104 protein-coding genes, 2 tRNA genes and 1 pseudogene (2 of these 107 only partly in view) are annotated in these 113,101 nt (G+C 74.1%); 47 read left to right on the forward strand and 60 right to left on the reverse strand.

The features are described from left to right. A protein-coding gene (lysX, locus tag GA0074704_RS26415; RefSeq protein WP_088972984.1) for a bifunctional lysylphosphatidylglycerol synthetase/lysine--tRNA ligase LysX crosses the window boundary here: on the reverse strand, positions 1-979 show its beginning. Its footprint begins 2,336 nt before the window's first position; 979 of the gene's 3,315 nt are visible here — the first part of the coding sequence; its start codon is at positions 977-979; the stop codon falls past the left edge of the window. A 176-nt stretch (positions 980-1,155) separates the two neighbouring features. Between lysX and GA0074704_RS26420 the strand changes: the two genes are divergently transcribed. Then, entirely contained in the window at positions 1,156-2,298 is a 1,143-nt protein-coding gene (locus GA0074704_RS26420; protein WP_377471636.1) for a carboxylate-amine ligase, read from the forward strand. 52 nt (positions 2,299-2,350) lie between these two features. Further along, the gene (locus GA0074704_RS26425) at positions 2,351-3,733 is read left to right on the forward strand and encodes an FAD-dependent oxidoreductase (RefSeq protein WP_088973998.1); all 1,383 of its coding nucleotides are present in this window, start codon (positions 2,351-2,353) and stop codon (positions 3,731-3,733) included. On the opposite strand, the gene GA0074704_RS26430 is transcribed toward GA0074704_RS26425, so the two are convergent. Then, complete coding sequence (locus tag GA0074704_RS26430; protein WP_088972985.1) at positions 3,730-4,566, reverse strand: Fpg/Nei family DNA glycosylase; 837 nt, start codon at positions 4,564-4,566, stop codon at positions 3,730-3,732. The genes GA0074704_RS26425 and GA0074704_RS26430 overlap by 4 nt on opposite strands. A gap of 164 nt (positions 4,567-4,730) precedes the next feature. Between GA0074704_RS26430 and GA0074704_RS26435 the strand changes: the two genes are divergently transcribed. The 3 genes from GA0074704_RS26435 (at position 4,731) to rocD (ending at position 7,944) form a co-directional block, all read left to right on the forward strand. Beyond that, the gene (locus tag GA0074704_RS26435) at positions 4,731-5,594 is read left to right on the forward strand and encodes a DUF4190 domain-containing protein (protein ID WP_231926687.1); all 864 of its coding nucleotides are present in this window, start codon (positions 4,731-4,733) and stop codon (positions 5,592-5,594) included. A 281-nt stretch (positions 5,595-5,875) separates the two neighbouring features. Next, the gene (gene ddaH, locus GA0074704_RS26440) at positions 5,876-6,730 is read left to right on the forward strand and encodes a dimethylargininase (protein ID WP_377471590.1); all 855 of its coding nucleotides are present in this window, start codon (positions 5,876-5,878) and stop codon (positions 6,728-6,730) included. Continuing rightward, positions 6,730-7,944: an ornithine--oxo-acid transaminase gene (gene rocD, locus GA0074704_RS26445; RefSeq protein WP_172880991.1), complete on the forward strand. Its 1,215-nt coding sequence runs from the start codon at positions 6,730-6,732 to the stop codon at positions 7,942-7,944. Before ddaH ends, rocD begins: the two co-directional genes overlap by 1 nt. A 66-nt stretch (positions 7,945-8,010) precedes the next feature. Here the strand turns inward: rocD and GA0074704_RS26450 are convergent, their stop codons facing one another. From GA0074704_RS26450 to GA0074704_RS26470, 5 genes are all read right to left on the reverse strand, one after another. Then, a complete protein-coding gene (locus GA0074704_RS26450; protein ID WP_088972987.1) occupies positions 8,011-9,159 on the reverse strand; it encodes an FHA domain-containing protein in 1,149 nt (382 codons plus the stop codon). A 221-nt stretch (positions 9,160-9,380) separates the two neighbouring features. Continuing rightward, positions 9,381-12,956: an SCO7613 C-terminal domain-containing membrane protein gene (locus GA0074704_RS26455; RefSeq protein ID WP_088972988.1), complete on the reverse strand. Its 3,576-nt coding sequence runs from the start codon at positions 12,954-12,956 to the stop codon at positions 9,381-9,383. 48 nt (positions 12,957-13,004) lie between these two features. Continuing rightward, on the reverse strand, positions 13,005-13,325 hold the full coding sequence (gene cutA, locus GA0074704_RS26460) for a divalent-cation tolerance protein CutA (RefSeq protein ID WP_088974001.1): 321 nt from the start codon (positions 13,323-13,325) through the stop codon (positions 13,005-13,007). A gap of 10 nt (positions 13,326-13,335) precedes the next feature. Beyond that, positions 13,336-14,358 carry a 1-acyl-sn-glycerol-3-phosphate acyltransferase gene (locus tag GA0074704_RS26465; protein ID WP_088972989.1) on the reverse strand — a complete coding sequence of 341 codons (1,023 nt, stop codon included), beginning with the start codon at positions 14,356-14,358 and terminating at the stop codon, positions 13,336-13,338. Next, positions 14,358-15,191: a patatin-like phospholipase family protein gene (locus GA0074704_RS26470; protein ID WP_088974002.1), complete on the reverse strand. Its 834-nt coding sequence runs from the start codon at positions 15,189-15,191 to the stop codon at positions 14,358-14,360. The genes GA0074704_RS26465 and GA0074704_RS26470 overlap by 1 nt, the downstream gene beginning before the upstream one ends. A gap of 192 nt (positions 15,192-15,383) precedes the next feature. Between GA0074704_RS26470 and GA0074704_RS26475 the strand changes: the two genes are divergently transcribed. Continuing rightward, complete coding sequence (locus tag GA0074704_RS26475; RefSeq protein WP_088972990.1) at positions 15,384-16,817, forward strand: serine/threonine-protein kinase; 1,434 nt, start codon at positions 15,384-15,386, stop codon at positions 16,815-16,817. 6 nt (positions 16,818-16,823) lie between these two features. Here GA0074704_RS26475 and GA0074704_RS26480 read toward each other — a convergent pair whose 3' ends face one another. The 9 genes from GA0074704_RS26480 to GA0074704_RS26520 all read right to left on the reverse strand — a co-directional run bounded on the left by GA0074704_RS26480 (position 16,824) and on the right by GA0074704_RS26520 (position 26,278). Continuing rightward, the gene (locus GA0074704_RS26480) at positions 16,824-17,864 is read right to left on the reverse strand and encodes a glycosyltransferase family 4 protein (RefSeq protein ID WP_088974003.1); all 1,041 of its coding nucleotides are present in this window, start codon (positions 17,862-17,864) and stop codon (positions 16,824-16,826) included. Between the two features lie 129 nt (positions 17,865-17,993). Then, a complete protein-coding gene (locus GA0074704_RS26485; protein WP_088972991.1) occupies positions 17,994-18,662 on the reverse strand; it encodes a BON domain-containing protein in 669 nt (222 codons plus the stop codon). A gap of 216 nt (positions 18,663-18,878) precedes the next feature. After that, positions 18,879-20,564: a trypsin-like peptidase domain-containing protein gene (locus tag GA0074704_RS26490; RefSeq protein WP_088972992.1), complete on the reverse strand. Its 1,686-nt coding sequence runs from the start codon at positions 20,562-20,564 to the stop codon at positions 18,879-18,881. 62 nt (positions 20,565-20,626) lie between these two features. Then, a complete protein-coding gene (locus GA0074704_RS26495) occupies positions 20,627-22,183 on the reverse strand; it encodes a sensor histidine kinase (RefSeq protein ID WP_088972993.1) in 1,557 nt (518 codons plus the stop codon). Continuing rightward, a complete protein-coding gene (locus tag GA0074704_RS26500; RefSeq protein ID WP_088972994.1) occupies positions 22,180-22,881 on the reverse strand; it encodes a response regulator transcription factor in 702 nt (233 codons plus the stop codon). Before GA0074704_RS26500 ends, GA0074704_RS26495 begins: the two co-directional genes overlap by 4 nt. A gap of 89 nt (positions 22,882-22,970) precedes the next feature. After that, positions 22,971-23,585, reverse strand: a complete 615-nt coding sequence (locus GA0074704_RS26505) for a PadR family transcriptional regulator (protein ID WP_088972995.1) — start codon at positions 23,583-23,585, stop codon at positions 22,971-22,973. Continuing rightward, a complete protein-coding gene (locus tag GA0074704_RS26510; protein WP_088972996.1) occupies positions 23,582-24,421 on the reverse strand; it encodes a DUF4097 family beta strand repeat-containing protein in 840 nt (279 codons plus the stop codon). Before GA0074704_RS26510 ends, GA0074704_RS26505 begins: the two co-directional genes overlap by 4 nt. 130 nt (positions 24,422-24,551) lie before the next feature. After that, positions 24,552-25,418 carry a lysophospholipid acyltransferase family protein gene (locus GA0074704_RS26515; protein WP_088972997.1) on the reverse strand — a complete coding sequence of 289 codons (867 nt, stop codon included), beginning with the start codon at positions 25,416-25,418 and terminating at the stop codon, positions 24,552-24,554. Between the two features lie 83 nt (positions 25,419-25,501). Continuing rightward, positions 25,502-26,278 carry a GNAT family N-acetyltransferase gene (locus tag GA0074704_RS26520; protein WP_088972998.1) on the reverse strand — a complete coding sequence of 259 codons (777 nt, stop codon included), beginning with the start codon at positions 26,276-26,278 and terminating at the stop codon, positions 25,502-25,504. Between the two features lie 114 nt (positions 26,279-26,392). On the opposite strand from GA0074704_RS26520, the gene GA0074704_RS26525 reads away from it, so the two are divergent. From GA0074704_RS26525 to GA0074704_RS26555, 7 genes are all read left to right on the forward strand, one after another. Further along, on the forward strand, positions 26,393-27,052 hold the full coding sequence (locus GA0074704_RS26525) for a hypothetical protein (RefSeq protein ID WP_088972999.1): 660 nt from the start codon (positions 26,393-26,395) through the stop codon (positions 27,050-27,052). A gap of 172 nt (positions 27,053-27,224) precedes the next feature. After that, positions 27,225-28,163, forward strand: a complete 939-nt coding sequence (locus GA0074704_RS26530; RefSeq protein ID WP_088973000.1) for an ABC transporter ATP-binding protein — start codon at positions 27,225-27,227, stop codon at positions 28,161-28,163. Continuing rightward, on the forward strand, positions 28,160-28,972 hold the full coding sequence (locus GA0074704_RS26535; RefSeq protein ID WP_088973001.1) for an ABC transporter permease: 813 nt from the start codon (positions 28,160-28,162) through the stop codon (positions 28,970-28,972). Before GA0074704_RS26530 ends, GA0074704_RS26535 begins: the two co-directional genes overlap by 4 nt. A gap of 268 nt (positions 28,973-29,240) precedes the next feature. Beyond that, the gene (locus GA0074704_RS26540) at positions 29,241-32,987 is read left to right on the forward strand and encodes a multifunctional oxoglutarate decarboxylase/oxoglutarate dehydrogenase thiamine pyrophosphate-binding subunit/dihydrolipoyllysine-residue succinyltransferase subunit (RefSeq protein ID WP_088973002.1); all 3,747 of its coding nucleotides are present in this window, start codon (positions 29,241-29,243) and stop codon (positions 32,985-32,987) included. Between the two features lie 76 nt (positions 32,988-33,063). Further along, the gene (locus GA0074704_RS26545; RefSeq protein ID WP_088973003.1) at positions 33,064-33,243 is read left to right on the forward strand and encodes a DUF6104 family protein; all 180 of its coding nucleotides are present in this window, start codon (positions 33,064-33,066) and stop codon (positions 33,241-33,243) included. 77 nt (positions 33,244-33,320) lie between these two features. Continuing rightward, entirely contained in the window at positions 33,321-35,396 is a 2,076-nt protein-coding gene (gene pta / locus GA0074704_RS26550; RefSeq protein ID WP_088973004.1) for a phosphate acetyltransferase, read from the forward strand. Continuing rightward, positions 35,393-36,517: an acetate/propionate family kinase gene (locus GA0074704_RS26555; RefSeq protein ID WP_088973005.1), complete on the forward strand. Its 1,125-nt coding sequence runs from the start codon at positions 35,393-35,395 to the stop codon at positions 36,515-36,517. Before pta ends, GA0074704_RS26555 begins: the two co-directional genes overlap by 4 nt. A gap of 662 nt (positions 36,518-37,179) precedes the next feature. On the opposite strand, the gene GA0074704_RS29120 is transcribed toward GA0074704_RS26555, so the two are convergent. After that, positions 37,180-37,347 (reverse strand): hypothetical protein, encoded by a 168-nt coding sequence (locus GA0074704_RS29120; RefSeq protein WP_172880793.1) that lies wholly within the window; start codon positions 37,345-37,347, stop codon positions 37,180-37,182. A gap of 156 nt (positions 37,348-37,503) precedes the next feature. On the opposite strand from GA0074704_RS29120, the gene GA0074704_RS26560 reads away from it, so the two are divergent. The 3 genes from GA0074704_RS26560 to GA0074704_RS26570 are packed head-to-tail and all read left to right on the forward strand — an operon-like array spanning position 37,504 to position 39,988. After that, positions 37,504-38,418: an alpha/beta hydrolase family protein gene (locus GA0074704_RS26560; RefSeq protein ID WP_088974004.1), complete on the forward strand. Its 915-nt coding sequence runs from the start codon at positions 37,504-37,506 to the stop codon at positions 38,416-38,418. A 3-nt stretch (positions 38,419-38,421) separates the two neighbouring features. Further along, the gene (locus tag GA0074704_RS26565) at positions 38,422-38,955 is read left to right on the forward strand and encodes a nucleotidyltransferase domain-containing protein (protein WP_088973006.1); all 534 of its coding nucleotides are present in this window, start codon (positions 38,422-38,424) and stop codon (positions 38,953-38,955) included. Positions 38,956-39,001: 46 nt separating this feature from the next. Further along, positions 39,002-39,988 carry an alpha/beta hydrolase family protein gene (locus GA0074704_RS26570; protein WP_088973007.1) on the forward strand — a complete coding sequence of 329 codons (987 nt, stop codon included), beginning with the start codon at positions 39,002-39,004 and terminating at the stop codon, positions 39,986-39,988. Position 39,989: 1 nt separating this feature from the next. On the opposite strand, the gene GA0074704_RS26575 is transcribed toward GA0074704_RS26570, so the two are convergent. The 3 genes from GA0074704_RS26575 to GA0074704_RS26585 all read right to left on the reverse strand — a co-directional run bounded on the left by GA0074704_RS26575 (position 39,990) and on the right by GA0074704_RS26585 (position 42,713). Next, positions 39,990-40,943 carry a zinc-binding dehydrogenase gene (locus tag GA0074704_RS26575; RefSeq protein ID WP_088974005.1) on the reverse strand — a complete coding sequence of 318 codons (954 nt, stop codon included), beginning with the start codon at positions 40,941-40,943 and terminating at the stop codon, positions 39,990-39,992. Positions 40,944-41,027: 84 nt separating this feature from the next. Next, on the reverse strand, positions 41,028-42,203 hold the full coding sequence (locus tag GA0074704_RS26580) for an NAD(P)-dependent malic enzyme (protein ID WP_088973008.1): 1,176 nt from the start codon (positions 42,201-42,203) through the stop codon (positions 41,028-41,030). 159 nt (positions 42,204-42,362) lie between these two features. Further along, on the reverse strand, positions 42,363-42,713 hold the full coding sequence (locus tag GA0074704_RS26585; protein WP_088973009.1) for a S24/S26 family peptidase: 351 nt from the start codon (positions 42,711-42,713) through the stop codon (positions 42,363-42,365). An 85-nt stretch (positions 42,714-42,798) separates the two neighbouring features. Between GA0074704_RS26585 and sodN the strand changes: the two genes are divergently transcribed. From sodN to GA0074704_RS26600, 3 genes are all read left to right on the forward strand, one after another. Further along, a complete protein-coding gene (gene sodN, locus GA0074704_RS26590; RefSeq protein ID WP_088973010.1) occupies positions 42,799-43,203 on the forward strand; it encodes a superoxide dismutase, Ni in 405 nt (134 codons plus the stop codon). Positions 43,204-43,268: 65 nt separating this feature from the next. After that, entirely contained in the window at positions 43,269-43,781 is a 513-nt protein-coding gene (locus tag GA0074704_RS26595) for a GNAT family N-acetyltransferase (RefSeq protein WP_088974006.1), read from the forward strand. Beyond that, positions 43,778-44,185, forward strand: a complete 408-nt coding sequence (locus GA0074704_RS26600; protein ID WP_088973011.1) for an ATP-binding protein — start codon at positions 43,778-43,780, stop codon at positions 44,183-44,185. The genes GA0074704_RS26595 and GA0074704_RS26600 overlap by 4 nt, the downstream gene beginning before the upstream one ends. A gap of 30 nt (positions 44,186-44,215) precedes the next feature. Here GA0074704_RS26600 and GA0074704_RS26605 read toward each other — a convergent pair whose 3' ends face one another. Beyond that, positions 44,216-44,650, reverse strand: coding sequence for a hypothetical protein (locus tag GA0074704_RS26605; RefSeq protein ID WP_231926689.1), 435 nt, complete (start codon positions 44,648-44,650; stop codon positions 44,216-44,218). Here GA0074704_RS26605 and GA0074704_RS26610 point away from each other — a divergent pair. Both GA0074704_RS26610 and GA0074704_RS26615 read left to right on the forward strand, forming a co-directional pair. Continuing rightward, positions 44,649-45,596, forward strand: coding sequence for a diacylglycerol/lipid kinase family protein (locus tag GA0074704_RS26610; protein WP_088973013.1), 948 nt, complete (start codon positions 44,649-44,651; stop codon positions 45,594-45,596). The genes GA0074704_RS26605 and GA0074704_RS26610 overlap by 2 nt on opposite strands. A 445-nt stretch (positions 45,597-46,041) precedes the next feature. Next, positions 46,042-46,299, forward strand: a complete 258-nt coding sequence (locus tag GA0074704_RS26615; protein WP_088974007.1) for a WhiB family transcriptional regulator — start codon at positions 46,042-46,044, stop codon at positions 46,297-46,299. A 96-nt stretch (positions 46,300-46,395) separates the two neighbouring features. Here GA0074704_RS26615 and GA0074704_RS26620 read toward each other — a convergent pair whose 3' ends face one another. Genes GA0074704_RS26620 through GA0074704_RS26630 form a run of 4 tightly spaced genes read right to left on the reverse strand, consistent with a single transcriptional unit; the run spans position 46,396 to position 49,752 of the window. Further along, positions 46,396-47,145, reverse strand: a complete 750-nt coding sequence (locus GA0074704_RS26620; protein WP_088973014.1) for a sirohydrochlorin chelatase — start codon at positions 47,143-47,145, stop codon at positions 46,396-46,398. After that, entirely contained in the window at positions 47,127-47,888 is a 762-nt protein-coding gene (locus tag GA0074704_RS26625) for a phosphoadenylyl-sulfate reductase (protein WP_088973015.1), read from the reverse strand. Before GA0074704_RS26625 ends, GA0074704_RS26620 begins: the two co-directional genes overlap by 19 nt. Next, on the reverse strand, positions 47,885-48,043 hold the full coding sequence (locus tag GA0074704_RS29125) for an IS1 family transposase (protein ID WP_172880797.1): 159 nt from the start codon (positions 48,041-48,043) through the stop codon (positions 47,885-47,887). The genes GA0074704_RS26625 and GA0074704_RS29125 overlap by 4 nt, the downstream gene beginning before the upstream one ends. Beyond that, a complete protein-coding gene (locus GA0074704_RS26630; RefSeq protein WP_088973016.1) occupies positions 48,040-49,752 on the reverse strand; it encodes a nitrite/sulfite reductase in 1,713 nt (570 codons plus the stop codon). Before GA0074704_RS26630 ends, GA0074704_RS29125 begins: the two co-directional genes overlap by 4 nt. A 549-nt stretch (positions 49,753-50,301) precedes the next feature. Here GA0074704_RS26630 and GA0074704_RS26635 point away from each other — a divergent pair. Next, entirely contained in the window at positions 50,302-51,756 is a 1,455-nt protein-coding gene (locus tag GA0074704_RS26635; protein WP_088973017.1) for a glycosyltransferase family 39 protein, read from the forward strand. A 21-nt stretch (positions 51,757-51,777) separates the two neighbouring features. On the opposite strand, the gene GA0074704_RS26640 is transcribed toward GA0074704_RS26635, so the two are convergent. Next, on the reverse strand, positions 51,778-53,325 hold the full coding sequence (locus tag GA0074704_RS26640) for a PAS domain-containing sensor histidine kinase (RefSeq protein ID WP_088974008.1): 1,548 nt from the start codon (positions 53,323-53,325) through the stop codon (positions 51,778-51,780). 135 nt (positions 53,326-53,460) lie between these two features. Between GA0074704_RS26640 and GA0074704_RS26645 the strand changes: the two genes are divergently transcribed. Continuing rightward, positions 53,461-55,293, forward strand: coding sequence for a tetratricopeptide repeat protein (locus GA0074704_RS26645; protein ID WP_088973018.1), 1,833 nt, complete (start codon positions 53,461-53,463; stop codon positions 55,291-55,293). Between the two features lie 74 nt (positions 55,294-55,367). Here GA0074704_RS26645 and GA0074704_RS26650 read toward each other — a convergent pair whose 3' ends face one another. Continuing rightward, the gene (locus tag GA0074704_RS26650) at positions 55,368-56,954 is read right to left on the reverse strand and encodes an MDR family MFS transporter (protein ID WP_088973019.1); all 1,587 of its coding nucleotides are present in this window, start codon (positions 56,952-56,954) and stop codon (positions 55,368-55,370) included. A gap of 106 nt (positions 56,955-57,060) precedes the next feature. On the opposite strand from GA0074704_RS26650, the gene GA0074704_RS26655 reads away from it, so the two are divergent. Then, entirely contained in the window at positions 57,061-57,705 is a 645-nt protein-coding gene (locus tag GA0074704_RS26655; RefSeq protein WP_172880995.1) for a TetR/AcrR family transcriptional regulator, read from the forward strand. Here GA0074704_RS26655 and GA0074704_RS26660 read toward each other — a convergent pair. Together GA0074704_RS26660 and GA0074704_RS26665 are read right to left on the reverse strand one after the other, a co-directional pair. Further along, positions 57,681-58,214 (reverse strand): GNAT family N-acetyltransferase, encoded by a 534-nt coding sequence (locus tag GA0074704_RS26660; protein ID WP_088973020.1) that lies wholly within the window; start codon positions 58,212-58,214, stop codon positions 57,681-57,683. The genes GA0074704_RS26655 and GA0074704_RS26660 overlap by 25 nt on opposite strands. After that, positions 58,211-58,426 carry a biotin/lipoyl-binding carrier protein gene (locus tag GA0074704_RS26665; protein ID WP_088973021.1) on the reverse strand — a complete coding sequence of 72 codons (216 nt, stop codon included), beginning with the start codon at positions 58,424-58,426 and terminating at the stop codon, positions 58,211-58,213. Before GA0074704_RS26665 ends, GA0074704_RS26660 begins: the two co-directional genes overlap by 4 nt. A 229-nt stretch (positions 58,427-58,655) precedes the next feature. Here GA0074704_RS26665 and GA0074704_RS29905 point away from each other — a divergent pair, with 229 nt between their 5' ends. Next, positions 58,656-58,730, forward strand: coding sequence for a 50S ribosomal protein bL37 (locus tag GA0074704_RS29905; RefSeq protein ID WP_369700219.1), 75 nt, complete (start codon positions 58,656-58,658; stop codon positions 58,728-58,730). A 118-nt stretch (positions 58,731-58,848) separates the two neighbouring features. On the opposite strand, the gene rsrA is transcribed toward GA0074704_RS29905, so the two are convergent. From rsrA to GA0074704_RS26690, 5 genes are all read right to left on the reverse strand, one after another. Continuing rightward, on the reverse strand, positions 58,849-59,136 hold the full coding sequence (gene rsrA, locus GA0074704_RS26670) for a mycothiol system anti-sigma-R factor (RefSeq protein WP_088973022.1): 288 nt from the start codon (positions 59,134-59,136) through the stop codon (positions 58,849-58,851). Between the two features lies 1 nt (position 59,137). Further along, positions 59,138-59,944 (reverse strand): sigma-70 family RNA polymerase sigma factor, encoded by an 807-nt coding sequence (locus GA0074704_RS26675; RefSeq protein ID WP_088973023.1) that lies wholly within the window; start codon positions 59,942-59,944, stop codon positions 59,138-59,140. 285 nt (positions 59,945-60,229) lie between these two features. Beyond that, positions 60,230-60,865 carry an alpha/beta hydrolase family protein gene (locus tag GA0074704_RS26680; protein WP_088973024.1) on the reverse strand — a complete coding sequence of 212 codons (636 nt, stop codon included), beginning with the start codon at positions 60,863-60,865 and terminating at the stop codon, positions 60,230-60,232. A gap of 158 nt (positions 60,866-61,023) precedes the next feature. Beyond that, a complete protein-coding gene (locus tag GA0074704_RS26685) occupies positions 61,024-61,416 on the reverse strand; it encodes a WhiB family transcriptional regulator (protein WP_088973025.1) in 393 nt (130 codons plus the stop codon). 208 nt (positions 61,417-61,624) lie between these two features. Beyond that, positions 61,625-62,335: an SOS response-associated peptidase gene (locus tag GA0074704_RS26690; protein ID WP_088973026.1), complete on the reverse strand. Its 711-nt coding sequence runs from the start codon at positions 62,333-62,335 to the stop codon at positions 61,625-61,627. A gap of 101 nt (positions 62,336-62,436) precedes the next feature. Here GA0074704_RS26690 and aroA point away from each other — a divergent pair, with 101 nt between their 5' ends. From aroA to GA0074704_RS26710, 4 genes are read left to right on the forward strand one after another with little or no spacing between them, the layout of a single operon-like run. Continuing rightward, positions 62,437-63,738, forward strand: coding sequence for a 3-phosphoshikimate 1-carboxyvinyltransferase (aroA, locus tag GA0074704_RS26695; protein ID WP_088973027.1), 1,302 nt, complete (start codon positions 62,437-62,439; stop codon positions 63,736-63,738). Next, a complete protein-coding gene (rsgA, locus tag GA0074704_RS26700) occupies positions 63,708-64,832 on the forward strand; it encodes a ribosome small subunit-dependent GTPase A (protein WP_088974010.1) in 1,125 nt (374 codons plus the stop codon). The genes aroA and rsgA overlap by 31 nt, the downstream gene beginning before the upstream one ends. A gap of 26 nt (positions 64,833-64,858) precedes the next feature. Further along, complete coding sequence (gene hisN, locus GA0074704_RS26705) at positions 64,859-65,674, forward strand: histidinol-phosphatase (RefSeq protein WP_088973028.1); 816 nt, start codon at positions 64,859-64,861, stop codon at positions 65,672-65,674. 60 nt (positions 65,675-65,734) lie between these two features. Continuing rightward, positions 65,735-66,592 carry a hypothetical protein gene (locus GA0074704_RS26710; RefSeq protein WP_157743824.1) on the forward strand — a complete coding sequence of 286 codons (858 nt, stop codon included), beginning with the start codon at positions 65,735-65,737 and terminating at the stop codon, positions 66,590-66,592. Between the two features lie 7 nt (positions 66,593-66,599). Here the strand turns inward: GA0074704_RS26710 and GA0074704_RS26715 are convergent, their stop codons facing one another. After that, on the reverse strand, positions 66,600-67,850 hold the full coding sequence (locus tag GA0074704_RS26715; RefSeq protein ID WP_088973030.1) for a glycosyltransferase: 1,251 nt from the start codon (positions 67,848-67,850) through the stop codon (positions 66,600-66,602). 221 nt (positions 67,851-68,071) lie between these two features. On the opposite strand from GA0074704_RS26715, the gene GA0074704_RS26720 reads away from it, so the two are divergent. The 3 genes from GA0074704_RS26720 (at position 68,072) to GA0074704_RS26730 (ending at position 70,539) form a co-directional block, all read left to right on the forward strand. Next, positions 68,072-69,070, forward strand: coding sequence for an SDR family oxidoreductase (locus GA0074704_RS26720; protein WP_088973031.1), 999 nt, complete (start codon positions 68,072-68,074; stop codon positions 69,068-69,070). A gap of 56 nt (positions 69,071-69,126) precedes the next feature. Further along, positions 69,127-69,858 (forward strand): ATP-binding protein, encoded by a 732-nt coding sequence (locus GA0074704_RS26725; protein ID WP_231926691.1) that lies wholly within the window; start codon positions 69,127-69,129, stop codon positions 69,856-69,858. Positions 69,859-69,966: 108 nt separating this feature from the next. Beyond that, positions 69,967-70,539 carry a DUF5709 domain-containing protein gene (locus tag GA0074704_RS26730; protein WP_088973033.1) on the forward strand — a complete coding sequence of 191 codons (573 nt, stop codon included), beginning with the start codon at positions 69,967-69,969 and terminating at the stop codon, positions 70,537-70,539. A 6-nt stretch (positions 70,540-70,545) separates the two neighbouring features. Here the strand turns inward: GA0074704_RS26730 and GA0074704_RS26735 are convergent, their stop codons facing one another. Together GA0074704_RS26735 and macS are read right to left on the reverse strand one after the other, a co-directional pair. Next, positions 70,546-71,193, reverse strand: a complete 648-nt coding sequence (locus GA0074704_RS26735; protein WP_088974011.1) for a response regulator — start codon at positions 71,191-71,193, stop codon at positions 70,546-70,548. 26 nt (positions 71,194-71,219) lie between these two features. Beyond that, positions 71,220-72,350 (reverse strand): MacS family sensor histidine kinase, encoded by a 1,131-nt coding sequence (macS, locus tag GA0074704_RS26740; RefSeq protein ID WP_088973034.1) that lies wholly within the window; start codon positions 72,348-72,350, stop codon positions 71,220-71,222. 136 nt (positions 72,351-72,486) lie between these two features. Here macS and GA0074704_RS26745 point away from each other — a divergent pair, with 136 nt between their 5' ends. Next, a complete protein-coding gene (locus tag GA0074704_RS26745; protein ID WP_088973035.1) occupies positions 72,487-72,963 on the forward strand; it encodes an ATP-binding protein in 477 nt (158 codons plus the stop codon). On the opposite strand, the gene GA0074704_RS26750 is transcribed toward GA0074704_RS26745, so the two are convergent. Further along, the gene (locus tag GA0074704_RS26750; RefSeq protein ID WP_088973036.1) at positions 72,960-73,898 is read right to left on the reverse strand and encodes a ribose-phosphate diphosphokinase; all 939 of its coding nucleotides are present in this window, start codon (positions 73,896-73,898) and stop codon (positions 72,960-72,962) included. The genes GA0074704_RS26745 and GA0074704_RS26750 overlap by 4 nt on opposite strands. 81 nt (positions 73,899-73,979) lie before the next feature. Between GA0074704_RS26750 and glpK the strand changes: the two genes are divergently transcribed. Further along, on the forward strand, positions 73,980-75,464 hold the full coding sequence (gene glpK / locus GA0074704_RS26755; RefSeq protein WP_088974012.1) for a glycerol kinase GlpK: 1,485 nt from the start codon (positions 73,980-73,982) through the stop codon (positions 75,462-75,464). A gap of 8 nt (positions 75,465-75,472) precedes the next feature. Here glpK and GA0074704_RS26760 read toward each other — a convergent pair whose 3' ends face one another. Further along, positions 75,473-76,306 (reverse strand): phosphoribosylaminoimidazolesuccinocarboxamide synthase, encoded by an 834-nt coding sequence (locus GA0074704_RS26760; protein ID WP_088973037.1) that lies wholly within the window; start codon positions 76,304-76,306, stop codon positions 75,473-75,475. Between the two features lie 177 nt (positions 76,307-76,483). Between GA0074704_RS26760 and GA0074704_RS26765 the strand changes: the two genes are divergently transcribed. Further along, on the forward strand, positions 76,484-77,812 hold the full coding sequence (locus GA0074704_RS26765) for an ABC transporter substrate-binding protein (protein ID WP_088973038.1): 1,329 nt from the start codon (positions 76,484-76,486) through the stop codon (positions 77,810-77,812). Positions 77,813-77,851: 39 nt separating this feature from the next. Here the strand turns inward: GA0074704_RS26765 and GA0074704_RS26770 are convergent, their stop codons facing one another. From GA0074704_RS26770 to GA0074704_RS26790, 5 genes are all read right to left on the reverse strand, one after another. After that, complete coding sequence (locus GA0074704_RS26770; RefSeq protein ID WP_088973039.1) at positions 77,852-78,103, reverse strand: hypothetical protein; 252 nt, start codon at positions 78,101-78,103, stop codon at positions 77,852-77,854. A gap of 118 nt (positions 78,104-78,221) precedes the next feature. Next, a tRNA-Met gene (locus tag GA0074704_RS26775) sits at positions 78,222-78,295 on the reverse strand. A gap of 161 nt (positions 78,296-78,456) precedes the next feature. Then, a tRNA-Met gene (locus GA0074704_RS26780) sits at positions 78,457-78,530 on the reverse strand. A 503-nt stretch (positions 78,531-79,033) separates the two neighbouring features. Further along, on the reverse strand, positions 79,034-81,994 hold the full coding sequence (locus tag GA0074704_RS26785) for a UPF0182 family membrane protein (protein ID WP_172880800.1): 2,961 nt from the start codon (positions 81,992-81,994) through the stop codon (positions 79,034-79,036). A gap of 136 nt (positions 81,995-82,130) precedes the next feature. Beyond that, positions 82,131-83,144 (reverse strand): YlbL family protein, encoded by a 1,014-nt coding sequence (locus tag GA0074704_RS26790; RefSeq protein WP_172880804.1) that lies wholly within the window; start codon positions 83,142-83,144, stop codon positions 82,131-82,133. 182 nt (positions 83,145-83,326) lie between these two features. Here GA0074704_RS26790 and GA0074704_RS26795 point away from each other — a divergent pair, with 182 nt between their 5' ends. After that, entirely contained in the window at positions 83,327-84,559 is a 1,233-nt protein-coding gene (locus GA0074704_RS26795) for a zinc-dependent metalloprotease (protein WP_172880807.1), read from the forward strand. Between the two features lie 502 nt (positions 84,560-85,061). Here GA0074704_RS26795 and GA0074704_RS26800 read toward each other — a convergent pair. Beyond that, positions 85,062-85,283, reverse strand: a pseudogene (locus GA0074704_RS26800) (IS110 family transposase); the annotation flags it as partial. A 47-nt stretch (positions 85,284-85,330) separates the two neighbouring features. On the opposite strand from GA0074704_RS26800, the gene GA0074704_RS26805 reads away from it, so the two are divergent. Then, complete coding sequence (locus tag GA0074704_RS26805; RefSeq protein ID WP_157743812.1) at positions 85,331-86,215, forward strand: IS5 family transposase; 885 nt, start codon at positions 85,331-85,333, stop codon at positions 86,213-86,215. Here the strand turns inward: GA0074704_RS26805 and GA0074704_RS26810 are convergent, their stop codons facing one another. The 3 genes from GA0074704_RS26810 to GA0074704_RS26820 all read right to left on the reverse strand — a co-directional run bounded on the left by GA0074704_RS26810 (position 86,216) and on the right by GA0074704_RS26820 (position 88,534). Further along, complete coding sequence (locus GA0074704_RS26810; protein WP_088973044.1) at positions 86,216-87,088, reverse strand: IS110 family RNA-guided transposase; 873 nt, start codon at positions 87,086-87,088, stop codon at positions 86,216-86,218. Between the two features lie 238 nt (positions 87,089-87,326). Continuing rightward, positions 87,327-87,929, reverse strand: a complete 603-nt coding sequence (locus GA0074704_RS26815; RefSeq protein WP_088973045.1) for a hypothetical protein — start codon at positions 87,927-87,929, stop codon at positions 87,327-87,329. Positions 87,930-88,006: 77 nt separating this feature from the next. Then, positions 88,007-88,534 (reverse strand): M48 metallopeptidase family protein, encoded by a 528-nt coding sequence (locus tag GA0074704_RS26820; RefSeq protein ID WP_088973046.1) that lies wholly within the window; start codon positions 88,532-88,534, stop codon positions 88,007-88,009. 517 nt (positions 88,535-89,051) lie between these two features. Between GA0074704_RS26820 and GA0074704_RS29130 the strand changes: the two genes are divergently transcribed. The 3 genes from GA0074704_RS29130 (at position 89,052) to GA0074704_RS26830 (ending at position 91,867) form a co-directional block, all read left to right on the forward strand. Further along, positions 89,052-89,219 (forward strand): DUF5679 domain-containing protein, encoded by a 168-nt coding sequence (locus tag GA0074704_RS29130; protein WP_007464795.1) that lies wholly within the window; start codon positions 89,052-89,054, stop codon positions 89,217-89,219. Between the two features lie 191 nt (positions 89,220-89,410). Next, the gene (locus GA0074704_RS26825; protein ID WP_088973047.1) at positions 89,411-90,463 is read left to right on the forward strand and encodes a TOMM precursor leader peptide-binding protein; all 1,053 of its coding nucleotides are present in this window, start codon (positions 89,411-89,413) and stop codon (positions 90,461-90,463) included. Between the two features lie 57 nt (positions 90,464-90,520). Then, complete coding sequence (locus tag GA0074704_RS26830) at positions 90,521-91,867, forward strand: ABC1 kinase family protein (protein WP_088973048.1); 1,347 nt, start codon at positions 90,521-90,523, stop codon at positions 91,865-91,867. A 311-nt stretch (positions 91,868-92,178) separates the two neighbouring features. Here GA0074704_RS26830 and GA0074704_RS26835 read toward each other — a convergent pair whose 3' ends face one another. The 3 genes from GA0074704_RS26835 to GA0074704_RS26845 all read right to left on the reverse strand — a co-directional run bounded on the left by GA0074704_RS26835 (position 92,179) and on the right by GA0074704_RS26845 (position 95,230). Beyond that, positions 92,179-92,544 (reverse strand): WhiB family transcriptional regulator, encoded by a 366-nt coding sequence (locus tag GA0074704_RS26835; RefSeq protein WP_088973049.1) that lies wholly within the window; start codon positions 92,542-92,544, stop codon positions 92,179-92,181. 139 nt (positions 92,545-92,683) lie between these two features. Further along, positions 92,684-92,938: a hypothetical protein gene (locus GA0074704_RS29565; RefSeq protein ID WP_088973050.1), complete on the reverse strand. Its 255-nt coding sequence runs from the start codon at positions 92,936-92,938 to the stop codon at positions 92,684-92,686. Positions 92,939-93,070: 132 nt separating this feature from the next. Then, on the reverse strand, positions 93,071-95,230 hold the full coding sequence (locus GA0074704_RS26845) for an ATP-dependent DNA helicase UvrD2 (RefSeq protein WP_088973051.1): 2,160 nt from the start codon (positions 95,228-95,230) through the stop codon (positions 93,071-93,073). 91 nt (positions 95,231-95,321) lie between these two features. Between GA0074704_RS26845 and GA0074704_RS26850 the strand changes: the two genes are divergently transcribed. Next, positions 95,322-95,564: a mycoredoxin gene (locus tag GA0074704_RS26850; protein ID WP_088974013.1), complete on the forward strand. Its 243-nt coding sequence runs from the start codon at positions 95,322-95,324 to the stop codon at positions 95,562-95,564. Between the two features lie 73 nt (positions 95,565-95,637). Here the strand turns inward: GA0074704_RS26850 and GA0074704_RS26855 are convergent, their stop codons facing one another. Continuing rightward, positions 95,638-96,912: an MFS transporter gene (locus tag GA0074704_RS26855; protein ID WP_088973052.1), complete on the reverse strand. Its 1,275-nt coding sequence runs from the start codon at positions 96,910-96,912 to the stop codon at positions 95,638-95,640. A gap of 136 nt (positions 96,913-97,048) precedes the next feature. On the opposite strand from GA0074704_RS26855, the gene GA0074704_RS26860 reads away from it, so the two are divergent. The 3 genes from GA0074704_RS26860 (at position 97,049) to GA0074704_RS26870 (ending at position 98,815) form a co-directional block, all read left to right on the forward strand. Then, positions 97,049-98,032 (forward strand): helix-turn-helix domain-containing protein, encoded by a 984-nt coding sequence (locus tag GA0074704_RS26860; protein WP_088973053.1) that lies wholly within the window; start codon positions 97,049-97,051, stop codon positions 98,030-98,032. A gap of 74 nt (positions 98,033-98,106) precedes the next feature. Beyond that, entirely contained in the window at positions 98,107-98,337 is a 231-nt protein-coding gene (locus tag GA0074704_RS26865) for a DUF397 domain-containing protein (protein WP_088973054.1), read from the forward strand. A gap of 217 nt (positions 98,338-98,554) precedes the next feature. After that, on the forward strand, positions 98,555-98,815 hold the full coding sequence (locus GA0074704_RS26870; protein WP_088973055.1) for a hypothetical protein: 261 nt from the start codon (positions 98,555-98,557) through the stop codon (positions 98,813-98,815). Between the two features lie 130 nt (positions 98,816-98,945). Here GA0074704_RS26870 and nudC read toward each other — a convergent pair whose 3' ends face one another. The 3 genes from nudC to GA0074704_RS26885 are packed head-to-tail and all read right to left on the reverse strand — an operon-like array spanning position 98,946 to position 102,537. Continuing rightward, a complete protein-coding gene (gene nudC / locus GA0074704_RS26875) occupies positions 98,946-99,902 on the reverse strand; it encodes an NAD(+) diphosphatase (protein ID WP_088973056.1) in 957 nt (318 codons plus the stop codon). After that, a complete protein-coding gene (locus tag GA0074704_RS26880) occupies positions 99,899-101,230 on the reverse strand; it encodes a M16 family metallopeptidase (protein ID WP_088973057.1) in 1,332 nt (443 codons plus the stop codon). The genes nudC and GA0074704_RS26880 overlap by 4 nt, the downstream gene beginning before the upstream one ends. Next, a complete protein-coding gene (locus tag GA0074704_RS26885) occupies positions 101,227-102,537 on the reverse strand; it encodes a M16 family metallopeptidase (RefSeq protein ID WP_088973058.1) in 1,311 nt (436 codons plus the stop codon). The genes GA0074704_RS26880 and GA0074704_RS26885 overlap by 4 nt, the downstream gene beginning before the upstream one ends. Positions 102,538-102,755: 218 nt before the next feature. Between GA0074704_RS26885 and GA0074704_RS26890 the strand changes: the two genes are divergently transcribed. From GA0074704_RS26890 to GA0074704_RS26900, 3 genes are read left to right on the forward strand one after another with little or no spacing between them, the layout of a single operon-like run. Further along, positions 102,756-103,814: an ABC transporter substrate-binding protein gene (locus tag GA0074704_RS26890; protein ID WP_088973059.1), complete on the forward strand. Its 1,059-nt coding sequence runs from the start codon at positions 102,756-102,758 to the stop codon at positions 103,812-103,814. Further along, positions 103,811-104,590: an ABC transporter ATP-binding protein gene (locus GA0074704_RS26895; protein ID WP_088973060.1), complete on the forward strand. Its 780-nt coding sequence runs from the start codon at positions 103,811-103,813 to the stop codon at positions 104,588-104,590. The genes GA0074704_RS26890 and GA0074704_RS26895 overlap by 4 nt, the downstream gene beginning before the upstream one ends. Beyond that, positions 104,580-105,464 (forward strand): ABC transporter permease, encoded by an 885-nt coding sequence (locus GA0074704_RS26900; RefSeq protein WP_088973061.1) that lies wholly within the window; start codon positions 104,580-104,582, stop codon positions 105,462-105,464. The genes GA0074704_RS26895 and GA0074704_RS26900 overlap by 11 nt, the downstream gene beginning before the upstream one ends. A gap of 148 nt (positions 105,465-105,612) precedes the next feature. Here GA0074704_RS26900 and GA0074704_RS26905 read toward each other — a convergent pair whose 3' ends face one another. The 5 genes from GA0074704_RS26905 to GA0074704_RS26925 all read right to left on the reverse strand — a co-directional run. Further along, complete coding sequence (locus GA0074704_RS26905) at positions 105,613-105,813, reverse strand: hypothetical protein (protein WP_088973062.1); 201 nt, start codon at positions 105,811-105,813, stop codon at positions 105,613-105,615. 191 nt (positions 105,814-106,004) lie between these two features. After that, positions 106,005-107,309 carry a DEAD/DEAH box helicase gene (locus tag GA0074704_RS26910; RefSeq protein WP_088973063.1) on the reverse strand — a complete coding sequence of 435 codons (1,305 nt, stop codon included), beginning with the start codon at positions 107,307-107,309 and terminating at the stop codon, positions 106,005-106,007. Positions 107,310-107,529: 220 nt separating this feature from the next. After that, positions 107,530-107,733, reverse strand: coding sequence for a transcription antiterminator/RNA stability regulator CspE (gene cspE, locus GA0074704_RS26915; RefSeq protein WP_007464836.1), 204 nt, complete (start codon positions 107,731-107,733; stop codon positions 107,530-107,532). A 199-nt stretch (positions 107,734-107,932) separates the two neighbouring features. Then, positions 107,933-111,400, reverse strand: coding sequence for an ATP-dependent helicase (locus GA0074704_RS26920; protein ID WP_088973064.1), 3,468 nt, complete (start codon positions 111,398-111,400; stop codon positions 107,933-107,935). A 37-nt stretch (positions 111,401-111,437) separates the two neighbouring features. Beyond that, positions 111,438-113,101 carry the end of an ATP-dependent DNA helicase gene (locus tag GA0074704_RS26925; RefSeq protein WP_231926692.1) on the reverse strand. It continues 1,972 nt past the right edge of the window, so 1,664 of the gene's 3,636 nt are visible here — the last part of the coding sequence; the start codon falls outside the window, past its right edge — the gene reads right to left on this strand; the stop codon is at positions 111,438-111,440.

The raw sequence follows: 113,101 nt of genomic DNA on the forward strand, positions 1-113,101 counted from the left end.
CCTGGGCGAGCCACGCCCGGATCGCCGGGCCCCACGCCTCCGGGTCGCCCACCGGGTCGCCGCTGGCCAGGCTCACCCCGTTCACCACCCGGTAGGTGACGGCCGCCTTGCCGCTGGGCGAGAAGATCGCCGCCTTGTCCCGCCTGGTGGCGAAGTAGCCCAGGGAGTCCCGCCCCCCGTGCCGGGCGAGCAGCGCCCGGATCCGTTCCTCTTCGCCCGCGTGCAGCACCGCCGCGGCCCGCTGCGACCGCAGCAGGGTGAACAGCCCGACCACGAGGGCGGCCGCCCCGAACGCGCCGAGCAGCAGGTTCACCCAGGCGGGCGCCTGCCCGCGCCGGGTCAGGTCCAGGGTGACCGCGCCGCCGAACACCTTCTCGGCGGCGTAGCCGAGCCGGTCCGACCAGGTCACCAGGCTGCCCGGCTCGACCAGCAGCAGCAGGTAGCCCAGCCCGACCGCGGCGGCGGCCAGCCCGAGGAAGACCGCCAGCGCCCGCCAGGTGCTGCCGGGGCGTACCCGGGCGTAGAACTCGCGGCGGGCCGCCAGCAGCATCGTCAGCGCCACCGCGGCGAAGCCGACCCCGACCCAGACACCGACCGTCTCGATCAGGTTGAAGATGCGCTGCCCGGCGTCGTCGGTGAGCCGCTCGGCGCCGACGAAGAGCAGCAGGCCGCCGGCCACCAGCCCGACGAGGAGGCTGAGCGAGAAGTAGACCACCTGCACGCGGTACGCCAGCCGCTTGCGCCGCAGCACCGCCGAGGCCAGGGTGCCGAGGAAGACCGCGTACGCGAGGTTCGCCGGGGCGGGCAGCAGCAGCGTGTCGATGAACGTGCGGACCGGCTGGATGTCGGAACGGACGGCGCTGCTCAACGCGGCCAGCGCGCAGACCGTGGCGATGACCCAGAGCAGGGTGGCGAAGGCGCGCGGCACCTGTCGCAGCCAGTCCCGTCCCGGCCCCGGGTGCGGATCGTTCGCGGTCACCCGTACCTCCTTCGGGCGGTCACCCCCGGAGCTTCCGCCGGTTCCTGCCGCTCATCGTAAGCGTGCGGGCGAAGCGGAACCGGAACCGGACGTTTCCCCCGATCGCCACCGTGGGTAATGGTCCGGTCGACACCGCGGCGGTGCGCCGCGACCGGCAGAAATGGACGGTGGTGGCCATGGCCAGCGGGGTGGCGGAGCGGAACGTGGCGCCGGTCGGCACCGACCTGCTCACCGTGGGTGTCGAGGAGGAGTTCCTCCTGGTCGACCCGCACACCGGTCGCGCGGTGCCCGCCGTCGACCTGGTGATGGAGCAGGTGCCGGCCGAGCTGCGCGGCCAGGTGGAACGCGAGTTCCAGACCAGCCAGATCGAGATCGGCAGCCCGCCCGGGCTGGAGCTCTCCTCGATCCGGCACTCGCTGGGCGTGCTGCGCGCGGCCCTCGCCGACGCGGCCGAGCGGGCCGGCGTACGCGTGCTGGCGATCGGCACCGGCCCGGTCGACGGCCCGGTGCCGGCGGTGGTCGACAAGCCCCGCTTCGACCGGATGATCGAGCGGTTCCGGCTGCTGGTGCCCGGCCCCGGCAACAACGGCATGCACGTGCACGTCGGCGTTCCCGACCCGGAGACCGGCGTGCAGGTGCTCAACCACGTCCGTCCGTGGCTGCCGATCCTCCAGGCGGTCACCGCCAACTCGCCGTTCGCCAGGGGCGAGGACACCGGCTACGCCAGCTGGCGGTCGGTGGAGTGGGAACGCTGGCCGTCGGTGGCGCCCACCCCGTTCCTGGCGTCGCACGAGCACTACCAGCGGCTGATCCGGCAGCTGATCGCCACCGGCGTGATGCTCGACGAGGGGATGCTCTACTGGTACGCCCGGCTGTCGGCGAAGTACCCGACGGTGGAGATCCGGATCGGTGACGTCTGCCCGTCCGCCGAGGACGCCGTGCTGGTCGCGGCCCTGGTCCGGGCGCTGGTGGCCACCGCCATGACCGACATCGGGGCGGGCCGGCCGCCGATCAACACCGACCACCACCTGCTGGTCGCCGCGCACTGGCGGGCCGCCCACGACGGCCTGGAGGGCGAGGGCGTCGACGTCACCGACGGCGAGCTGCGCCCGACCTGGGAGCTGCTGGACCGGCTGGTCGACCGGCTCCGCCCGGAGCTGGAACGGCACGGCGACCTGGCCGAGGTGACCGACCTGCTCGGCGGGCTGCGCCGGCACGGCAGCGGCGCCGCCCGGCAACGCGCCGTCTACGCCCGCACCGGCCGCCTGGTCGACGTCGTCGAGGACGTGGCCCGGCAGACCCGGGCTGAGCGAGGGTGACGACCCGGCACGAACGGCGCACGGCGGAGCCGGACGTGACAGGATGGGCGCCGTGGCGGAACGGTTGATCGTCGTCGGCGGGGACGCGGCCGGGATGGCCGCGGCGTCCCAGGCCCGGCGTCGCCGGGACCGCGCCGAGCTGGAGATCGTGGCCTTCGAGCGGGGCCACTTCACGTCGTACTCGGCGTGCGGCATCCCGTACTGGATCAGCGACGTGGTGCCGGAACGGGACCAGCTCATCGCCCGCGACCCGGAGACCTTCCGGAACTCCTTCGACATCGACGTCCGGCTGCGGCACGAGGTCACCGGCATCGACCTGGACCGCCGCGAGGTGATCGCCCGGGACCTCGACGGCGACCGCGAGGTCCGCGAGCCGTTCGACACCCTGATGTACGCGGCCGGAGCGGTGCCGATCAAGCCGGACTGGGCGCGTACCCCGGTGAACGGGGTCTTCGGCATGCAGACCCTGGACGACGGGGCGGCGCTGCGCGACTGGCTCGACGCCGAGCCGGCCCCGCGCGAGGCGGTGGTGGTCGGCGGCGGTTACATCGGGGTGGAGCTGGCCGAGGCGCTGGTGCAGCGCGGGCTCACGGTCACCCTGATCGAGCAGGCCGACACGCCGATGTCGACGGTGGACGCCGACATGGGCCAGCTGGTCGCCGACGCCATGCGGGACGTGGGCATCCGGATCCGGGCCGGGGTCAGGGTCACCGGTCTCGACGAGCGGGACGGCCGGGTGGCCGCCGTGCTGACCGCCGAGGGGCCGATCCCCGCCGACGTCGTCGTGCTGGGCCTGGGCGTACGCCCCAACGTCGCGCTGGCCGAGGCCGCCGGCCTACCGCTGGGCCCCAGCGGGGCGATCCGGGTGGACCGGCGGATGCGGGTGCCCGGGGTGGACGGGGTGTGGGCGGCCGGCGACTGCGTGGAGAGCCTGCACCGGGTCAGCGGGCTGCCGGTGCACGTCCCGCTCGGCACCCACGCCAACAAGCAGGGCCGGGTGGCCGGGATCAACATCGGCGGCGGGTACGCCGCGTTCCCCGGGGTGATCGGCACGGCGGTGACGAAGGTATGCGACCTGGAGGTGGGCCGCACCGGCCTGCGGGAGCGCGACGCCGCGGCGGCCGGGTTCGAGTTCGTCTCCGTGGTGGCCGAGTCGACCAACCGGGCCGGCTACTTCCCGGGCGCCCGGAAGATGACCGTGAAGCTGATCGCCGAGCGGCCCAGCGGGCGGCTGCTGGGGGCGCAGATCGTCGGCTGGTCCGAGGCGGCGAAGCGGATCGACACCCTCGCCGTGGCCCTGTGGAACGGCATGACGGTGGACGACATGACCGGCCTCGACCTCGGCTACGCCCCGCCGTACGCGCCGGTCTGGGACCCGGTGCTGATCGCCGCCCGCAAGGCCGTCGAGGCCCTCGCCGCCGCCACCCGCGACTAGGAACGGGCCTGGCAGGTGGCGCACCAGTAGAGGTTGCGGCCGGCCAGTTCACCGCGGCTGACGTCGGTGCCGCAGACGTGGCAGGGCGCGCCGGGGCGGCGGTAGACGTACACCTCGCCGCCGTGCCGGTCCACCCGGGCCGCGCGGCCCATCGCGGCCGGCAGGTGCGCGTCCCGCACGGTGTCGATCCGGCCGCGTTCGACGGCCAGGGTCATCAGCGCCACCAGGTCCGCCCAGAGGTCCCGCCAGCCGGCCGGGGTCAGGTCCCGGCCCGGCAGGGTGGGCGCCAGGCCGGCCCGGAACAGCGCCTCGGTCACGAAGATCAGTCCGGTGCCGGCGACCACGGACTGGTCGAGCAGCAGGGCGGCCAGCGGCGTCGGGCTGCGGCGGATCCGGGCGTACGCCCGCTGCGGGTCGGCGTCGGCGCGCAGCGGGTCGGGTCCGAGCCGGGCCCGCAGGGCGGCCACCTCGGGCGGGGTGAGCAGCTCGCAGGCGGTGGGGCCGCGCAGGTCGAGCCAGTGCGCGTCGCCCGGTGCCGCCGCGGAACCCTCACTGGTCAGCCGCAGCCGGACCTGGCCGACCGGAGGCGGGGGCGCGCCGGCGCCGTCGGTGACCTTGCCGTACAGGCCCAGGTGCACGTGCAGGGTCAGCTCGCCGGCGTGGTGGTGCAGCAGGTGCTTGCCGTACGCCTCGGTGCCCTGAAGGACGGTGCCGTCGAGCCGGGCGGCGCCCTCGGCGAACCGGCCCTGGGGGCTGGCGGCGTGCACCCGACGACCGGCGAAGAGCCGGGCGTGCCGCGCCGCCAGGCGGTGGATGGTGTGACCCTCTGGCACGGGTGGCAAGACTACGTCGGGTCGGCCGGCCCGCACCCGGCGGCATCGACGGCCGCGCTGGCCAGGTGTCGTCCGACGTCCGGTGGGGTACCTCCTTCCCTGTTACCGCGTGGCAGCCGTCGGTACCCGGCGAGGCCTCCACGCACTCACGAGGAGGATCTCAGGTGAACATTCCTTCGCTGTCCCGCCGGAAGCAGCCGGCGCCCGCCGGGGACGTGACCGGCGACGGCCGGGTCGACGCCCGGGACACCGCCACCGGCACCGTCGACCGCACCCCGGTCACCGACCGGACCGAGCCCCAGCCGACGGTCGACCCGACGGACCGCACCGAGGTGCAGCCCACCGTCGACCGGACGGACCGCACCGAACCCCGGTCCACCGTCGACCCCACGGACCGCAGCGAACCCCGGCCCACCGCCGACCCGGCGGACCGGACCGAGGCGCGCCCCACCGTGACCGACCGGGACGCGGACCGGGCGACGTACCGGAGCAGCACCGCGCCGGCCGGCGCGGGAGCGGCGGCCCTGTCCGGGCGGGGCGCCTCGACACCGGTCGCCGAGCCGGTCACCGAGCGGACCATGGACCTGGAGCGGGAACGGGAGCAGATCAACCTCGAGCGGGGGCTCCGGAACGACCGCGACGGGGACGGCTTCCCGGACCACCGGGAGCGGACCGAGGCTGAGGTGCCGGTGGTGGTCGGCCCGAAGCCACGGGCCAGCCTGCTCGCCACGGTCGGGCTGGTCGCGGGCGTCGCCAGTGCCCTGTTCGTGCTGACCGGCACGCTGGCCGGGTACGGCATCGCCCTGGGCGCGCTCGGCGCGGTGCTGTCCGTGCTGGGCCTGATCGCGACCCGACGCCGGCACGTGGCGGGCAAGACCGACGCGCTGCTCGGCATCGTTCTCGGCCTGGGCGCGGTGGTGCTGGGCGTGCTGGCGATGACCGGGATCTTCGACTGGCCGACCACCGACGGCGACTGGGTGGCCCGGTTCCGCGAGTGGCTCGACTCACAGTTTGTCGATCGGTTCTGACGGGCACTATCCAGCTCGCCGGCGGTGCGCCGGCAAAGCCCGACCAGCCTGGTGGTTCACCAGCCGGGCACGCATCCTTTCAGGGGCGGCGGTTCGCCGCCCCTGAAGCGTGTCCGGGGTACGGCCGGCCGCCGGAGTGACCCTGACCGCTCCGACGCAACGATCCTCTGCCCTCCCGCCCACAGACGCAACGATCCGTTGGCGTACGCAACTTCTCGCGGTGGATGTCGACTGCCCCCGGGACATAGCGTTGAGCAACGGCGCCAGCCCACGAGCCGAAGGTGGCCGGGCGCGCCCGACCCCAGGAGCAGGACATGACGATGGACGCCACCCGCCAGCGCCTCCTGATGTGCCGGCCGACGTACTTCGCCGTCGACTACGCCATCAACCCGTGGATGGACCCGACCGCGCCGGTCGACGCCGAGCTGGCCATCCGGCAGTGGGAGCAGCTGCGGCAGACCTACCTCGACCTGGGCCACGAGGTCGAGCTGATCGACCCCGTGGCCGGCCTGCCGGACATGGTCTTCGCCGCCAACGGCGGCACCGTGATCGACGGCAAGGCGATGGCGGTCCAGTTCCGCGACCCGCAGCGCGCCGACGAGGCCCCCGCCTACCGGGCCTGGTTCGAGGCCGCCGGCTTCGAGATGTACGACCCGAAGCACGTCAACGAGGGCGAGGGCGACGTCCTGCTGGTCGGTGACCACCTGCTCGCCGGCACCGGCTTCCGTACCGCCCACGCCTCGCACGCCCAGCTCCAGGAGGTCTTCGGTTACCCGGTGATCACCATGCAGCTGGTGGACCCGCGCTTCTACCACCTGGACACCGCGCTGACCGTGCTCGACGAGCGGACCGTGGCCTACCTGCCCGAGGCGTTCTCCCCCGGCAGCCAGGCCGTGCTCCGCCGGCTCTTCCCCGACGCGATCCACGCCACGATGGCCGACGCGGAGGTGCTCGGCCTCAACGCGGTCAGCGACGGCCGTACCGTGGTGCTGCCGGCGCAGGCCACCGACCTGGCCGCGAAGCTGCGCGACCGGGGCTACCAGACCATCGGCATCGACCTGTCCGAGCTGCGCAAGGCCGGCGGTGGACCGAAGTGCTGCACGTTGCGACTCCGTCAGGGAAAGGCGAGCAAGTGATCGTGGACGACATGCTGCGGACGCCGTCCGCGGTCCGGGACGCGGAGCGTCACACCGCGCACAACTACCACCCGCTGCCGGTGGTGATCTCCTCCGCCGAGGGCGCGTGGGTGACCGACGTGGACGGTCGGCGCTACCTGGACTGCCTCGCCGGCTACTCGGCGCTGAACTTCGGCCACCGGCACCCCAAGCTGATCGAGGCCGCGCACGCGCAGCTCGACCGGCTCACCCTGACCAGCCGGGCCTTCATCCACGACCAGTTCGCCGACTTCTGCAAGGAGCTGGCCGAGCTGTGCGGCAAGGACCTGGTCCTGCCGATGAACACCGGCGCCGAGGCGGTGGAGACCGGCATCAAGGTCGCCCGCAAGTGGGGCTACCAGGTCAAGGGCGTCACGCCGGGCCAGGCCAACATCATCGTGGCCGACGGGAACTTCCACGGCCGGACGACCACCATCGTCAGCTTCTCCACCGACGAGGACGCGCGGGCCGACTTCGGGCCGTACACGCCCGGCTTCACCGTGGTCCCCTACGGCGACCTGGCGGCGCTGGAGGCGGCGATCGACGAGAACACCGTCGCGGTGCTGCTCGAGCCGATCCAGGGCGAGCAGGGCGTCGTGGTGCCGCCGGAGGGCTACCTGCCGGGGGTCCGCCAGGTCTGCACCGACCGGAACGTCCTCTTCATCGCCGACGAGATCCAGTCCGGCCTGGGCCGCACCGGCAGCACCTTCGCCTGCGACCTGGAGGGCGTCACCCCCGACATGTACCTGCTGGGCAAGGCGCTCGGCGGCGGCATCGTCCCGGTCTCCGCGGTCGCCGCGAACGCCGACGTGCTCGGCGTGCTCAAGCCCGGCCAGCACGGCTCCACCTTCGGCGGCAACCCGCTGGCCTGCGCGGTCGCCACCGAGGTGGTCCGGCTGCTGGCCACCGGCGAGTTCCAGCAGCGCTCCGCCGAGCTGGGCGAGCGGCTGCGGGCCGGCCTGGAAGGGCTGGTCGGCAAGGGCCTGGTCGCCGTCCGGGTGCGCGGCCTCTGGGCCGGCGTCGACATCGACCCGGCACTGATGAGCGGCCGGCAGGCCTGCGAGCGGCTGATGGAGCGCGGTGTCCTGGCCAAGGACACGCACGGCTCCACCATCCGGCTCGCCCCGCCGCTGACCATCACCGCCGAGGAGATCGACCACGCGGTGGCGCAGCTCGCCGCCGTCCTGGCCGGCTGATCCTCCGTACGCGCGAAAGGGCGCCGGGACCACGACGGTCCCGGCGCCCTTGTCGTGCTCCGGCGGTCAGACCCGCGGCAGCCGCATCGCCATGGTGGGCGCCTCGGCCATCACCGAGGCGGGGGTGAACGGGGCGGCACTGGGCAGTTCCTCGGCCCGGCCGATCTGCACCCCGGGATAGAGCTCGACCACGTCGCCGGCGCCGAGCACCCGGGACTGCTGGGGGGCGAGCGCGATCCGGTCCGCGTCGTTCATCGAGCCGGCAGGGCGGATGCCGGAGCCGTTGGTGCTGGTGTCGGTCACGATCACCTCACCCACGCGGAGTTCGAAGCGGACGTGCCCGCGGCTGATCCACCGGCGGGCCTCGTCGTTGAGCCACTGGCCGAGCGTGACGCCGCCGGACTGCTCGGGTGCCCGCCCGGCGACCACCGGCTGGCTCTCGGTGAGCACGAACCGCTGGCGGACCAGCCCACCGATCCGCACCGCGAGGACCTCGGTACGCGGCCGCGGGCCGGCGTCGCCGAGCCGGGTCATGTGCCGGGGGCAGGTCGGCGCCCCGCCGCGCAGGGTGGGCGGCGGCTGCCCGGCGGGGCTGCGTTCCACCCGGGCCAGGTCGGCGAAGGCTCCGCCACCGCCGCCGGCGCCGAACAGGGCGCAGCCCGGCTCGGGGCACCGCCACTGCCGGGCCAGCAGCTTCGCGCCCGCCGCGGAGCGCGGGCCGGTCACCGGGGCCTGACCGCCGCCGACGTGGGCGATGAAGACCGGACCGCCGGCGCCCGGCACCGGGGCGAGCACCCGACCGGGCTGGCCGAGCCACGGGAGCCGGCCGCCCAGCCCGTCGAAGCGGACCCGGCTGAGCACCGGGAGACCGAGCAGGTCGGCCACCTCCAGCATCCGGTCGCCGGGCTGGTCCAGCACCTCCACCAGGCCGTCGTCCGCCCAGCGCCGGACCACCATCCGCTCGTTGGAGGTCAGGTCGGCGTCGGAGAGCAGGGCCCGGTGCACGATCGCGTAGACCGGGACGCTGTCCTCCTCCAACTGCCGGGAGAGGGCGTCGATCACCATGCCGAGCCGGAGCAGGCTGGCCGGCCGGCCGCCGTCGAGATCCTGGTAGCGGATCACCTCGGCCAGGTCGACCACGGCCCGGGCCAGCGCCGGGTCGGTGCAGACCCGACCCTCGATCGCGTCCAGCACCTTGCTGATCTCGAACCTCATGGCACGACCCTACCGTTGCCTGGTCGGAGGCCCGGACGCACCGCCGCTGCCGCCTTCGCCCGATACGCTGCTTCGGCGTCGAGGTGACGGCGCAGAGGCCGCCGGCCGCCCAGACCAAGGAGGCGCCCGCCTCGATGGTCCAGGCGTTCGGCCGCTGACCTCGGCGGCGTCGCGCGGGCGGTGCCGGTGACCGGCACCGCCCCGTCGGCCGTTGCGGGAGGTCAGCTCATCCGGCCGACGACGGTACGCAGCCGGCTCAGGTCGCGGCGACGCCGTTCGTACGTGGCCGCCAGGGTGATCAGGGCCAGCCCGCCCACCGCCAGGTAGATCCACCGGGGCATCAGGTCCCAGCTGCGGACCAGCTCGTGCAGGGCGAGCAGGGCCAGACTCACGCCGCCCAGCAGCACCGGCGCCTGCCAGCGGCGTACCGCCCCGCCGAGCACCGCGACCAGGGCGGCCACCCCGAGCAGCAACCGTCGCCACGGCTGCGGCTCGGCGGCGACCAGCACCGACACCAGGCTCGGCAGCAGCCCGGCGGCCAGGCCGGGGCCCAACGCCAGCCAGCTGGTCAGGCCCGGACGGCCCCGCAGCGCCACCAGACCGGCGGCCAGCGCCAGGGCGGCGGCCGGCACCGTGTACGCCTCCAGCAGCACCACCCCGCCGTCGGCCAGCAGCAGCCAGCAGCCGAGCAGCTCGCTGGCGCCGGCGACACCGGCGAGGATCGCCCGCCGGCGGGCCGGCTCGCCGCGCCGCACCACCCGCAGCGCGACCGCCGTCCCCCAGAGCACGCAGACCACGGCGGCGTGCCGCGGCGCGGCCACCGTCAGCAGCAACGCCACCAGGGCCACCGCCTGGGCGGCCGACTCCAGGGCCCGGGCCGGCACCGGATCCCGTCGGCGCAGCACCGGCGTGACGTGCAGGACCAACGCCGCCACGGCGAGCACCGGGAGCCCGGCGGTGCGCAGCGGAAGTCCACCGGAGAGGGTGGCGGTGACCGCGAGGCCGGTCGCCGCCGCCGTCGCCGACAGGGCGCCGAGCAGCCGGACACCGGTCGCCCGGGCCGCCGCCCCGACCACCACCGCCGCGGCGGTCAGCGCGCCCAGGGCGGCGAGCGTGCCGGCGCGGGTCGGCAGCAGCCCGACGAAGCCCGCGACCGTCCACACCGTACCGAGGGGAGCCAGGACTCCCACCCGGTCGCCGCGCGGTGCGGTCAGCGCCGCGACCAGCAGGGCGACGAGCCCCACGAGCAGGGTCACCGCCGGCAGCACCGGCCAGGGCGTGCGGGCGGCGGCCAGCAGCAGCGGCAGCGCGGCCGCCCCGAACGGCAACGCGGGCAGGCCGAGCGCGCCGACCAGCTGGCGCCCCGACCACCGCAGGGTGACCCGAGCCGCCGGCGCCCCGGAGGTGGCCGGGGGCCGGACCAGCGGGCCGACGGTCACCGCCAGCGCCAGCAGGGCCAGCCCGGCCGGCAGCGTTCCGGCCAGCGGTGCCGCGGTCGGCGCGCCGGCCCACGGCGCGACGGGCGGGCCGTACGGGCCGGCCAGCACGAGGAAGGTGGCGGGCAGGGCGGCCAGGGCGGCCACCCCGGCCAGGGCGAGGGCGGCGAGGCGGAGCGGCTCGTACCGGCCGGCGACCCGCATGGCGGCCAGGGCCAGCAGGACCGCGCCGGCCGCGTACAAGGTCAGCGGTTCTCCCGGTACGGCGAGCGGCGCGAGCCCGGCCGCGCCGAGCGCGATGGTGAACGCCGCGCCCGCGTACCCGGAGAGGTCCGGCCAGTGGCGGCGGACCGCGCCGAGCGCGACGGGCAGGACCGCGACGGCGGCGAACCCGGCCCGGGCCTGCCACCACGGGCCGGCTCCCGCCCCGACCAGCGCGACCAGCACCCCCGCCGGTACGGCGAGCAGCGCCGCGGCCAGCGCCGCCCCCGCCACCAGCGGCCGCACCCCGGTGCCCCGCCGGCCCAGCGCCGCAACCGCGACCCCGGCGACCAGCACGACCGCGAGGGCGGCGCCGGCCCCGGCCGGAGCGGCGAGGCCGACCAGCAGCCCGTGCCCGACCAGCAGCGTCCCGCCGACGGCGGCGGTCACGGCCACCGCCGTGCCGCGGGCCACCGTCACCGCGGCCAGCAGCAGCACCACCCCGACCGCCAGGTCACCGGCGAGCAGCGCCGGCCAGGGCACACCGACCGCGGCGGGCGCCGCCAGCGCGACCAGCGTGCCACCGGCGACCAGGATGGCCGGTCGGGCCAGCCGTGGCAGCAGCAGCGCCAGGGCGCCGACGGTGAACGCGACCAGCACCGGCAGCTGCCAGCCCCAGCCCACGGTCGGTGCCGGCGACGCGCCCCGCCACGGCGGCAGGGACCGGGCGACCGACCCGCCCGCGACGGCGACGGTGAGCGCGGCGGCGGGCAGCAGCAGGCCACCGGAGACCGCCAGCGCCCCCCAGCGCGGGCCGGTCCGCAACCGGCCGGGCAGCAGCCCGACCAGGCCGGCGAGCCCCACCGCCACCACCCCGGCGGCCAGCCCCAGCAGACCGGCCCGCAGCTCGACCACCGGGCGGAGCAGCGCCGCCGCCAGCACCGGCACCAGCAGCCCGCCGGCGACCAGCCGGAGCGGTCGCACTCCGGCCACCACCGTGCCGGCGAGCAGCGCCAGCCCCACCACCAGCAGCGGCCCCCCGGCCAGCAGCGGCGACCCGCCGGCCCGGCCCACCGCCAGCGGCACCAGGGCACAACCGGCGGCGACGGTCAGCGCCACCGCGTACGCCACCCAGGTGAGCACCAGCCCACCCACCGCCGGCCCCGCACCCGGCAGCGGCTCCGCACCCGCCGTCCCGGCGACCGGCCCCCCACCGGTCACCGGTCCCCCGATCGGCGCCGCACCGGCCGTCCCCCTCGTACGGCCGATCCGGACGCCCCGGCGGTGCAGCACCAGCACCGCCGCCAGGTCGAGCAGCGCCAGCCCCACGAAGACCAGCGCCCAGCCGGTCGCCCCCGGCCGCGCCCCGGCGGCCAGCAGCGGCAGCACCGGCTGGGCGGTCAGCAGCGCGGCGAACCAGGGCACGGCGAGGCGGCTGAGCCGTCCGTAGCCGACGGCGACCACAGTGGCGGCCCCGCCCACCAGGCCGGCGTACCGGGTCCCCGGCCAGCCGCCCACCCCGAACAGGTCCACCGACCAGGCGGCGTACCCGTCGAGGAGCACCAGCAGCAGACCCACCGCGGCGAACGTCTCCGCCGTGCCGCGCAGGCCGCGGCGGACCGCGACCAGCGGGACGGCCAGCACCAGCGCGGTGACCGCGGCGAGGATCAGCGCCCGGCCGGCCACCCCGACCGCCGCCCAGGCGACCGCGGTGAAGACCACCGCCGCGGTGCCCAACAGCAGGCCACCGAGGACGAAGAGCAGCCCCTGCACCGCCCGGGTGGAGGTCTCCGGCCGACCGGGCGCGAGGCTCGGGCCCCCGACCGGACCGGCCGGCGCGCGGCTCGGGCCCCCGACCGGACCGGCCGGCACGGCGACCGGGCCGGCCACCGGCACCGGTACGCCCCGGGGCGCGGGCAGCTCGGCCCGGATCCGGGCGGCCAGCTCGGTCCGCCTCCCCTGCGCCGCCAGCAGCCGGGCGGCGAGCCCCTGGTACGCCTGCCGGGCCTGCTCGGTCTCCCGTCCGAGCAGGGCGATCTCGCGGTCCAGCCGGACCACCTCGGCGGCCGGCGGGTACGGAGGCAGCCCGCAGCCGGGACAGCCTCGGCTCAGGTCGGCGGGCGCGCCGCAGCGGGGGCAGGGGTAGGCGGTGTTCTCCACCGCGCCATCCTCACCGAAGGGTCGACGGCTCCGACAGAGTGTCCGTACTCAGGGACGGGTCTGCTCGTGCACCCAGGCCGCGTACGCCGGGTCGCCGCACTCCACCCGGGACAGCAGGATCTCCGGCACCTCGTACGGGTGGCCGGAGCGCACCTGGTCGACCAGGGCCTCCGCCCGGTCCGGCGCGGTCTTGAACTGCACGGACCACTCGGTGCTGGTCTCCACCCCGGAGCGCCACCAGTAGGTGCTGTCGACCTGGCCGCCGACCTGGGCACAGGCGGCCAGCCGGCCGGCGACCGCGGCCGCCGCCAGCAGGTCGGCGACCGAACGCGCGTCCACCACCGTCGTCACCACGCAGATCTGCTCCACCTTGCGCACCCTACGCGGCGGTGACGCCGTCGCGGTTGGCGGCGACCCACTCGTCGATCCGGGCCCACCAGTCGAAGAGCCAGTCGATGCGTTCCTGCCGGTCGGTGGGGATCTCCTCCGGCGGCACCGACCAGAACCGCATCACGATCCGCTTGTCCATCGGCAGCTCGCGCCAGACGTCGGTGACGGTGAGCAGCTGGTCGAGGCCGGTGTGCGCCACGAAGATCACCCCCGCGTCGGGGGCCGCCTCCAGGGCGGCCAGCAGGCCGCCGGGCTGCGGCGCGAGGACGTGCCGCATCCGTTCGGCCCGCAGCGCCATCCGTTCGTGGCCCCGGGCCCGCAGTCGGGCGATGGCGCGCAGCCGCCGCCCGGGGGTGAAGTTGCCGCCCTCGGGAAAGATCACGAAGGCGTCGTCGTCGTCCAGGCCGGTGGCCAGGTGGCCGATCTGGCCGACCACCTCGTCGCGGCCGTCCGGCCCGGGGGCGATGAACCGGTTGGGCAGCCGGTTGAGCAGCACGTCGATCGCCGGGTCCCACTGGAGGCTGGCCTTGAGCACGATCCGTGGCTCCCGGTGGAACCAGTTGACCAGCGCGTGGATCAGGATGAACGAGTCGCCCGGCCCGGCGTGCCGGCAGAGCACCAGCTCCGGGCGGCCGGGCAGGGCGGTGTCCGGGTCGGTGCCGACCACGTCGATGCTCAGCCGCAGCGTCCACCGGGCCTGCCAGAACAGCACCCGCAGGAACCAGCCGGCGAGCACGTAGTGGGCGCGCTGGAAGGCCGGGGACCGCTTGTGCGCGCCGAAGCCCGAGGCGAGCCAGAGCACGAAGAGCGCGAGCAGCGCCGCGGCGTCCCAGACCAGGTAGACGCAGCCGATCCAGAGCAGCCGCAGCGGGCGCAGCCGGCCCGGGACGAACGGCGAGGCGGCCAGGGCGAGCAGCGCCCAGGCGGGCAGGGTGGTCACCACCAGCACCGCGAGCAGCACCACGCCGGGCGCCACGAGCAGTCGGCGGAGCCATCGCGGTGGCAGCGGCATCAGTCGTCCAGCTGGGTGGCCAGGTAGTGCCGGGTGGCCGTGTACGCGCGGCTGATCCGACGCCCCACGGCCGCCATGTCGCGGTACGCCCACGGGCTGTCGTCGCGGGGCCCACCGCCACCGGTCGGCAGCACGTGCACCCGGACCCCGTCGGGCAGCGCCGCGAGCTCCCGGGCGAACCGGTGCCGGCGGGCGATCTCGAACGCCACCTGGGCGATCTCCCAGGGGCGTCGGGGCGGGGTGAGCTCCCGCTCGATCCGGCCGACCTGGAGGACGAAGATCTGCCGGGCGCCCTGGACCACCGCCTCGCCGACCGGGATGGAGTTGACGATGCCACCGTCGACGTAGTGCTGGCCGCCGATCTCGGTGGGTGGCAGCAGCCCCGGCACCGAGGCGGAGGCGAGCACCGCCGGCACCAGTGGCCCGTCGTGGAACCAGTACTCGGCGGCGCGCTCGATGTTCGCCGCGCAGCACCGGAACGGCACCTTCAGGTCGGCGAAGGTGGTCGCCTCACCCAGCTCGCTCTCCAGCAGCCGGCGCAGCGGCCGGGGCGAGTGCAGGTGGGTACGGGCGGCGAAGCGGCGCAGCTGGCGGGCGACGGAGTCGCCGTACACCTCGCTGGCCTCGGGCGACGCCCAGAGCCGGACCAGCCGGTCGGTGACCGCCTCGGACGGGTCGGCGGCGACCAGGGCGCCGTTCACCGCCCCGATCGAGGTGCCGAGCACCATGTCCGGGCGGATCCGGGCCCGGAACAGGGCCCGGAGCATGCCCACCTCGACCGCGCCGAGCACTCCCCCGCCGCCGAGCACGAACGCCACCGGACCGCTCCCCATGCGGTCCATCCTGGCACGTCCGCGCCGCTGTGCCCGGGGCAGCCGCCGCCGACCGCCGCTTCGGACCGGCCGGTCGTCGCGGCCGGCGACCGGTCCGCCGCACACCGTCGCGGGAAACCGGACGAGGCGTTGACAGCCCGGACACATTGCCGCAACCTGATACCGCCCCCACCCCAGGCAGGTGCGATCCCGATGGCAGCAGCTCTGCAGGCCGGCAGTCTGCTGGCCCGTCGATACCGGTTGATCGACCAGGTCGGGGCCGGCGGCATGTCGGTCATCTGGCGGGCCCGGGACGAGGTGCTGGACCGGGTGGTGGCGCTGAAGGTCCTCGCCCCGTCGCTGGCCGCGGACGCCCGGTTCCGGGACATGGTCCGCGAGGAGGCCCGCTCCGCCGCCCAGCTGGTCCACCCGCACGTCACCTCGGTGCACGACTACGGCGAGGCGCTGGCGCCGGACGGCTCGATCACCTCGTTCGTGGTGATGGAGCTGCTCGCCGGCGAGGCGCTGGAGCGGCGGCTGGCCGAGGGGCCGCTGCCCTGGCCGGCGGCGGTGGAGCTGGCCGCGCAGGTCGCCGAGGCGCTGGCCGCGGCGCACCGGCTGGGCATCGTGCACCGGGACATCACGCCGGGCAACGTCATGCTGACCTCGGTCGGCGCCAAGGTGCTGGACTTCGGCATCGCCACCCAGGTCGGCGCGCCGGACGACGACGATGACGGCGGCACGTTCGGCACCCCGGCGTACGTGGCGCCGGAACGGCTGGACGGGGTCCCGGCGCAGCCCGCCACGGACGTCTACTCGCTGGGCGTGCTGCTGCACCAGACGTTGACCGGCCGGCTGCCGTACCCGGCGGACACCTGGGAGCAGCTGGCCACGGCGCTGGAGGGCGGCCCCCCGGGGCCACCGGACGTGCCGGGGCTGCCGCCCGCGGTGTCCCAGGTCTGCGCGCGCTGCCTGGCCCGGGATCCGCACGACCGGCCGACCGCCCGCCAGGTGGCGGCCGCCCTGCGCGACCTGCTGCTGCCGGCCGATCCGCAGGCCGCCACGATGCTGGCACCGACGGTCACCCTGCCGCTGGTCCCCCGGCCGGCCGGCGGCCCGGCGGCGGGGGCCGGGCCGGTGCCGGCCCGCCGCGGGACGCGCCTCACCCTGGTGGCCGTCGTGGCGCTGGCGGTCGCGGCGGCGCTGGCCGTGCCGGCGCTGCGACCGGACCGGTCGCCGCCGCTGGTGGCGCCGACCGCCGCCCCGACGACCACCTCCGTCGCGCCGACGACCACCGCACCCCGGCCGGCGCCCGCGCCGTCCCGGACGACCGGCCGGCCGCCGGTCCGGCCGACGACGGCCGCCCCGCAGCCCGGGGAGAGCCTGATCGAGGTGGCCGCCCGGGTGGAGGGCCTGATCGGCGACGGGGTGAGCGCCGGTGACATCCGCTCGGACGTCGGGCTGGACCTGCGCAACGAGCTGCGCAACCTGACCGCCGCGGCGGGCGACGGGCGCGGCGACCTGGCCACCCCGGTGGCCCGGCTGCGCGAGAAGGTCACCGTCCGCCTCCGCGAGGGCGCGATCACCCCCGAGTACGCCCGGCAACTGGACGCCGCGATCGTCGCCCTCGGCGCCGCCCGGGTCTGACGACCGTCAGCGGGCCGCGATCGGCTCGCGGACGACGCTGAGCGCCTGCCGGCGGTAGATCTCCTCGTAGCCCCGCGCCATCCGCTCGGTGGAGAAGTTCTCCGCGACGTGCGCCACGCAGGCGGCCGGGTCGAGGCGGTCCGCCGCCCGCAGCGCGGCCGGCAGCTCGTCGGCGCGCTCGCAGATCAGCCCGGTCACGCCCGGCCGGACCAGCTCCGGCACCGCGCCCCGGTTCAGCGCCACCACCGGCGTGCCGGTGGCCATCGCCTCCACCATCACCATGCCGAACGGTTCCTCCCACTGGATCGGCATGATCAGGCAGCGGGCGTGGAGCAACATCCGCAGGGTCTCCTGCCGGTCGGCGTTGAGCACCACGTCCACGTCCTCGTCCAGCATCGGCACGACGACCTGCTCGTAGTAGCGGCGCTCGGCCGGCTCGTTGCACTTCCCGGCCAGGGTGAGCGGCAGTCCCGCCGCCCGGCACGCCCGGATGGCCAGTTCGGGGCCCTTGTCCGGGCTGAACCGGGCCAGCCAGAGCACGGGCCCGCGGCCGGTGGCCCGCTTGTGCGGGATGTCCCGCACGTCCATCGCGTTGTGCACCGTGCCGACCCAGGGCAGCCCCGGGTTGGCCCGGCGCTGGGTGTTCGAGATGGCCACCAGGCCCACCCCGCGGTCGGTGTCGCCGAGCACGTCGCCGTACTCCCCCACCGGGTTGCCGTGCACGGTGGCGACGGTCGGCACCGTACGCCGGCGGGCCACCAGCGGGCCGATGGTGGTGTGGTCGTGCACCAGGTCGAAGTCGGCGGGGTCGAGCAGCTGGCGGACCCGGGAGAGGTGGGCCAGCTCGGGCAGCGACTCGCCGAGCCGGTCGAACTGGAGGTCGGGCACGGTGGAGACGAAGTCGGCGGCGGTTCCGTGGTGCTGCCCGGCGCCGAAGACCGTCACCGCGTGGCCGTGCCCGACCAGGGTCTCCACCAGGCCGGCCACCACCTGTTCGAGGCCGCCGTAACCGGGCGGCGGCACCGACAGCCACGGCGGGACCACCATGGCTATCCGCAGCGGCCGTTCGCCCGCCCGGTCGGCCGGAAGGTGGTGCACGGCCACGAGTCCTCCCCCGATGTGCCCGGTGAACGTGATCGCTGGCGCTTTCCCCGCCGCCACGGCGGCAAACGGTGCTCAGCCGGTCAGCACCAGGCGGGCGTCGACCGTCCGCACGCCGGGGGCGGACCAGGCCACCCGCTCGGCCTCGTCGCGGTCCCGGGCGGTGCGTACCTCGCCGGTGAGCAGCACGGCGTCCCCCACCAGCCGGGCGTCGACCCGCCCGGTGCCGGGCCGCCGGCGCAGGGCGCGCAGCAGGTCCCGGACGACCTCCTCGGGCGGGGGCGGGGCCGCCGGCCGGACCTCGACCAGGTCGGTCACCCCGCGTACGCCCCGCAGCCGGCGCAACTCCCCCTCGGCGGTACGCCGTTGCCAGCCGAACTCGACCTCGCCGCGGAGCACCACCCAGCCGTTGGCGACGGTCACGTCCAGCCGCTCGGCGGGGACGAAGCTGTCCCACTCCAGCGCCCGGGCAGCCGCGATCGCGATCTCGGTGTCGGTCGGCTCGTCGTCGGGTTCGAGGCGTACCTCGATGTCGCCGGCGACGGCGCGGACGCCGGTGACGCGGTGCGCCGCGCGTTCCACCGCCCACTTGCGGGCGTAGCTGTCCACCCGGCCGGTCAGGGTGACCACCCCGTCGCGGACGCTCACCCCGATCTCCCCGGGCCCGACCCGGGCGTCCCAGCGCAGCTCGTCGAGGACGGCGCGCTGGAGATCCGGGTCGGTACGGGTGGCTGCCGTGGTCATCGCGTCCCCCTCGGCTCGGCGCTCCTCGCGCGGCCAGCGTGCCCGCCGCCCGGGTGAGGCCGGTTCACCCGGTCCGGGTGAGCCGGCCGGGGAAGAAAAACGGGCGGCGGGTGACGCGCCAACCCCCTTGGCTCGTCACCCGCCGCCCCGGCGGGAGGTGCGTCGCGCCAACCCCCTTGGCCCGTCGCCCCGCCCCCCGGAAGGAAGCCGATGTCGTTATGACGTTTCGGAGAGCGTCGCGGTTGCCGTCTGGGCCGAACCGTTTCGCTTGAATTCCACCTTGACCCGGTCGCCGACCTTGCCGGCCTGCACGGCGCCGACGAGGTCGTTCGAGTCGTTGATCACCTTGTCGCCGAACTTGGTGATCACGTCGCCGCGCTGGAGGCCGGCCTTCTCCGCCGCGCTGCCCGGTACCACCGCGGCGACCAGGGCGCCGCCGTCCTCCGCGGCGTTCACGCTGACCCCGAGCGACGGGTGGCTGACCTTCTCGCCGCGCTGGAGCTTGGTGGCGACGTCCTTGGCCTTGTTGCTCGGGATGGCGAAGCCGAGGCCGATGTTGCCGTTGCTGCCCTGCCCGGCGGTGGCGATCGCGGTGTTGATGCCGATCACCTGGCCGCGCGTGTTGACCAGCGCGCCGCCGGAGTTGCCGGGGTTGATCGGGGCGTCGGTCTGGAGCAGGCCGGAGATCGAGCTGGCGCCCTGCTGCGGGTTCGGCTGCTGCTGGCCCTCGCCGGCCTGGATGGTCCGGTCCCGGGCGCTGAGGATGCCGGCGGTGACCGAGCCCTGGAGGCCGAGCGGGCTGCCCAGGGCGAGCACCTGGTCGCCGACCTGCATGGCGTCGCTGTCACCGAAGGTCGCCGCCTTGAGGCCGCTCACCCCGCTGGCCTTCACCACGGCGAGGTCGGTCTTCGGGTCGGTGCCGACGATCTTGGCCTGGGCGGACTTGCCGTCGGCGAAGACCACCCGCACGGTGTCCCCGCTGGCGGAGGCGACCACGTGGTTGTTGGTGAGCACGTAGCCGTCGCCGCTGAGGATGACGCCGGAGCCCTCACCGCTGTCGGTGATGATCGACACGACGCTGTCCTGCACGGCGGCGGCGATCTTGGGCAGGTCGGCGCTGTTGATCACCGGTGCGGCGGTGTAGGTGCGGGTGGGGCCGTTGTTGTCGCCCACGGCCAGCGCGAGCGCGCCGCCCGCCACGCCGGAGCCGAACATCAGGGCCAGTACGGCGACCCCCGCGCCGACGAACTTGGCCGCCCGGCCGGGTCGGTGCGGCGTGGCCTGCCCCCACGGCGGCACCGGTGCGCCCGGGTGCTGCGGCTGACCCGGGTAACCGGGCTGGCCAGGGTGACCCGCCGCCCAGCCGGACTGCTGCTGCGGATACTGCTGGCCCTGGTACCAGTGGGCGCCGGGGTACTGGCCGCCCTGCTGCTGGGCACCGGGCCAGGACGAGCCGGCATATCCGGCGGTGCCGTAGGGGCCGGGGGCCGGAGCGGCGCTCGCGGTGCCGTAGGGACCGGAGGCCGGGGCGGCGCTCGCGGTGCCGTAGGGACCGGAGGTCAGGGCCGCGCCAGGCGTGCCGTAGGGGCCGGAGGTCGGGGCGGCGGCCGGGTGCCCGGTGGTGGGTGCGGCCGGGTGGTCGGCGGTCGCGTCGGCGCCGGTGGTCGCGTCGTCCGTCCTCGGGAAGGCGGCGGTCGCGTCGCGTCCGGCGGACGGGAAGGCGGTGGTCGGGGTGTCACCGGTGGGGTCGACCCGGCCGGCGTCGGTGGCCGCGCGCTCGCCGGTGCCGGTGGAGGAGTCGGCCTGCCCGCGCTCGGCGCGGGGCAGCTCGGCGGTGGGGTGCGACGGCTTGGCGTCGGAGGTGGCCGGCCGCCACTGCGGGTCGGTCTCGTGCTCGCTCATGGGTACAGCTTTCCCCTCGCCACTGCGATCCGCCTGGAACCCGCCTGAATGTTCGCTGGAAGTCACTCGTCCTCACCCTCGGTCTCCGGGATCAGCGGCAGCCGCACCCGGAAGGTGGCCCCACCGCCCGGGGTCTCGGCCGCCTCCACGCTGCCCCGGTGGGCGGCGACCAGGGCCGCGACGATGGCCAGCCCGAGACCGGTACTGGTGGCGCCGGTGGCCCGCCGGGTCCGCGCCGCGTCCACCCGGTAGAAGCGCTCGAAGACCCGTTCCGTCTGCTCGGGGGTGAGCCCCGGACCGGTGTCGGCCACCTCGACCACCGCCAGGTGGCCCGGTTCGGTACGCAGCCGCAGGGTCACCGCCGCCTCCGGCGGAGTGTGGGTGAGCGCGTTGGTCATCAGGTTGCCGATCACCTGGCGGAGCCGGGCGTCGTCGCCGTACACGACCAGCGGGCCGGCGCCCGGCTCGATCTCCAGCTCGATCCGGCGTTCCGGGGCGACCACCCGGGCCGCCTCGACGGCGTCGGTGGCCAGCACCGGCAGCTCCACCGGGGCGAGCGACAGCGGTCGCTCCCGGTCCAGCCGGGCCAGCAGCAGCAGGTCCTCGACGAGCAGCCCCATCCGGGAGGCCTCGTCCTCGATCCGGCGCAGCAGGTCACCGGTCTGCTCCGGCTCGCGGGCCGCGCCCTGCCGGTACAGCTCGGCGAAGCCGCGGATGGTGGTCAGCGGCGTACGCAGCTCGTGCGAGGCGTCCGCGATGAACTGCCGCATCCGTTCCTCGGAACGCCGGGCCCGCGCCTCGGACGCCTGCGCGGCGTACGCCGCCTCCCGGGCGCTCGTCTCGGCAGAGCGGGCGGCCGTCTCGGAGGCCGCCCGGGCGGTGAAGGCCACCTCGATCTGGTTGAGCATCGCGTTCAACGCCCGGGAGAGCCGGCCCAGCTCGGAGGTGGCGCAGAGCTTCCCCTCCTCCGGGTCCGGCACCCTGCGAGTCAGGTCGCCGCCGGCGATGGCGCCGGCGGTACGTTCGATCTCCACCAGGGGCTTGAGGCTGGTCCGCACGATGGCCGCGCCGATCGAGGCGAGCAGGATCAGCACCGCCCCGCCGACCAGCAGGTCTATCCAGATCAGCCGCTTGACGGCCTGGTCGACGCTGGTCAGGTGCTGGCCGATCGCCATGTAGGTGCCGTTGCCGAGGTCGATGTAGAGCATCCGCCAGCGGGTCCGGCCGTCCTCCGAGCGCACGGTGAACGGATCCCCAACCTTGGCCGCGAAACCTTGGACATCGTCGGGAACCTGTGGCAGCTCGGTCCAGCTCAGTCCGCGATAACCGTACGGCCCCCCCACGCCGAACTGCTGGGACGCCTTTGCGGCCACGTACTCACTGGGAATGTTGATCTCGATGGGGCGGCCCTGCGCCCGGGCCAGCACCTCGGCCACCCCGGCCTGGTCCCGGTTCAGCTGCGCGTCGACCTGATCCATCAGGTAGTTGCGCAGGAAGTACGTGGTGAGGGAGCTGATCACCACAAGTGCCGCGGCGACCAGGGCGAGGACGGCGGCGACCAGCTTGACCCGCAGCGGGACGCTCCTCAGCTTGCCCTTGGCCTCGGCGACCGCGTTCACGCCGCCGGCTTGCGCAGGACGTACCCCACGCCGCGCAGGGTGTGGATCAGCCGGGGCTGGGTGTTGTCGACCTTGCGCCGCAGGTAGGAGATGTACGACTCGACGATGTTGTCGTCACCGCGGAAGTCGTAGTTCCACACGTGGTCGAGGATCTGCGCCTTCGACAGCACCCGGTTGGCGTTGAGCATCAGGTAGCGCAGCAGCTTGAACTCGGTCGGCGACAGCTGCACCCGCTGCCCGGCCCGGTGCACCTCGTGGGTCTCCTCGTCCAGCTCCAGGTCGGCGAAGGTGAGCCGGGACGGGGCCTGCTCGCCGCTGGCGGTACGCCGCAGCACGGCGCGGATCCGGGCGGTGAGCTCCTCCAGGCTGAACGGCTTGGTGACGTAGTCGTCGCCGCCCAGGGTCAGCCCGCGGATCTTGTCGTCGGTGGCGTCCCGGGCGGTCAGGAAGACCACCGGGGTACGCGTACCGCCCTCGCGGAGCATCCGGATCACCTCGAAGCCGTCGAGGTCCGGCAGCATCACGTCGAGCACGACGAGATCGGGGCGGTGGTCCTTGGCGGTGCTCAGCGCCGAGCTGCCGCTGGTCGCGGTCGCCACGTCGAAGCCCGCGAAGCGCAGGCTCGCGGAGAGCAGTTCGAGGATGTTGGGGTCGTCCTCGACGACGAGCAGTCGCGCCTCGGTCTGGGTAGCGGCCATGTGCCCATCATCCGCGCGGTGCCTGCGGGTGCGCTGGGGGCTTCCTGGAAAAACCCTGTGAGCCGCGCCGCCCCGAGCTCCCGGACGGCTCAGCGCAACAGCCGGCGCAGCCCCTCCAGCGCCCCGTCGAGCAGTCGGATCGCCGTGCGCAGCTGCGTGTCGGTGAGCCGTCCGGCCCGGACCAGCGCGCCCACCTCGACGGTGAAGGCGGCCAGCCGTTGGTCGAACTCGGCCAGCAGTGGCGAGCCGGCGCTCGGCGGCGGGGTGGACGGGGCGGTCCGGTGCGGCGGGGGCGTCCAGCCGGAACGGCGGGTCTGCCGGGTGGCGTCGCGCAGCTCCCGCTTGAGGTCCCGGACGGAGCCGCGTACCTCGCTCTGGATCTCGCCGGCCAGCCCGGAGAGGTCCTCGACGGAGGCGGTGATGTCCGATTCCAGGGCGTCCACCTCGCCGGCCCGCTGGCGCAGCTCGGCCCGACCGGCGTCGGTGATCCGGTAGACCTTCCGCCCACCGGCGGCGGTGTGTTCGACCAGCCCCTCGGTCTCCAGCCGGGCCAGCCGGGGGTAGATCGTGCCGGCGCTGGGCGCGTACAGGCCGAGGAAGCGGTCCTCCAGGAGGCGGATCAGCTCGTATCCGTGCTTCGGGCCGTCGTCGAGCAACTTGAGCAGATAGAGCCGGAGCCGCCCGTGACTGAACACGGCGGTCACGGCTGCTCCTCACGGTCGGTGTCGTCGTCCGTCACCGGCCGGGCGAGCAGCGCGATGCTGCCGGAGGTGGCGGAGGCCCAGAGCTTACCCGCGCCGCCACCGAGCACCCCGTGGCTGTCCTTGGTGGCGCCGAACCCGCCCAGCACCTGGATCTCGGGGAACCCGCTGGTGATCCGACCCGAGGTGGTGTGCAGGTGCACGGCGAGGTCGCTGTCCTCGCGGACCCGGACGGTGATGCTGCCCGAGATGGCGTTGAGCCGGATCTCACCGCCCCGGGGGTTGTCCAGGTCGCAGGTGATGGCGCCGGAGACGGTGCTGGCCTCGACCCGCTCGGCGGCGCTGTCGGCGAGGATCACCTCGCCGGAGACGGCCTCCAGGGTCAGGTCGCCGGCCACGCCGAGCGCCTCGACCGGTCCGGAGGTGACCTTGGCGAAGGTCCTGCCGCGCAGCCCCATCAGGGTGATCCGACCGGAGGTGACGTCGACCCGGGTGTCGCCGCGCAGGCCGGAGGCGACCAGCTCGCCGGCGACCAGGCGCAGGTCGGCCAGGACGTCCGCGGGCACGGCGATCGAGACGTCCGCCCGGAACCGCCGGCCCAGCTGCCCGAGCCACCACTGCAGGCCGGTCCACTTCGGGCGTCGCTCGTGACCCACCCGGAGCCGGCCGTCGCGGTGTTCCACGATGACCGGTCGCTGGCTGACCCGGGTGATGTCCACCCGGGCCGGCCCGTCGGTCGCGACCACGTTGAGCCGCCCGCTGACCAGACTGACGTCCAGGTGGGTGAGGGGCCCGTCCAGCGTCATCCGCTGCGGGCTGTCGACGGTCCAGCTGGTCATGGCGGGCCTCCCTCTCGACGACACGCACCGGCGGCGCGTCGAACGAGGGGAGCATAACGCGATACATCGCGACTGAACAAGACTGTCGCGAGTTGCCGGGCTGTCGGGGCGCCGACAGCCCGGCCGGCGCTCAGGCGGCCAGACCCAGACCTCCCGTTCCGGCCACGGCGCCACCGCCCGGCACGGCGGCCGCCGGCACCGCCGCCCCCGGCGCCGTGACCACCGGGACCCGGCGCGCCGGGCACGGTGCGACGGCCGGCACCGGCACCAGGTGGATCGCCGACTCGGCGGCCCGGGCCAGCAGCCGGCGGTCCGCCCCCGGCGCGGGATGCAGCGCGGCGGCGGCCGAGACCGACACCACCAGGTCACCGGCGGCCAGCACCCGGCGCACCGACCGCCAGAGCGTCTCGTCGCCGACGAAGGCGGGGGTGGCCGTGCCGGCCCCGGTGGACGCGTCGCGGTAGCCGATCCGCAGCGGCACCACCGGCGCCCCGACGTCGATCGCCGCCTGGAACACCGCCGGGCGGAACCCGCCGCCGGGGCGGCAGCCGGGCGGGCCACCGCACCAGGTCGTACCCTCCGGGAAGACCGCGACCGGGCGACCGGCGCGCAGGGCGGCAGCCACCCGGGCCACCGTCCCCGGCAGCGTCCGCGGCCGGACCCGGTCCACCCAGATCGTGCCGGCCGCCGCTGCCAGCGCCCCGACCAGCGGCCAGTCCCGCACCTCGCGCTTGGCCACCATCCGCGCCGGCTGGACGGCGAGCACCGCCAGCACGTCCAGCCAGGAGACGTGGTTGGCGACCAGCAGCGCCCGCCGGCGGGGCAGCCGGCCGGCGAGGACCAGCCGCACCCCGAAGGCGCGGATCGTGCCGCGCGCCCAGGCCCGGACCGCGGCCGACCGCTCCCGCGCCGGCAGCACCGGCACGACCGCGGCCAGCGCCGCACCCAGCAGCAGCATCCCGAGTACGGCCAGCAGCCGGCCGGCCCGACGGGCCATTGGGACGGCCCCACCCTCCCCCGGCCCGGGCAGGCAGTCCGGGCCGCAGCCCGAGGCGGGCCACCACGGGTTCCGCCCGGCGCTCACCGCTGCTCCCCGCCGAGGAAGTGCCGCAGGTAGCGGGGGTTCATCCGGTCCAGCGAGAAGAGCACGTAGAAGTCGGCCACCCCGAAGTCCGGGTCGTACGCGGGCTCGCCACCGACCCACGCGCCCAGCCGCAGGTAGCCGCGGAGCAGCGGCGGCACCAGCGCCCGCGCCTCCCCTGCGCCGACCGGCTCCCCGGCCGACGGCGGCGCCTCGGCGAACCACGGCCGGTGCGGCCGGACCCGCAGCGGCGGCGGCGCCAGGTGCTTCGCCCGGACCTGCGCCCACGCCGCCGCGGCGGCCCGACCCCCGTCGGCCACCGGCACCGACGCGCAGCCGCCCAGCCAGCGCGACCCCCGCAGGTGCAGGTAGCGGGTCAGCCCGGCCCACATCAGGTTGATCACCGCGCCGGAGCGGTGGTCCGGGTGCACACAGGACCGGCCGGTCTCCACCAGGTCGTCCCGGAGCGGATCGAGCGCGGACAGGTCGAACTCGCCGTCGGCGTACCGGCGGTCGGTCCGCCCCGGCGGCAGCAGCCGGTACGTGCCGACCACCGCCCCGGTGCTCTCCTCGCGCACGATCAGGTGGTCGCAGTGGGCGTCGAGGTCGTCGGAGTCCAGGCCGGTGTCGGCACCGGCCAACCGGGCGCCGAGTTCGGTGGCGAACACCTCGTGGCGCAGGCGTTGCGCGGCCGCGACCAGAGACGGGTCGTCGGCGATCAGCAGGGTGTATCCGCTGGTCGTGATGGGTGCGCCAGCGGCGTGCAGAACGGCCATGGGATCTGTGTAAGGTGCCCGGGTTGCCGGCTGCGGTGGCGACCGGTGTCGATCCGGTGAACGCCGGCCGGCCGGCAAGGAAGGGCCCCGCTCGACCACCCTGGGAGACAGCTGATGATCATCGAGGCGCGCTTCAACGGACCGCCCGGCTCCGGCAACGGCGGGTGGAGCGCCGGCGTGTTCGCCGCCGCGCACGGCGCGGCCACCGGCCCGGCCGAGGTGACCCTGCGCCGGCCGCCGCCGCTGGACACCCCGCTGCGCCTGACCGAGGGCGCCGTGCACGACCCCGAGGGGGCGCTGGTGGCGCAGGTCGCACCGGTGGACGGCTTCCCGGCCGAGGTGCCGCCGGTGGACCGGGCGACCGCCGAGGCCGCCGCGGCGGCGTACCCGGGGCTGGTGGACCACCCGTTCCCCGGCTGCTACGTCTGCGGGCCGCAGCGCGCGGACGGATTGCGGATCTTCCCCGGCCGGCTGCCGGACGGGCGGACCGCCGCGCCGTTCCGGGTGCCGGCGGACGTCACGCCGGCCACCGTCTGGGCCGCCCTGGACTGCCCAGGCGGCTGGGCGGTGATCGCCCCCGGCCGGCCCTACGTGCTGGGCCGCATCGCGGTGGTCGTGGACCGGCTGCCCGAGCCCGGCGACGAGTGCGTGGTGGTCGGCGCGCAGGCCGGCGGCGAGGGCCGCAAGGCGCTGGTCCGCACCGCGCTGTACGGGCCCGCGGGCGACCTGCTCGGACACGCCCGCGCCACCTGGATCGCCCTGCCGGCGTCCTGATCCGGGCACCCGTGTCATCCCTGAGGATGATCATCTCCTGCCGGAGGTGGAGGCGGCGTTCCGGAGTGCGCCTGATTGACCAGGTTGCGCGGGCTTGCCAGGCTGTGCTGCGGCGCCACCGCAACGGCGCCGCACACCGGCGCGTCCACGCGCCACCCACGATGGGAGAACGATGTCTGACGGGCAGCGAAGCCCCACCCCCGGTGACGGCCAGATCGTGGTCTCCGGCCTGACCAAGCAGTACAAGAACCTCCGGGCGGTCGACGACCTGTCCTTCACCGTCCGACCCGGGCGGGTCACCGGCTTCCTCGGGCCCAACGGCGCGGGCAAGACCACCACCCTGCGCATGCTGCTGAACCTGGTCACCCCGACCGGTGGCACGGCCACCATCGACGGCCAGCGGTACGCCGACCTGACCGACCCGCTGCGGCACGTCGGCGCGGTGCTGGAGGCGTCCAGCGCGCACAAGGGCCGCACCGGGATCAACCACCTGCGGGTGATCTGCGCGGCGGCCGGGCTGCCCCGCGGTCGCGCCGACGAGGTGCTGGAGCTGGTCGGGCTCACCCCCGCGGCGAAGCGGAAGTTCAAGGGCTACTCGCTGGGCATGAAGCAGCGGCTGGGGATCGCCGCGGCGATGCTCGGCGACCCCCGGGTGCTGATCCTCGACGAGCCGGCGAACGGCCTCGACCCGGAGGGGATCCGCTGGATGCGCGGCTTCCTCAAGGGGCTGGCCGCGCAGGGCCGTACGGTGCTGGTCTCCAGCCACCTGCTGTCGGAGATGCAGCTGCTCGCCGACGACGTGGTGATCATCGCCGCCGGCAAGTTGGTCCGCCAGGGGCCGGTGGATCAGGTGATGAGCTCGATGACCGCCGGCGGGCGGGTGCGGGTCCGCACCCCGCAGGCCGAGGAGCTGGTCGCGGCGCTGCGTGAGCAGGGCGCCACCGTCACGCCGGACGAGCACGGCGCGCTGCTGGTCGACGGGGTGGACGCCCCCACGGTCGGCCGTGCCGCGCTCGCCGCGAAGGTCGAGCTGCACGAGCTGAGCACCGAACGGCCCGACCTGGAACGGGTCTTCCTGGAACTGACGGCCGGAAAGGCGGGCATCCGATGAACCTCGTCCGGTCCGAACTGCTCAAGATCCGTACGACCAACGCCTGGTGGCTGCTCGGGCTGGGCGCTTTCCTGTCGCTGGTGCTGGCCTTCGCCTTCAACGCCTTCTACGCCCACCAGGTGCTCGGCGGCAACGCCGAGGAGTTCGGCGCGAGCGGCGAGTCGGCGACCGCCGCCGGCCAGGCGGCGAACATCTACACCTCGGGGCAGTTCCTCGGGCTGCTCTTCGTGATGCTGATCGGCATCCTGATGGTGACCAACGAGTTCTTCCACCAGACGGCGACCACGACGTTTCTGACCACTCCGCGGCGCACCTCGGTGATCGTCTCGAAGCTGATCGCCGCGTCGCTGCTCGGCTTCGCCTTCTGGCTGGTCACCACGCTGATCAACCTGGCGGCCGGGGCGATCTTCCTGACCGTCGACGGGCACGGCGCCCAGCTCGGCGAGTGGACGGTGCACCGGGCGCTGCTGTTCAACCTGCTGGCGTACGCGATCTGGACGATTCTCGGGGTGGGCATCGGCACGCTGATCCCGAACCAGCTCGGCGCGGTGATCACGGCCGCGGTGGTCTACCTGATCGGCACCCAGGTCGTGCAGCTGCTCTTCTTCGCCCTCTCCACCTGGCTGGACAACCAGGCGATCCTGAAGTGGCAGGTGCTCTGGCCGGCCGTGGCGTCCCAGGTGATGATCGCGGGCCAGGGCTCCGACCTGCTGCCCGCCTGGTGGGTCGGCGCCCTGGTGCTGGTCGGCTACGCGCTGCTCAGCGGCGTGGCCGGCGTGTTGATCACGCGCCGGCGGGACATCGCCTGACCGGCGGGGACCCGGCTTCTCGGCGGCCCCGGACCGACGCTGCGTGACAGCACCGGTCCGGGGCCGCCGGTCGTTACCAGGAGTCGACCTGCCCCGCAGGGTTTGCCGAACTTCTGGCATCTTCTGTGAAACGGGCCACCCGGCGGAGGCGAGAATGCCTGGCGCTGGTCCACGGCGTAGCCTGGGACCCGTCCCGTGTGCCCGAATCCGGGCCGACGACGACGCACCGCGTGACAACGAACCCGCGTGAAAGAGGCGATTACCGGCCGTGTCGACCCAGCAGACTTCGCAGGAGAACCCACTGGCGGGTTTCGGCCCGAACGAGTGGGTCGTCGAGGAGATGTACCAGCGCTACCTCAACGACCCCACCAGCGTCGATTCGGCCTGGCACGACTTCTTCGCGGACTACCGCCCCGCGCCGGGGGCCGCCCCGGCGCAGCCGGCGGAGAAGCCCGCCGCCCCGGCGCCGCAGCCGGAGCCGGCCGAGCAGCAGGAGGCGGTCGCCACCGTCACCCAGCAGCCGGCCGCGGCGAAGCCCGCCCCGGCCGCCAAGGCCGCCCCCGCCAAGCCCGCCCCCGCCAAGCCCGCCGCCAAGCCGGCTCCGGCGGCCAAGCCCGCCCCGGCGAAGCCCGCCGCGGCCAAGGCGCCGGCCGCCAAGCCCGCCGCGGGGACCACCCCGCTGCGCGGTGTCGCCGCCAAGATCGTCCAGAACATGGACGCGTCGCTGGCCGTGCCGACCGCGACGAGCGTGCGCGCCGTCCCGGCGAAGCTGCTGGTCGACAACCGCATCGTGATCAACAACCACCTGGCCCGCGGCCGCGGTGGCAAGGTCAGCTTCACCCACCTCGTCGGGTACGCGATGGTCCGGGCGCTGGTCGAGCACCCGGAGATGAACAACTCCTTCGCCGAGGTCGACGGCAAGCCGGCGATGGTCCGCCCGGAGCACGTCAACCTGGGCATCGCCATCGACCTGGCCAAGCCGGACGGCTCCCGCAACCTGGTGGTGCCCTCCATCAAGGCCTGCGAGCAGATGGACTTCCGGCAGTTCTGGCAGGCGTACGAGGACGTGGTCCGGCGGGCCCGCCGCAACGAGCTGACCATGGAGGACTACTCCGGCACCACCATCTCGCTGACCAACCCGGGCGGCATCGGCACGGTGCACTCGATCCCGCGCCTGATGACCGGGCAGAGCGCCATCATCGGCGTCGGCGCCATGGAATACCCGGCTCCGTACCAGGGCATGAGCGAGGCCACCCTGGCCGACCTGGCCGTCAGCAAGATCATCACGCTGACCAGCACGTACGACCACCGGATCATCCAGGGCGCGCAGTCCGGCGAGTTCCTCAAGGTCATGCACGAGCTGCTGCTCGGCGGCAACGGCTTCTACGACCAGATCTTCACCTCGCTGCGTATCCCGTACGAGCCGGTGCGCTGGATGCAGGACGTGGCGGTCAACTCCGAGGGCCAGATCAACAAGACCGCCCGGGTGCACGAGCTGATCCACGCCTACCGGGTGCGCGGTCACCTGATGGCCGACACCGACCCGCTCGAGTTCAAGATCCGCAAGCACCCCGACCTGGACGTCCTCCAGCACGGGCTGACCCTGTGGGACCTGGACCGGACCTTCCCGGTCAACGGCTTCGCCGGCAAGCAGCGGATGAAGCTGCGCGACATCCTCGGCGTGCTGCGCGACTCGTACTGCCGGCGGGTGGGCATCGAGTACATGCACATCCAGGACCCGGAGGAGCGGCGCTGGATCCAGGAGCGGATCGAGCGCAAGTACGAGAAGCCCAACCCGGAAGAGCAGAAGCACGTGCTCAACCGGCTCAACGCCGCCGAGGCGTTCGAGACCTTCCTGCAGACCAAGTACGTCGGCCAGAAGCGCTTCTCGCTGGAGGGCGGCGAGTCGCTGATCCCGCTGCTGGGCGAGATCCTGGAGTCCTCCGCCGAGGGCGGCCTGGACGAGGTCGTCATCGGCATGGCCCACCGCGGCCGGCTCAACGTGCTGGCCAACATCGTCGGCAAGCCGTACGAGAAGATCTTCTCCGAGTTCGAGGGGCACCTCGACCCGCGCTCGACGCAGGGCTCGGGCGACGTGAAGTACCACCTCGGGCAGAACGGCAAGTTCACCACCCCGGACGGCGACCACGCGGTCAAGGTGTCGGTGGTGGCGAACCCGTCGCACCTGGAGGCCGTGGACCCGGTGCTGGAGGGCATCGTCCGGGCCAAGCAGGACCGGATCGACCTCAAGCTGGAGGGCTACACCGTGCTGCCGCTGGCGGTGCACGGTGACGCCGCCTTCGCCGGCCAGGGCGTGGTGGCCGAGACGCTCAACCTGTCCCAGCTGCGCGGCTACCGCACCGGCGGCACCGTGCACGTGGTGGTCAACAACCAGGTCGGCTTCACCACCGCCCCGGAATACTCGCGGTCCAGCCTCTACAGCACCGACGTGGCCCGGATGATCCAGGCGCCGATCTTCCACGTCAACGGCGACGACCCCGAGGCCGTGGTCCGTGTCGCCCGGCTGGCCTTCGAATACCGTCAGGCGTTCAACAAGGACGTCGTGATCGACATGGTCTGCTACCGCCGGCGCGGGCACAACGAGGGCGACGACCCCTCGATGTCCAACCCGGAGATGTACAAGATCATCGACTCGAAGCGGTCGGTCCGGAAGCTCTACACCGAGGAGCTGATCGGTCGCGGCGACATCACCGTGGAGGACGCGGAGGAGCTGCTCCGCGACTACCAGGCGCAGCTGGAGCGGGTCTTCAAGGCCACCCGGGACGCCGCCTCGTCGCCGAAGCAGCCGGCCCGGCAACGCCGCGAGGCCGAGCCGGAGCCGCAGGTCCAGACCGCGACCGACGCCGCCGTGGTCAAGGCGATCGGCGAGGCGCACGTCAACCTGCCGGAGGGCTTCACCCCGCACAAGCGGATCCAGCAGCTGCTCGACCGCCGGGCGAAGATGTCCGTCGAAGGCAACATCGACTGGGGGTACGGCGAGATCATCGCCTTCGGCGCCCTGCTGCACGACGGGGTCACCGTCCGGCTCGCCGGTCAGGACTCCCGCCGGGGCACCTTCGTCCAGCGGCACGCCTCGGTGGTCGACTCGCAGACCGGCGACGACTACCTGCCGCTGCAGTCCCTCACCGCCGACGGCGAGCGCTCCCGGTTCTTCGTCCACGACTCGCTGCTCAGCGAGTACGCGGCGATGGGCTTCGAGTACGGCTACTCGGTGGAGAACGTCAACGCGCTGGTCGCCTGGGAGGCCCAGTTCGGTGACTTCGTCAACGGCGCCCAGTCGGTGATCGACGAGTTCATCTCCTCCGGCGAGGTCAAGTGGGGCCAGCGCTCCGCGGTCACCCTGCTGCTGCCGCACGGCCACGAGGGGCAGGGCCCGGACCACACCTCCGGCCGCCCGGAGCGCTTCCTGCAGCTCTGCGCCGAGGACAACATGCGGGTGGCCATCCCGACCACCCCGGCGAACTACTTCCACCTGCTGCGTCGCCAGGCCCTGTCGCCGAAGCGCAAGCCGCTGGTGGTGTTCACGCCGAAGTCGCTGCTGCGGCACAAGCTCTGCGTCTCCCCGGTCGAGGACTTCACCACCGGCACGTTCCAGCCGGTCCTGGCCGACACCGCCGCCCCGGCGCCGGAGCAGGTGAAGCGGGTGCTGCTCTGCTCGGGCAAGGTCTACTACGACCTGTTCCAGGCCCGGGCCGAGCGGGGCGTCACCGACACCGCGATCCTCCGGATGGAGCAGCTCTACCCGCTGCCCGTCGAGGAGGTCCGGGCCGCCCTGGCGCAGTACCCGAACGCGGAGGACTTCGCCTGGGTGCAGGAGGAGCCGGCCAACCAGGGTGGCTGGAGCTTCGTGGCGCTCAACCTGCTCGAGCACCTGCCCGAGGTGCGGCTGCGCCGCATCTCCCGCCCTGCCGCCGCGGCCCCGGCCGTCGGCTCCGCGAAGATGCACGAGGTCGAGCAGACCGCCCTGATCGAGGCGGCTCTTCCCCGCCCGTGACCTGAGGGCACCACCCCGGCCCGCCGCTCCGCGCAGGAGTGGCGGGCCGGTCCACGTCGAGAGCGAGAGGAACCCGATGTACTTCACGGATCGTGGGATCGAGGAGCTGGTCCAGCGGCGCGGGGAGGAGCAGGTCAGCGTGGAGTGGCTGGGTGAGCGGCTGCGCGACTTCGTCGACCTGAACCCGGAGTTCGAGACGCCGATCGAGCGCTTCGCCACCTGGCTCGCCCGGCTGGACGACGAGGACGACGAGTAGTCGTTCATGATCAACGGCCCGGGCGGGCAGGACCAAGGTCCCGCGCGGGCCGCGTCGCGGGCCCTTAGGGTGGGGTCGTGGCGCGCAGCGTGTACCTCACCAGCGTCGGCTCCGGCGGCGGAAAGTCGACCATCGCGCTCGGCCTCGCCGAGCTGCTCTCCCGGCAGGTCGACCGGATCGGCGTGTTCCGACCGCTGGTCTCCGACCACGCCCCCGACCAGATCCTCGCCCTGCTCGCCGAGCGGTACCGGGTCGAGCTGCCGCCGGAGGACCTCTCCGGCGCCAGCTACGCCGAGGCGTCCGCGCTGGTGGCCGAGGGGCGGCGGGAGGAACTGATCTCCCGGATCGTCGAGCGCTACCGGGACGTGGAGCGCCGCTGCCCGGCCGTGGTGGTGGTCGGCAGCGACTTCGCCGACGGCGGGGACGGCGCCGGCCCCCGCGAGCTGGCCTTCAACGCCCGGCTGGCCACCGAGTTCGGCAGCGTGGTGGTGCCGGTGATCGACGGCTTCGGGCAGCGCCCGGAGGCCATCGCGGCCGCGGCGCGCGGGGCGTACCACGACCTGGTCGACCTGGGCGCGACTGTGCTGGCGGTGATCGCCAACCGGGTGCCGGGGGCGATGACGCTGCCGGAGCTGCCGGTGCCCGCGTACGCCATCCCGGAGGTGCCCACCGTGTCGGCGCCGACGGTGGCCGAGGTGGCCACCGCGCTCGGCGCCACCCTGCTGGCCGGCGACGACGCGGCGCTGGGCCGGGACGTGCTCGACTACGTGGTGGGGGCGGCGCACGTGCCGACCCTGCTCGACCACCTGACCGAGGGGGCGCTGGTGATCACCCCCGGCGACCGGGCCGACCTGCTGGTCGCCGCGAGCGCCGCGCACGTGGCCGGCCAGGTGTCGGTGGCCGGCCTGGTGCTCACCCTCGGGGAACAGCCGGACCCCCGGGCGATGCGCCTGGTGGAGGGGTTGAACACCGGCCTCGCCGTGCTCTCGGTGCCCAGCGACAGCTACGACACGGTGGAGGCGTCCAGCCGGATCGAGGGCCGGCCCAGCACCGCCAACCCGCGCAAGGTGGACGCCGCGCTCGGCGCCTTCGAGGCGAACGTGGACACCGTCGACCTGGCCCGCCGGCTGCGGGTCAGCCGCTCCGAGCGGGTCACCCCGCTGATGTTCGAGTACGACCTGCTCGACCGGGCCCGGGCCGACCGGCGCCGGCTGGTGCTGCCCGAGGGGTCCGAGGAGCGGATCCTGCGGGCCGCGGAGATCCTGCTCCGCCGGGGCGTGGCCGACCTGACCCTGCTCGGCCGCCCCGACGACATCGCCCGGCGTACCCGGGAACTGGGGATCGACATCGGCGGCGCCCAGGTGGTCGACCCGGCCACCAGCGAATGGCGGGACGAGTTCGCCACCGCGTACGCGGAGCTGCGCGCCCATCGGGGGGTCACCCCGGAGCTGGCGCACGACATCGTCGCCCAGCCGAACTACTTCGGCACCATGATGGTGGCGACCGGGCGGGCCGACGGCATGGTCTCCGGGGCCACCCACACCACGGCGGCCACCATCCGCCCGGCGTTCGAGATCATCCGTACGGTGCCGGGCGTCTCGGTCGCCTCCAGCGTCTTCTTCATGCTCCTGGCCGACCGGGTGCTGGTCTACGGCGACTGCGCGGTGAACCCCGACCCGGACGCCGCCCAGCTGGCCGACATCGCCATCTCGTCGGCGGACACCGCCGCCCGGTTCGGCATCGAGCCGAGGGTGGCGATGCTGTCCTACTCGACCGGGGACTCGGGCGCCGGTGTGGACGTGGAGAAGGTCGCCGCGGCCACCAAGCTGGTCCGGGAACGCCGGCCCGACCTGCTGGTCGAGGGTCCGATCCAGTACGACGCCGCGATCGACCCGCAGGTGGCGGCCACCAAGCTGCCGGAGAGCGCGGTGGCAGGGCGGGCCACGGTCTTCATCTTCCCGGACCTGAACACCGGCAACAACACCTACAAGGCCGTCCAGCGGTCGGCCGGGGCGGTGGCCGTCGGACCGGTGATGCAGGGCCTGCGGCGGCCGGTCAACGACCTGTCCCGGGGCGCGACCGTCCCCGACATCGTCAACACCGTGGCGATCACGGCCATCCAGGCGGCCGGGACGCCGGAGGAGGGTTCGTGACCGACCGGGTGCTGGTGCTCAACTGCGGGTCGTCGTCGGTGAAGTACCGGCTGTTCGACGGCGAGGAGGTCCGCGACAAGGGCACCGTGGAACGGGTCGGCGAGCCGGGCGGCGGGCCGCCGGACCACGCTGCGGCGGTACGGGAGATCCTGGGCCGGCTGGACCTGACCGGACTGCGCGCCGTCGGGCACCGGGTGGTGCACGGCGGCCGGAAGTTCAGCGAGCCGGTGCTGATCGACGACGCGGTCTTCGCCGCCATCGAGGAGCTGGTGCCGCTGGCCCCGCTGCACAATCCGGCGAACCTGGCCGGCATCGTCGCGGCTCGGGAGGCCCTGCCGGACGTCCCTCAGGTGGCGGTCTTCGACACCGCGTTCCACCACACCCTGCCCGAGGCCGCCGCCGTCTACGCGATCGACCGGGACGTCGCCCACCGCTACGACATCCGCCGGTACGGCTTCCACGGCACCTCGCACGCGTACGTCTCCCGGCGCACGGCCGAGCTGCTGGGCCGTCCCGACGCGGAGCTGAACGTCGTCACGCTGCACCTGGGCAACGGCGCGAGCGCCTGCGCGGTCTCCGGTGGACGCAGCGTCGCCACCTCGATGGGGATGTCCCCGCTGGAGGGGCTGGTGATGGGCACCCGTAGCGGCGACCTCGACCCGACCGTGATCTTCCACCTGCGCCGGGAGGCGAAGATGGGGGTGGACGAGATCGACGACCTGCTCAACCACCGCAGCGGCCTGCTCGGCCTGACCGGCGTCAACGACATGCGGGAGGTGCTGGAACGACGGGCCGCCGGCGACGCCGCCGCCGCGCTGGCCTTCGACGTCTACTGCCGCCGGATCAGGGAGTACGTCGGCGCGTACTACGCGCTGCTCGGCCGGGTCGACGCGGTCACCTTCACGGCCGGGGTGGGCGAGCACGCCGCGCCGGTCCGGGCCGCTTCCCTGGCCGGGCTGGACCGGCTCGGCATCGCCGTCGACGAGGAGCGCAACAACGCCGGCAGCGGCGACCGGCTGATCTCGCCGGAGGGCGCGGAGGTGACGGTCTGCGTGGTGGGCACCGACGAGGAACGGGAGATCGCCCGGGAGGCCCGCGCGGTCCTCGACTCCGCCCCCTGACCGACCTCCCGCTGGCCCGGCCGGCCAGGCCGCTGTCGCGCTCGCCCGGCCGATCGGGGTCGACGTGCCGCTGTGCCCGGCCGATCGGGGTCGACATGCCGGAGGGTCGACTGGTTCCTCTCCCGGTCGACCGGCTCCGCTGACGGCCAGGTCGAGGGCCACCTGACTCGACCGGCCATGGCGGCACCACCGGCGACCGGCCATGGCGGCACCACCGGCGACCGGCCATGGTGCCGCCTCCGGCGACCGGCCATGGTGCCGCCTCCGGTGACTACAGACTTGAGAGCACAGACGACTCACCGCCGGTCGCTCTCGGCGGGACCAGGCTGGGCGGTGCTCGATGGGACTCAGGTCGGCTGGGCGAACCGGTCGTTCCGTCGGGTCCAGCTCCGCACGCGGCGGCTTGAGTCGTTCACGCTCTCAAGTCTGTAGCGTCCCGACGGCACACCCGGAGGCGGCTGGAAGGTGCACGGGATTCCGGTCAGCCGCGCCCGGCACAAGGCGAAGGGCCGGCGCCCGGGGGCGGGACGCCGACACCCGAGGCGGGACGCCGACACCCGAGGCGGGGACGCCGACACCCGCACGTACCCGCACCAGGTCGGGCGCCCGGCACGCGCACTGGAGGCCGGCAGGCGGAGGGCCCGGCGACCGGCCGCGTCGGCTCAGGAGAGGGCGAGCCAGGCGGCGAGGACCAGGAGCACGACGACCACCACGGCGGCGGCGATGATCAGTGGCAGCCGGGACGGCGCGGGGGCGGCGGCCTCGGGGGTGTGGGCGAAGGCACGGAACTGCTCGGTGTTGCCGCTCGGATCGGTGTAGTTCTCAGACATGCGGTGACGATAGCGAAGACCGTCGAACTCCACGCCGCGCTCGGGGCCGGCGCGCCGAGGTCGGTCCGGCCGGTTGCGGCGAACCGGCCGGGTGGTGGCCGGACCCGGTCCGGACGGTGGGGCCGGGCTGCCCCGGCCGCCTCTACCGTGGACGAGGTGGGGACACGACGGCTGGCGGCCGTGTTGATGACCGCGCTGCTGGCCGGCTGTGGCCCGGCCACCGCCGCCACCAGCGGCACCACGGGCACCACGGGCGGTATCGCCCTGGCGCCGGTCCGGTCCGCGCCGCGGACGACGTACCCGGTCGGTACGCGGCAGCTGACCGTCGACCCGACCGGCCCCCGCCCACTGCCGCTCACCGTCTGGTACCCGAGCGAGGGCGGGCGTCCGGCGGCCGGACGGTTCCCGGCGATCGTCTACAGCCACGGCCTGCGCAGCCTGCCCGAGCTGCACGCCCCGCTGACCACCCGGTGGGCCGCCGCCGGATTCGTGGTAGCCGCGCCGACGTACCCCCGGACCAACCTGCGGGCGACCCACTTCACCCGGGCCGACGTACGCAACCAGCCCGCCGACGGCTGGCGGGTGATCCGGTACCTGATCCGCCTGGACGCCGGCCGGGACGATCCGCTCGCCGGCCACCTCGACGTGAACCGGATCGCGGCGGGCGGGCACTCCGCGGGCGGCTTCACCACCGCCGGGATGTTCACCTCCGGCCACTCGCCACGGCTGCGCTCCGGCATCCTGATCGCCGGCGGCGGCCTGGCCGGGGCCTTCGCCGGACCCACCGCGCCACTGCTCTTCGTGCACGGCGGCACCGACCCGATCGTGCCCGAGTCGGTCGGCCGGGCCGCGTACGACCGCACACCCGGGCCGGCCGCGTTCCTGCGCCTGGTCGGGCAGGGGCACGGCGAGTACCTGACGCCGGGGCGACCCGGCTTCGCCGAGGTGCTCGCCACCACCACCGACTTCCTCCGCTGGACCCTCTACGACGATCCGGCGGCCGGCCGACGCCTGCCCGCCGACGCCGTCCGGGCCGGCGTGAGCACCTTCGACGACCGCCTGACCCGCTGAGCCGTGGACACCGACGGGCTGACCGGGCGGCAGCTGGCCGCGATCGGTGAGGTGCTGGGCCGCACCGCGGCTGCCGGGATCCCGGTGTGGCTGCGCGGCGGCTGGGCGATGGACTTCCACCTCGGCGAGGTGACCCGGCCGCACGTGGACGTCGACTGGTACTGCTGGCGGGACGACGCCGAGCGGTTGGCCGCCCGGCTCGGCGACGCCGGCTGGCGCCCGGACCCGGCGACCCCGGTCGACCGGCAGCTCGAACTGCGTCGCGAGGACGTCGAGCTGAGCTTCGCCTACCTGGCCCGGAACGCGACCGGACGGCTGGTGGTCGGCGGCGGACCGTGGGCGGGCACACCGCTGCCCGCCGGGATGCTGGCGGCCCCGCCGGGCCGGATCGGGGCGCTCGCCGCCCCGGTGATCGCCCCGGCCGCGCAGATCGAGTTCAAGGAGATGTACCCGGTCTGGATGCCGGACCGGCCGCGCCGGCCCAAGGACGCCGCCGACCTGGCCCGGCTACGCGCCGCCGGTGCCGCCGATGGCTGAGCCGAACCGGGACGGCCGGCCGGCGGGGCGAGGCACAATCGACGTCATGCCCGGCCCCCTCACCCGCGCCCTGCTCGCCGTCGCCCTGCTGACCGTCGGGCTGGCCGGCTGCTCGGGCGACCCCGCCCCCGCCCCGCGTCCCGCCGCACCCGCCGCACCCGCCGCGCCGCCGGCCACCACGACACCCACCGTGCCGGCCCCTCGGGTGGCAGAGGGGCACGCCCCCACCCGGAGCTTCGCCGTCGGCGTACGCCAGTTGAAGCTGAACCGCGGCGGCGACCGGCCCCTGCCGGTGACCATCTGGTACCCGGCCCGGGGCACGGCCGGCGGGTCGGCGGAGCGGTCCGCCCCGGCGGCGTCCGGGCGGTTCCCGGTGGTGATGTTCAGCCACGGGCTCGGCGGTGAGCCGGCCGACTACGCCGCGCTGCTGACCCGCTGGGCGGCGGCCGGGTTCGTGGTGGCCGCGCCGGCCTTCCCGCACACCCGCAAGGGCGCCGACGGCACCGTGCTCGACGTGCTGAACCAGCCGGCCGACGTGTCGTACGCGCTGACCAAGGTGCTCGCCCTCGACGGGGCCGCCGGCGACCCGCTGCGCGGCCGGCTGGCCACCGACCGGGTGGCCGCGGCCGGGCACTCGGCCGGCGGGGTGACCACCATCGGGTTGTTCACCGCGGGCCGTGACGAGCGGCTGGACGCCGGGGTGGTCTTCGCCGGCACCGGGCTGGGCGTCGGTACGGCCTTCGCCGGGGCAGCCGCCCCGCAGCTGTTCGTGCACGGCCGCGCCGACGAGGTGGTCGCCTACGCCGCCGGCAAGGCCGTCTACGACGCGGTGCCCTGGCCGAAGGCCATGCTCAGCCTGACGAAGGGCGACCACGGCCGGGCGCTGCTCACCGACGGCGCGGCGCTGCGGGTGGTCGCCGACACCACCGTCGAGTTCCTCCGCTGGACGCTCTACGGCGACACGGCGGCGAAGGACCGGATGCCCGCCGAGGCCCGCCAGGGCAACCTGGCGACCCTCGACGACCACCTCTGACTCAGACGCTGTGGTCGATGACCACCTTGCCGAAGACGTCGCCGGAGTTCAGCCGGGCGAACGCCTCCTCGACCCGGCTGAACGGCACCACGCTGTCCACCACCGGGCGCACCTCGTGCTCGGCGCAGAACGCCAGCAGCTCGGTCAACTCCCCCGGCGTGCCCATCGAGGTGCCGAGGATCTCCAGCTGCATGGCGAAGACCCGGCGCAGGTTGACCTTGGGCTCGTGGCCGGCGGTCGCCCCGGAGACGACGATCCGGGCCCCCGGGGCCGCCGACTTCAGCGAGTGGTCGAAGGTAGCCGCGCCGACGGTCTCGATCACCAGGTCGACCCGCTCCGGCAGCCGCGCCCCCGGCTCCAGGGCGGTCGCGCCCAGCTCGGTGATCCGGTCCCGCTTGGCGGCGTCGCGGCTGGTCGCGTACACCCGCTTGCCCAACGCGTGGCCGAGCGCGACGGCCGCGGTGGCGACGCCGCCGCCCGCGCCCTGCACCAGGACCGACTCGGCCTCGTCGGCCCGGCCCTTGGTGGTGAGCATCCGCCACGCGGTCAGCCAGGCCGTGGGCAGGCACGCCGCGTCGGTGACCGACAGGCCCGCCGGCAGCGGCAGCAGGTTCATCCGGGGTACGGCCACCCGCTCGGCGAAGGTGCCGGGGAAGTGCTCGGAGAGGATCGACATCCCGCGCGGGTCGCCCGGGGTGGGTACCACCGGGTAGATCACCACGTGGTTGCCCTCCGGGTCCTCCCCCACCGCGTCGCAGCCGAGGATCATCGGCAGCTGGTCGCCGGTGAGCCCGACGCCGCGCAGCGACCACAGGTCGTGGTGGTTCAGCGAGCTGGCCCGCACCTGCACGGTGACCCAGTCGTCCTGCGGGTGGGTCGGCTCGGGCCGCTCGCCGACGGTGAGCGCGGCGAGCGGGTTGTCGGCGTCGAAGGCCGAGGCATAGGCGGCACGCATGATCCGCACCGTAACAAGCCGAGCCGGCGTTAAGAAGGGCCTCTTCCCCGGTGACACACGACAGGAAGGGGCCCTCCGTACGCCTCAGGCGCGGGCGACGCCGTCGCGGCGGGCGGCCTCGGCGACCGCCTCGGCCACGGCGGGCGCGACCCGCGGGTCCAGCGGAGAGGGCACGATCGCGTCGGCGCTCAGCGCCCCGTCGACCACCCCGGCGATGGCGTCCGCGGCGGCCACCTTCATCCCGTCGGTGATCCGGGTGGCCCGGGCGTCCAGCGCGCCGCGGAACACGCCCGGGAAGGCGAGCACGTTGTTGATCTGGTTGGGATAGTCGCTGCGGCCGGTGGCGACCACCGCGACGTGCCGGGCCGCCACCTCGGGGTGCACCTCGGGGGTGGGGTTGGCCAGCGCGAAGACGATGCCGCCGGGGGCCATCCCGGCGACCGCTTCCTCGGGGATCCGGCCGCCGGAGACCCCGACCAGCACGTCCGCGCCGCGCAGCGCCTCGGTGACGTCGCCCTGGCGGCCCTCGGCGTTGGTGAGCTCGGCCAGCTCGGCCTTGGTGCCGGTGAGTTCCCGGTGCCGGCCGATGATCCCCTTGGAGTCGCAGACCACCACCTGGCCCGGGTTGACGCCCCCGGCGATCAGCATCTTCGTCACCGCCACGCCGGCCGCACCGGCGCCGCTGACCGCCACCCGCAGGTCGCCGAGCTTGCGGTCGAGCAGGGTGGCGGCGTTGCGCAGCGCGGCCAGCACCACGATCGCGGTGCCGTGCTGGTCGTCGTGGAACACCGGAATGGGCAGCTCGTCGTCGAGCCGGCGTTCCACCTCGAAGCAGCGCGGGGCGCTGATGTCCTCCAGGTTGATCCCACCGAACGACGGGGCGAGCGCCTTCACCGTCGCCACGATCTCGTCCACGTCCTGGGTGTCCAGGCAGATCGGCACGGCGTCCACGCCGGCGAACTGCTTGAACAGCACCGCCTTGCCCTCCATCACCGGCAGCGCGGCGCGCGGGCCGATGTTGCCCAGCCCGAGTACGGCCGACCCGTCGGTCACCACGGCGACGGTGTGCGACACCCAGGTGTAGTCGTCGGCGAGGGCCGGGTCGGCGGCGATCGCCTCGCAGACCCGGGCCACCCCCGGGGTGTACGCGAGGGAGAGGTCCTCCCGGCTGGTCAGCGGGACGGTCGAGGCGACGGCGAGCTTGCCGCCGACGTGCAACCGGAAGACGGGATCGGCGGGGTCCGGGACGGACGAAGACATGGTGACTCCAGGATCTGTCGAGCAGACGGACCGGCCCGACCCGGCGCGAGGTTCAGCGGCGGGCGGGAGCAGGCGGTGCGGGGGTCACCCGGGCACTTTCCGAGCATAGTGACGCGCGCGGAGCCCCGATGTGATCGGGGTCATAAAGTCAGGGCGGCGTCAGCCCCGCGTCGCCCGTACCCGCCCTGGCCGGGGCCACCACCGGGCCACCACCCGGCCGTGCACGTCGGCCGGCCCGTACGCCCGGGAGTCGTCGGTGACCAGGTCGTTGTCGCCGCGCAGCCACCAGGCGTCGCCGTCGCGCCGGTCGACGCGCTTGACCACCAGGAGGCCGGGGCGGCTGCGGAACACGGCGACCACCACGTCGCCGGGGCGTACCCGCCGGTCGCCCGGCCGGACCAGGACGGCGTCGCCGTGGCGCAGCGTGGGCGCCATGGACGGCCCGGTGACCAGCACGGGCACCAGGAGGCCGCGGAGCCGGGGCGGCGCGGGTCCCTCGTCGGGGCGCATCCGGGTTTCACCTCCACGCCGCCGGGCAGCATGTCCAGGAGTAATGTCAGCTTGGATCATCGCAAACGTCCCATGGAGGATCCCGATGCGCCTTCCTCGCATCCTTACGCCCCGCGTGACCGCCAGCGCCCACTGCGACCTGCCGTGCGGCGTCTACGACCCGGCCCAGGCCCGGATCGAGGCCGAGTCCGTCAAAATGATCTGCGAGAAGTACCAGTCGAACACCGACCCGGAGTTCCGCACCCGCGCGATCCTGATCAAGGAGCAGCGGGCCGAGCTGGTCAAGCACCATCTCTGGGTGCTCTGGACCGACTACTTCAAGCCGGCCCACTTCGAGAAGTACCCGCACCTGCACCAGCTCTTCAACGAGGCCACCAAGGCGGCCGGCGCGGCCGGCGCCAAGGGTGCGACCGACCCGGCGAAGGCCGACGAGCTGCTGCAGAAGATCGACGAGATCTCGAAGATCTTCTGGGAGACCAAGAAGGCGTGAGCCTTCCCTCCCCGGCGTTCACGATCCGGCCGGCACGTCCCGAGGACGTGCCGGCCGTCGTCGCGATGGTGCACGAGCTGGCCGCGTACGAGCGCGCCCCGGAGCAGTGCCACCTCACCGAGGAGCAGCTGCGGGCCGCGCTGTTCGGCCCGTCGCCGGCGCTCTTCGGGCACGTGGCGGCGGACGCCGGCGGCCAGCCGGTCGGCTTCGCGCTCTGGTTCCTCAACTTCTCCACCTGGGCCGGCGGGCACGGCATCTACCTCGAGGACCTGTACGTCCGCCCGGCGTTGCGGGGCAGCGGGGCCGGTCGGGCGCTGATGGCCGCCCTGGCCGCGGTCTGTGTCGAGCGCGGCTACCAGCGGCTGGACTGGTCGATGCTCGACTGGAATCCGGCCGCCCGCTTCTACGCCGCGATCGGCGCCACGCAGCTCCAGGAGTGGGTGTCGTACCGGCTCGCCGGCCCGGCGCTGGACGCGCTGGCCGCCGAGCTGACCGGGCCGCCGGCCGCGGGGGCGACGCTCACCGCCCGCCCCGGACCGGGTACGGGTAGAGTCCCCGACCGGGGGGATGCGGCGTGACTCAACTGACCGGACGGCCGACCATCGACGACGACGTGGTCCACCTGACCGTGCCCGCCGACGGCGGCTACCTCGGCGTGCTCCGCACGGCCACGGCCGGGCTCGCGGCCCGGCTCCAGTTCGCCCTCGACGAGATCGAGGATCTGCGCATCGCGGTCGACGAGGCCTGCGCGATGCTGCTCGCCATCGCCACCCGGGACGCCGAACTGGACTGCCGGTTCGCCGTCACCGACGACGCGTTGGGCGTGGAGGTCACCGTGCCGACCGTGCGCGGCGCGACCCTGCCCTCGGAGTCCTCGTTCGCGTGGAAGGTGCTGACCGCGTTGACCACCGACGCGGCGGCGACCGCCTCGAACGGCCGGGCGACCATCTCCCTGCTCAGCCGGCGTTCCTCCGGCTGGTGAGCCGCCGGCCGCGCCGACCGGGCGCGGCCGTCAGCCCAGGCCCAGCGCCCGGGTCGTGGGCGGGCTGACCAGCAGCGCGCTCACCCCGAGACCGAGCGCCATCAGCGGTACGCCCAGCCAGCCCAGGCCGCCCTGGATCATGTACCAGCCGATCGGCAGCAGCATGAGCTGGAGCACGATGGCCGGCGCGCGGGCCCCGGCCCGGCGGGAGGCGAGTGCCCCGCCGAGCGCCCAGAGCCCGACCGCCGCGGCGACGGCGAACCCGGTGACCAGGAGCGCCGAGGTCAGGTCGACGGTGTCGGCGGTGAGGTCCGCCCAGATCAGCCAGGCGGCGACCAGGCCGAGGGCGACCGCCTCCGCCCGCAGCAGCCGGACCGCCCAACTCAGCGTGGCGGGGAACGGGGCGGGGTCGATGGTCACGCGCGACACGATACCGGTGCGGCGGCGCGGTACAGTGCCGCCCATGCGGGCCGTCCTGGTGGTCAATCCGAAGGCCACCACCACCAGTGAGCGCAGCCGGGACGTGCTGGTCCGGGCGCTGCGCAGTGAGGTCGACCTCTCCGTCCGGTACACCCGGCGGCGGGGTCACGCCACCACCCTGGCCCGCGAGGCGGCCGAGGAGGGCGTCGACGTGGTGGTCACCCTCGGTGGTGACGGCACGGTGAACGAGGTGGTGAACGGCCTGATGGCCGGGCTGCCCGCCACTCCGGACGGCGGTACGCCGGCGCAGCGCCTGCCCGCCCTGGCGACCGTGCCGGGCGGCTCCACGAACGTCTTCGCGCGCGCCCTGGGGCTGCCCCGGGAGTGGCCGGAGGGCACCTCGATGATCCTGGAGGGCCTGCGCCTGGGCCGGTCGCGGACGATCGGCCTGGGCCGGGCGGACGACCGGTACTTCACCTTCTGCGCCGGCTTCGGGGTGGACGCCGCGGTGATCCACCGGGTGGAGCAGGCGCGGCGCCGCGGGCGGGTGTCCACGCCGGCGCTCTACATGCGCTCGACGTTCGCGCAGTACTTCTTCTCCTCCGACCGGCGCCATCCGGCGATCAGCCTGGAGCGGCCGGGCGAGCAGGCCGAGGAGGAGCTGGCCACGGTGATCATCCAGAACACCGCGCCGTGGACGTACCTGGGCGAGCGGGAGATCAACCCGAATCCAGAGGCGTCGTTCGACCTGGGTCTGGACGTGCTGGCGCTGCGCCGACTGCGAGTGGCCAGCACGGCACGGACGGTGACCCAGTCAGTGGCGCGACACGCCGATCCCCGTGGCCGCCAGGTGCTCCGGCTGCACGACGTGCCGGAGTTCACGCTGGTCTCGGCCCGTCCACAGGCTTTTCAGCTGGACGGGGACTATCTTGGCGAGCGGCAGAAAGTTAGATTCGCATCCGTTCCGGACGCACTGAGAGTAATCTGCTAGGTCTCGGGTACAGCCCTTGGTCGAGCGGTGACGTACCGCACGCACGCGGTGGCCCGCGACACCGGGAGGGTTGGTGCCGGAAATGTCAGCAATGTCACGCGGACTGTACTATATTGATCCTCGACTGTGGTACGGCGGGTAACCAGAGGTACCGGAAACCCGGACAAAGGGGTCGTGAGCTTGCTCACCGTGCGGAGTTTTTCCGAGCGCCACCCTTGACATCGCGAGCGTTCGTGAAAGTATTCACAAGCGCACTTGTGTTACCGGGACATTGCCTGGATATGCTCGATCGGTTGAGCTGTTCCAGCAGGTCCACGGGGCCCACAGCCTGCTCACGCATTGCCGAATAGGTCGACGCGAACCGTCACTGCCGGCACTGCGGATGCATATAGAAAAAGCAACGAGCGACATCTGCCACCCATCCAGAATGAGGAGTGTTGCCGCCATGGACTGGCGCCACGATGCCGTCTGCCGCGACGAGGACCCGGAGCTGTTCTTCCCGATCGGGACGTCCGGTCCGGCTCTGCTGCAGGTGGAGCAGGCCAAGGCCGTCTGCCGGCGTTGCCCGGTGACGGACAGTTGCCTTCAGTGGGCGCTGGAGTCCGGTCAGGACGCCGGCGTCTGGGGCGGGATGAGTGAAGAGGAGCGCCGCGCGGTCAAGCGCCGCGGCGGGCTCCGGGTGCTGCGCGCCCACTCCGCCTGAACCGACCGCACCACAGCTACGCCCCGGTAGGGTCAACCCTCCGGGGCGTTTTGCTGTCCCCCGCTCGCCCCCGATGGGGTCGGCCACTGTCGCCGCTCAGCCGGCCGACCCGACGCGCCGCAGCACCAGCTCGGCGAGGTCCGGGACGTCGGTCAGCGGGGCGGCCACGGCCACCGCGCCGGCCTCCCGGGCGGCGGCCACCACCGCGTCGTGGAAGAGCCCGGGGGCGAGGAAGTAGGCCGCCACGGCCACCCGACGCGCCCCGCCGGCACGCAACCGGGCCACCGCCGGTCCGGCGGCCGGTGGGGCGGCCGAGGCGTACGACACCCGGACGGGGACGTGCAACGCCTCGCCCAGCGCGGCGGCCACCCGGCCCACCGAACCCCGGGCCCGCGGGTCACGGGTGCCCGCCGCGGCCAGCACCAGGGCGTCGTACCCGCCGGGGGTCGCCTCGGCCAGCCGTCGGCGCAGCGCCGCCAGCAGGGCGTCGTCGACCGCGCCGGCCACCGGGCCGAGCACGTCGGTGACGCGTACGGTCAGGTCCGGCGCGGTCTCCCGGGCCGCCGCCACCGCCGCCGGCACGTCCACCCGCCGGTGGTACGCGGCGGTGAGCAGCAACGGCACCAGCACCACGTCCCGGTGCCCGGCGGCGGCCAGCTCGCGCAGCACCGCGGTCGGCCCCGGCTCGGTGTGGTCCAGCCAACTCGGCAGCACCACACCGCCGGGCCGGGCGGCCTCGACGGCGCGGGCCAGCGCCCGGGTCGCCCCCGCCGCCCGGGGATCCCGGCTGCCGTGCGCCACCAGGACCACCGGCGGCACCCGGCCGGTCAGAGGTGCAGGCCGCACTCGGTCTTCTCGAACATCGCCCAGCGGCCGGCCCGGGCGTCCTCCCCCGCCTTCGTACGGCGGGTGCAGGGCCAGCAGCCGATCGAGCCGTAGCCGCGGCTGAACAGCTCGTTCACCGGGATGTCGTACCGGGAGACGTACGCGTCGACATCGGACTGGCGCCAGGCGGCGATCGGGTTCACCTTGACCTTGCCGCGCCGGGCGTCGAAGGTCACCACCGGCGTGTTCGCCCGGGTCGGCGACTCGTCCCGGCGCAGCCCGGCCGCCCAGGCGTCGTACCCGCCGAGGGCCCGCTCCAGCGGCTCGACCTTGCGCAGCTGGCAGCAGTCGTCGGGGGACCGCTCGAACAGCCGCGGGCCGTACTCGCCGTCCTGCTGCCCCACCGTGCGGCGCGGCCGGATCGACCGGACGTTCACCGGCAGCCGCCGGGCCACCTCGTCGCGCACCCGCAGCGTCTCCGGGAAGTGCAGGCCGGTGTCGAGGAAGACCACGTCGACGCCGGGGGCGACCCGGGAGACCAGGTGGGCCAGGACCCCGTCGGCCATCGAGCTGGTCACGCAGAACCGGTCGCCGAAGGTCTCCGCCGCCCAGCGGGCGATCTCCAGGGCGGGCGCGCCCTCCAGCTCCCGGCCGGCCCGCTCGGCCAGCGCCCGCAGTTCCTCCGGGTCCCGGCGGGCCGGGTCGTCGGTGCGCGGGCCGCCGACGCCGACCAGGCCCAGGTTCGCGGCGGAGGCGAGGCTCATCGGGCCACCGCCCGGGAGAGCAGGCCGCCGAACCTGACGGTGAAGACCCGTGCGCAGGCGTGGCACTCCCACGCGCCGTGCCCGGCCTCGTTCGGCCGCAGGTCCTCCTCGCCGCAGTACGGGCAGTACAGCGGTGCGGAACGGGTTTCACTCATCGGAGTTCCTCCTCGTCGACCCGGATCACCCAGTTGGCGAACGTCTCGCCCTCGCTCCGGCCGGCCAGGTAGCGGCGGGCCAGTCGTTCCACGTACTCGGGAAGCTCGTCGGCGGTGGTCTTCAGGCCGCGCAGCTTGCGGCCGAACCCGGCGGTCTGCCCCTGCGCCATGCCGAGGCCGCCACCGAGGTGCACCTGGAAGCCCTCCACCTGGCTGCCGTCCGGGCCCACCACCAGCTGGCCCTTGAGGCCGATGTCGGCGACCTGGGTGCGGGCGCAGGCGTTCGGGCAGCCGTTCAGGTGGATGGAGATGTCGGCGTCGAAGTCCCGCAGCCGCTCCTCCAGCCGGGCCACCAGCTCCTCGCCGCGCGCCTTGGTCTCGACGATGGCCAGCTTGCAGAACTCGATGCCGGTGCAGGCCATGGTGCCGCGCCGCCAGGCCGACGGCCGGGCCTCCAGGCCGATCCCGCGCAGCGCCTCGACCAGGGACTCCGTCCGCTCCGGCGGCACGTCGAGCACCAGCAGCTTCTGGTACGGGGTGAGCCGTACCCGGTCGCTGCCGTGCGCCTCGACGGCGTCCGCGAGCCGGGCGAGCTGGCTGCCGGAGACCCGCCCGACCACGGGAGCGGCGCCGACGTAGTTACGGCCGTCGCGCTGCCGGTGCACGCCGATGTGGTCGATCGGCTTCGCCGGCAGCTCCGGCGCCGGCCCGTCGAGCAGGGTGCGGCCGAGGTACTCCTTCTCCAGCACCTCGCGGAACTTCTCCACCCCCCAGTCGGAGACCAGGAACTTCAGCCGGGCCCGGTTGCGCAGCCGGCGGTAGCCGTAGTCGCGGAAGATGCCGACCACCCCGGCCCACACGTCGGGCACCTCGGCCAGCGGCACCCAGACGCCGAGCCGCTTGGCCAGCATCGGGTTGGTGGAGAGGCCGCCGCCGACCCAGAGGTCGAAGCCGGGGCCGTGCTCCGGGTGGTCCACCCCGAGGAAGGCGATGTCGTTCGCCTCGTACGGGGTGTCGACCAGCCAGGAGATGGTGGTCTTGAACTTGCGGGGCAGGTTCGAGTACGCCTTGTCGCCGACGTACCGACGGACGATCTCGTCGATCGCCGGGGTGGGGTCCACCAGCTCGTCCGGGGCCACCCCGGCGACCGGGCTGCCCAGCACGATGCGCGGGCAGTCGCCGCACGCCTCGGTGGTCTGCAGGCCCACCGACTCCAGCCGGCGCCAGATCTCCGGCATGTCCTCGACCCGGATCCAGTGGTACTGGATGTTCTGCCGGTCGGTGATGTCGGCGGTGTCCCGGGCGAACTCGCGGGAGATGTCGGCGATCACCCGGAGCTGGGCCAGGGACAGCTGACCGCCGTCGACCCGCACCCGGAGCATGAAGAACTCGTCCTCCAGCTCGTGCGGCTCCAGCACCGCGGTGCGGCCACCGTCGATCCCCGCCTTGCGCTGCGTGTAGAGCCCCCACCAGCGGAACCGGCCGCGCAGGTCCTGCGGATCGATGGAGGCGAAACCGCCGTGCGCGTAGATGTTCTCGATCCGGGCCCGTACGTTCAGCGGGTCGTCGTCCTTCTTGATCCGCTCGTTGGCGTTGAGCGGCTCCCGGTGCCCCAACGCCCACTGTCCCTCCCCGCGCTGGCGGCGGGGCGCCCGCGCGGCGGGAGCCGTCGGGTCCTGGGCGCGGGCCGGGGTGCTGCTGACCGCCATCGCGGCGTCCTCCGTTGTCTGCTGATGCCTCGGTGGGAGCGCGGGCGCGACGGCCGGCCCCTGAGCCGGGGGCCGAGGACAACGGTGTCTGAACGGCCGGCGCGGAAGCGCGCCCGAGACAGATTGGTCGGGCGTCGTCAGTAGGCCGGACAGATCGCGCTGCGCACGCGGCCGTAATCGACGTGGCGACGAGCCACGAAGCGGCGGACGACAGCGGCGGTCATGACCGTCATGCTGCCACACGGCAGGTGACCCGGCCAACGATCGCGTGCCCCATCCCACATCACGGGCCTACCCCTGCCTGCGCGCGGCTCTTGACCGGCGGCGCAACGAACACGTGAGCGCGATACCTCAGAGGTATCAAAATGACCCTGAGGTATCACGCTCAACACGAGGTCTGAGCCTGAACCGGCACCAGCCACCGGTAGGGATGCGGGGACGAGGGCGGCGCTTCCGGCCCGCACGCCGGGCGGCGGGTGCGAGGCTCGGTGCGTGGCCGACACGTCCGGGGCAGGCGACAGGTCCGAGGGGTCGGACCGGGGTGCCGCTGTGCACGGACCCGGTAACCGGGTACGGGCCGTGGGGCGAGCCGTGCCGGTGTGGGGGTGGCCCGCCGGCATCACGCTGCTGACCAACCTGATCGGAATCGGGCAGGCGCAGCCGTGGCGGGACGAGTTGGCCACCTGGAGCGCGGCCACCCGACCGGTCGGGGACCTGGTCCGGATGGCCGGCACGATCGACGCGGTCACCGCCCCGTACTACCTGCTCATGCACGGTTGGCTGGCGGGCGCCGGGAACTCGCCGACGGCACTACGGCTGCCGTCGGCACTCGCCGTTGCCGGTGCCGCCGGGCTGACCGCCGCGCTCGGGGACCGGCTGTTCGGCCCCCGAGCCGGGCTGCTGGCCGGCCTGCTGTTCGCGGCGCTCCCGGGCACCTCCCGGTACGGCCAGGAGGCCCGGCCGTACGCCCTGGCCGCGCTCCTCGCCGTGCTCGCCACGCTGCAGCTGGTCGCGGCGCTGTACCGGCCGGCACCGAGCCGATGGGCCGCGTACGCCGCTACGGTCGCCGCGCTGGGACTGACCCACCTGCTCGCTCTCGGCCTGCTCGCCGGCCACGGCGTCGCGGTGCTCGTCGCCCGACGCCAGCCGACGACTGCCACCTGGCGACGAGAGGCGGTGCGCTGGCTGCTCACCCTGCTGCCCGCCGCGGCCCTGGTCACCCCGCTGGCGCTGCTGGCCCGTACGCAGCACTCGCGGCAGTTGGACTGGGTCGACCGGGCCCGGCTCGCCGACCTGGCCGCGCTGCCCGGTGGGCTGACCCAGAGCGGTGTGGTCGGTGGGCTGCTGGTCGGGTTGGCCGCGCTCGGCGCCGCCCGGGGCGGCCGGCGGGCGGTGCTGCCGGCGGCCTGCCTGCTGGCGCCGGTGCTGCTGCTCTTCGTCGCGGGGCGGTACGTGCCGCTCTGGGTGCCCCGTTACCTCGCTCTCACGGTGCCGTTCGCCTGCCTGCTGGCCGGGGCGGCGCTGGCCGGCGTACGCCTGCCGGCCGGGCTGGCGGTGGTGGCCCTGGCCGGGCTGCTCGGCCTGCCCGACCAGGCCGGGATCCGGCGCACCCACGACTGGCCGCGTACCGCCCAGGTGGACTACCGGGGGGCAGCCCGGATCATCGAGAACGGTCAGCAGGCCAGTGATGGTGTGGTCTGGTCGCCCCGGGACGGGCCGTTGCTGCTGGACGTCGGCACGGCGTACCACCTGGGGTCGCGGCGGCCCCGCGACGTGCTGGTGGTCCGCGACCAGCGGCAGCGCGCGGACCTCTGGGCCGACGAGTGCGACCAGCCGGCCGGGTGCCTGGCCGGCGTGGAGCGGGTGTGGCTGGTGGTCGCCGGGCGGCACGACGACCCGCCGGCCGCCGTTCCGGGGGCGAAGGGCGCGGCGCTGCGCGACGGCTACGCCGTGCGCCAGGTGTGGCACCGGCCCGGCCTGACGATCGCCCTGCTCAGCCGCTGAAGCCGGGGCCGCCGGGCGGGGTCAGCCGGCGAGCCGGTCGGCGGTGCCGCGGGAGAGCGGGACGACCAGCACCGCCTCGGTGCCGCCCTCGGCCCCGTTGCGCAGCTCGATGGTGCCGCGCAGCTCGCCGGTGACCAGCGCCCGGACGATCTGCAACCCGAGCCGGCCGCCGCGCTCGGCGTCGAACTCGGCCGGCAGGCCCCGGCCGTTGTCGGCCACCGACACGTGCAGCTGCTTGCGGAACCGGTGCGCGGTGACCACCACCTCGGGCCGGCCGGCCGGATCGACCGGTGCCGGCCCCTCCTCGCCGGGGGCCGGGAAGCCGTGCTCGACCGCGTTGAGCAGCAGCTCGTTGAGGACCATCACCAGCGAGGTGGCGATCTCGGCGGGCAGCACCCCGAAGGTCCCCTTCCGGCGCATGCCGACGGAGACCTCGGTGGCCGCCACCTCGGTCGCGGCGCTGGCCACCCGGTCGACGATGCCGTCGAACTCGACCGCCTCGTCGCTGGACATGGAGAGGGTCTCGTGCACCAGCGCGATCGAGGCGACCCGGCGGACCGACTCCTCCAGGGCGACCCGGGCCTCCGGCATGGAGACCCGGCGGGCCTGGAGCCGGAGCAGCGCCGCCACGGTCTGCAGGTTGTTCTTCACCCGGTGGTGGATCTCCCGGATGGTGGCGTCCTTGGTGATCAGGGCCCGGTCCCGGCGGCGTACCTCGGTGATGTCGCGGACCAGCACCAGCGCGCCAATCGGCACGCCGGCCGGCATCAACGGCAGCGACCGGGTCAGCATGGTGGCGCCACGGGCGTCGATCTCCCGGCGGGGCGGCGCCTCGCCGCGCAGCGCGGCGAGCACCCCGTTGGCCGCGTCGGTGCCCTCCAGCGGGTCGCTGGCCAGCCGCCGGTGCAGCTTGGCCAGGTCCTCCCCCACCAGATGGGAGGCGTATCCCAGCCGCCGGTACGCGGACTGCGCGTTCGGGCTGGCGTAGGTGACCTTGCCGCCCGCGTCCAGCCGAACCAGCCCGTCGCCGACCCGGGGCGCCGAGGTGGTCTCCCCCGGGTGCCGGGGCGGCGGGAAGGTGCCGTCGGCGATCATCTGCGCCAGGTCGTCGGCGGTGGTCAGGTAGTTCAGCTCCAGCTGGCTGGGCGTACGGGCGGTGGAGAGGTTGGTGTCCCGGCCGACCACCGCGATCACCTCGCCGGCCTCCCCCTCGGCGGTCCGCAGCCGCACCGGGATCGCCTCGTGCCGGGCCGGCACGTCGCCGTACCAGACCGGGTCGCCCTCCCGCCAGATCCGGCCCTGCCGGTGGGCGACCTCCAGGTGCGCCACCTCGGGGCCGCCGACGATCCGGCCGACCTGGTCGTCGAGGTACGCGGTCGGCGCGGTGGTGGGCCGCACCTGGGCGACGCAGAGATAGGTGCCCTCGCCGTCGACCGGCACCCAGAGCAGCAGGTCGGCGAAGGAGAGGTCGGACAGCAGCTGCCAGTCCCCCGCGAGCCGGTGCAGGTGGTCGACGTCGGAGGGCCGGAGCTGGGTGTGCTCCTCGGCGAGGTCGCGCAGCGTGGACACGCCCACCAGCGTGCCACGACGGGCCCGCCGGCGCGCCGGCGGCCGGGCCGGACGGCCGGGGCGTGGATCACGGACCGGCCGGCGATCCCCTAGGCTTGCCCGGCCCAGGAAAGCACCGGCGGAGGAAAGGTCGACGTGTCCGAGGGAAGGGACGAACCCGCGCTCACCGCGGCGGAGGAACTGGCCCTGGCCCGGGCGGCCCTGGAGACCGGTGACCTGACGCACGCCGCGGACCACGTGGCCGGGGCGCTGCTGCGGGCGCCCACGCTGCCGGAGGCGCACGAGACGCTGGCCCGGTTGGCCGCCGCCGCCGGCCCGGACGCGCTCGACCTGTTCCCGCTCGGCCGGCACGCCTTCGTCGGGACCGTCGTGGCCCGGGCCCACCTGCTCGCCGCCGCCGGCCGGCCGGCCGACGGGCTGGACCTGCTCGCCGCGGCCACCGCGCACGCCCCCCGCTCGGACTGGGCCGGGGTGCCCTGGGTGGTCGCGCCGGAGCTGGCCGCCCGGCTCGACCCGGACCGGATCGCCCGGCTGCTGATGCAGGTCTGCGCGGCGGTTCCGGACCCGGTGCCCCGGGCCGGCCGGTCGGCGCTGCGGCCGTACCTCACCCTGGCCGGGAACGCGGTCGCCGCGCATCCCGGCCACGGCCTGCTGCTGGGCGCGGCGTCCGCGCTGGCCCGGCGGGTCGGCGAGGTCACCCTCGCCGTCACCTGGGCCTCCCGGGGCGTACGCGCACAGCCGTCGAAGCTCGGCGAGGTGTGGCTCGGGTACGCGTACCGCAGCGCCGGCCGGATCCGCGAGGCGCTCGCCGCGCTGGGCCGGGCGGTCGAGCACGACCCCGACGACCTGGCCGTGTACGCCGACATCGCGGGGACGCTGGCCGACAACGGCCGGCTCGACGAGGCGCTGGAGTGGATCGACCGGGCGCTGGCCCGGGACCCGACCTTCGACTGCGCCGTGCACACCGCGTACCGGCTGCGGTTCCAGCGCGACGGGGACGTGGCGCACCTGGTGGCGCTGGCCGACTTCGTCCGCGACCACCCCGACGACAGCCACGAGCACGGTGACCTGGCCGAGTGCTGCCGGGGCCGGCCCTGGCTCGGTCAGGTCACCCCGGCCGGCGGGACGATGGTCGACGTGCTGCGGCAGAGCCTGGCCGCCGACGGCACCCTCACCGCCGCCGTACGCCTCGACGGGCTGGAGCCGCCGAGCGCGATGCGTACCGCGGCGGCGGCGGTGCCCGGGCTGCGGGTCGAGGTCGCCGAGGTGGCGGACCCGGACCCGCGGGAACCCCGCCGGGCCAGCACCTGCCAGCTCTGGCGGTACGACGGCACCACCGCGGCGCCCGCGCTGCCCGCCCCGTCGACGGCGGCCGCCGACCGGCTGCGCCAGCTCGCCCAGCCCGCCTGGCCGCACCCGCCGGCCGCGTACGACGCCGCGGTCGGCCTGGCCACCCTGGAGCTGGCCGACCTGCTGGGCCTGCTGGTGCACCCGCCCGAGGCGCCGGCCACCGCGCTGGGTCGGGTGCTGGGCGACCAGGACCCGTCGCTCTGGGTGCGCTGCGCCCAGGTGTGGGCCTGCCTCGGCCTGCTGCACCACCGCACCGACGAGCCGTGGACGGACTCCACCCGGCGCCGGGTGCTGCTGGAACTGGTCTGGGGGGTGGAGGACTGGACCACCGAGGCGGCACTGTTCGCCCTGGTCACCGCCGCCTGGGTGGACCCGGCGGTACGCCCCGAGGTGGCCTCGGTGGTGGCCGAACGGCTCGCTGACGTGGCGGCGGTGTCCCGGGACCGGCCGGTCCCCATCGCCACCTCCCTGGCCCACCTGGCGCTGGCCACTCCGGCGCTGGACCCGGCGACGAAGGCGCTGGCCGGTGAGCTGATCGCCGACGCGGCCGGTTCGACCGGCCCGGGTGCGCTGGCCCGGCTCTGGCTGCGCCTGACCGCCCTCTTCCGCCGCCGCTGACCGGCCGCGCCGCAGGGCGCCCCCTCACCTCACGGCAAAGGGGGCGACCTGCGGCGTGTCGTCGAGCGTCGGCGTCAGACGCCGGCCTTGCCGAGAGCGACCTCGGCCTGCTCCTCGCCGCTGGCGTCCGGCGCGGGGGTGTCGTTGCTGGACCGCAGCGGCACCTCCTTGATGAACCAGGCGAGCAGCGGCACCAGGACGGTGAAGAGCACCGCCCAGAGGAACACGTGCGAGATGGCGTCGGAGAGGCCGCCGAGGACCAGTTCCCGGGTCTGCGCCGGCAGGGCCTTCAGCTTCTCCAGGTCCATCCGGCCGCCCTCGCCGCCGCCCCCGCTGAACGCGGTGCCGGCCGGGGAGTCGGCCAGCCGGTTGGCGAAGATGGCGCCGAACAGCGAGATGCCGAACGAGCCGCCGATGGAGCGGAAGAAGGTGGCCCCGCCGCTGGCCGCGCCGAGGTCCTTCTGTTCGACGCTGTTCTGCGCGATCAGCATCGAGGTCTGCATCAGGAAGCCCATGCCGGCGCCGAGCACCACCATGTAGAGCGAGGACATCGTCTTGCTGGTGTCCACGTCGAGCCGGCTGAGCAGGAACATGCCGACAGTCATCACGACGCCGCCGACGATCGGGAAGATCCGGTAGCGGCCGGTGGTGGTGATCGCCCGGCCGACGACCAGCGACACGACGAGCATGCCGAACATCAGCGGCAGCAGCAGCAGGCCGCTGTTGGTGGCCGAGGCGCCCTGCACGGTCTGCTGGTAGAGCGGCAGGAAGTTCATCGCGCCGAACATCGCGAAACCGAGCAGGAAGCCGATCACCGAGATCAGGGCGAAGTTCCGGTTGGCGAAGAGGCCGAGCGGCAGGATCGGCTCTGGCACCCGGCGCTCGACGAGGCCGAAGACGACCAGGGCGACCACGGCGAGGGCCGCGAGGCCGAGGATCTGCGGCGAGATCCAGTCGTACTCGGTGCCGCCCCAGGTGGTGACCAGCACGATCGCGGTGATGCCGACCGACAGCAGCGCGGCGCCCAGCCAGTCGATCTTGTGCTCGGTGCGGTACTTCGGCAGGTGCATGGTGGTCGCGAGCACCAGCAGGGCGACGCCGCCGAGCGGCAGGTTGACGTAGAACGCCCACCGCCACGACAGGTTGTCGGTGATGAAGCCACCGACCAGCGGGCCGGCGACCATGGCGATGGCCATGATGCCGGCGAACATGCCCTGGTAGCGGCCCCGCTCCCGGGGCGGCACGAGGTCACCGATGATCGCCATCACGCCGACCATCAGGCCGCCGGCGCCGAGACCCTGGACGGCCCGGAACACGATCAGCTCGATCAGGCCGTTGTCGACGCCGCCGAGCATCGCCGAGCCGGACATGCCGCAGAGCGCGGAGCCGACCAGGAAGACGACGACCGAGGTGAGGAAGACGCTCTTGCGGCCGTACAGGTCACCGAGCTTGCCCCAGATCGGGGTGGAGACGGTGGTGCCGAGGACGTACGCGGTGACGATCCAGGTGAAGTGGTTCGCCCCGCCGAACTCGAAGGCGATCCTCGGCAGCGCCGTGCTGACGATCATGTTGTCGAGCATCGCGAGCATCATCGCGATCATCAGACCGAACAGCACGACCCGCACGTTGGGTCTCGCCGCCGGCTGAGCTGACTGAGTCATGGGTAAGCTCCCCCCGAGATGTGATGCACTTACTTGCCGCCCGGCTAGTCACCTTACTAGCCGCACGGTAAGTTGGGAAACGACGGACCGTCAAGCGAATTGGGTGGTGTGGGTGAGCCAGAGCACAGGCGGCACGCGGGAACGTATCCAGGCCGTCGCGCTGGAACTCTTCACCGAGCAGGGGTACGAGAAGACCTCGCTGCGGGAGATCGCGGAGCGCCTGAACGTCACCAAGGCGGCCCTCTACTACCACTTCAAGAGCAAGGACGAGATCGTCAGCAGCTTCGTCGAGGACCGGCTGCGCCGGATGGACGAGCTGATCGAGTGGGCGCGGTCCCAGCCGGCCACCCTGGACACCCGTCGGATCCTCATCAGCCGGTACGCGGACGCCATGTTCGCCGGCGACCAGCCCTCGGTGATGCGCTTCTTCGAGCAGAACCAGACCGTGCTCAAGAGCCTCAGCGCCGGGTTGCAGATGCGCGACCGGATGATGCGCCTGGCCAACGAGCTGTGCCGGGGCGACGAGTCACCGGCCGCCCAGCTCCGGGCCGCGCTGACCTTGTTCGCCGTGCACAGCAGCTGGTTCGCCGTCCGCGCCCCGGACATCACCAACGACGAACGCCGGCGGATCGCCCTGGAGGTCGCCGACGAGCTGCTCGCGAGGATCGCCTCCGAGCCGGCCGGCGGGCCGGCCGCGCGGACCGTCGAGCAGCCCGGGGCCGGCGATCAGCCGAGGTCGGACGCCGCCTGAGCCGGACCGGCCAGCTCGCGGCGCAACCCCAGCAGCTCGATACCGGCCGCCGGCGACCAGTCCTTCTCCGGCGTACGCACGAAGCCCAGCCGGTCGTAGAGGCGGTGCGCCGCGACCGCGTGGCCGTCGCGTACGCAGATCACCACCGCCCGGCAACCCAGCTCCGCCGCGCGGGCCAGACACGCCCGCGCGAGCGCCGCGCCGGCCCCCCGACCCTGCGCGGCCGGGTCGACCGCCAGCATCCGGAACTCGGCCTCGCCGGGCCCGGAGAGCTCGGCGTACGGGGTGCCGGGCAGCACGAAGGTGACCGAGCCGAGCACCTGGCCGGTGGTCTCGTCCGCCGCCACCAGCACCTCGCCGCTGGCCGCTCGGGTGGCCACGTCGGCGAGCACCACGGCGTAGCTGTTCTCGTCCTTGAGCTGACCGTCGGCCTCGTAGGCGGCGACCGTCAGCCGGGCCACCGCCGGGAAGTCCTCCGGGACCGCCGGGCGGACCGTGAGGCCGGTCAATCGATCACCGCGATCAGGTCACCGTCCTGGACCACGTCGCCCTCGTTCACGGCGAGCTGCTTGACCACGCCGTCCGACTCGGCGACGACCGGGATCTCCATCTTCATCGACTCCAGGATCACCAGCGTGTCCCCCTCGGACACGGTGTCCCCGGCCGACGCGACGACCTTCCAGACGTTCGCCACCATCTCGGCGCGGATCTCCTCGGCCATCTGACGGCCCTCCCTTTCCACCGGTGTACCTGCGAACGGTATCCAATCATGGACGGAGCCCGGGTGGGAGCGGCGCGACCGACGGGTCCGTTCCCGCCCCACCGGTCCACCAGCCGGGCGGCCCGCACTAGCATCATCGCCGTCGGCCCTCGGCCAGTCCGGGGGGCGGCACGCGACCACCGCCGCGCTCGCCCGCGGTCGGACCGTGACCAGCACAAGGAGGCACAGCATGGCGAAGAAGGCCCGGAAGAAGAAGGCCCGGAAGAAGAGCGGCGCGAACCACGGCAAGCGCCCCAACTCCTGATCGACGGCGGGCGTACCCGTCTGCGACGATCGACAGCGTGCCGTTCGGCACGGACGCCGGTGGCCCGGGTCCTCTCAGGGACCCGGGCCACCGGCGTCGTCGCGCGTGTCGCGGTCGCTCAGTCGGCGAGCTCGCGGGACTCGGTGGTCTCGAAGACCACCAACTCGGTCAGGCGGACCTTGAGCCGCTGGCGCAGCTCCTCCGGCGCGGTCTCGTTGCCGCAGCAGCGGGCGACCAGCGCCTTCACCTCCTGCTCGATGCCGTACTCGCGCAGGCAGGGCCCGCACTCGTCCAGGTGGTGGCGGATCAGGGTACGGCGCTCCTCAGCGCACTCCAGGTCGAGGTAGAGGTAGACCTCGGCGAGCACCTCACGGCAGTCCGTCTCGTGCGGCTCTCCACAGCTCACGTCACACCTCCCGGCCGGCGGCGGCGGTAGAGCCCTTCGCGGACGCGGCGCTGAACCCGCGCTCCGCGGCGTAGCCCTCCAACAGCTTGCGCAGATTACGACGGCCTCGGTGCAGTCGCGACATCACGGTGCCGATGGGCGTTCCCATGATGTCCGCGACCTCCTTGTAGGAGAAGCCCTCGACGTCGGTCAGGTAGACCGCCAGGCGGAACTCCTCCGGCAACTGCTGGAGGGCCTCCTTGACGTCGCTGTCCGGCAGCCGGTCCAGCGCCTCCGTCTCGGCCGAGCGCAGCCCGCTGGAGGTGTGCGACTCCGCCTCGGCGAGCTGCCAGTCGGTGATCTCCTCGGTCGGCGCCTGGATCGGCTGCCGCTGCCGCTTGCGGTAGGAGTTGATGTAGGTGTTGGTCAGGATCCGGTACAGCCAGGCCTTGAGGTTCGTGCCCTCTTCGAACTGGTGGAAGGCCGCGTACGCCTTCAGGTAGGTCTCCTGGACCAGATCCTCGGCATCCGCCGGGTTGCGCGTCATCCGCAGCCCGGCAGCGTAGAGCTGGTCGACGAAGGGCATCGCGTCCCGCTCGAAGCGGGCCCTGCGCTCGTCCGTCTTCTCGGTTGTCAACCGCACATCCCCTCGCGTCGGATGCTTTCCCGCCGAGGATACGCGTACCCGCCTGGCGGCGGATTCACCTTCCGACTGTGTGCCGGCACTCACCGCTGAGGCCTGCGCGGGCCACTCCGGCGCGTCGAGCAGCTGCCTCAGCTGCCGCGCTCCCCGTTCGTCCCGCTCCCGGCTCCTTGTCTCGGTCGGCACCGGTCACCCCCCTCGCCAGATGTGTCGTCCGGGGGGTGTAACGCCCGATCACCACCCGGGCATTCCACGGCCGCCCCGTTCCCGGCCCCGCGCCGGTGGCGACCGACGCTGGGACCAGGAAGGGCCTGGGAGGACCGGTGCCGACCGCCCGAACCGGGCGAGCGACACCATCCGATGCAACGACGGGGCCGCCCGGCCGGAAACGGGACGGGCGGCGCGCCGACGCCGTACCCGGCCCGCGCCACCGTGACCGGGGCGGGCTGCCGGCCCGGTCCCGGACCGGGTTCAGCCCGAGGTGAGTCCCTGCCCGCGCAGCCAGTCGCGGACCACCGCGGCCGTGCCGACGGGGTCCTTGCGCAGGTCGTGCCGCTCCCCCGGCCGGGTCACCACCCGCACCGGGCCGCCCGGGGCGGGCACCCCGAACGGGTCCCGGTCCCCGTTGACCACCAGGGTGGGCAGACCGGTCAGCAGTTCCTCGGCGCGGGAGCGTTCGGGCCGACCGGGCGGGTGCAGCGGGAAGGCCAACGCGACGATGCCGACCGCGCCGGTCAGCCGGGCGGTACGGCAGGACACCCGGGCACCGCTGGACCGGCCGCCGACCACCAGCCGCAGCCCTGGATGCCGGGCACGCAGCTCGGTGAGAACCGTCACCCACACCTCGTCCAGCTGTCCGGCGGGCGCCGGCGCCCGCCGGCCCGCCACCCGGTAAGCCTGGGTGACCCGGACCACGGTCAGGCCGGCGTCGACGGCGGCGTCCCGGACGGCGAGCAGGTCCGGCGCGTCCACCCCACCGCCGGCGCCGTGCCCGAGGACGAGCAGCGAGCCGGCCGGGCCGTCCGGCGCGTCGGTCTCGACGCGGGCCGGCCCGCGGGGTGTGTCGATCAGGTCGTGGCGCACCGCCCCATTCTGCGCGCCCGACATGCCGCACCTGGGTCGCCCGCCCGCCGACGGGCCGACCTGCCGCGTCTCGGCGCGTCAGCCCCGACGGAAGGCCCGACCTGCCGCATCCCGGGCACAAGACGGTGCGCCAGGTCGGGCGGAAGGCCCGACCTGGCGCATGTTGGATCGCCGACCCTGGGTCAGCTCAGCGGTACCAGGGTGAGCAGCCGGTCCCGGACCGGTGGACCGGCGTCGTCGACCGCGTCCGGGTCCGGTTCGACCTCGTTGCGCCAGGCCACCAGCATCGCCCGGCGTTCCCGTGGCGTGGTGCCGCCCCACACCCCGTGACAGTCACCGACCTCCAGTGCCCAGGCGAGGCATGAGCCCTGGACGTCACAGCTGCGGCAGAGCGCCACGGCCGCGTCGGCCGGCTCGTTCGGCGCCGGAAAGAATGTCTCCGGGTCGACGCTCCGACAGGTTCCTCTGGTCCGCCATGCCTCGTCGTGTCGCCGCTCGCGTAGCGCCCGCAGCAGTCGCGGATCTCGTCGTGCGGCAGCCACCTCATGCGGGCGGGGCATACGTGCCCGTGTCATCCACCCACCTCCCCCGTGGGACCGGCAAAGATCAAAAAACGATCGATGGGTGGGATCCGCCCCGTGCGAATCGGCACCCATCACCGGCGCTGTGTTCTATCGCATTCACGAACGTCGGGACAAGGTTCTGTCGGAAAGACGGCGCAAACGCGCACGACGATTCACCCCAACTCCCCCGAATCAGTGCGCCACAATGCGCGCCCCCGGCTCAGAAGAGCGGCATTTCCTCCGGCGCCCGGTCGCCTGGGAGCGGTACCCGCTCGATCAGCCCGGGGCCGTCGTTGCGGACGTCACCGACCGCCGGACCCACCGGCCGGATCTCCAGCCCGGCGAGCCACTCCCCGGACGGCGGGGTGAGCAGGGCGGTCGGGTCCGCCACGGGCGCCAGCCAGGACTCCCACCGCTGCCGGGGCAGCAGCAGCGGCATCCGCTCGTGCACCTCGGCCAGCTCGCCGACCGCGGCCGTGGTGAGCACGCTGAAGGTGGTCAGCTCCGAGCCGTCGGGCAGGGTCCGGGGCGACCAGATGCCGGCGAGGGCGAGCACCGAGCCGTCGGCCGGGGTGAGGTAGTACGCCTGCTTGCCGCCGGCGGTGCGCACCCACTCGTACCAGCCGTCGGCGGGGACGAGGCAGCGGCGGCGGGCGAAGGACGACGCGTACGCCCGACTGGTCGCCACGGTCTCGGCCCGCGCGTTGATCATGCGGGCGGCGCCGGCGGTGCTGGCCGCCCAGTGCGGCACCAGGCCCCAGCGGGCCACGCCGAGCGCGCGGTGCCCGGCCGGGTCGAGGCGGACCAGCGGCACCCGGTCGGTGGGCGCGACGTTGTGGTCGGGGCCGAGCCGGCCGTCGGTCTCGTCGTACGACTCGAACAGCGCGCTCAGGTCACCCGAACTCCGGGTCGTCGCGTACCTCCCGCACATGGGCACACGCTATCCCGGCAACGCGTTTCCAGCTGTCCCGCCAACCGGGAGTACGCGCACCACCCGGCTCCGCCGGGCCTCCCACCGGGCAGAATGTCACCGTGGGAACTCAGACCGCGACGCGACCGCCCCAGCCGTGGACCGCTCCGACCGCCTCCGATCCGGTCGCGGCGACCCTGCGACTGCCCGGCTCGAAGTCGATGACCGCCCGGGCCCTGGTGCTCAGCGCCCTGGCCAGTGGCCCGTCGACGCTGGCCGGGCCGCTGCGCGCGCGGGACACCGAGCTGATGGCCGGTGGGCTGCGGGCGATGGGCGCGCACGTGTCCATCGCCGACGACCAGCGCTGGCTGGTCCGCCCGCACCGGCTGGTCGGCCCCGCGCACGTCGACGTCGGGCTGGCCGGCACCGTGATGCGGTTCCTGCCGCCGGTCGCCGGGCTGGCCGAGGGGCGGGTCACCTTCGACGGCGACCCGCAGGCGCGGGTCCGCCCGCTCGGCCCGCTGCTGGGCGCGCTGCGCTCGCTGGGCGTACGCATCGACTCCGCCGGCCCGGGCAGCCTGCCGCTGGCCGTGCAGGGCGCCGGTCGGGTCGGCGGCGGTGAGGTGGTGATCGACGCCTCCGCCTCCAGCCAGCTCGTCTCCGGCCTGCTGCTCGCCGGGGCCCGCTTCGACCGGGGCGTGGTGGTCCGGCACGAGGGGCCGCCGGTGCCGTCCGCGCCGCACCTGCGGATGACCGTGCAGATGCTGCGTGCCGCGGGCGCCGCCGTGGACGACGGCACGCCGGACGTCTGGACCGTCGAGCCGGGTCCGCTCAGCGGTCGCGGCTGGGAGATCGAGCCGGACCTCTCCGGCGCCGTGCCGTTCTTCGCCGCCGCGTTGGTGACCGGCGGTGAGGTGACCCTGCAGGGGTGGCCGCGCAGCAGCATGCAGCCGGTCGAGCAGCTGCGCTCGCTGCTGCACCGGATGGGTGGCGAGGTGACCCTGGGCACCGAGGGGCTGACCGTCCGGGGCACCGGCACCGTGCACGGGATCGACGCCGACCTGTCGGACGTGAGCGAGCTGACCCCGGTGCTGACCGCGCTGGCGATGCTGGCCGACTCGCCGTCCCGGTTCACCGGGGTGGGGCACATCCGGGGCCACGAGACCGACCGGCTCACCGCGCTGGCCCGGGAGTTCGCCGCGCTCGGCGCGGACGTCACCGAGTCCCCCGACGGCCTGGAGATCCGCCCCCGCCCGCTGCGCGGCGGGACGTTCCGGACGTACGCCGACCACCGGATGGCGCATGCCGCCGCGGTGGCCGGGCTGGCCGTGCCGGGCGTCGAACTCGACGACGTGGCCTGCACCTCCAAGACCATGCCGGAGTTCCCGGCACTATGGTCGGGGATGGTGACCGGCAAGAGCTGACGTGCGGAGGTGACACCCTGGCGACCAAGCGGCGGGAGTACGACGAGGACGACGTCCGGGTCCGGCCCGGTAAGTCGTCGCGCCCGCGGACCCGGACCCGGCCCTCGCACTCCGACGCGGTGGACGGCTTCGTGATCGCCGTCGACCGGGGCCGGTACACCTGCGTCCTGTCGGAGGCCGGTCCGGACGCGCCGCCGGTGACCGCGATGCGGGCCCGGGAGCTGGGCCGCAAGTCGGTGGTGGTGGGCGACCGGGTGGCCCTGGTCGGCGACACCTCCGGCGCCGACGGCGCGCTGGCCCGGATCGTCCGGATCGCCGAGCGCCGGTCGGTGCTGCGGCGTACCGCCGACGACGACGAGACCACCGCCGAGGGGCGGCTGGAGCGGGTGGTGGTGGCCAACGCCGACCAGCTGGTGATCGTCAGCGCGCTGGCCGACCCGCCGCCGCGCACCGGGTTCATCGACCGCTGCCTGGTGGCCGCGTACGACGCCGACATCGAGCCGCTGCTCTGCCTGACCAAGGCCGACCTGGCCGGGCCGGAGGCGGTGCTCGACTACTACACCGAGCTGGAGCTGCCGTACGTGCTGGTCCGGCCGGACTCCGACCTGGCGGCGCTGCGCGCCCTGCTGGCCGGCCGGATCTCGGTCATGGTGGGGCACTCCGGGGTGGGCAAGTCGACGCTGGTCAACCGGCTGGTGCCGGAGGCCTTCCGGGCGGTCGGCACGGTCAGCGCGATCGGTCGCGGCCGGCACACCTCGACCAGCGCGGTGGCGCTGCCGCTGCCCGTGGAGCCGGGCGCGGCGCCCGGCTGGATCGTCGACACCCCGGGGGTACGCAGCTTCGGGCTGGCGCACGTCTCCGCCGACAGCCTGCTGCACGGCTTCCCCGACCTGGTCGAGGGGACGGTGGACTGCCCGGCGAACTGCCCGCACACCCCGGACGAGCCGGACTGCGCCCTGGACGCCTGGGTGGCCGCCGGCAAGGCCGACGCGCGCCGGCTGGCGTCGTACCGTCGGCTCCTGGCCTCCCGCAGCGGCGAGGGCGACCCCCGCGAACCGGAACGCAACCCCGGCGACCCGCTCGCCGGCTCCTGACCGGGGCCCGGCTACCGTCTCAGACCATGACCGGGTACGCCGACGACCTCGCCCTCGCCCACCTGCTCGCCGACCGGGCCGACGCCGTCTCGGCGGCCCGCTTCCGCGCCCTGGACCTGCGGGTCGAGGCCAAGCCGGACCTCACCCCGGTCTCCGACGCGGACACCGCCGTCGAGCGGGAGATCCGGGCGCTGCTGGCCGAGCGGCGGCCCGACGACGGGCTGCTCGGCGAGGAGTACGGCGAGCAGCCGGCCGGGCCGAACGGGCGGCGGTGGATCGTCGACCCGATCGACGGCACGAAGAACTTCGTCCGGGGCGTGCCGGTCTGGGCCACCCTGGTCGCCCTGCTGGAGGACGACCGGCCGGTCCTCGGTCTGGTCTCCGCGCCGGCGCTGGGCCGGCGCTGGTGGGCGGCCCGGGGCGCGGGCGCGTACGCCGGACCGGACGCCGGGCACGGCGAGCCGATCCGGGTCTCCGCGGTCGCGGACCTGGCCGACGCCAGCTTCTGCTACTCCTCGCTGACCGGTTGGGAGGCCGCCGGCCGGCTGGACGCGATGCTGGGGATCATGCGGGACGCCTGGCGCAGCCGGGCGTACGGGGACTTCTACGGTTACATGCTGCTGGCCGAGGGGGCACTGGACGTGATGGTGGAGCCGGAGCTGTCGCTCTGGGACGTCGCCGCGCTGGTGCCGATCGTCACCGAGGCCGGTGGGACCGTCACCGACCTGGCCGGACGTCCCGCCCCGGCCGGGGACGGCGCGGCCGAGCACAGCGCGATCGCCACCAACGGGCACCTGCACGCCGACATCCTGTCCCGGCTCGGTCGGCCGACCGCGCGCTGAGACCCCGGCACCCTCTATCCTCGCCAGGTGGTGTCCTCCGGTTGGTACTTCCTGGCGGCGATGATCGTCGCGTACGGCGTGGCCAACCTGCTCCAGTCCGTGGCCGCGGCCCGGACGACGGTGCACCACACCTTCGATCCGGGGCTGCTGCTGCGGCTGGCCGGGCACCGGACGTACCTGATCGGGCTGGCCTGCCAGGTGACCGGCTTCGTGCTGGCCTTCCTGGCCCGACGCGACCTGCCGCTGTTCCTGGTCCAGGCGAGCGTCGCGGCCGGGCTGGGGGTCACCGCGATCCTCGGCGTGCTGCTGCTGAAGTGGAAACTACCGGCGGCGGAGGTGGGGCTGCTGGTGCTGCTCTTCGCCGGGATCACCGGCTTGGTGCTGGCCGCCGAGCCGGCGCACTCGAAACAGCTGGGGGCCGCCGCCCTGGTCGCCCTGGTCGCCGCCCTCGCGCTGATCGCGCTGCTCGGTTTCTTCGCGGTACGCCTGCACGGCGCGCTCGGCTCGGTGGTGCTGGGTTCGCTGGCCGGGATGGCCTTCTCGGCCGCGGCGGTGGCCGCCCGGCCGCTGGCCTCCGCGCCCTCGGTGGAGGCGTTCCTGGCCGACCCGCTGCTCTATCTGCTGGTCGCCCACTCGATCGTGGGCCAGCTGCTGCTCGGCCTGGCCATGCAGCGGGGCTCCACCACGGCGGCCGTCGCAGCGATGGACGCCGCCGGTGCGGTGCCCGCCGCGATCGTCGGCCTGCTGCTGCTCAACGACCGGATCTGGCCGGGCCGGGAGTGGCTGGCGGCGAGCGGCTTCCTGGTCACCCTGGTCGCGGTGATCGGCCTGACCCGGTACGCCGAGCCGCAGCACCACCACGCGGTGGCCCGGGAGGCGGCGATGGTCGGCGCCGGCGCCCCCCGTCCGCCGCGCTGACCGGCGTTCAGGCCGCCTCGGCGGTCTTCGGCTCCGCCTCCACCGGCACCTCGACGGTCTTCTCGACCGCGGCCCCGCGACGGCCGACCACCCGCTCGTAGAGGCGCTCCAGCGCGCTGGCCGTCCGCTCCCAGGTGTAGCTGCACCGGACCCGGTCCACTGCGGCGTGCCCGTACGCGAACCGCCCGGCGTTGTCGGCGAGCAGCCGGCGCAGGGTGACCCCGAGGGTCCGCACGTCGCCCGGGGGGACCAGCCGTCCGGTGACCTCGTCGACCACCGCGTCGGCGATGCCGCCCATGGCGTAGCCGACCACCGGCACGCCGCAGGCCATGGCCTCCAGCGACACCCGCCCGGCGGAGGAGTAGTGCGGGGTGCAGGCGACCACGTCGGCCGACCGGTACCAGGTGGCCATCTGGTCGTGCGGGACGGCGCCGACGAGTTTCACCTGGTCGGCGACGCCGGCCCGCTGGGCCAGCTCGCGCAGCCGGCGCGCCTCGGTGTGGTTGGCCAGCTGCTCGACCGGCGGCCCGCCGGCGATCACCAGCTCGGCGTCCCCGACCAGCCGCATCGCCCGGATCAGGTCCTCGTGCCCGTGTCCGGGCGTCAGGCCGCCGACGGAGAGGATCCGGGGCCGCTGGTCGCGGGGGGCGGCCTCCCCGTCGGGGTGGAACGCCTCGGTGTCCACCCCGGTCGGCACCATCGCGACCGAGGTGCGTTGCAGGCCCATCCGGGTCAGCTCGTCGACCTCGTCGTTGCACTGGGCGACCGCGACGTCCACCGCGCGGGTCAGCGCCCGCTCCAGCGGGATCCGCTCCCCCGGCCCGTCGTACTCGCGGCCGAGGTGGCGCAGTTGCTCGACGCCGAGGGAGTGGAAGGTCTGCACCACCGGGATGTCGGTGGCCCGTACGGCGTGCGCCGCGGCCAGGCCGCCGATCCAGTAGTGCCCGTGCACCACCTCGGGCCGCCAGTCGCCGGCCCAGCGGTCGGCCAGCCAGCGGCCGTACTCCGCGACGTAGGGCACCAGCTCGGCGGTGGGGGTGGGGGCGGCCGGACCGACCGGCACCCGTTCCACCCGGTAGCCGTCCTGGTCGGCGGTCGGCGGCAGCCCCGGCTCGTCGAGCCGCTCGTACACCCGGACCTCATGCCCTCGTTCCGCCAGCTCCGCCGCGACCCGCGCGATGTGCTGATGGGTACCGACGGCAGGGCCGTCGACATGCCTGGACGGGCCGGCGTGTGCGCACACTAGGCCGACGCGCATGGTGCACCTCCATGCGATTGACGAGCGGTGGTCTCCCCGGTCAGAGGGTCCCATTAACCAGGGCCCGTCGAGCCGAAACATGACAACTCGGGACCGACCCGGTGGCGTCCGGCACTTCGATCTTGACGGGTCCAAACACCGCGGCCCGCGAGTCCGATTCTGGTCATGATCGGTTGATGGCGATCCGCATGACCTGCCACAGGCGGGGGTACCGCACCAGAATGCCACTGACTCGCAGTCTCTCCGACGCCACCGTGGTGATCACGGGAGCTTCCGGTGGCATCGGCGCGGCCACCGCGTACGCGCTCGCCTCCCGTGGCGCCGACGTGGTGCTGGCCGCCCGCACCGAGCCCGCGCTGCGGGTGGTCGCCGAACGCTGCCACGAGCTGGGCGGCCGCACCCTGGTCGTGCCCACCGACGTCACCGACCCGGCCGCGGTCGACCGGCTCGCCGAGCGGGCCGTCGCAGCCTTCGGGCGGATCGACGCCTGGGTGAACAACGCGGCGGTGAGCGCGGTGGGCCTGTTCGACGAGATCCCGGCGCCGGAGTTCCGCCGGGTGGTGGAGGTCAACCTGCTCGGCACGGTCCACGGCGTACGCGCGGCACTGCCGCACCTGGCCGCCGCCGGGGGCGGGGTGGTGGTCAACAACGCCTCCGTGCTGGCCGAGGTGGCGATGCCGTACCAGTCGGCGTACAACGCCACCAAGCACGCCGTGCGAGGGCTCGCCGACACCGTCCGGCAGGAGCTGCGGCTGACCGGCCGGGGAGCCATCTCGATCTGCACCGTCCTGCCGGCCACCATCGACACCCCGTTCTTCCGGCACGCCGCCAACCACACCGGCCACGAGCTGGTGCCGCCACCGCCGGTCTACCCCCCGGAGCTGGTGGCGGAGACCATCGTCCGGCTGCTGCGCCGGCCGAGGCGGGAGGTGTACGCCGGTGGCGCGGCCCGGCTGCTCGGCTTGCAGTGGCGGCTCGCCCCGGCGCTGGCCGAGCGGGCCCTCGGCTGGTACGTGCACCGCACCCAGTTCGGTCCGGCCCCGCGACCGGACGACACCGGCAACGTGTTCGACCCCGACGGCCGGGCGCGTCCCGGCGGCGGCTGGCAGGGGCGGCGCCGGCAGCTGGTCCGGGTGGGCGCCGCGTTCGGGCTGGCCGCGGCGGGTACCGCGGCCGGGACGGTGGCGGCGATGCGCCGGTCCCGTGCGGACCGGCCATGAGACGGGCCGAGCGGCCGGATGCGCGTCCGGGCCCGGACATGCACAATGGGACGATCATGCCCACGGACGCGCCTTACCTGGTGGAGACGGACGGCTCGTCCGTGGTCCTCCACGTGGTCGGCGCGTTGGATCCGGCGGGTGTCCCGGCGGTCCGGGACGCCCTGCTGACCCGGCTCTCCTCCGGGTCCGGTCCGGTCGTCGTGGACTTCTCCGACGTCCGGTCGACGGGGCCCGCGGTGCAGTCGGTGGTCGCCGAGGTGCTCCGGGAGGTGGCCGACTGGCCCGGCGCCGACCTGGTGATCTGTGATCCGACCGGTGCCGCGGCGGGCGCAGGGGTGACGGTCTGCCCCACCGTGGACTCCGCGCTGACCGCGCTCTCCCGGTCCCCCCGGGCGGAGGTCACCGACGTCGACCTTCCGCCGGTGGCCGGTTCCGCCCGGCTGGCCCGGGAGCTGGTCACCGACGGCTGCCGGCGTTGGGGGCTGCCGGAGCTGGCCGAGCCGGCCTGCATCGCGGTCACCGAGATGGTCAACAACGTCGTCGCCCACGCGGGCACCCCGATGACGCTGCGGTTGGCGGCCCGCGCCGGCGCGCTGCACCTCGCGGTCCGCGACCACTCCACCGGCCGCCCGAGGTACGCCGGTCCGGCCCCGCTGGACACGGCGGGCGGTCGGGGCCTGCTGCTGATCGACACGGTGGCCCGCCGCTGGGGCAGCAGCCCCGTGCCGGACGGCAAGGTGGTCTGGTGCGTGCTGTACGCCGAGGACGAGGCGGCGTTCCGGGACTGATCCGGTGGGCCGCCCGGTGGCCACCGATCGCCCCTTTGCTCCGCTTTCCTCCCGGATGGCCACCACCCGACCCGGTTACGCCGGGAGGGCAGTGGGTAGTGATCAGCCATGCGCGATGACGAGTACCCGACCCCCGTGTCCGACCCCGAGGCGGAGGGCCTGCCCGACACCGCCGACGACGACTCCACCGCCAACGACGACGTGCTGACCGGCCGGGAGGCGGACGGCCCGGAGCCGGCCCAGCTCCCCGGTGACCGCACCCCGGTCGCGGTGGACCACTTCGGCACCACCGCGGAGGAGCAGCTCGACGGCGAGTCGCTGGACTACAAGCTCCACCGGGAGCAGTACGAGCGGCCGGCCGGCGACCCACTCGCCGGCACCGTGGATCCGGACATCGCCGCCGAGGCGGACAGCGAGGAGGCCGCCGCCCAGGCCCAGCTGGACGCCGACGTGATCGACCCGGGCCCCACCTCGGACCCGAACTCCCCGGTCTCCGTCTACGACCACGGCCAGCTCGGCACCGTGGCCGACCACCAGGTCGGCCGGCTGGTGGAGCCGGACGAGGGCGCGCACACCGACACCGAGACCGACAACGTCGCGTACGACGCGGGCGCGGCCGGCGGCGGCGCCACCGCCGAGGAGCTGGCCATCCACGAGACCCGGCCGCCCGAGGCGCACTGAGCCGGCTCAGCCGTCCAGGCCCCGCTCGATCGCGTAGCGGGTCAGCTCGACCCGGTTGTGCAGCTGGAGCTTGCCCAACGTGTTCTGCACGTGGTTCTGCACGGTGCGGTGGGACAGCTCCAGCCGCTGGGCGATCTGCTTGTAGGACAGGCCCTTGGCCACCAGACGCAGCACCTCGGTCTCCCGGTCGGTGAGCCGGGGTGCCGCGTCGTCCTCGGCCGTCGACCGTCCGGTCCCGTCGCCGGTGGCCAGCCGGCGGAACTCGCCGAGCACCAGTCCGGCCAGGCCGGGGGTGAAGACCGGCTCGCCGGCGGCGGTCCGGCGGACCGCCTCCAGGAACTCGGCCGGCGCCGCCGACTTGACCAGGTAGCCGGTGGCGCCCGCTTTCACCGCCTCCAGCACGCTCTGCTGCTCGCCGCTGGCCGAGAGCATCAGCACCCGTACCTGCGGCAGGGCGGCCCGCAGGCCGCGGATCACCTCCACCCCGGAGATGTCGGGCAGTTGCAGGTCGAGCACCACCACGTCCGGTCGGGCGGCCGGCGCCACCCGGACCGCCTGCCGCCCCTCCCCACTGGTGGCGACCACCTCGTGGCCGGCCTCGGCGAGGTCCCGGGCCACCCCCTCGCGCCACATCGGGTGGTCGTCGACCACCATCACCCGCACCACGTCCGCGTCTCCCCTCACCGGCCCGGCCGGGGCACGGTCAGCTCGATCTCGGTGCCGGCGCCGGGGGCGGAGTCGATCCGCACCCTGCCGCCGAGGTCGCCGATCCGGCCCCGGACCGACTGCGCCACCCCGAGCCGCCCCTGCGCGGCGGCCTCCGCGAGCCGCCCGGCCGGGATGCCCGGCCCGGCGTCGCGTACCGAGACGGTCACCGTCTCCCCCTCGTCCTCGATCAGCACCCAGGCCGTCCCGCCGGCGTGCCGGGCCACGTTGTCCAGGGCCGCCGCGGTGGCGGCCGCCACCTCCCGGGCCACCTGCGCCGGCAGCGGCACGCCGGTGGCCGGCATGGCCACCGAGACCGTCGCCGAGGCGTACCGGCCGAGCAGGGCGCACAGGTCCAGGTCGCCGTCCTCCGCGTCGCCGGCCGGAACGGGCGGGTTGCCGGCGATCAGCGCCCGCAGGGCGGCCTCCTGCTCACCGGCGAGCCGGGCCAGCTCCCCCGCCTCGCCGTCCAGGTGCGCGCCGCGGCGCTGGACCAGCGCCAGCACCTGGAGCACCGAGTCGTGGATGCCCCGGGCCAGCCGCTCCCGTTCCCGGGTCGCCGCCTCCAGCTCCACCGCCCGTTGCAGCCGCTGCTCGGCGGTGACCGCCAGCCGGGCCACGTGCCCGACCACCACCCCGGCGAGCAGCAGCAGGATCACCCCGGTCACCGAGGACGGGGTGATCCGCTCCCGGGTGGCCAGGTCCGCCGCGCCGACGGCCAGGGCGGCGACCGTGCCGCGGCGCCGGCCGCCGGAGACCGCCCAGGCCAGCACCGGGCCGGCCAGCCAGGCCACCCCGAGGGTGGGCACCCCGGCGGCGAGCGTGGCCCGGCCGACCACCCAGGGGCTGACCGCCAGGACGAGGGCCACCACGGCGAGGTCGGCCAGGAGCAGCGGCCAGCGCCGGGCCTCCGGCCGGGCGTACCAGAACGCCGTCGCCACCGTCCAGGCCAGCATCAGCGCCAGCACGCCGCCGGCCGCCAGCGGATGGGCGTACCGGTCGCCGACGCGCAGGGCCAGCAGGACGACGTAGCCGAGGGAGGCGAACCGGAACACGGCGATCGCCCGCCACAGCGGGCCCTCCAGACCTCCCGGGGGCGACGGCATGGCCGACACGATGCCACAGCGTCGGCGCCCGTCGAGGGGCGGTGCGACCGGCGGAGGCGGCAGGTGCGGCGCGGGAAATCCTGACGTACGGTGGAAATGTCGCGAATGAAGCTGGATCCACTGTCCGGACGGGGCCATGACGAACGCAGAGCCGCGCGCACCGCGTACGGTTGTGCCCATCGACTCTTCCCTCCTCATCGCCGAGGCCTTCGACCAGGCTCAGGTGACCGAGCTGCGCCACTCGGTCACCTCCTGCGCGCACGCCGCCGGGCTGGACGGGCAGCGCCTCGACGACTTCGTGCTGGCGGTCAACGAGCTGATCACCAACGCGGTCCGGCACGGCGGCGGGCAGGGCTGGCTGCGACTGTGGGGCGGCGCCGGGCGGCTGGTCTGCGAGGTCGCCGACCACGGCCAGGGAATCAGCTCACGGCGGCTGGCCGACCAGAGCCGGCCCGCGCCCGACACCGCCGGCGGGTGGGGCCTCTGGCTGGCCCGGGAACTCAGCGACACCATGGACGTGATCACCGGCGACGCCGGCACCACCGTACGCATCACCGCGCTCTGCGCCGTCCGCCCGCCGTCGGCCGCCGACGCCGAGGGCGGGCCGGCCTAGCCGAAGAGCGCGCTGACCGACTCGCCGACGTGGATCCGGCGCATCGCCTCGGCCAGGGCCGGCGCCACCGACAGCACCTCCAGCCCGGGCACCCGCTTCTCCGCCGGGATCGGCACGGTGTTCGTGCAGACGATCTCCAGCACCCCCTCCTGGGCGCTCAAGCGGCGCAGCGCGTCGCCGGAGAAGAGCCCGTGGGTGCAGGCCAGCCGGATCGACCGGACCTCCAGGGCGCGCAGGTGCTCCATCAGCTCGATCACCGTGCTGCCCTTGGCGATCTCGTCATCGAGCACGATGACGTCCCGGTCCCGCACGTCACCGATCACCGCGCTGATCTTGACCACGTCGTCGCTGAACCGCTGCTTCGCGCCGGCCGCCACCGGGGTGCCCAGCATGCGGGCGAAGGCCGCCGCCGCCTTGGCGTTGCCCAGGTCGGGCGAGACCACCACCGCGTTGGACAGGTCCCGCCGGCGGAAGTGGGTGGCCAGCTCGCGCAGCGCGTGCAGGTGGTCCACCGGCACGCTGAAGAAGCCGTGCACCTGCGGCGAGTGCAGGGTCATCGCCAGCACCCGGTCCGCGCCGGCCGCGGTGAGCAGGTCCGCGACCAGCCGGCCGCCGATCGAGATGCGCGGCGCGTCCTTCTTGTCCGAGCGGGCGTACGCGTAGTGCGGCAGCACCACCGTGATCCGGGCCGCCGAGGCGCCCCGGGCCGCGTCGATCATCAGCAGCAGCTCGACCAGGTGCTCCTGCACCGGCGGCACCAACGGCTGGATCAGGAAGACGTCCCGCTCCCGGCAGTTGGCCTGCAACTGCACCTCGAGGCAGTCGTTGGCGAACCGGGACACCCGGGCCGGGTGCAGCGGGACGCCCAGCTGGGCGCAGATCTCGGTGGCAAGGTCGGGATGGGCGGTTCCGCTGAACACGGCGATGTCGCGCACGGTCCAGATCGTACGGTGGTCGCCCGCCCCACGAGGGTCGGTGGGCTGCACCGGGCCGCCGACGGCGGGTACGGTGCCCGGGTGACCCCCGAGTACGTCGCCGCCATCGATCAGGGCACCACCTCGTCGCGGTGCATCGTCTTCGACCGGGCCGGAGAGATCGTCTCCGCCGCCCAGCGCGAGCACCGGCAGATCTTCCCGCAGCCCGGCTGGGTCGAGCACGACGCGGAGGAGATCTGGGACAACGTCCAGCGCGTGGTGCGCGACGCGCTGGAGGCCGCCGGGATCGGTCCGGACCGGCTCGCCGCCGTCGGGATCACCAACCAGCGGGAGACCACCGTGGTCTGGGACCGGGCCACCGGCCGCCCGGTCGCCAACGCCATCGTCTGGCAGGACACCCGCACCGGGCCGCTGCTGGGCGAGCTGGACCGGGCGTACGGCGAGCAGCGGCTGCGCGAGCGGACCGGACTGACCCTGGCCACCTACTTCGCCGGCCCCAAGCTGCGCTGGCTGCTCGACCACGTCGACGGGCTGCGCGAGCGCGCCGAGCGGGGCGAGGTGCTGTTCGGCACGATGGACAGCTGGCTGATCTGGAAGCTCACCGGGCGGCACGTCACCGACGTGACCAATGCCAGCCGCACCATGCTGATGGACCTGCGCACCCTGGACTGGGACCCGGAGCTGCTCGACGCGATGCGGGTGCCGGCGGCGATGCTGCCGGAGATCCGCTGCTCGGCCGAGGTCTACGGCACCGCCGACGGGCTGCTCGCCGGGGTGCCCGTGGCCAGCGCCCTCGGCGACCAGCAGGCCGCCCTGTTCGGCCAGACCTGCTTCCAGCCGGGCGAGGCCAAGTGCACCTACGGCACCGGCAGCTTCCTGCTGCTCAACACCGGCGCCAGCCCGGTCGCCTCAACACACGGGCTGCTCACCACGGTCGCCTACCGGATCGAGGGGCAACCTCCCGCGTACGCGCTGGAGGGGGCGATCGCGGTGACCGGTTCGCTGGTGCAGTGGCTGCGGGACAACCTCGGGCTGATCTCCACCGCCGCCGAGGTGGAGGAGCTGGCCCGCACCGTGGACGACAACGGCGGCTGCTACGTCGTACCGGCCTTCTCCGGGCTCTTCGCCCCGCACTGGCGCAACGACGCACGCGGGGTGATCGCCGGCCTGACCGGCTACATCACCAAGGGGCACCTGGCCCGGGCGGTGCTGGAGGCGTCCGCCTGGCAGACCCGCGAGGTGGTCGACGCGATGAACGCCGACTCGGACGTGGCGCTGCGCCGGCTCCGGGTGGACGGCGGGATGACCGCCAACGAGCTGCTGATGCAGTTCCTCGCCGACGTGCTCGACGTCCCGGTGGTCCGCTCCCGGATCACCGAGACCACCTGCCTGGGCGCTGCGTACGCCGCCGGGCTCGCGGTCGGCTTCTGGCCGGACCTGGCCACCCTGCGCGAACAGTGGCGCTCCGACGCGGAGTGGACCCCGCGGATGGACCCGGCGCTGCGCGACCGGGAGCTGCGCAACTGGGGCAAGGCCGTGCAGCGCACCCTGGACTGGGTGGACTGAGTGTCCGGTCAGGCCCAGCGGTTGCCGGTGAGCTTCTCGTAGACCTCGACGTAGCGGGCCCGGGTCGCCTCGACCACCTCGGCCGGCACCTCCGGGGCGGGGGCCTGCTTGTCCCAACCGCTGGCGGTGGCCCAGTCCCGGACGTACTGCTTGTCGTAGGAGAACTGGCTGCGCCCCGGCTGGTACGACTCGGCCGGCCAGTAGCGGGACGAGTCGGCGGTGAGCACCTCGTCGCCGAGGACCAGGGTGCCGTCCGGCGCCCAACCCAGCTCGAGCTTGGTGTCGGCGACCAGGATGCCCCGGTCGGCGGCGATCTCGGCCCCCCGCCGGTAGACGTCGAGGGTGATCTGCCGCAGTCGCTCGGCGGTCTCCGCGCCGACCTTGTCCACCACCTCGGCGAAGGTGATCGGCTCGTCGTGCTCGCCCATCGGCGCCTTGGTGGACGGCGTGAAGATCGGCTCGGGCAGGATGGACGCCTCGACCAGGCCGCGGGGCAGCGTCACGCCGGAGACGGCGCCGGTGCGCTCGTACTCCTTGAGGCCGCCGCCGGTGAGGTAGCCGCGGGCTACGCACTCCACCGGGACCATGTCCAGCCGGCGGCACCGGATCGCCCGGCCGGCGAACTCGGCCGGCACGTCGGTGGCCGAGACGACGTGGTTCGGCACCAGGTCGGCGAGCTGCTCGAACCACCACAGCGACAGGGCGGTGAGCAGCCGGCCCTTGTCCGGGATCGGCGTCGGGAGCACCACGTCGTAGACGGAGACGCGGTCGGAGGCGACCAGGATCAGGTCGTCGCCGTCGGCGTACACGTCCCGGACCTTGCCGGAGTGCAGAAGTTCCACGCGCCCTAGTACACCACGGGGACGGACCGCCCTGGATCCGGCCACCCGGCCGACCGCCTGGCGGCCAGCCCACCCGCCCGGCGGCATCCACCACCCGACCCGCCGTTGACACCCACCGCCGCGACCTGTGTAAATGATCAGATCGCGCCCGCCCGTCCCACCGTCCAGGAGTCCCACGTGTCCGCTGCCCGGCTCACCGCGTCCCGCGCCGCCGGACTCGGCCGGCGCCGGCTCCTCGGCGGGCTGCTCGGGCTGCCCGTGGTGGCCGGCGGCGGGCTGACCGCCTGCGGGAACGCGCCGGCGGCCCGGGTCGACGACGGCCCGGTCGAGCTGTCGGTCTTCTGGTGGGGCGGCACGAAGCGCGCGCAGGCCACCGAGCAGGCGCTACGCCTCTACTCGCAGCGCAACCCGCGGGTCAGTTTCCGGATCACCTGGCAGTCGATGACCGGCTACTACGACCGGCTGGCCACCCAGGCGGTCGGCGGCAACGTGCCGGACCTGTTCCAGATCGACGACACCGTCCTCACCGAGTACGCCCGCCGCCAGATCGTGCTGGACCTCAGCCGCCACGTCGCGGACCGGCGGCTCGACCTGACCAGCCTGCCCGAAGGGCTCGCCCGGTACGGGCAGGTGGAGGGGCGGACCGTGGCCGTCGCGGCGGGGCAGAGCCTGCCCGTCCTGGTCTGGAACGCGGATCTGCTGCGCCGGCTCGGCGTGCCCCCACCGACCGGCGCGATGCCCTGGACCGACTACATCGACTGGGCGGCCCGGGTGACCCGGGCGGCGGGTGGTCGGGTGGCCGGCACGGTGGACCCGTCCGGTGACTACCGGGCGTTCTGGCACTGGCTGCGGTCCCGCGGTGTCGAGCTGTACCAGGACCGCCAGCTCGGCTTCGGCTCCGGCGAGCTGCTGGACTGGTTCGAGCTGTGGGAACGGGCCCGCTCCGACCGGGCCACCCCCGGCGCCGCCCTGGCCGACCAGGCCGACACCGCCGACCCGTCCCGGCAGGGAGTGGTCAGTGGGCACACCGCCGTGTCGTTCAGCTGGTCGCACCAGTTCCCCGACCTCCAGCGCTACACCGACGACCGGCTCGGCGTGACCGCCTTCCCCGGGCCGGCCGCCGCCCAGTGGCCCCGTGCCTCGATGTACTGGGCCGGATTCCGGGGCACCCGCCACCCGGACGTGGTGGTCGACGTGATCGACTTCCTGGTCAACGACGTCGCGGCCGGCCGGATCCTCGGCCAGGAACGGGGGCTCAACCCCAGCCAGGCGGTCCGCGCGGCGATCCGCGGGACGCTCACCGAACCGGGCCGCAAGCAGGTCGCCGCGCTCGCCGAGAGCCTGTCCGGCCTGCTCGGGCCGGCGCCCGAGCCGCCGGCGAAGGGACATGCCGCCGTCCGGCGGCTGCTCGTCGCCGCCGCCGAGAGCATCCGCTCCGGTGACGCCGGGGCGCGGGCGGCGACCTCGAAGTTCATGGCTCGGGCGAACGCGGCGCTGGCGGCCTGAGTCCGGGGGCGGACACGATCCGCCCCCGGACGCACCGGGTCAGCGCGGCGGGCCGCCGCGCCGGTTGCGCATCAGTCGCAGGATCAGCAGCACGATCCCCACGACGACCACCAGGCAGCAGAGCAGGCCGATGAAGCCGAAGCCGCCGCCGCGGGAGCGCCGCCGCGCCGCCTCCACGACCAGTTCGCCCGTCCCGCTGGACGCCCAGGCTGCGACCGGGACGAACACCGAGAGCACCGCCGCACCGAGGACCGCGCTGAGCCGGCCCCACCACTTGTTCCACGAAGACATGACCTCATCCTCGCCCAGCGGCGCAACCCCGGCACCTCGAAGCGACGACCACCGCGCGGCCCCACCCCCGACACGACGAAGGGCCCGGAGGAGATCCTCCGGGCCCTTCGACTGCGAGTAGCGGGGACAGGATTTGAACCTGCGACCTCTGGGTTATGAGCCCAGCGAGCTACCGAGCTGCTCCACCCCGCGTCGGTATGTACAGCCTATCGCATCTCTCCGACGGCGATCAGCCGGGTCCCTCATCCCGCTCCCCGGCCCCGGCGGGCGCCCGACCGGAGGGGATCTCGGACAGATCACCGTCGGCAACGGCGAAGGCCCCGGAGGAGATCCTCCGGGGCCTTCGTCACGAGTAGCGGGGACAGGATTTGAACCTGCGACCTCTGGGTTATGAGCCCAGCGAGCTACCGAGCTGCTCCACCCCGCGTCGGCTCCTGAACACTAGCGCAGCTTGCCCCCGAACCGCAAAACGACCCCGTCGGGCACAACCCGGACGCCCGACGCGGAGCTCCCGCGGAACGCGGCAGGTCGCGCTGTCGCCCGCCTCGCTCCCGTCCCGCATGACGCCGGGCGGCCCCCGGTCGTCGCGGGTGGCGCCGTCCGGAGCCCGGGCTGACCCCAGTTGCCGCACATCACGTCATCCAGCGCCCGGACAGGCCCCGGTTGCGGCCCGGGACACCTCGCCCACCGCCTACAGACTTGAGAGCACAGACGACTCGGCCCCGCCTCCTCGCCCGGCGGACCCGGTGAGTCGTTGACGCTCTCAAGTCCGTAGCGGCGGCGCGCGGATCCCGCAGCGCGGCGCGCGGATCCCGCAGCGCGGCACATCGCGCTGACCGGACGCCGGAACCACCCACCGAGACGGCTGGAGCCCGCGGCCGTGGACCGGGGGGGTCCACCGCCACGGGCTCCGCGGGAAGCCGGCCCGGGTCAGCCGTTCGGTGACGGCGCCGGAGAGGCCGACGGCGAGGCCGACGGGCTGCCGCCCGCCGGTCGGCCGGCCGCCTGCTGGGCCTGCTGGAAGGCGGTCATCGCCTCGTCCAGGGTCTTCAGCGCCTGGCCGTACCGCTCGAAGTCACCGGACGTCTGCGCCGCCTTGACCTCGGTGATCGCCTGCTCCACCCGGTCCGCCGCGGCGGCCAGCTCGCCGGTGAGCGGCGGCGCTTCGGTGTTCGTCGGCGGCGGGTTGCCACCGGTGGGCGGCGGAGTGCCGCCCTGCGGCGCCCCCTTGCCCTGTTCGACCAGCTGCTTGATGCCGTCGCTGAGGTTCTTCGCCAGCACGGCGTACGAGCCACCGTCGCCGTACGAGACCAGCACCCGCTGGAGCAGCGGGAAGGCGGTCTGGTTGTTGCTCTTGACGTAGACCGGCTCCACGTAGAGCATCCCGTTGCCGAAGGGCAGCGAGAGCAGGTTGCCGTACTGCACCTGGGCCTGGTTGGAGGAGAGCAGGTTGAGCTGCTGGCGGATGTCACCGATGTTGGTCATCTGCTGGTGCACCTGCACCGGCCCGCCGACCCGGGTCTGGTCCGGCAGCTCCCACACCTCCAGGGTCGGTTGCCCGTCGACGTACGACCCGGAGATCAGCGCGGCGAGGTTCTGCCGCCCGTTCGGGGTGACCGCGGAGGTGAGCTGGAAGCGCGGATCCTGCTGACCGGGGAACTCGGTGAAGAGGTAGTACGGCGGCTGCTTCTGGCCGCTGTCCGGCGCGTCGGGCACGTTCGGCACCTGCCAGAAGTCCTGGCCGGAGTAGAAGTCGCCCGGGTCGGTGACGTGGAACTTGGTGAGCAGGTTGCGCTGCACCTTGAACATGTCGGCCGGGTAGCGGAAGTGCTCGGTCAGCTCCGCCGGGATGTCGGCCTTGGGCAGCAGCAGGTCGCCGCCGAACGCCTTGTTCCACGCCTTCAGCACCGGGTCGGAGTCGTCGAACTCGTAGAGCCGGACCGTGCCGTCGTACGCGTCGACGGTGGCCTTCACCGAGTTGCGCATGTAGTTGACGTTCTCCCGGGCCAGCTGGAAGGTGCCCCGGTTGGTCAGCTCGTCGGTGGTCTCCTGCTGGAGGTTCACCCGCTCCGCGTACGGGTAGGTCGCCGCCGTGGTGTAGCCGTCGATGATCCACTGGACCCGCCCCTTGACCACGGCCGGGTACGGGTCACCGTCGAGGGTGAGGAACGGGGCGACCTTCTCCACCCGGTCGCGCGGGTTGCGGACGTAGAGCAGCTTGGACTTGTCGTTGACCGACTCGGAGAGCAGGAAGTTCGACTCCTGCTCCTTGATGGCGTAGAGCAGCCGGCGGGTGAACGACCCGATCTTGACGCCGCCCTCGCCGGTGTAGGTGTAGTACTGCTCACCGCCGGTCGAGGTCGGGCGGTCGAACTCGACGTTACGGTCGCCGGTCTGCCCGACGATCGCGTAGTCGTCCGGCCCCATCCGCTCGCCGTAGTAGATCCGGGGCTGCTCCGTCGGGATCTGGTCGGTGGGCGAGGTGCAGCCGGCCGCCTCCTTGGCCTCGTCGCCGAGCGATCCGGAGACGAAGTACGGCACTCCGTTGCCGCAGACCTGGTTGGCCGGGGCGCCGACCAGGCCGTAGCCGTGGGTGTAGACGGTGTGCTTGTTGATCCAGTTGTTCTGGCTCAGCTCGTCGTAGTTGATCTCCCGGACGCCGACCACGTAGTCGGAGGTCTTGCCGTCCACCGCGTACCGGTCGATGTCCAGCTTCGGCCCGAAGTCGTAGAAGCCCCGCACCTGCTGGAGCTGGGTGTACGTCTCGGAGACCAGCTGCGGGTCGAGCAGCCGGAGGTTCGGCACCACCGAGGTGTCGGTGGCCAGGCTGGCCGGCGGGACGAGGTTGCTGGCCGCGTACCCCTGGGTCTTGGTGTCCTTGAGGCCGAACGCGGAGCGGGTGGCCTCGATGCTCCGCGCGATGTACGGCGCCTCCTTGTCCCGGGCGCTCGGCTTGACCTCGAAGGTCTGCACGGCCCACGGGTAGATGCCGCCGATGGCGACCGCGGAGACCCCGAGCAGGGCCAGCGCGATGCCGGGCCAGACCAGGTTCCGCATCACCGCGTTGGAGAAGACGATGATCGCGATGGCCACCACGATCGAGATGTAGGCGAGGATCTCCTTGGCCGGCAGCAGCGCGTTGACGTCGGCGTAGCCGGCGCCGTAGAGCTTGGCGCCCTCGTTGTACTCCAGCAGCATGGCCCGCCGGTCCAGCACGTACGCGACGGCCTTGAGCAGCACGAAGACCGCGACGAGCGTGCTCAGGTGGGCCCGCGCGGCGTTGGTCATCCGGTCCCCGACGCCCTGCAGGCGCACCCCACCGAAGACGTAGTGCACGGCCAGCGCGCCGAGCAGCGAGAGCACCACCGCGGTGAAGCCGACCCCGAGCAGGTAGCGCCAGAACGGCAGCTGGAAGACGTAGAACCCGACGTCGACCCCGAACTCCGGGTCCTTGACGCCGAAGTTCCCGCCGTTGCGGAAGAGCAGCCACTGGTTCCACCGGCTCTGCGCCGACAGGCCGGCGAAGAGCCCGATCACGCCGGCCACCACGGCGATCCAGGTGCCCAGCCGGGGGCTGAGCAGCATCCGGTAGCGCTCCAGGGTGGCCTGCTCCAGCGAGTGCGGGCGCAGCTTGGGCCGCAGCCGGTGCGCCAGCCAGAGGTTGCCGCCGATCACCGCCGCCATGCCGAGGCCGACCGTCAGGAAGAGCAGCAGCCGGGTGGTCAGCACCCCGGTGAAGACCTCGGTGTAGCGGACCTCGGAGAACCAGAGCCAGTCCGTCCACGCCTGCACACCCCACCCGAGCAGGGTGAAGAGCACGAAGACGGCGACCAGGACACCGATGGTGACGCGCCCGCGCCGGCTCATCCTGGGCATGGGGCTGCTACGCATGACCACTGTTGGCTCCGCACGCTCGATGCGATCGGCTCCGACCAGGCACCCAGAGTACGGGGTGTTCCTGAACACGTCGGGTCCGCCTCACGCCGCGTCGGCCCACCGCCACCGGGCAGGCGACCGTCGCCGGCCGTCAGCAGCGGGTCGGCTGGCCTCCGGAGCGGAGCTTCTCCAGGGTCTCGAGGGCCTCGTCCAGCGAGCCCACCTTGAGCAACGGCAGGTCGGGCTGCGGGTTGCGGACCGCCTCCGCGCAGTTGTCCGCGGGGACCAGGAAGACCTTCGCGCCGGCCCGCTTCGCGCCGACCAGTTTCTGCGCGATGCCGCCGATCGGGCCGACCCGACCCTCGTCGTCGATGGTCCCGGTGCCGGCGATGATCTTCCCGCCGGTGAGGTCGGCCGGTTCCAGCTTGTCCACCACGCCGAGGGCGAACATCAGGCCGGCGCTCGGGCCGCCGATGTCGCCCAGGTCGATGCTGAGGGTGAACGGGTGCGGCTGCCGCTGGTCGATCTCGACCCCGATCCGCGGCCGGCCGTCCTGCTCCCGGCTGGTGACGTCCGCCGTGGCGGGGGCCCCGGCCCGGGTGTAGCCGATCTTGAGCGAGGTGCCGGCCGGCTTGGCCCGGATCAGCTCGGTCAGCTTCGAGGCGCTGGTCACCGGCGTGCCGTCGACCGAGGTGAGCACGTCGCCGACCTGGAGCCGACCGTTCGACGGCCCGCCCGCGAGCACCGTCTTGACCAGCACCTGGACCGGGAATCCCAGCTCCCGCAGAGCCGCCGTCTCCGCGCTGGTCTGGGACGCCTGGAAGTCCTCGGCGTTGCGCTTCTCCACCTCCTGCTGGGACTCCCCCGGCGGGTAGACCAGCTCGCGCGGCACCACCGCCTCGTCGTGGGAGAACCAGCCGGCCAGCGCCGAGCGCAGCCGCACGCTGGGCTGCACGCCGACGGTGGTGAGCCGGAGCTGCCCGGCGGAGGTCGAGGTCGGCCGCCCGCTGACCTGGATGACCTCCTTGCCGTCCGCGGTGCCCAGGGTGTTCACCGTCGGTCCGGGACCGAGCACGACGTACGGGATGGGCGCACCGAGCACCCCGATGCTGAGCAGGGCGGTGAGCAGGGCACCGAGAAGGACGGTCACGCCGCGTCGTCTCATGCGGCAGAGCGTACCGATCTCCGGTGGGTCGTCCGGCGACCGAACCCGGACTTCGCCCTCAGCGCAACGCCGGTGGCGGCGACCTGGGGCGCGGCGCGCGTACCGTAGACGTCGTGCCTGATATTCCGTTCGGTTTCGCGCTCCCGGGTGGTCAGCCACCAGACCCCAACGATCCCGCGCAGATGCAGCAGTTCATGTCACAGCTGCAAAACCTGCTCTCGGCACCGGGCAGCGGGCCGGTGAACTGGGACCTGGCCCGGCAGGTGGCCGCCAGCCAGCTCGCGGCCTCCGGCGACCCGGCCGTCTCGATGTACGAGCGGCACGCCGTGGAGGAGGCGCTGCGCCTGGCCGACCTGTGGCTGGAGCCGGCCTCCGCCTGGCCGACCGGCATCCAGACCTCGCTGGCCTGGAACCGCAACGAGTGGATCTACAAGACCCTCGACGTGTGGCGCAAGCTCTGCGACCCGGTGGCCAGCCGGATGGTCGGCGCGATGGGCGACCTGGTGCCGCCGGAGGCCCGGGCCCAGCTCGGCCCGATGCAGTCGATGGTCGCCACGCTGGGCGGGGCGCTCTTCGGCGGCCAGCTCGGCCAGGCGCTCGGCTCGCTCGCCGCGGAGGTGCTCTCCGCCGGCGACATCGGGCTGCCGCTCGGCCCGGCCGGCACGGCCGCGCTGATCCCGGCCAACATCCGGGCGTACGGCCAGGGCCTGGAGCTGCCCGAGGACGAGGTACGCCTCTACGTCGCGCTCCGCGAGGCGGCGCACCAGCGGCTGTTCCAGCACGTCCCGTGGCTGCGCGGGCACGTGCTGACCGCCGTGGAGAACTACGCCTCGGGCATCCGGGTCAACCGGGAGGCGATCGAGGAGGCGATGGGCCGGGTCGACCCGACCGACCCGGAGTCGATGCAGGCGATCGCCCTGGAGGGCATCTTCACCCCGGAGGACACGCCGGCGCAGAAGGCGTCGCTGGCCCGGCTGGAGACGGTGCTCGCCCTGGTCGAGGGCTGGGTCTGCCACGTGGTGGACAGCGCCGCCGGCGACCGGCTGCCGAACGTCGTACGCCTGGGCGAGGCGTTCCGCCGGCGCCGGGCCGCCGGTGGCCCCGCCGAGCAGACGTTCGCCGCCCTGGTCGGGCTGGAGCTGCGGCCGCGCCGGCTGCGCGAGGCCGCCGCGCTCTGGGCGGCGTTGACCGAGCACCGGGGCATCGCCGGCCGGGACGCCCTGTGGGACCACCCGGACCTGCTCCCCTCCGACGACGACTTCGCCGACCCGGTGGCGTTCGCGCAGTCCCAGCTCGACCAGGGTGAGCTGGACACGTTCGACTTCACCGCGCCGGGTGGCCCGGAGGAGCAGCCGCCGGGCGGCGGCCGCTCGGAGGGCCCGGAGGACACCGAGGGCGGCGCCGCGCGCTCCTGAGGCCCCGCTCGGCCCTCGACTCCGCCACGGCAGGTGCGCCCGCCCGCCGGACAGCGGCCGGCCGGCAGCGCCGGCGTCCCGACCGGAGGCGACACTGCTGTCGAGCGTGATACCTGAGAGGCATCATTATTCCTCTCAGGTATCACGCTCGTTGGCGTCCACGGGTCCCGGTGAACCCGAATCCCGGTGCGGCCGAGGCGCGACGAGGCGCGACGCCCGACCATCGACCTGCCGCACTCCGCCCCAGCCCCGTCCCGGGAAGGCCCGGCTCGCCGCATCCTGTCCCGACCCCGCCCCGGGAGGGCCCCGACCTGCCGCACCCGGCGCCAACCCGTCCCCGGAAGCCCCGACCTGCCGCACCCGGCGCCAACCCGTCCCCGGAAGCCCCGACCTGCCGCACCCGGCGCCAACCCGTCCCCGGAAGGCCCGGCCTGCCGCTCGGAGTGGGCAGGCCGGGACGGCCGGCTCGGCAGCCGGACGGGAGGCGATGCTCCTATGGATGTCAAGGGGTGTGGAGAGCGGCGAAGTCGGCGAGGAGGGCGGTGTGGACCTCGCGGATGACGTATCGCTTGAGGCACCGCATGATCTCTTTCTTGCCGAGGCCCTGTTTGGTGCGTTTGTCGACGTATGCGCGGGTGCGTGGGTCGTAGCGCATCCGGCTGAGCACGATGGTGTGCAGGGCGTTGTTCGCGGCTCTGTCGCCGCCGCGGTTGAGAGAGTGTTGTGATACCTGGACGTGATCTTCGTTGACCGTGTCGGGGAAGATCACTTCTGTGTCGCTGTGTCTGTAAACCGGCCTACGAGTCGTCGTTGACGGATGGGCAGTGGGCGGTCATCAAGCCGTTGCTGCCGGTGCGGGATCCGCGGCGGGGTGGTCGGCCGTTGCGGTATCCACGTCGGCTGGTCATTGACACGATCCTGTACGTGTTGCGCACTGGTACGGCGTGGCGGCATGTGCCCCATGACCTCGTGCCGTGGGACGTGGCCTACCGGTGGTTCCGGTGCTGGAGCGCCGACGGCACGTGGGATCGGGTTCACGACCTGCTGCGCGACGCGGTGCGAGTGGCCGAGGGACGTGATCCGCAGCCGTCGGCGGCGGTCCTCGATTCGCAGACCGCGCACAGTCATCAGGGCGGTGAGGCGATCGGCTACGACGCCGGCAAACGCACGCGGGGCCGTAAGCGGCATGTCCTGGTCGACACGTGCGGGCTGCTGCTCAAGGCCGTGGTGCATTCCGCGTCGATCCAGGAGCGTGCCGGCGCCAAGCTGGTCCTGGCGAGGATCACCGAGACGTTCCCGCTGCTGGGTCTGGTCTGGGCCGACGCCGGCTACGTCAACCAGGTCGACAAAGGCCTGCTGGCGTGGGCCCGCACCCACGCCGGACTCGACCTGCAGATCGTGGCCCGCAACGCCGACGTGAAAGGCTTCCAGGTGCTACCCCGCAGGTGGGTGGTGGAACGGACCTTTGCCTGGTTGGGACGGTGCAGACGGTTGGCCCGCGACTACGAACGCAAGCCCGCGCACGCCGAAGCGATGATCAAAGTCGCCATGATCCGCCTGATGGCCGCCCGCCTCGCCGGCGAGGACATCGAACCGCAAGGCCCGATCGAGACCGAAGCAGCTCGACGCCTCGACGACGAACTCAACCCGAAGTAGTCACTGGGTTACCCAACACTCTCTGAGGCGGTGGCGGTCGGTGCGTCCGCTGCTGGCGGGTATCGGGGCGGCGCCGCAGAGGTGGGCCAGGGCTGCTTCGGAGCGGAGCCGGTCGGGGTTGTCGCCGGCGGTGGTCAGCAGTTGCCCCGCGACTTCCGGTCCTGCGCCGAACAGGCGGCTAAGGGCCGGTGCGGTGCGGGCGACGGCGGGGCGCAGTCGTCGATCGGCGTGGGCGATCTCGGCGTTGAGCGCGGTGATCCGAGTGGCGATCGCGGCGAGGGCGGCGTTCGTGGCGTGCACCGGGTCGGTGAGCGTGGACTCCTCGACACGGAGGTCGACGCATCGTTGGACGAGCGCGGCACCGGTGAGGCCGGCCAGATCCTCCCGCAGTGCGTCCGGCGCGGAGGTGATCAGGCCGTGGAGCTGGTTAAGGGCTGCGGTGCGGGCCTTGACCGCGCCGCGGCGGGCCACCCGCAGGACGCGGATCGCCTCGACCGGGCCGGTGCGGGTCTTCGGGACACCGGTGGCCTGCCCGGACAGGGCCGTGCGGGCGGCGGCGAGGGCATCGATCGGGTCGGACTTGCCCTTGCTCCGACGGGTCTTGCGGTCAGGGCGGTCGATCTCGACGACGGTGATGCCCGACGCGCTCAGGTGCCGCGCCAGGCCAGCGCCATAGGCGCCGGTGCCCTCCACCCCGACCTTGACCACCCGGCCGAAGGCGCGCAGCCAGAGCAGCAGCTGCTGATATCCGGCTGCGGTGGCCGGGAACTGCTGGTCACCGAGCACCCGACCCGCCTGGTCGACCGCGGCGGCGTGGTGCGTCTTTCCGTGGGTATCAACCCCACCCGTGACCTGGCGCTTCTTGGCTGTCATCCTGGAACCGTCGTCCCTTTCGCTTGCACCGACAGGGTCGGCACGCACTTGCTGGGACGGGCGGACAGGACAGTGATGGGGCCTCTTGCACAGGCTCCTATCAGGTCACGACGCCCCTGCCAGTGACGTGCAGGAACGGGGTCACCCGGAACCGATCGACGAATCGCACAGCAGGACAGCATCGTCGGTCAGGCGGTGAGTCAGACCAGACCGGGTGACCCCACCTACATCCTCACTGTCAGGCGGGGCGACCGGAGAGCAGGGCGCGGGTCGTTTCCCAGCCCTCGAAGGCCGGGTCGAGCGTGGCCAGGTCGCCGGGCCCGCGCAGGCGACGCCAGCCGGCCGTCACCGCGACGTCGCCGGGCTGCGGGGCGGCCGACCGCACGTCACCGGGGACCGCGGTGTCCAGGTCCACCGGCGGCAGCCAGTCCGGCGCCGGCACCCGGGTGGCCAGGCCCAGCAGGCCGGGGCCGGTCCCCTCGACCGGCGCCACGGCGACCGGTCTGCTGGTGAGCGGGCGGAGCAGCTTGCCCAGCGTCAGCGCGGGCACGTCGGGGGCGTCGGCGGCGATGACGGCGGCCTGGTCGTACCCGGTCAGGGCGGCGAGGACCGCGTCGACGGTCGGCGTCGGCACCTCGTGCACCGCGGTGCCGGGCCAGACCACCTCGTCGGCCAGCCACCGGTCCTCGGGTGTGACGGCGACGGCCGTCTCCACCTCGTCGAGCGTCGCGAGCAGGTCGACCACGTCCTCGGCCAACGCGGCACGCCACCGGCCCGGGTCGATACCGGGCGGCGTCCACGGCACCGGGACGAGCAACGCCACCACCACACGTCGGACCATCCCCCGACCCTAGTCGCGCCCGGCGCCCTCCGCGCCCGGCGCTCGGTCGGGTCGCCCCGCCCGGCGGCGACGGGCGGTCAGTCGGCGGGGAGCCCTGCCGCCGCCGCGACGCCCTCCAGGTAGCCCCGGGCCCGCTCGGCCTTCGGGTACCGCCCGACCAGCGCCCAGAACCGGGCGTTGTGGCTGGGGACGACGAGGTGGGCCAGCTCGTGCACGAGCACGTAGTCGAGCACCCACTCCGGCATGTCCTGCAGCCGGTGCGAGATCCGGATGGTCCGGTCGGCCGGGGTGCAGGACCCCCACCGGCCGTTCTGGTTGGTGACCCACCGGACGCTGGCCGGCACGGCCTGCGGCCCGTGGTCGGCCAGGTAGAGCGAGATCAGCCGGGCGGCGCGGTCGAGCAGCTCGGCGTCCGAGCGGGCCAGCCGCCCCTCCCGGGCGGCGAGCCGGGCCAGCATCCGGTCGACCCACTCGGTCTCCTCGGCCCGGGAGAACTGGTCGGGGATGAGCACGACCACCCGCTCACCGTCCCGGTAGGCGGACACTGTGCGTCGCCGACGCTGGCTGCGCCGTACCTCGACGACCGGCTTCCGCACCCCTGCCATGGCCGGGCGCTCAGCCTCGGATTCCTGTCACGAAGGAAAGCTAATGCGTACTGACCAGGGGTCCGCAAGGGTCAACCGCACGACACGCGTCCGGAAAATGACGGTTGGTGACCAGGAGTCCCTAAAAAAATCCTTGCGGAGGGGTGCCGGGTGACCCGATCACCCTTCGTGAAGGGCGGGGCGGTCGCCGGGCACCGCACGGCTCCGCGCCCACGGTAGGTGATCATCGGTGCGGGCCGCTCCTCGGGGGGCCGTACGGGGTGATCTGGGCGGCTCTGCCCGGCGTGTCCCCGCCAAACTGGCTTATCCGGCCCTTTTCGGCATGCACACTCTCGACGTCGACTTGCTCACAGTGTCGATGCACAGCTGACATGGAACTGCCCAGACCTGGGTAGGGTCCGCCAACCAGCGGTCACGTGGGTGGCTGCGGAAAGTCCCGGCGCCGGGCCCGTGGAGGGACCGGCGCGGGGCGAACCGCCGGGACGGCAGGACCGGCGGACGAGACGAGGAGGGCACCGTGGCCGACCAGGCCCAGACGTACAACGGTTACTGCGTCAAGTGCAAGGAGAAGCGGGACTTCGAGGGACACGTCGAGGTCTCCAAGACCGGGATGAACATGGCCAAGGGCAAGTGTCCGGTGTGCGGGACAACAGTGAACCGCATCCTGGGCAAGGCCAAGGTCTGACCTGGACGACTCGAGGCGGGGGCGGCCGGTGGCCGCCCCCGCCTCGTCCGTACCCACTGTCGGGTGCCCGACAGGAGTTACCGGCCGGTTGTGGAAATCACGGGAAGTTTTGTGGATAGCCCTGGGTACAGGGCCGCACACCTGTGGACAACGATCGACCGACCGCACGGTGGCGGTCACGATCCGGAGTCATGACGCGTACCGCCCTTCCCCGTCCCACCCTGCTTCCGGGGCTCACCCGGCTCTGGCGCGACCGGCACACCCTCCAGCTGGGCGTCGAGCCCGGCCGGGCCGTCCTGCTGGAGCTGGCCAATCCACGGGCGGGCCAGCTGCTGGAACTGCTCGACGGCACCCGCAGCGAGCGCAGCATCCTCGCCCACGCGAACGCCACCGACGTGCCGGCCGCCGAGGCCCGCACCCTGCTCGACGCGCTGCGCGCCGCCGGGCTGGTCGTACCCGCGCACACCCTGCTCCCCCGCGACCTGGCCGGCGCGTCCCGCATCCGGCTCGCCGCCGAGGCCGGCGCGCTCGCCCTGGCCGGGGCCGAGCTGCCCGGCACCCCGGCCCAGGTGCTGCGCCGCCGCCGCGCCGCCCGCGTGGTGCTGACCGGCGGTGGCCGGCTCGGCGGGCCGCTCGCCGTAGCCCTGGCCCAGGCCGGGGTGGGTCACGTCGACGCCGACCTGACCGGCCCGGTGCGCCCCGCCGACCTGGTCGGCACCGGCCTCGACGCCGCCGAGGTCGGCCGGCCGCTCGCCGCCGCCATCCGCGCCGCCCTCGCCCGCACCGCCCCGGGCACCGGCACCGGCCGGCTGCGCCGCGGACGCACCGACCTGGTCGTCCAGCTCGACACCGACCGCCCCGCGGCACTGGTCGCCACCGGGTACGCCCAGCGCCGCCAGCCGCACCTGCTGGTCGGTCTCCGCGAGGGCGTACCCGTGGTGGGGCCGCTGGTCCGACCCCCGGCCGGCCCCTGCCTCAACTGCCTGGACCTGCACCGCGCCGACCGCGACCCGGGGTGGCCGGCGCTCGCCGCCCAGCTGGCGGCGGCGACACCCGACCAGGACTGCGCGACCGCGACCCTGCTCTCGGCCGTCGGCTACGCCGCCGCCGAGGCGCTCGCCCACCTCGACGGCGGCGCCCCGGAGACGCTGGGCTGCGCGGTCCGGGTGGCCGCGGCCGGCCGGTTCCGCCGTCGGGCCTGGGCCCCGCATCCCTCCTGCGGGTGTTCGGGCGGACGCCGATGAGGGGCCAGCCCGGCTTCGGAGCAGCAGCGGACCCCTCGCGTCGGTAACAATGGCCGGGTGACCGACATCCCGCGCCGGGCCGTGTCCCGGACCGCCAAGCTCGCCGCTCTGCCGCTCGGCTTCGCCGGGCGGACCGTCCTCGGCATGGGTAAGCGCGTCACCGGGCTCGCCTCCGACGTGATCTCGGCAGAGATCCAGCAGCGCACCGCCGAGCAGCTCTTCAGCGTGCTCGGCCAGCTCAAGGGCGGGGCGATGAAGTTCGGCCAGGCGCTGTCGGTCTTCGAGGCCGCGCTGCCGGAGGAGGTCGCCGCCCCCTACCGGCAGGCGTTGACGAAGCTCCAGGAGGCCGCCCCGCCGCTGCCGGCGGCCAGTGTGCACAAGGTCCTCGCCGAGCAGCTCGGCCCGGACTGGCGGGACCGGTTCGTCGAGTTCGACGACACCCCGGCCGCCGCGGCCAGCATCGGCCAGGTGCACCGCGCGGTCTGGCGGGACCCGGGCTACGGGCCGGCCGGCGGCCCGAAGCACCGGGACGTGGCGGTCAAGATCCAGTATCCGGGCGCGGGGGACGCGCTGCTGGCCGACCTCAAGCAGCTCTCCCGGCTCGGCGGCATGTTCCGGGCGATCCAGCCGGGTCTGGACGTCAAGCCGCTCCTGGTGGAGCTGCGTGAGCGGATCACCGAGGAGCTGGACTACGAGCTGGAGGCCGAGTCGCAGCGCGCCTTCGCCGCCGCGTACGCCGACGACCCGGAGATCTTCATCCCCGAGGTGCTGGACTCCTCCCCCCGGGTCCTGATCACCGAGTGGATCGAGGGCACCCCGCTGTCGGAGATCATCCGCGCCGGCACCGAGGAGCAACGCGACGAGGCCGGCCGGCTGATGGCCGAGCTGCACCTCTCCGCCCCGATGCGGGCCGGGCTGCTGCACGCCGACCCGCACCCGGGCAACTTCCGGCTGCTCCCCGACGGGCGGCTCGGCGTGATCGACTTCGGCGCGGTGGCCCGGATGCCCGAGGGCACCCCGGAGCCGATCGGCCGGCTGGCCGGGCTGGCGCTGCGCGGGGAGGCCGACGCGGTGGTCGCCGGGCTGCGCGAGGAGGGCTTCGTCAGCCCCACCGAGCCGATCGACGCGCAGGCCCTCCTGGAATACATCCAGCCGATGCTCGCCCCGGTCGCCGAGGAGGAGTTCCGGTTCACCCGGGCCTGGCTGCGCTCCGAGGCGACCCGGCTGGCCAGCCCGAAGTCGCCGGCCTTCCAGCTCAGCCGGCAGCTCAACCTGCCCCCGTCGTACCTGCTGATCCACCGGGTGACGCTGGGTTCGATCGGGGTGCTCTGCCAGCTGGAGGCGAAGGCGCCGTACCGGGCGATCCTGGAGCGCTGGCTGCCCGGCTTCGCCCCGGTGGGCTGACCGGCACGAACGCGGCGGGGGCGACGGCCAGCCGGCCGTCGCCCCCGTATCAGGTGGACAAGGATCTATGCGGTGCCCAGGTCGCGAGCCGACTGGGTGCGGCTGCGCATCGCGACGGTACGGGCGGAAAGGGTTGCCTCAGTGCTCGTGGTGGTACGACCGGCCTGAGGCCGGCGCATTCGAGCCCGGGACAACGCTTCGTGGAGTAGTTGCATCTCGGTTCCGTTCGGCATGTTCAGCATGGGTTTCGGCTTTCTCGTTGGGGCCGGTGGAGGGACACCGGCACGGTCACGTGTGGATCGGGTTGGTTGTCAGGCCGCCAGCCGGACCGCGTTGCGCGACTCGGACAGCCCACTGGCCGCCAGTCGCGCCTCGGCCTCGACCCGGAGCTCGGCGTCACGGGCCAGGTCCTCCTTGCGCGGGCGGCCACGGGGCCGCTTGCGCGGGACGACCGCGCCACGCTCGAAGATCTCGCCACCCCAGACGCCCCAGGGCTCGGCCCGCTCGACCGCCCCGGCGAGGCACTCGACGCGCAGCGGGCAGTCCCCGCAGAGCGACTTGGCCAGCTCGAGCTCGGCGGGCGAGTCGGAGAACCACAGGTCGGGGTCGAACTTCCGGCAGGGCAGGTTCGCCTCCACCTCGACGCTCACGTCGAGTGGGGCCAACGCCAGACTCATGCCCGGTCACCTCTCTCTCGTTTCGATCTCGTGGATCGCGTTCCGGCGTACTTCGGCACTACGGCGGTGCAAAAAAAACTGAGGCCGCGGATCCCGGTAGCGGGTTCCGCGGCCTCGAGGTGAGCCGGTGGTCTGGTGATCAGACCGGTCTACCTCGAGGTGGAACGCCGCGGACATCCATGCGCTTGGTTGCGACATCGATACCCTTGCCCGTGGAGCCACTGGTCCCGTTGAATCCGGCAGTGGGCACGAGGGTCCGGTTCAGCTCGGCCTGAACCTGGACCTGGTGCGCCTGCGGAGCCCACGGTCGAGCAGCCAGGGCAACCCGGACAGCCGACAGCGGAGCAACGGCGGCAAGCGGCGCCGCCGGACGCTCATACGTGTAGCTCTCCACTGGTGCCACCTCCTCCGGTGCACTCGATATGCCGACTCGGTCCCAACCCCGCTGAGCAGCCGGAATGGCGCCGCTCCCGAGGTGTGTCCTGAGGCTATTCCTCGTCTCCGGGCGAGGGCAAACGATTTACGGCTACTTTTCGAAAGTTTTCTGCGGGCAGACGTCGTCGACCGCCGCGCCCTTGACCAGAGCGAGGACCGACTCGCCGTAGAGGCCCAGCTTGCGGGGGCCGATCCCGGCGATCGCGATCAGCTCCTCGGCGCGTACCGGCTTGCGCTCGGCCAGCGCCGTGAGCGTGGCGTCGGTGAAGACCACGTAGGAGGGGACCTTCTGCACCCCGGCCACCCGGACCCGCCACTCCCGCAGCCGCTCGTACAGCTCCTCGTCGATGTCGGACGGGCAGGTGGGGCAGCGGCCCAGCTTGCGGTCGGGACCGGCGAGCAGGGTCGCGCCGCAGATCCGGCAGGAGATCACCCGGGCAGCGGGACGCCGGGCGGCGGCCTGCTTCGCCGGGGTGGCGCCGGCCCGCTCGCCGCCGCCGGAGCGGTCGAGCTGGGGCAGGAACCGGGACGGCCGCCGGGCCCGCCCGCCCGGGGACCGGGCCACCGAGTACGACAGCCAGAGCCACTCCCGGGCCCGGGTGACGCCGACGTAGAGCAGCCGGCGCTCCTCCTCCACCTGCTCGGCGGTCCGGGCGTACGTGGTGGGCAGGGTGCCCTCGGAGAGCCCGACCAGGAAGACCGCGTCCCACTCCAGCCCCTTGGCCGAGTGCAGGGAGGCCAGGGTCACCCCGTCCACGGTCGGCACGTGCTGCTGGGCGGCCCGCCGGGCCAGCTCGTCGTTGAAGTCGGTCAGGGTCACCGGCCGCTCGATCACCGCCGCCTCGCCGACCGGCAGCACCGGCGGCGTGCCGGCGTACTCCTCGGCGAGCTGGACCAGGGCGGCCAGCGCCTCCCAGCGTTCCCGCGCCGCGCCGCCGGCCGGTGGGGCGTCCGGCGCCCAGCCCACCGCGGTCAGCGCCTCGCGGACCGCTGTCGGCAACGGGATGCCGCCGTCGACGGAGCGGGTGGCGGCGCGCAGCGCGATCATCGCCTGGCGCACCTCGGCCCGCTCGAAGAAGCGCTCCGCGCCCTGCACCACGTACGGCACCCCGGCCTCGGTGAGCGCCTTCTCGTACGCCTCGGACTGCGCGTTGGTCCGGAACAGCACGGCGATCTCGCGGGCCGGCGTGCCACCGTCGATCATCGTCCGGCAACGGGCCGCGACCGCCGCGGCCTCGGCCGGCTCGTCGGTGAAGATCCGCAGGTCCGGTTCGGGGCCGGGCGGGCGCTGGCCGACCAGTTCCAGCCGCAGTCGCGCCTCCGCGCCGCGGGCCTGTGAGATGACCGCGTTGGCCAGGCCGACCACCTGCGGAGTGGAGCGGTAGTCGCGGACCAGCCGGACCACCGTCGCGCCGCGGTGCCGGCGCGGGAAGTCGACCAGGTACGCCGAGGTGGCGCCGGTGAAGGAGTAGATGGTCTGGCTGGCGTCACCGACCACGGTCAGGTCGTCCCGGCCGCCGAGCCACGCCTCCAGCAGCCGCTGCTGCAACGGGTTGACGTCCTGGTACTCGTCGACGACGAAGTGCCGGTACTGGCCGCGTACCTGCTCGGCGACGTCGGGGTGCTCCTCGATGCCCCAGACCGCGGCGCGCAGCATGTCCTCGAAGTCGATCACACCGTTGCCGCGCTTGAGCTTCTCGTACGCGGCGAAGACCTCGGCCACCTTCGCCGGGTCGTGCGGGGTCTCGCGCAGCGCCTTCGCGGCGGCGACCACGTACTCCCCCGGCTCGACCAGCGACGACTTGGCCCACTCGATCTCGCCGGCCAGGTCCCGGGCGGCGGCCCGGTCGGCGCGCAGGCCCACCTTGGCGGCGGCGAGCGTGACCACCCGCACCTTGCTGTCCAGCAGCTCGGGCATGGCCCGGCCCTCCAGCAGCCGGGGCGCGAAGTAGCGGACCTGGCGCAGCGCCGCGGCATGGAACGTGCGTGCCTGGACGCCCTGCACCCCGAGCAGGGTGAGTCGGCTGCGCATCTCGGCTGCGGCGCGGGCGGTGAAGGTGACCGCCAGCACGTGCCGGGCGGAGATGTCACCGGTCAGGGCGCGGTGGGCGATCCGGGAGGTGACCGCGCGGGTCTTGCCGGTGCCGGCGCCGGCCAGCACGCAGACCGGGCCGGCCGGGGCGGTCACCGCGGACCGCTGCTCCGGATCCAGCCCGGCCAGCACCCGTTCCGCCGCTGAGTGAACCACCACAGCCAGGAATCATCCCAGCCCCCGCCGACGTTGCAGCGGTTAGCCTGGCCTGATTCGACCGGGCCCGAGCCATCCCTTGGAGGACCAGACCATGCTGACGATGTATTCGACCTCGTGGTGCGGCTACTGCCACCGGCTGAAGTCGCAGCTCGACCGGGAGGGCATCGGCTACGAGGTGGTCGACATCGAGAAGGACCCGCAGGCCGCGGACTTCGTGATGAAGGTCAACGGCGGCAACCAGACGGTCCCGACCCTGCGCTTCGCCGACGGCAGCGCGCTGACCAACCCGTCGATCACCCAGGTCAAGCAGCACCTCTCCACCATCGCCGGCTGACCCACCCGCGCAGAGAGCGGCCTGGCCCACCAGGGCCCGGCCGCTCTCGCCGTTCTCCCCGTTGATCATGAAGTTAGCGGCGTCCGGCACGGCGTGTCGCGCCGCCAACTTCATGACCAACGGTGCCGTCCGCTGGGCGGCGGGGGGCGGGGATGTGGGGGGTGGGGGTGGGGAGGGTGAGGGCGCGGCCCTGCCAGAGGTAGGCGCCGGCGGCGGTGGTGGTCAGGCCGACCAGGACGAAGAGCAGCCGGTAGTCGAGCACCCCGACGAGCAGGGCGCCGCCCCCGATGGAGACCGCCTGCGGGCCGCTGACCAGCGCCTCCGAGGCGGCCGTGACCCTGCCGAGCAGCCCCGGCGGGGTCCGCCGCTGGACCAGCGTGTTCAACCCCACCATGATCAGCGGCAGCGAGAGGCCGGCCAGCAGCAGCGCCGCGAAACCGAGCCAGAGATCCGGGTACGCCAGCGCCAGCGCCGCCGGCCCGAAGAGGGTGACCCCGGCCGCCAGCGCGCCCAGCTCGCCATACCTGCGTACCACGGCGGGTGAGAGCAGCCCGCCGGCCAGCCCGCCGATCCCCTGCACGGTGACCAGCACCCCGACGAACGCGGCGTCGCGGCGCAGCCCCTGGTCGACGTACGCGAAGATCAGCGACTCGGTGAAGCCCATCACCAGCGAGCCCAGCCCGTAGCCGAGCAGCGCCCGGCGCAGCGCCGGCTCGCCGGCCAGGTGCCGCAGCCCCGCCCCCAGCTCGGCCGGCCAGCGCAGCTCCCCGCCGGCCGGTCGGCTCTCGGCCACCCGCAGCGTGCCGACCACCGTGCCGGCCACCAGGAACCCGGCCATCGCGAGGGTGGTCAGCAGCCAGCCACCGACGGCCGCGTAGAGCGCCGCTCCGGCGAGCGGGCCGACCAGCCGCAGTCCCTGCCGGACGGTCTGGAGCACCCCGTTCGCGTCGGGGAGCAGCTCGATCGGGACCAGCTGCCGGATCAGCCCGCTGAGCGCCGCGCTCAGCGTGATGTACGACAGCCCGTAGAGCCCCGCCACCACGTAGATCACCCACACGTCGGTCCGGTCCCGGACGGCGAAGAGTGGGCTGAGCAGCACCGCCGTGGCCACGTTGGCCGCCACGAAGAAGGGGCGGCGGGGGTACCGGTCGACCACCCAGCCGACCAGCGGCGCCAGGACCATCGGGGCGATGATGGCGAAGATGGTGCCGCCCGCCAGCCCGTCCGAGCCGGTCAGGTCCTTGACCCAGATGGCCAGGGCGAGCAGCAGGACCGACTCGGCGGCCATGCTGGCCAGCAGGGCCACGAAGAGCAGCCGGAAGTCGGGGCGGCGCAGGACGGTGCGCATGGGGTCCTCTTTTCTTTTTCAGACACGCCCTTGCCGGGACCTCCGGCGCCGGTCGCGCCGTCCATACTGACCGTGGGGGGCGAATTTCATACAGTTACCGTCGCGTCTGCGGCGGTCGACGGAGAAGAGGACGAAGGTGCCTCCTGCCGTACCCAGCCCGATCCTGCGCCGTCGCCGGTTGGGCAATGAACTGCGCCGTTTTCGCGAGCTGGCCGGTCTCACCGGGGACCAGGTCATCGAGCGGATCGGCTGGGCCTCCGCGTCCAAACTGTCCCGACTGGAGAACGGCCGCAGCCGGCCCGACCCGGAGGACGTGCGGGTCCTGCTCGACCTGTACGGGGTGCCCGAGGAGTCCCGTGACGAGCTGCTCGGGATCACCCAGGAAGCCGGCGACATGCGGGGCTGGCTGCTGAAGAACTATCCGGTGATGACCCAGCAGCAGCGCGGCTGGGCGGAGTTGGAGGCGGGCTGCGCCGAGATCTCCGAGTACAACCCGGTCCTGGTGCCCGGGCTGTTGCAGACCCCCGGGTACGCCAAGCTGCGCATCCTCTCGGCCCGCCAGGTGGACCAGTTGGCCGGCGACCCGGAGCCGGGTGAGGACCCGGAGACCGAGGTACGCGCCCGGCTGGCCCGGCAGTCGCTGCTGACCCGCTCCCCCGACGCCCCCCGGTACACGGCGGTGTTGGAGGAGGCCGCGCTCAACGGGCACCGGGCCGGGCCGCCGGAGGTGCTCCGGGAGCAACTGGGTCACCTCTGCGAGCTGGCCATGCTGCCGAACGTCACGCTGCACCTGCTGGAGCGGGACACCCGGATCGCCGACTTCTTCCTGCCGCCCACCGCTTTCTCGTTGTACCGGTTCGCCGACCCGCTCGATCCGGAGACCCTGGCGATCGAAGGTGGCTTCACCGACGTCATGTCGACCGAGGTAAACACGCTAAATCGCTATAAAGTGGTTTTCGAGTGGCTATGCTCGGCGGCGCTCTCCGCATCGGACACCCTCTCCTGGCTCTTCGAGGCGACGGGACGGCTGACCGAGGCGGCGGGCCCGCCCGCGGTGGCGTCCGGCCCGGCAACGGCGCCGGTCCAACGCCGGCCGGCCGGGCGCCTGACGGACCGGTGAACCCGGGGATCTCCGTCGGGGCGGGCGGCGTCACTCGTCCCCATCGGAGCAGCGTCACGAGCAGGAGCAGAACCATGAACGACAACCGCTACCCGACCGCCCGCGACCTCGCCACCGCGCCGTGGCGGACCAGCACCAGGAGCCAGACCTCGAACTGCGTCGAGGTCGCCCCCCTGCGTACCGGGCCGGCCGCGGTCGCCCTGCGGGACAGCAAGGACCGGGGCGGGCCGGTGCTGCTGTTCAACCGGGCCGGCTGGCTGGGCTTCATCACCGGCGCGAAGAACGGGCAGTTCGACTTGAACTGATCAGATCCGCTGGACGACGGGGCCGTTGGCGTGACGCCGACGGCCCCGTCGGTCGTTACCGCCCCTACCCCGCTGACCAGGCGTCATCCGATCGGACGACGCCCCGCACCGATAGGTGCGTTTCACTTGCTGGGATGACACGGCGGCGTAACATGTCCACAGAGTGACGTGGAAGTTCCAGCGGGTATCCGTCCTTCGCGGCTCATCGGAGACACCCATGAGGTTCCTGATCGTTCGCACCGACATCCGCACCGCCGCCGACACCGAGATCGCGGCAGCCTGGGCCGACGGCGGCCGGCTGCGCGACGAGCGGACCACCCCCGAGCCCCGCCGGCAGGTGGTGCACGCCGAGGACCGGGAGGCCGCCCTCGTGCTGGCCCGGGCGCTCGCCACGGTCGGCGCCGTCCGCTGCGGCCGGCAACGGGTCAAGGTGCTCGCCGTGGACGAATCCGCCGCCCGCCGGACCGGCGGCGGCTGACCTCTCCGACGCCCGTCGTGGCCGGCCCGGCTCCCCCGCCGCGTTTCGCACCGGCCGCCCACGACGGCCCGTGTTCCCGGCCCGTGACCGTCGCGGCAACGGCGGTCCCGGGCCGGGACCGTGTCCGGGGTCAGTGCGTGGCGTCCAGCCAGCCGTCCAGCCACCGGTGGATCAGGAACAGGGCGATCGACGACGGCGGCGGCAGCACCAGCAGGTTGTCGTCGACGACCACGTCCCGACCGGCGAGCGCCGCCCCGATCTCCCGCCGGGTGAACCAGCGGGCGTGCGCGATCTCCACCGGATCGACCCGTACCGGCGCGTCGGCGTCGGCCCGGGCCAGGAAGCCCAGCATCAGCGAGCCCGGGAACGGCCAGGCCTGGCTGCCCGCGTACGCGATGCGGTCGACCGCGACGCCGACCTCCTCGCGGACCTCGCGCAGCACGGCCGCCTCCGCCGACTCCCCCGGCTCGACGTAGCCGGCCAGGCAGGAGTAACGCCGCCGGCCCGGCTCGCTCGGCCAGGTCGCGTTGTTGCCGAGCAGGCAGCGTCCCTCCGGACCGGCCTGCCCGTCGTGCACCAGCACGATCATGGCCGGGTCGGTACGCGGCCAGGCCCGGCCACCGTCGGCGTCCACCCGGGACCAGCCGGCCTCGTCCACCTGCGTCGGCTGGCCGGACGTCGACGAGTAGCCGTGCCGCAGGTGCCAGTTGAGCAGGGCGAGCGCGGTGGTGAAGATGCCCGCGTCCCGGTCGGTCAGCAGGTGGCCGACCTCCCGCAGGTGCACCGCCCGGGCGCCCGGCAGCTCCGGCAGCGGCGCGTCCACCGCGAAGACCGGCACCCCGTCCGGCTCCACCCCCAGGAACATCGGCACCGAGCGGGGCACCCCGGGCAGATCGCCGGAATCCAGCAGCACCAGCTCGGGTGGGGCCCCGACGCCGCGGACCAGCGCCCGGCCCTCGGCGGCCGAGTCCAGCACCAGCACCCGGGCCCCCTCCCAGGACTCGGCCAGCCACTGCGGGTCGGTACGCCGGTGCGCGGCCCGGTCCAGCGTGGACCGGGCCAGCGGCGGCGCCGACTCGCCGCTCACGAGCCGGCCGCCACCCGGTCGACGGGGGCGAGGGCGGCCAGCGGGCCGCCGATCCGCTCGGCGTCCCCGAGCACCACGGTCACCGCCTTCGCCGGCGCGAGGTAGCGGGCGGCCACCTCGGCGACGTCGCCCACGGTCGCCTTCGCCAGCCGGGCCGCGTGCTCGGCCAGGAAGTCCAGGCGCAGCCCGTTGCCCGCGTACGCGCTGGTCAGCGAGGCGAGCCCGGCCTGGGTGGACATCCCGAGCTGGAGCGTGCCGAGGGCGTACTGGCGGGCCTGCTCCAGCTCGTCCGGCTTCGGCGGCAGCGACGCCAGCCGGCCCAGCTCGTACGTGGTCTCCAGCAGCGCCGGGCCGGTCACCTCGGTGGCCACCTCGGCGGCGGCCACCAGCACCGACCCGGCCACCGAGTGCTCGACCGACGAGTGCGGGCCGTAGGTGTAGCCCTTGTCCTCGCGGATGTTCTCCACCCAGCGGGAGGAGAAGTAGCCGCCGAAGACCAAGTTGGCCAGTTGCAGGTCGGCGTGGTCGGGGTGGGTGCGCGGCACCGCCGGAAGGGCGATCCGCAGCGACGACTGCACCGAGCCGGGACGGTCCACCAGCAGCAGCGGCCCGGTCTCCAGCGGCGGCGCGGGCGGCAGCTCGGCGGTGTGCCCGGGGCCGGTCCAGCCGGCCAGGGCCGCCTCGGCCGCGTCCAGCGCCCGCTCCGGCTGCACGTCGCCGACCAGCACCAGCACCGCGCCGGTCGGGTGCACCCGTTCGGCATGCAGCTTGCGCAGCGCGGGGGCCCGCACCGCGCGGACCTGGTCGGGCTCCGGGGTCTGCACCGCGTACGGGTGGCGGCCGTAGATCCGCTTCAGCAGCGCCGTCCGGGCCAGGTGCGCGGGTTGGCTCTGGGCGACCTGGATCCGGTCGACCAGCCGGTCCCGCTCGGTGCCGACCTCCTGCTCCGGATAGGTGGCGCCGGTCAGCACGTCGGCCAGGATCTCCAGCATCCGGTCCAGCCCGGTGACCAGGCCGGCCCCGGAGAGCATCAGCCGGTCCGGGTCGAGGCCGGCGGAGAGGCCACCGCCGACCTTCTGGAGCTCGGCGGCGATCTGCACCGCCGACATGGTGGGGGTGCCGGAGAGCAGCGACTGGGCGAGCACCGCGCCGCGGGCCAGGTTCGCCTTGCCGAACGGCATCCAGAGCCGCAGCTCGACCAGGGGTACGGCGGGTCGGCGTACGACGATGACGGTGAGCCCGTTGGCCAGCGTCCGCTCGGCCTGCTTCGGGACCTTCAGCTTGCGGGTCGGGCCCAGCGGCGGAAGGGTGCGCGTACCTACCGTCACTTGTTTCCTCCCGGGACGACCTCGACGGATGCGCGGCGCTCCGGCCGCAGGGTGGCGGCGGCGGCCCGGACCTGCTCGTCGGTGACCTCGCCGACCAACCGGGGCAGGTCGTTGAGCAGACCCGGCTCGCCGCGTTGCTGTTCGAGCACGGCCATCCGCAGCGCCCGGCCGAGCACCGCGTCGGTGTCCCGCAGCAGGTGGGTCGCCATCCGGGCCTGGGTACGCGCCAGCTCGCCCTCGGTGAGCCCGTCGGTGGCGAGCCGGTCCAGCTCCTCGTCCATGGTGCGCAGCACCTTGTCCACGTCGCCGCCGGGCGGCAGGTGCGCCTGGAGCAGCAGCGCGGTGGGGTCGCGCACGTCGAACGGGTCGCCCATGAAGCCGAGGTAGCCGCCCAGGCCGGTCACCGTCCGGTCCCGCTGGACCATCCGCTCGACCAGCCGGGACGCGTCGCCGTCGGTGAGCACCTCGGCGAGGACCACGTACGGCAGGTAGCCGGCGAAGTCGGTGACCGGGTCGGGCACCCGCCACGCTCCGGCGACCGCCGGCAGTGGGGCCAGCGCGTCGGTGTACGAGGTGCGCCGTTCCCCGGTCAGGTCGGGCTCGGTGAAGTCCGGGCGGTCCGGCGCGGGCCGGGCCGGGACGTCGCCGAAGTGCCGCTCGATGAGCGTGGTCGCCTCGGCGACGTCGATGTCCCCGCTGACCGCGAGCACGGCGTTGCCGCAGGCGTAGTAGCGGCGGAAGAAGTCGGCCGCGTCGGAGACGGTCGCCGACTCCAGGTCGTCGAAGGAGCCGTAGCCGTCGTGCGCGTTGGGGAAGGTGTCGAACATGACCGGCGGCAGCTTCAGCCAGGGGAAGCCGCCGTACGGCCGGTTCAGCACGTTGACCCGGATCTCCTCCTTGACCACGTCGACCTGGTTGCGGAGGTTCTCCTCGGTGAGCTTCGGTCCGCGCATCCGGTCGGCCTCGAGGAAGAGGGCCCGTTCCAGGGCGTTGCTCGGCAGCGTCTCGAAGTAGTCGGTGTAGTCCAGGTGGGTGGAGCCGTTGAAGGTGCCGCCGGCGCCCTGGACGTGCCGGAAGTGGGCCAGCTTCTCCAGGTTCTCCGAGCCCTGGAACATCAGGTGCTCGAAGAGGTGCGCGAAGCCGGTGCGCCCCTCCGGCTCGGAGCGGATGCCGACGTCGTAGACCACCGCCACCCCGATCACCGGGGCGCTGCGGTCCGGGGTGAGGACGACCCGCAGGCCGTTGTCGAGGGTGAACCGCTCGACCGGGTACTTCGTCGCTGGAATTCTCGTTCTCCGAGCCGCCACGGCTCGACCCTAGCGCGTCGGCACCCGGCGTACCGCCGTCCCGCCCGCCGGCCGTACCGGGTCGGCTTGAGCACCCCCGACTTCACCTATTGGGCCGATGGGAATTGCCGACAATTTCGGGACACCCGGTCTCACCATCCGGTCGGTTCTTGACGCCGGCCACAGCCTGCCCCACTCTTCCTACCAACTAAGTAGGAATACTGCGGATTGGATCGACGATGAGACGGCTCCCCTTCCGTCGGCTGGTCTCCCTGGCCACCCTCGCCGTGGTGAGCGCGGCCACCCTCGGCACCACGGCCGGCTGCGGCGAGGACGACGCGAGCGGCGACTCCGGGCCGGTGACGCTGCGGCTCGGCTACTTCCCCAACATCACCCACGCGCCCGCCGTCGTCGGCGTCGAGAAGGGCATCTTCGCCGACAAGCTCGGCAGCGGGGTCAAGCTTTCGACCAAGACCTTCAACGCCGGCCCGGCTGCCATCGAGGCGATCTTCTCCGGGGCGCTCGACGCGACGTACATCGGTCCGAACCCGACGGTGAACGCCTTCTCCAAGTCCAAGGGCGAGGCCGTCCGGGTCGTCTCCGGCGCCGCCTCCGGCGGCGTCGCGCTGGTGGTCAAGCCCGAGATCACCTCGGTGGAACAGCTGCGCGGCAGGAAGATCGCCACCCCGCAGCTGGGCAACACCCAGGACGTGGCGCTGCGCTACTTCCTCAAGGAGAAGGGCCTGACCACCACCAAGGAGGGCGGCGGCGACGTCAAGGTGGTCCCCCAGGAGAACTCGCAGACCGTCGAGACCTTCGGAAGCGGCGCGATCGACGGCGCCTGGGTGCCGGAACCGTTCGCCTCCCGGCTGGTCAACGCCGGCGGCAAGGTACTGGTCGACGAGCGCGACCTGTGGCCGGACAGGAAGTTCGTCATCACCAACCTGATCGTCTCCACCAGGTTCCTCAAGGCCCACCCCGACGTGGTCAAGAAGCTGGTCGAGGGGCAGGTGGCGGCGAACGAGTTCGTCAACACCAAGCCGGACGAGTCCCAGCAGGCCATCTCCGACCACATCGGCAAGATCACCGGCAAGCCGCTGGACGTGAAGCTGATCAAGCAGGCGTGGCCGACGCTGGAGTTCACCAACGACCCGATCGCCTCCTCGCTCAAGACCGGCCTCGACCACGCGGTCGCCGTCCAGCTCACCGAGCCGGTCGACCTGAACGGTCTCTACGACCTGTCGTACCTCGACGACGTGCTCAAGGCCCAGGGCAAGCCCGGAGTCACCCAGCCATGACGTCGACCACGACGACCCCGCGCAGCGCGACCGGCCAGGTCGCGCTGCGCGGCGTGACCAAGGTGTACGGACGCGGCGAGAACGCCGTACTCGCCCTGGACGGGGTCTCCCTGGACGTGGCGCCCGGCGAGTTCGTCTGTCTGGTCGGCGCCTCAGGCTGCGGCAAGAGCACCCTGCTGAACCTGGTCGCCGGCCTGGACCGGGCCAGCGGCGGGCAGATCGACGCCGGCGAGGGGGTCAACCCCGGGCTGATGTTCCAGGAGTCCGCGCTCTTCCCCTGGCTCACCGTCGAGGGCAACGTCGAGGTGCCGCTCAAGCTGCGCGGCCTGCCCCGCGCCGAACGCCGCGAGCGGGTCGCCGAACTGCTGCGTACGGTGCACCTGGCCGACTTCGGTCGCAAGCGCCCGCACGAGCTCTCCGGCGGCATGCGGCAACGGGTGGCGCTGGCCCGCACCCTCGCCCTGGACACCCCGGTGCTGCTGATGGACGAGCCGTTCGGCGCGCTCGACGCGATGACCCGGGACATCCTCCACGACGAGCTGGAACGGATCTGGTCCGAGCGGCGGCTCACCGTGCTCTTCGTGACCCACAACGTCCGCGAGGCGGCCCGGCTCGCCGACCGGATCATCCTGCTCAGCAGCCGGCCCGGCCGGATCATCTACTCCACCGAGGTCGCCGTGCCCCGGCCCCGGCGCATCGACTCCCCGGAGATCGCCGCGATCGCCGCCGAGGTCACCGACCGGCTCCGTACGGAGGTGGGCCGCCATGGCCAGTGACACCCTGACCAGCACGTCGACCAGCGACGCCGAGATCAGCGGACTGGACGCGCTGGAGATCGCCGGCCGGGAGAAGGAGACCTCCCGGGCGGCCCGCATCTGGGCCGGCACCTGGCCGAAGCTGGCCGCGCTGGCGATCGTCATCGGCATCTGGCAGGTCGCGTTCTGGTCCGGGTGGAAGGACCCGTGGGCGCTGCCCGCCCCCGGCACGGTCTTCGCCGACCTGTGGGACTACCTGTTCACCTCCGCCCTGTGGGAGGGACTGGCCAACACCGGCCGGCGGGCCGTGGTCGGCTTCGCCGTCGCCGTCGCGGTCGGCCTGCTGCTCGGGCTCGGCGTCGCCCGGGTCCGGGTGCTCCGGGCCGCCCTCGGCTCGATGATCACCGCGCTGCAGACCATGCCGTCGATCGCCTGGTTCCCGCTGGCCATCGTCCTCTTCCAGCTCACCGAGCAGGCGATCTTCTTCGTGGTGGTGCTCGGCGCGGCGCCGTCGGTGGCCAACGGGGTCATCCACGGCGTGGACTACGTGCCGCCGCTGCTGATCCGCGCCGGCCGCAACGTCGGCGCCCGCGGACTCAACCTCTACCGGTACGTCATCGCGCCCGCCGCGCTGCCGGCCATCGTGGCCGGGCTCAAGCAGGGCTGGGCGTTCGCCTGGCGCAGCCTGATGGCCGGCGAGTTGCTGGTGGTGATCGCCGAGAAGACCTCCATCGGCGCCCAGCTCACCTACGCCCGGGACTTCTCCGACGCGCCCCGGCTGATGGCCATCATGATCGTCATTCTGGTGGTCGGCCTGCTGGTAGACGCGGCGTTCGGCGCCGCCGACAAGGCGATCCGGCGCCGGTGGGGCGTACTCGACCAGGCCGGCAACTGAGCCCGTGTAGGTCTCCGCGCGCAGCGACCACGCCGTCCGGGCCATGCTCGCCGTCGCCGACGCCGGGGGCGAGCCCGGCCGGCCCCGCTCCGGCGGCGAGCTGGTCAAGGCGCCACCCTGACCGACCTGCTGGTCGACCGGGAACGGGTCAGCCCGTCGTAGTGCCGGCGGGTGGGGTGGGCGGGGTGCCGGGCAGGTGCAGCCCCACCACCCCGGCCGGGGCGGTCACCCCCGGGGTCGGGTGCCACGGCGCGAACGCGGCGACCATGGCGAGCAGCAACCCCGCTCCGGCGAGCGCCAGCACCACCAGCAGCTCGCGTACCGCCCCCGAGCCGGCGTCGCCCGCCATGGTCACCCCTCCCGCGTCCGGTCGCACCCCCGACCGCAAGCCTGGCCCCGGCCCGCCCCCGAGCACAGTCGCCGATCGGACCCAATCGGGCCGGTTAACCGACTCGTGACCTGACTCGTGACCCCGAAATGGCGCAGCGGCCGGGCGACCACCGTGGCGGTGGCGCCCGGCCGCTGCGGCCGGAAGGAGGATCAGACGGTACGCGGGCGGCGCGGCCGCCGGGACCGGCCCGACGTGCGGTGCGCGGACCGGCCGCCCTCGCCACCGGCGGTACGCGGGCGCGCGGCCGGCGCCGGCTGCGGGGCGACGATGGTCACCGGCACCCCGGACGGCTCCCGGGCCCCGGTGACCCGGGACAGCGCCGCGTCGCCGAGCCGCACCTGGGTCGACTGCGGCTTGATGCCGGCCACGCTCATCAGCCGGGACACGTCCCGGCGCTGCTCGGGCAGGACCAGGGTGACCACGGTGCCGGACTCCCCCGCCCGGGCGGTGCGCCCACCCCGGTGCAGGTAGTCCTTCGCCTCGGTCGGCGGGTCCACGTTGACCACCATGTCGAGGCCGTCGACGTGGATGCCCCGGGCGGCCACGTCGGTGGCGACCAGGGCGGTCACCTGCCCGGTGCGGAACTGCTCCAGGATCCGGGTGCGCTGCGGCTGGGACTTGCCGCCGTGCAGGGCCGCGGCGCGTACCCCCTTGGAGAGCAACTGACGGGCGAGCCGGTCGGCGCGGTGCTTCGTACCCATGAACAGGATGGTGCGGCCCTCGCGGGCGGCGATCTGGGTGAGCGCGGCCGGCTTGTCGGCCGCGTCGACGTGCAGCACGTGGTGGGTCATCGCGGTGACCGTGGCGGTGCCCGGGTCCACCGAGTGCGACACCGGGTTGCTCAGGAAGCGGCGGACCAGCCGGTCCACGCCGCCGTCCAGGGTCGCCGAGAAGAGCATCCGCTGCCCGTCCGGGGCGACCTGCTCCAGCAGCTTGGTGACCTGCGGCAGGAAGCCCATGTCGGCCATCTGGTCGGCCTCGTCGAGCACGGTGATCGCGACCTCGCCGAGCCGCACGTCACCCCGGTTGATCAGGTCGTGCAGCCGGCCGGGGGTGGCCACGACCACCTCGGCGCCGGCCCGCAGCGCGTCCGCCTGCCGCTGCAGCGACAGGCCGCCGACGACGGTGGCGCAGCGCAGCCCGAGGGCCTTCGCGTACGGGGCGAGAGCGGTGGTGACCTGCTGGGCCAGCTCCCGGGTCGGCACCAGCACCAGGGCCAGCGGGCGGCCCGGGCGGGCCCGACGGCCGGCGGTACGCGACAGCAGCGGCAGCCCGAAGGCGAGCGTCTTGCCGGAGCCGGTCCGGCCCCGGCCGAGAACGTCGCGGCCGGCCAGCGAGTCGGGCAGGGTCGCCGCCTGGATCGGGAACGGCTCGGTGATGCCCTGCGCGGTCAGCTCGCTGACCAGCGCCGGCGCCAGACCGGTCGCGGCGAAGCTGGGAATGGTCATGGTCATGCGAAATGCCTTCCTCGACGCGGCACGTGTCGAGGGAGGCGCCGTGAGGGCGCTGTCGACCGGCGGAGACGTCCGCCGGGACTCACAAGCACGAACCGAAAGGGTACGGGCCGGTCCGCCGCAGCACGCCGCGTCCCGCCGGAGCGGGGGGCGGCGCGGCGGACCGGTCCCGTCACCACGCCCGAAGGGGCGCGGAGGGTGTTACGGGGAGATCCGAAGATCAGAGCGGGCGGATGTTCTCCGCCTGCGGGCCCTTCTGGCCCTGGGTCACCTCGAACTCGACCCGCTGGTTCTCGTCCAGGCTCCGGTAGCCGGAGGACTGGATCGCCGAGAAGTGGGCGAAGACGTCGGCGCCGCCGCCGTCCGGGGTGATGAAGCCGAAGCCCTTGTCAGCGTTGAACCACTTGACGGTGCCAATAGCCATTTGTTTCGTCTCCTTGACGGAACGTCGAACCCGCACGTGTTGCGGACTCGAAGAGGAGTGTGTCGCAGTGCACGGCACACCTGTCGCTGCTGGTCGCCCCGCCCGGAGATCTCCGGACACAACAAACGGCGCCTGGGGCCACAATCCGCCAGGCGCACACAGAGTCTCTGGTAACCAAAACTGCAACGGGACCAACGTATCACGGATCTACCTGAGCGCCACCCCCCACCGGATTTTCTTCCGGCACCCCGGCGATCAGCGCGGTCAGCCCGTCGGCGTCCAGCAGGTCGGCCGGGCGGACGGTCACCCCGTCCCGGACGTAGTGGAACGCGGCGCCCACCCGCTCCACCGGCACCCCCGCCAGCTCCGCCCAGGCCAGCCGGTAGACGGCCAGCTGCACCGCCACCACCTCCGCCTCCCGCCCGGCGGGCTGCCGGCCGGTCTTCCAGTCGACCACGTCGTACCGGCCGCCGGGGCGGGAGAAGACGGCGTCCATCCGGCCCCGGACCACCACCTGAGCGAGCACCGTGGCGAACGGCACCTCCACCTCCACCGGCACCCGGTCGGCCCACTCGCTGGCCAGGAACCGCTCCTGGAGCTCGGCCAACGCATCGTCGGGCGCCGCGTCGGCGTCCGCCGCGCCGGGCAGCTCGTCCACGTCGAGCAGCCGGTCGGCGCCGAACCGCTGCTCCAGCCAGGCGTGGAAGGCGGTGCCCCGGCGGGCGTACGGGCTGGGCTCGGTGGGCATCGGCCGACGCAACGCCCGGGCCAGCGCCCCCGGGTCGCGGCGCAGCCCCACCAGTTGGGTCACCGACAGGTGCCCCGGCAGGGCGACCTCCACCGCCTCGGCCCGGCGCAGCAGCTCCGCCCGCTCGGCGAGGAGCAGGTCCGCCTCCCGCCGCCAGCGGGCCACCTCCGGGTCGTCGGTCACCGCGGGCACCGCCCCCGGCTCGGCCGCCACCGCCGGCGCCGCCTCCCGGTCGGCCGGCGCCCCCTCCCGGTCGTCGGTCACGCCGGACGGCGGCATCCGACCGGCCCGCGGGTCGGCGAGGAAGCGGCGGACCAGGGCGGCGGCCTCGGCCAGCACCGGACGGCGGGCGCCCAGCGGGTCGGCCGGCCACTCGGCGCGCAGCACCAGCTCGGTGGTCGGGTTCACCGCGTCACCGGCCGGCTCGGGCGCCCACTGGTCGACCAGCAGCCCGTCCCCGCCGTCCAGGCAGGCGTCGTACACCTCCCGCAGCAGGACCGACGGGCCGCGGAACCGCTTCGCCGCCTCTCCCCACCAGTAGCCGGAGCACAGCAGCAGCCGCCGCGGCCGGGTCACCGCCACGTACGCCAGCCGGCGTTCCTCCCGCTCGTCGTGCGCCCGCCAGGCGTCGGTGAAGTCCGCCACCGCCCGAGCCACCCCACGCTGGTCCTCCGCCTGCTCCAGGCCCAGCTGCGGCAGCCCGTCGGCGTCGCCGCGCAACGGGAACGGCAGCACACCCAGCCCACCCAGCCAGTGGTCGGAGTTGCGCACCGGTCCCGGCCAGACGCCCCGGGTGAGGCCGGCGACCGCCACCACGTCCCACTCCAGGCCCTTCGCGGCGTGCGCGGTGAGGATCTGGACAGCCCCCTCCACCACCTCGACCTCGCCCGGGGCCAGGCCGCGCTCCTCGTCCTCGGCGGCGGCCAGGAAGGCCAGGAAGCCGGCCAGGGTAACGCCCGGCGTCTCACCACCGAACCGGGCCGCGACGTCACCGAGGGCGTCCAGGTGACCGCGGGCCAGGCCGGCGTCACCGGTGCCGTCCCGGCCGGCCCGGACCGCCACCTCCACGTCCAGGCCGATGGTCCGCTCGACGTCCGCGATCAGTTCCGGCAGCGACTGGTCCAGCCGGTAGCGCAGCAGCGCCAGCTCCGTGCCGTACGCCCGCAGCCGGGCGTACCCCTGGTCGGAGTACGCCTGCGCCGGGCCCAGGTCGGCCAGCGCCTCGACCAGCGTGGCCTCGTCGAGGGCGTCCACGGTGATCTCCGGCCCGTCGTCGCCGGTGAGCCGCTGCCGCTCCCGGGCGATGGCCCGGGCCCGCCGGTGCAGGGCCACCAGGTCCCGCGGGCCGATCCGCCAGCGCGCGCCGGTGAGCAGCCGCAGCAGCGCCGCCCCGTCGGTCGGGTCGGCGAGCACCCGCAGTGTGCAGACCACGTCGCGTACCTCGGGGGTGTCCAGCAGGCCGCCCAGGCCGACCACCTCGACCGGCAGCCCCCGGGCCCGCAGCGCGCCCTCGATCGCCGGGATCTGGCTGCGCAGCCGGACCAGCACGGCGGTGGTGGGACGCTGCGGCACCGGGATGTGCTCGGGCAGCGCGTCGGGCATCCGGGCCGCCCCCCGCCAGGCGGCGAGGACGCTGTCGGCGATCCACTCGGCCTCGTCGGCGTACGTCTCCAGCAGCGCGCAGTGCACGGTGCCGGCGGCCCGGCCGTGCGGGGTGCGGTGCGGGATCGGGTCCTTGACGCTCAGCGCGGCGTGCAGCTCCGGCACCCGCGCCCCGGCGGCGCGCAGCGGCACCGACAGCGCGTTGGCCACCCCGAGGATCTCCGGCCGGTTGCGCCAACTGGTGCTCAGGCCGAGCACCTCGGCGGGGGTGCCGTCGGCGCGGGCGAAGTCGGTCGGGAAGCGTTCCAGGGTGCCGGCGCTGGCCCCGCGCCAGCCGTAGATGGACTGGCAGGGGTCACCGACGGCGGTCACCGGGTGGCCGCCACCGAAGAGCGCACCCAGGAGCACCACCTGGGCGTGGCTGGTGTCCTGGTACTCGTCGAGCAGCACCACCCGGTAGCGGTCCCGTTCGATCTCCCCCACCCCGGGATGGTCCCGGGCCACCCGGGCCGCCCGGGCCAACTGGTCGGCGAAGTCCATCGCCTCGAAGTCGTCCTTGCGGCGCGCGTACGCCCGGACCAGCGGGAGCAGCTTCAGCCGGGTCTGCTGGAGCTGCAACGCCTTCCGCACGTCGGCGTAGACCCGGCCGGGGCGGGACTGCACGTCGGCGAAGAACCGGCCGGTCCAGGCGGCCAGGGCGTCCGGGTCGACCAGGTGCTCGTCCAGCTCACCGGCGAGGGCCAGCACCGCGTCGGTGATGGTGCTCGGCATCCGGTCGACCTCGGACATGTCCCCGTCGTAGTTGCGGACCAGCAGGTCCACCAGCTGCCACCGGGACGCCTCGGTGAGCAGCCGGGTGGAGGGCTCGTAGCCGGCCCGCAGGCCGTGCTCGGTGACGATCCGGCCCGCGTACGAGTGGTAGGTGGCGATGGTGGGCTCGCCGGCCAGCGGATCGTCCAGCGGGTCCCGGCCCCGCCGCCCCAACCGGCGCACCAGCTGGTCCAGCCGGGTACGCACCCGGTGCGCCAGCTCACCGGCCGCCTTGCGGGTGAAGGTCAGGCCGAGGATCTGCTCCGGCCGGACGTACGAGTTGGCCACCAGCCAGACCACCCGGGCGGCCATCGTCTCGGTCTTGCCCGAGCCGGCGCCCGCGACCACCAGCAGCGGCGCCACCGGCGCGGCGATGATCTCGGCCTGCTCCCGGGTGGGCGCCGGCAGCCGCAGCAGCCTGGCCAGCTCGACCGGGGTGTAGCGGGGGCCGGCGTCGGCGGTGCGGGGCGCCGGGGCGGCGGTGCCGAAGAGCGCGGGCTGGGTCACCGCGGGCCCTCCGGCCGCCCGGGGACGTTCGGCGCGCTCACTGGTCCTCCGGGGCGGGTCGGGTGGCCGGCGGCTCGACCACCTGGCGGCCCTGCCCCGAGACCGGGCAGCTGGTGCGGACCGGGCAGACCCGGCACTTGGAGTTGGCGACGGCGGCGAAGGTGGCGGCGGCCATCGTATCGGCGGTCCGCCGGACCAGCGCGGTCGCCCAGCCGGCCGCCGGCCCCTCCCCGGCGGCAGCCTGGGCCTGTTCCCGGGCGTCCTTGCCTCCGGTGCCGAGCTGCACCAGCGCGGCGCCGCCCGGCTCGTCACCGAACTCGGCGAACGCCCCCGCCTCCACGGCCGCCTGGTACGCCCCGAGCTGCGGGTGCTCGGCGACCTCCCGCTCGGTGACGGCGGTGGACTTGCCGGTCTTCAGGTCGATCACCACGAGCCGCCCGTCGTCGTCGACCTCCAGCCGGTCCACCCGGCCCTTGAGCTCGACCGGGCGCTGCGGGTCGTCGAGGCGGACCGCGAACTCGTGCTCGATGGCGAGCAGCCGCCGCGGGTTGCCGGCCAGCCAGCGCAGCAGCTTGTCCACCATCGCCTCGGCGCGGGCCTGTTCGGGGCCGACCATCCAGCGGGCGGCCAGCTCGATCGCGTCGAACCGGGCTGCCACGTACTCCAGCAGGGCGGTCCGGTCGGCGCTGGCGTCCTCGGCGAGCATCGCGGCGGCGTGCACCAGGTTGCCGACGCCCTGGGCGGTGCTGGCCGGGCCGCTGCCGCCGTGCCGTTCCAGCAGCCAGCGCAGGCTGCACCGCAACGCGCTCTCCATCGCCGACGGGGTGACCCGGACCGGGTCGCCCTCGTCGACCAGCGGCCGGTCGTCGGAGAGCGGGCGCAGCCCCCACCACTGGTCCGGGTGCGCGCCGGGCACCCCGGCGGCGGCCAGCCGGGCCAGCTCGGCCGCCGCGGCCTGCCGCCGGGCCGGCGGCGCCGCCGGGTTGGTGACCGCGGTACGCAGCTCGGCGACCAGCGCGGAGAGGGTGAGCGCCCGGGGCGGCCGGGTGACCGGCAGCTCGCCGGGCGGGCCGTCCTCGTGCTCCTCGTCGACCACCGGCACCGGCCCGTCAGGCGTGCCGCCGGCCTCGTCCGTCGGTCCGGGGGTGACCGGTCGGGGCCCGGGGGCGGGGCCGGTCGGCGTCGGCCCACCGCCGCCGACGGCGGGCGGCTCGGTGGCCCCCAGCTCGTGCAGGAAGCGGCTGGGCTGTTCCTCGTGGTCGTCGCCGCCCACCGCCGCCGAGGCGACCGCGGTGACCAGCAGCCGGCGCCGGGCCCGGCTCACCGCCACGTGGAACAGCCGGCGCTCCTCGTCGAGCAGGGCGGAGGTCTGCCCGACCAGGCCGGCCCGCAGGCCGGTGCCGTCGGCCCGGCCGGCCAGCACGTCGACCAGCCGCTCCGAACCGAGCAGGCTGCCGCGCAGCCGCAGGTCGGGCCAGGTGCCCTCCTGCGCCCCGGCCACCGCGACCAGGTCCCACTCCAGCCCCTTGGCGGCGTGCGCGGTGAGCAGGCGTACCGCCTCGCCCCGGTCGGCGCTGGCGGCCAGGGTGTCCGCCGGCAGGTCCTGGCCGAGCACGTGGTCGAGGAAGACCTCGGTACGCGCGCCGGGCAACCGGTCGGTGAACCGGGCGGCGGCGTCGAAGAGCACCAGCACGGCGTCCA

Origin of the sequence: Micromonospora siamensis (assembly GCF_900090305.1) — a bacterium.
Classification (GTDB): Bacteria; Actinomycetota; Actinomycetes; order Mycobacteriales; family Micromonosporaceae; genus Micromonospora; species Micromonospora siamensis.

Bases quoted from the DNA above. Each gene is read 5' to 3' on its own strand.
- GA0074704_RS26905 (WP_088973062.1), bottom strand. From the start codon at position 105,813: ATGGCGGGCGACGCCGGCTCGGGGGCGGTACGCGAGCTGCTGGTGGTG.
- GA0074704_RS26545 (WP_088973003.1), top strand. From the start codon at position 33,064: ATGTACTTCACGGATCGTGGGATCGAGGAGCTGGTCCAGCGGCGCGGG.
- GA0074704_RS26720 (WP_088973031.1), top strand. From the start codon at position 68,072: ATGCCACTGACTCGCAGTCTCTCCGACGCCACCGTGGTGATCACGGGA.
- macS (WP_088973034.1), bottom strand. From the start codon at position 72,350: ATGCCGTCGCCCCCGGGAGGTCTGGAGGGCCCGCTGTGGCGGGCGATC.
- GA0074704_RS26570 (WP_088973007.1), top strand. From the start codon at position 39,002: ATGCCCGGCCCCCTCACCCGCGCCCTGCTCGCCGTCGCCCTGCTGACC.
- GA0074704_RS26625 (WP_088973015.1), bottom strand. From the start codon at position 47,888: ATGAGCCTCGCCTCCGCCGCGAACCTGGGCCTGGTCGGCGTCGGCGGC.
- GA0074704_RS26820 (WP_088973046.1), bottom strand. From the start codon at position 88,534: ATGGCAGGGGTGCGGAAGCCGGTCGTCGAGGTACGGCGCAGCCAGCGT.
- sodN (WP_088973010.1), top strand. From the start codon at position 42,799: ATGCGCCTTCCTCGCATCCTTACGCCCCGCGTGACCGCCAGCGCCCAC.
- GA0074704_RS26900 (WP_088973061.1), top strand. From the start codon at position 104,580: ATGGCCAGTGACACCCTGACCAGCACGTCGACCAGCGACGCCGAGATC.
- GA0074704_RS26835 (WP_088973049.1), bottom strand. From the start codon at position 92,544: ATGAGTCTGGCGTTGGCCCCACTCGACGTGAGCGTCGAGGTGGAGGCG.
- GA0074704_RS26530 (WP_088973000.1), top strand. From the start codon at position 27,225: ATGTCTGACGGGCAGCGAAGCCCCACCCCCGGTGACGGCCAGATCGTG.
- GA0074704_RS26685 (WP_088973025.1), bottom strand. From the start codon at position 61,416: ATGACACGGGCACGTATGCCCCGCCCGCATGAGGTGGCTGCCGCACGA.
- GA0074704_RS26490 (WP_088972992.1), bottom strand. From the start codon at position 20,564: ATGAGCGAGCACGAGACCGACCCGCAGTGGCGGCCGGCCACCTCCGAC.
- GA0074704_RS26665 (WP_088973021.1), bottom strand. From the start codon at position 58,426: ATGGCCGAGGAGATCCGCGCCGAGATGGTGGCGAACGTCTGGAAGGTC.
- GA0074704_RS26815 (WP_088973045.1), bottom strand. From the start codon at position 87,929: ATGGTCCGACGTGTGGTGGTGGCGTTGCTCGTCCCGGTGCCGTGGACG.
- GA0074704_RS26475 (WP_088972990.1), top strand. From the start codon at position 15,384: ATGGCAGCAGCTCTGCAGGCCGGCAGTCTGCTGGCCCGTCGATACCGG.
- GA0074704_RS26850 (WP_088974013.1), top strand. From the start codon at position 95,322: ATGCTGACGATGTATTCGACCTCGTGGTGCGGCTACTGCCACCGGCTG.
- GA0074704_RS26510 (WP_088972996.1), bottom strand. From the start codon at position 24,421: ATGACCAGCTGGACCGTCGACAGCCCGCAGCGGATGACGCTGGACGGG.
- GA0074704_RS26470 (WP_088974002.1), bottom strand. From the start codon at position 15,191: ATGGGGAGCGGTCCGGTGGCGTTCGTGCTCGGCGGCGGGGGAGTGCTC.
- GA0074704_RS26515 (WP_088972997.1), bottom strand. From the start codon at position 25,418: ATGGCCCGTCGGGCCGGCCGGCTGCTGGCCGTACTCGGGATGCTGCTG.
- GA0074704_RS26890 (WP_088973059.1), top strand. From the start codon at position 102,756: ATGAGACGGCTCCCCTTCCGTCGGCTGGTCTCCCTGGCCACCCTCGCC.
- GA0074704_RS26595 (WP_088974006.1), top strand. From the start codon at position 43,269: ATGGTGCACGAGCTGGCCGCGTACGAGCGCGCCCCGGAGCAGTGCCAC.
- GA0074704_RS26500 (WP_088972994.1), bottom strand. From the start codon at position 22,881: ATGGCCGCTACCCAGACCGAGGCGCGACTGCTCGTCGTCGAGGACGAC.
- GA0074704_RS26615 (WP_088974007.1), top strand. From the start codon at position 46,042: ATGGACTGGCGCCACGATGCCGTCTGCCGCGACGAGGACCCGGAGCTG.
- cspE (WP_007464836.1), bottom strand. From the start codon at position 107,733: ATGGCTATTGGCACCGTCAAGTGGTTCAACGCTGACAAGGGCTTCGGC.
- GA0074704_RS26535 (WP_088973001.1), top strand. From the start codon at position 28,160: ATGAACCTCGTCCGGTCCGAACTGCTCAAGATCCGTACGACCAACGCC.
- GA0074704_RS26770 (WP_088973039.1), bottom strand. From the start codon at position 78,103: ATGTCTTCGTGGAACAAGTGGTGGGGCCGGCTCAGCGCGGTCCTCGGT.
- GA0074704_RS26630 (WP_088973016.1), bottom strand. From the start codon at position 49,752: ATGGCGGTCAGCAGCACCCCGGCCCGCGCCCAGGACCCGACGGCTCCC.
- GA0074704_RS26870 (WP_088973055.1), top strand. From the start codon at position 98,555: ATGAGGTTCCTGATCGTTCGCACCGACATCCGCACCGCCGCCGACACC.
- GA0074704_RS26485 (WP_088972991.1), bottom strand. From the start codon at position 18,662: ATGACCACGGCAGCCACCCGTACCGACCCGGATCTCCAGCGCGCCGTC.
- GA0074704_RS26725 (WP_231926691.1), top strand. From the start codon at position 69,127: ATGCCCACGGACGCGCCTTACCTGGTGGAGACGGACGGCTCGTCCGTG.
- GA0074704_RS29120 (WP_172880793.1), bottom strand. From the start codon at position 37,347: ATGTCTGAGAACTACACCGATCCGAGCGGCAACACCGAGCAGTTCCGT.
- GA0074704_RS26745 (WP_088973035.1), top strand. From the start codon at position 72,487: ATGACGAACGCAGAGCCGCGCGCACCGCGTACGGTTGTGCCCATCGAC.
- GA0074704_RS26585 (WP_088973009.1), bottom strand. From the start codon at position 42,713: ATGCGCCCCGACGAGGGACCCGCGCCGCCCCGGCTCCGCGGCCTCCTG.
- GA0074704_RS26795 (WP_172880807.1), top strand. From the start codon at position 83,327: ATGCAGCAGTTCATGTCACAGCTGCAAAACCTGCTCTCGGCACCGGGC.
- GA0074704_RS26810 (WP_088973044.1), bottom strand. From the start codon at position 87,088: ATGACAGCCAAGAAGCGCCAGGTCACGGGTGGGGTTGATACCCACGGA.
- GA0074704_RS26735 (WP_088974011.1), bottom strand. From the start codon at position 71,193: ATGGTGGTCGACGACCACCCGATGTGGCGCGAGGGGGTGGCCCGGGAC.
- GA0074704_RS26580 (WP_088973008.1), bottom strand. From the start codon at position 42,203: ATGTCTTCGTCCGTCCCGGACCCCGCCGATCCCGTCTTCCGGTTGCAC.
- GA0074704_RS26450 (WP_088972987.1), bottom strand. From the start codon at position 9,159: ATGAGGTTCGAGATCAGCAAGGTGCTGGACGCGATCGAGGGTCGGGTC.
- GA0074704_RS26710 (WP_157743824.1), top strand. From the start codon at position 65,735: ATGATCGTCGCGTACGGCGTGGCCAACCTGCTCCAGTCCGTGGCCGCG.
- GA0074704_RS26910 (WP_088973063.1), bottom strand. From the start codon at position 107,309: ATGACCATGACCATTCCCAGCTTCGCCGCGACCGGTCTGGCGCCGGCG.
- GA0074704_RS26715 (WP_088973030.1), bottom strand. From the start codon at position 67,850: ATGCGCGTCGGCCTAGTGTGCGCACACGCCGGCCCGTCCAGGCATGTC.
- GA0074704_RS26680 (WP_088973024.1), bottom strand. From the start codon at position 60,865: ATGTCGGGCGCGCAGAATGGGGCGGTGCGCCACGACCTGATCGACACA.
- GA0074704_RS26650 (WP_088973019.1), bottom strand. From the start codon at position 56,954: ATGACTCAGTCAGCTCAGCCGGCGGCGAGACCCAACGTGCGGGTCGTG.
- GA0074704_RS26855 (WP_088973052.1), bottom strand. From the start codon at position 96,912: ATGCGCACCGTCCTGCGCCGCCCCGACTTCCGGCTGCTCTTCGTGGCC.
- GA0074704_RS26465 (WP_088972989.1), bottom strand. From the start codon at position 14,358: ATGCCGCTGCCACCGCGATGGCTCCGCCGACTGCTCGTGGCGCCCGGC.
- GA0074704_RS26730 (WP_088973033.1), top strand. From the start codon at position 69,967: ATGCGCGATGACGAGTACCCGACCCCCGTGTCCGACCCCGAGGCGGAG.
- GA0074704_RS26480 (WP_088974003.1), bottom strand. From the start codon at position 17,864: ATGGTGGTCCCGCCGTGGCTGTCGGTGCCGCCGCCCGGTTACGGCGGC.
- GA0074704_RS26825 (WP_088973047.1), top strand. From the start codon at position 89,411: ATGACGCGTACCGCCCTTCCCCGTCCCACCCTGCTTCCGGGGCTCACC.
- GA0074704_RS26895 (WP_088973060.1), top strand. From the start codon at position 103,811: ATGACGTCGACCACGACGACCCCGCGCAGCGCGACCGGCCAGGTCGCG.
- GA0074704_RS26575 (WP_088974005.1), bottom strand. From the start codon at position 40,943: ATGCGTGCCGCCTATGCCTCGGCCTTCGACGCCGACAACCCGCTCGCC.
- GA0074704_RS26785 (WP_172880800.1), bottom strand. From the start codon at position 81,994: ATGCGTAGCAGCCCCATGCCCAGGATGAGCCGGCGCGGGCGCGTCACC.
- GA0074704_RS26420 (WP_377471636.1), top strand. From the start codon at position 1,156: ATGGCCAGCGGGGTGGCGGAGCGGAACGTGGCGCCGGTCGGCACCGAC.
- GA0074704_RS29125 (WP_172880797.1), bottom strand. From the start codon at position 48,043: ATGAGTGAAACCCGTTCCGCACCGCTGTACTGCCCGTACTGCGGCGAG.
- GA0074704_RS26690 (WP_088973026.1), bottom strand. From the start codon at position 62,335: ATGTGCGGGAGGTACGCGACGACCCGGAGTTCGGGTGACCTGAGCGCG.
- rsgA (WP_088974010.1), top strand. From the start codon at position 63,708: ATGGTCGGGGATGGTGACCGGCAAGAGCTGACGTGCGGAGGTGACACC.
- GA0074704_RS26610 (WP_088973013.1), top strand. From the start codon at position 44,649: ATGCGGGCCGTCCTGGTGGTCAATCCGAAGGCCACCACCACCAGTGAG.
- GA0074704_RS26520 (WP_088972998.1), bottom strand. From the start codon at position 26,278: ATGGCCGTTCTGCACGCCGCTGGCGCACCCATCACGACCAGCGGATAC.
- GA0074704_RS26790 (WP_172880804.1), bottom strand. From the start codon at position 83,144: ATGAGACGACGCGGCGTGACCGTCCTTCTCGGTGCCCTGCTCACCGCC.
- GA0074704_RS26605 (WP_231926689.1), bottom strand. From the start codon at position 44,650: ATGGGCGGCACTGTACCGCGCCGCCGCACCGGTATCGTGTCGCGCGTG.
- hisN (WP_088973028.1), top strand. From the start codon at position 64,859: ATGACCGGGTACGCCGACGACCTCGCCCTCGCCCACCTGCTCGCCGAC.
- GA0074704_RS26525 (WP_088972999.1), top strand. From the start codon at position 26,393: ATGATCATCGAGGCGCGCTTCAACGGACCGCCCGGCTCCGGCAACGGC.
- GA0074704_RS26865 (WP_088973054.1), top strand. From the start codon at position 98,107: ATGAACGACAACCGCTACCCGACCGCCCGCGACCTCGCCACCGCGCCG.